We start from the raw sequence: 115,343 nt of genomic DNA, 5'->3' as shown, positions 1-115,343 counted from the left end.
ACAGCAAGAAGGCCGTTGGCTCGCTAGCAGGTTACGCTGGGACTGCTGCCAAATTGGCAGCGGCGGGTCTTGTCTGGCTCGTACCGCGACTGACCGAAGCCGAGAAGTTTAATGAAATGCGGGAAAGCCTTGGACTGACGTTCCTGTCACCGATGGTCGAGAATAGCTACATGCCAGCATTTGCGATTGGCGCTGCTTTGGCGGTGCTGGCGGTCGCAAGCGTTTGGCTTCTCATCCCGAAAATCGAACCATTGAAACCCAAATCGGCCGCTGGCCGCGCTTACACCTAAGGGGAAGAACAAATGAAATTTGCAGGTAAGGTGGCGGTTGTTACCGGTGGAAGCCGAGACATCGGCCGCGCTGTGTGCGTCAAACTCGCAAGCGAAGGCGCGAGCGTTGTTGTTAATTACAACAGCAACGAAGCCGACGCCGATGCGACTGTTGCGGCGGTCCAATCCTCCGGCGGTAAGGCCATCAAGGTGAAGGCAGACGTAACTAAGCCCGCCGAAGTTGACGCCTTGATCGCAGCCACCACCGAAGCATTCGGCGATGAAATCCATGTCTTGGTGAACAATGCCGGCGGTCTGGTTGCGCGCAAAACGCTTGAAGAAATGGACGAAGAATTCTTCAATTTTGTCATGCAACTGAACGCGACGTCCACCTTCCTTGCCTGCAAGGCGGCGGTCCCGCACATGAAAGAGGGCGCGGCAATTGTGAACCTCGCCAGCCTCGCAGGCCGTGATGGCGGCGGCGGCGGAGCGATTGCTTATGCCACCTCTAAAGGTGCCGTTATGACAATGACGCGCGGACTCGCCAAAGAGCTTGGTCCCAAGGGCATTCGTGTGAACGCGCTGTGCCCGGGCATGATCGCTACCGCGTTCCACGACAAGTTCACTCCCGATGCAGCCCGTGAAAATGTTGCCAATGCGACTGCGCTGAAGCGTCAAGGGCGACCTGAAGAAACTGCTGACCTTGTAGCCTATCTTGCCTCGGAAGATTCTTCCTACATCACCGGCGCTAATCTCGACATCAATGGCGGCCTTGCCTTCTCTTGAGGCGGCACAATACGAATACGAAAGCTCCTCCCCATGGCTGAATTTCTTTCTTTTGGTGAAATCATGCTGCGTTTGAATACGCCCGGGCATGAACGCTTTTTTCAGTCGCCTGCATTTGAGGCGACCTTTGGCGGCGGTGAGGCGAACGTTGCGGTTGCGCTCAGCAATTACGGGCTGGATTCAGGCTTCGTCAGCGCGCTGCCGGATAACGATATTGGTGAAAACGCGGTCATGGAGCTGCGCAAGTTCGGCGTCGACACCGCGCATATCAGCCGTTCTGGTGATCGAGTGGGGATCTACTTCCTCGAAACGGGCTCGAACCAGCGACCGTCAAAGGTTGTCTATGACCGCGCAAACTCCTCGATCTGCAACGCGGGAATGGACGAGTTTGACTGGCCGGCGATCTTTGCTGGCGCGAAGTGGCTGCACATCACTGGCATCACCCCTGCGCTCAGCCAGTCGGCAGCTGACCTATCGATGGCCTGTGTCAAAGCGGCGAAGGAAGCGGGCCTGACGGTTTCTTGCGACTTCAACTTCCGCGGCAAGCTTTGGAAATACGGTAAGTCGGCACCAGAGGTAATGCGAGAGCTGGTGAAGTATGTCGATGTCGGCATCGCGAACGAGGAAGACTGCCAGAAATCGCTCGACATCACTGTCGATGTGGACGTCGAAAGCGGGGAGCTCGACACAGCGAAATACGAGGCTCTGGGGCAAAAGGTGCTGGATATCTATCCCGACATGCACACGATCGCGATCACTCTGCGCGAAAGTCTCTCAGCGGATCGCAACAATTGGTCGGCCTGTCTGCGCACGCGTGATGATGGTTTCATGCTTTCCCGCAAATACGAGCTGACTGATATTGTTGACCGAGTAGGCGGCGGAGACAGCTTTGCCTCGGCTCTGATCTATGGCCTCAACGCCTATGAAGACCGCCAGCAGAGTCTGGAGTTCGCCGTTGCGGCCAGCGCGTTGAAACACACGATCATGGGTGACTTCAACCGCGTCACCGTGCCGGAAGTTGAAAAACTGATGAGCGGAGACGGATCGGGCCGCGTGCAGCGGTAGGTCCTGCCCGACAGAGACGAGTTCGCGCAGGACTGCCTCCACCGCCACTTGAGGCTGCTCTCCGCATTACGGGATGAGCTGCAATCTCCAGAAACTAGCGACAATGCGCCTCCAGCCCGTACTGGAAAGAGCTAGATAGGCTGATGGGATTGACGGAGATCGTCCCAAATTCTCTGCCCCTCTAGATCGCAGTACGGAGTGCACGACTTCAAAGCTGTCGTTTGTTGAGATCAGATCCCATTAAGACCAATTCGGTTGACCAAAAATTCGCACCGACATCTTTTGGCTGTTTTCTAGGCCGTTATTCCCTTCACATATTGGAGGTTATCGGCGTCGAGAGACTTACAATGCCCTATTTGCCTTGGTGCTCTTGTAGGCGACATAGAATGGTACGAGCAGCAGGAGTGTCAGCATGAATGCGATGACGGTTTCCCTGCTCTGCAGCAGCGCGTTGAGGACAATTTGTCGCATCTGGCTGTAGCCCTCGGGCACGGGCACCACCTTGTTGTCACGGCGGTATTGTTCATAGTTGGCCAGCATTCGCTGGAACCGCTGCGGCTCCGATGCAGCCAGATCCACGGTTTCGCCGGGGTCACTCACGATATTGAACAAGCGCCATTGGCCATCCCCGACCGGCGGCTGGTTCACGACCATTTTGTAATCGCCCTGAAAGAGCACACCGTGGTTAGTCAATTCATAGCCAACCCATTCATCAGGGCCGTAAGCGCGCTCAGCTGCTCCGGTGATCACCGGTGTAAGGTCGTGCCCAGTGATGGGCAGAACCGGACGTCCGGCATAGCGTTCGGCTGGCTGTGGCACCCCTGTCAGCGACAGAATGGTTGGGGTGATATCAGTCGCCCACGCGAAGGCCTTCGTCAGTCTCTGCTGTGGATCAACTGGTTCACCTGCAATGATGAGAGGAACGCGCATTCCTCCTTCGCCAGCGTAGAATTTGTAATAGGCTAAGGGGCTTGCAGACGCGCTGGCAAAACTCGGACCAATTGTGCTGAAACTGCCTTTCAGTCCCAGAGTGTCATAATCCAAATTGTAGCCGAGATTTGCTGGGCCAAGCCTTTGTGGGAAGCCCCGAGGGTCAGCGGGCCCGCTGGCCTCACTGCCATTGTCGGAAGTTACAATGAAGATTGTGTTCTCGTATTGCCCGGCTTGTTTGAGATGGTCGATCAGGCGACCGATGTGAAAGTCCATCGCCTCGATCATGCCGGCATACACCGCCATGCGTTTGGCTTGGTAACGCCTGTCCTCTTCGCTCAGGGTGTCCCAGTCGTCGGTTGATTCCATACGCACCATTGGCGTGTCGGCTGGCACAATTCCCAAGGCTGCCGCTCGTTCTAACCGTTGCTCGCGTAGATCGTCCCAGCCCGTGTCGTAGACGCCCATGTAACGGTCGATGAATTCCTGCGGAGCCTGCACGGGCGTGTGCACGGCCATGAAGGGGATGTAGGCGAAAAAGGGCTCCCCTTCGCTCGACCCGTTATCGATAAAGTCGATCATGCTATCGACCAGAAAACGCGAGGAATAGAAGTTGTCGGGAAGTGTGGTGCGCTCTCCATCTGCGAACCAGTTGGCTTGGTCGTAGATTGGCAGATAAGGGCGCTGTTCCCAATTGTCCGCGCCTGAATCCATCATGGCGACGGTCCGTTGAAAACCGCGGCGGCTAGGGAGCTTGTGCGGTTCCATACCCAGATGCCACTTGCCAGCCATGTAAGTGTTGTAACCTGCGTCCTCGAGCAAGGTCGCCACGGTCACTACATCATCGCCAAGCACACCTTGGTAATTGGGATGAGCGCGCTGCTCAGGCGCAATCATCTCTGGGATGTTGGGGACACCTGCCAGATGACTGTCGACGCCGGTAAGGAGCATTGCCCTCGAAGGTGCGCAATTGGGACCGGTGTGGTAGTTGGTGAATACCAAACCCTGATCGGCAAGTGCGCTGAGATTGGGAGTGCTTATCTCGCTTCCGTATGGAGCCAGATCGGAGTAGCCGAGGTCGTCAGCGAGAATGAAGACGATATTAGGACGGGACGCGTTTCCTGAAAGCTGCCCAGAACGCGCTTCCTCAGCAACCGCTCGAAATGATCCCCCAAGCGTCCCGGCAATCGCAATGCCAAAGCATAGCGTGGCGATGCCAACAACCCGACTAAAAGCAGAGCGCATCATTGGCTCACTACTCCTGAGGCAGGCGCCGCGAGGCAGCCAGCAAGATGCCCGCCACGACCAGCTCAACCATGATCTGGGGACCGGCCAAGCTGGCATCGTGAATGAGCCAAGCGATGATGCGACCCAACGCAGCTATGCCAAGCAGCATCATGGCCGGATAATACCAGGCACGCCTTTGCGTGATCAGCGCGATAAGCATGCAGCTCCCAAGGGTAAGGAAGAAGCCTGCCATGTCTCCGATCAGCGAAGAGCGGCCTAGCCCTTCGCTCAAATCAAGACCCAGAGTTGCGGCCACATCGCTGGGTCCGACCAGCCAACGAGCCCCTGTGAAGATGAACAGCACTGCTGGCAGCGCCACCAAGACTTTGAGTACTGTATTGACCAATGCCATTCTCCCACTGCGCCACTTCCTGCATCATCAGAATTTGCTCAGTTGCTCCGGCACAAATATGATGGCATAATTAGTGTCATAATGTCGATCAGGTCAATCCGGGACATGATTGTGATCCCGGAGGAGAAGAAGGAATGGCGAAGCCATTGAGGGCATTTTGGCGTGACGCGAAGTTTGGTGTGCGCCTGTTGCGCGTGCTTCGCCTGTTCAGCGATCTCAAGCCAGACGAGGCAAGAACCATTGCCGATGACTTTGAGGATGTGATTGACGCCTATCCCGATAAGGTCGCAATCGTCTTTGAAGGCGAGACAGTCACATATCGGCAGTTTGAAGAGCGGGCCAATCGTGTCGCTAACTGGGCTATCTCTCAGGAACTAAGCGCCGGCGATGTGGTCGCGCTGGATCTGGAAAACTGCCCTGACTTTGCGGCGATCTGGTTTGGTCTCTCCAAAATCGGCGTCGCCACCGCCCTGATTAACACAAATCTTGAGGGTGAGGGCCTCGCGCATTGCATCGGTATTGTGGAGGCAAGGGCGGTGATTGCTGGCGGCACACAGACGGCGCGAGTTAAGGCATGCCTGCCCTCTCTGGAAAGCAAGCCCGTCCTATGGGATCTTGATGGGGGGCATGGTCAGGACCTGTCGCTGGCGCTCAATGGCCAGAAGGCAATCCGCCCCGACCGATCCACCAGGCAGCATCTCAAGGGCAAAGAAACCGCTCTTTTCATCTACACATCTGGCACTACCGGCCTGCCCAAAGCGGCCAAGATCACGCATATGAAGATCAGGGGTACAGGTAGGACCGCCAAGGCGCTCGTTCGGATCAAGCCTGAGGACAGGGTCTACAACACGCTGCCGCTTTATCACATCACAGGCGGTGGCCTGGGGCTGGTCGGGGCGCTTAGCATTGGTGCGACAATCATTCTAAAGCGCAAGTTTTCCGCTTCTGAATTCTGGGATGACATTGTCGACAATGATGCTTCCCTGTTTGTCTATATCGGAGAGCTATGCCGCTACCTTGTAAGTGCGCCTGATCACCCCAAGCAGACCGCTCATTCGCTTCGTGCTGGATTTGGCAATGGGCTTCGCGGTGAGGTTTGGCGACCTTTTGTCGAGCGGTTTCAGGTCCCGACAATGCGCGAGCTTTATGGGTCAACAGAAGGGAATGTGACCTTCCTCAATCTCGACGGCAAAATTGGCGCAATCGGTCAAATGCCCGCTTGGATGGGAGCAAAGATCGGGATGGAACTGGTCAAATTCGACGTGGTTGAGGAACTCCCCATTCGCGGAGCCGACGGGTATTGCATCAGGGCAGATGTAGACGAGCCGGGGGAAGTTCTGGGCAAGATCACTGATGTGGGTCGACAGGACTTTAGCGGTTATCATGACCAGAAGGCGACACAGGCCAAAATCCTCACCGACGTTTTTGAGAAGGGCGATAAGTGGTTCCGCACCGGCGATCTAATCCGCCGCGATGCCGACAATTATCTCTATTTCGTTGACCGGATTGGCGACACGTTCCGCTGGAAGGGGGAGAACGTCGCCACCAATGAAGTGGCAGATGTCATGTCTAAATACCCCGGTGTTGAATTGGCGAATGTTTACGGCGTCGAGGTGCCCGGCTTTGAAGGCAGGGCCGGGATGGCGGCGCTGACGGTGGGGCGTGATTTTTCCATGCGGAGGTTTGCTGACCATCTTCGCGCAGGGCTCCCTGCCTATGCGGTTCCCTTGTTCCTTCGCATCCAGCCCGAAGCAGAGACCACGGGGACCTTCAAATTCCGTAAGGTCGAACTCGTAAAACAAGGCTTTGATCCGGAACAGACCGACGAGCCGCTCTGGTTCCTTGATCCAGCGAGCAGTGAATTTACCGCGATTGATGGAGCGATCTACGCGCAAATTGTGAACGGCGACCGTCGCCTTTGAGGCAGGTGCTTGCTGATTGACTCTCAAATCGACACTATATATGCCAATATATTATGGCACGATAGATGCTGATATATGGGAGAGGTATTGTGGCACGCATTCAGCTGAGCACGCTTTGTCGTAGTGGATCTAAAACGGCAGTGATAGCCGCACTGGGATGGGGCCTCGCCGCCTCTCCGGTAATGGCTCAGGACGAGCAGGGTGACGGTGCTCAAGCGCTCGAAGCTGATGACAGCGTCATTATCGTGACAGCAACCCGCCGCGCGCAGGATGTGCAGGACATTCCCATAGCGGTGACAGCTGTTGGTACCGCTCAGCTCGAAGCGCAGGCGGTTGACGATGTAACCGACCTTGGCAGTGTTGCGCCCAGCTTCAACGTTTCGCGCGCGCAGGCTGCCTCAAACGGCGTGGTGCTGCGTATTCGCGGCGTCGGTACAACATCGAACAATATCGGTTTTGAAAGCGCGGTGGGCGTTTTCATCGACGGGGCCTATCAGTCCCGTCCCGGCGTGGCCTTGTCTGAATTTGTCGACGTGGAGCGTGTCGAGGTCCTGCGCGGCCCACAAGGAACGCTGTTTGGCCGCAACACCTCGGCAGGCGCGCTCAACGTCATCTATCGTCGCCCCGATCTTGGTGAGTTCGGCGGATTTGTGAACGCAAGCTACGGCAATTTTGACCAGATCAGCCTGCAAGGCGCGATCAATGTCCCTGTGGTCGAGGATTCTGTCGCTCTGCGGCTGACGGGTGCGTACCGTGAGCGTGACGGTTTCATCACTGCGGTTGATGCAAACGGTGCGGAGAATGGCAAGACTAATGATGTCGACCGCTATTTGGTGCGCGGCCAAATCGGCTTCGCTACAGATAGTGGTATCGAAGGCCGCTTGATCGCCGATTATTCGAAAGACACCAGTTCGTGCTGCGGCGCGATCGAGCTGTTGCAGTCTCCCATTGAGACAGCAGGACTGTTCAACTTCGTTGGCTTGGGACCACGTGGCGGCATGGCATCGCCAACGGTCGCAACCATTGCCACTGACAACACGACTGCGCGGCAAGCTCTCGACAACCGGGTTGTTTCATTGAGCCGCACCCCCAGTGCGGATGTCGAGAACTGGGGTGTCACCGGCGAGATCGAAGTGCCGATCAGCAGCAATGTCGATCTGATCTACATCGGTTCTTATCGCGAGTATGAAGCGAACGAGGCGTTCGATTCCGACTTCTCCGCGCTCGATGTTTTCAATGTCGTCAGGAATACAACGACCATCGATACGATGACGCATGAACTGCGTCTTCAGGGCGATGCCTTTGGCGGTCGTCTCGACTGGCTTGTGGGCGCGTTCTACTCTGACGAAGACATTTTGGGCGACAGCATTTTGGCGTTGGGCCAGGATTATGATGCGCTTGTGGGCGCTACATTGTTTGGCCCAACCGGCGGCATGTTTGGCGCCAATCCTTTGCGCGCTTTGTCCGGCGGCTTCGATCCGGGCGCCGCGATCTCAAACAATCAGTTTGGGCAATCGGCTGAGAGTTTCTCTGTCTTCACGCACAATGTTTTTTCCGTCACGGATCGGCTCGATCTCACCCTAGGCCTTCGCTATTCCGATGAAAGCAAAGACGGTTTCTTCGCGCAGCCATCCAACACCAATCCGGTCTGCACCTCGCTCGCAGCGCGGGCAGCAGTAGGGGCGATTCCACCTGCATTGGTCGGCCCGGTCATCGGTCTGGGGTGCTTTCCGCTTACAGCGCCTGCGAACCTGCCGCAGTCGGTGGCCTTGCCACTGCCGCGGACATTCACGGCCAACTTTGACGATGATGAACTGATCTACACCGCCAAGCTTGGGTACGAGTTCGACACCGTCAACGTCTATGCCAGCTTCACGCACGGATATAAATCGGGCGGTATCAACCTTGACGCAACGGCTGGCGTGAATGCCTCTGATCCGACATTCGAGTCAGAAGAAGTCGATGCATATGAAGTGGGTTTGAAGGGGCGCTTCCTTGATGGTGGCATCACCGCCAACCTTGCTATTTTCTATGAAGAATTCAGCAATTTTCAGGTGCTCGAGTTCACAGGAACCCAGTTTCAGAGCTTCAATGTGCCGAAAGCCAAGAGCACTGGTTTTGAATTGGAATCGGTATTGCGCCCAACCGACGGGCTTACGATCAATACGTCGCTGGCCTACACAGATGCGCGTTATCCTGCCGATTGTGCGACGGCGGCCGATGCGCTTTCAGTTCAGAACCTTTGCGGATTCTCGCTTACCAACGCGCCTGATATCGTCGCGATTGTGGGGGCGAATTATGAAGTGCCGCTCTCAGACACGCTCGATTTCTTCGTGAACGGTCAGGTCCGCACAGTCAGCGACAGTCGGACGTCAACGCAAGGACGCGCGACGCCTCCCAACGCGGCGGCCCTTGGTCAAACACCGCTTCTGCCTTTTGATGTTCAGGACGGTTACACCACTGTGAACCTCCGTGCGGGCCTTAAGCATGCCGAAACCGGATGGGCGATTGAAGCTTGGGCGACCAATCTGACTGATGAAACCGCACGCGGCGTAACTTTTAACACCGCGCTTCGCAGCGGCTCGCGGTCAGCTTTCATTGCGCAAGAACCGCGCATGTACGGCGTTACCCTGAGGGGTGAATTTTGACCTTATCTCCACTCCGGTCAAAATGGGAGGGGCGGCAGCATGTGGCCGCCCCTTCTTCGTTTTCACTAAGCTAAGGTCAACTGATGAAGAGATGGCAAAAATGGGTCGCGGGAATTGCGGTTGTCGCAGCCGTATTGGGAACTCTGGCTTATCTCAATCGGACCTCGCTCATCCTTGCCTACGTTCGCTATCAGGCAAACCAAGTCCCAGTCGCCGAGAACCGGCCAGTCGAGTGGGCGCAGGGGCCTGCTGAGGCAGCGCAGCCGTCTGCTGACCGCCCGCCCAACATCGTTTTTATCCTCCTCGATGATTTGGGCATCAATGACCTTTCAACCTTCGGCGGAGGCGTCGCCGGAGGCTCAGTCCCGACGCCCAATATCGATCGACTGGCGGCAGAAGGCGCGATCTTCAACCAGGCTTATTCCGGGCACGCAACCTGCGCGCCCTCACGCGCAATGCTGATGACGGGGCGATACCCCACAAGGACTGGGTTTGAGTTCACTCCGACCCCCTCGGGATCTCGCCCCTGTCGTGCAAATGGTTAGCGAAACGATCCGCAGTGATTTGCCGCCATCGTTCTACGACGCAGAGCTAGACGATGCGAAGCCGCCATATGAGGATCAGGGCTTGCCTTCGAGCGAAGTGACCATTGCCGAAACGCTGAAAGAACGAGGCTATCACACTGTCCATATCGGCAAGTGGCATCTGGGCACTTCGGCAGGTTCCCTACCGAATGATCAAGGCTTTGATGAGAGCTTGTTGATGCGAAGCGGCAAGTTTTTACCCGACGATGATCCTGACGTGGTCAATGCCAAGCTTGAATTTGATCCGATCGATCATTTTCTCTGGGCCTCGATGACATATTCCACCTCATTCAACGGCGGCGAGCATTTCGAGCCCGGTGGCTATCTGACGGACTATTGGACTGACGAGACACTCAAAGTGATCGAAGCGAACCGGAACCGGCCGTTCTTTCTGTATCTGGCGCATTGGGCGCCGCACACGCCGCTGCAGGCCACCAAGGCCGACTACGACGCCTTGTCTCACATCTCCGACCATCGCCTACGGGTCTATGCGGCTATGATCCGTGCGCTTGATCGCAGCGTCGGCAGGATCATGGATAAGCTTGAGCGGGAAGGGCTCGCAGACAGCACGATGATCGTGCTGTCGAGCGACAATGGCGGGGCGGGCTATGTCGGCCTGCCTGAAATCAACGCTCCCTATCGCGGTTGGAAGATTACCATGTTCGAAGGGGGCATCCGGGTTCCGATGCTGCTTAGATGGCCAGGGCAGATTGCTGCTGGCACTCGCATTGATACGCCGGTCGCGCATATTGATGTCATGCCAACCCTTGCCTCGGTTGCCGGGGCGCGACTACCCGAAGGGGTCGCCATCGACGGGATCAATATCCTGCCCCTTGCGCGCGGCAATGGCTCGGTTGATCGACCAGACAACGCTCTTTTCTGGCAAAGCGGACATGCAAAGGTCGTGCGTGCAGGTGACTGGAAATTGCAGGTGAGCGGTCGTCTTAATAAGAAATGGCTGTTCGATCTCGCCAATGATCCGACCGAGCGACGCAATCTCGCGCAGGAGCGACCGGAGAAGCTTGCCGAGCTTCAGACATTACTTGATGCGCACCACAAGGATCGCACACCCGCGCTCTATCCGTCGGTGACAGACTCGCCAATAATGATCGACAAGACGCTGGCCGAGCAGTTCGAGCCGGGCGACGAGTATGTGTATTCGCCGAACTAAGAGGTGAGACAAATGAACCGCGAAAAATGGATTTGGCTTGGGGTTATTGGCGTTCTCTATGCCAGCTTCTGGATCTGGTACGGCGGCAATGGCGACCCGATTTCTGAGGAAGAGGGCTTGGAAATGCTGGCTGAGATCGAGCAGCTTCACGGCGTGAAGCTGGAGGATACTCCGGAAGGAAGCATGAGCCGCAACCTGCGCGCTATGCTGCCTAATGATGACGGCAAAGAGTTCTACGCCGTCAATCTGGAAACGCGCGCCGAGGGCGCAGAGGCGCTTGAAGCAGAGGCGGAATATGCCGCGATCGTTGTGCCATTGCTGCTTGAACGCGGGGGGCACCCGGTTTTTGTGAGTGAGCGCGCTGGGCTGATGCTCGGCAAATATGGTGATGAGATCGACCGGGTGGCGGTGGTGCGCTACCGCTCTTTGCGTGATCTTCTTGATATGATTGCCGATGAGAAAATGCTCGAAGGCAATGCCTTTAAGACCGCTTCGCTCGCGCATACGGAAGTGTTCATTACCCGACCGACAATCACCTTTGTACAGGTGCGGCTGATGGTGGGTATGCTCTTGGCATTGATTGCCATTGCGGGTGTAGGCGTGATTGGCTTGGTCCAAAAGCGGAGGGCCAATGCCTCTAAAGCCTGAGCCCGACAATAACCCAAACGGGCGGATGATGACCGATCCGCCTGCTGTGCTGCGTCACCTAATGCGGCGGATGTTCGACCGGGTGATTGTGCCCGAAAATCGCGCAAAGGCTCGTGCAAAAGCGGAAAAGCTGCGGGCAAAGGATGGCGCGCCACACCGCGTTGAATACTTCCACCAATATGATGATCCCTATTCGCATCTGGCTGAGCAGGTGTTGGACCGTTTTGCTGAGCGTTATGACGTTGAACTTATCCGCCACGAGGTGCGCGCAAGCGGCGGAAAGAACCAACCGGAGCTGGAAAAACTGAGCACATGGGCGCGCCGCGATGCGGAGCTGATCGCGCCGCATTATGGGCTCACCAAGCCATCAGAATTGCCGGTAAGCGAGGGTGGTGTGCCCGCCAAAGACGCGCTCGATGCTGGCAGTGCGCGTTTGGTCGAGCTGGGCCACTATTCAGGGGCCATGTTCTACTATGGCGGTGAATGGTATTGGGGAGTTGACCGGCTTTTCTACCTCGAAGAACGCCTGCGAGACCTCGGCCTTTGCCGCGATCCATCACTGCCCCTTATTTGCCCGCGTCCGGACATTGATGTGGCCGGCGTGGAGGCCTCTGGTCTGACGCTCGATTTCTATCCTTCGCTCAATTCGCCCTACACATCCATCATCTATGACAAGACGATCGCGATGGCGCGCGAATGCGGCATTGCGCTCAACCACAAGCCCGTTTTGCCGATGATCATGCGCGGTGTGCCAGCGACGCGCGCCAAGGGCCTCTACATCATGTTCGATACCAAGCGAGAGGCGGAGCATCTCGGTGTGGGTTTCGGTCCGGTGATGACCCCAATTGGGGAACCTACGCGGCAAATTTACTCGCTCCTTCCATGGGCGCGCGGGCAAGGGCGCGATACGCATCTGCTATCGGCGGCGCTCGATTTGGCCTTTCGCCAAGGGGTTGCTTTGCATCGCAAGGCGGGCCTCAAAAAGGCGGTTGAACAGGCTGGCCTCGACTGGAACGAAGCGCGCAAACATCTGGGCAGTGACAGATGGAAAGAAGAGACCGCGCGCAATCAGTTGGAGATGACCGAAGAGCTCGGCCTGTGGGGCGTGCCAAGCTATCGACTTAGCGGTGGCGAGGGATACGAAGACTTATGCGTCTGGGGTCAGGATCGCTTGTGGCTTATTGCCGCTGAAATTCGCAGGCGTTGCAAAGAGGCTGGAGTTGTGGCGCAATGAGTGCCACTGAATGCCCCAAACAGACAGGCCGAACACACAGGGAAGCCCATGGCTCGATCCAATATTGCAATTGTTGACGCGCTGAAATCCGAAACGCCCGAAAGCGATGGTCGCCGGGCTCGCAGTCAGGCGAGCCGCGCAAAGATTGTGCAGGCGGCCATGGATCTCATTGAGGCCGGTGAGGTGAGCCCCAGCACTGCCAATATCGCGAAAAAAGCAGGGGTCGGTCTGAGGTCGCTCTTCCGTCATTTCGACGACAAGGACGCCATTTACCGTGAAATTGATGCGATCCTCGTCAAAGCCTATCGGCCGATCATTGAGGCACCTTATACGTCAGATGATTGGCAGGAACGCCTGATGGAATTGGTTGAGCGCCGCTGCGAAGTGGGCGAGGCGGTTTCCCCTTTCCGCATCTCGACCACTGCTGCCCGCGGGCAATCCAAGTTTCTGAAAGAGAACTTTCAAAGGCTGCACGACAATGAAAAAGCGCGCCTAAATTCGATTCTGCCGAGCAATCTGCACACGGACACGGCTGCTGGGCGCGCAATTCTCGTGGCATTGAGCTTCGATACTTTTCGTATGTTGCGAGAAGATGAGCACCTGTCATTCAGCGAGGCGGTTGAGGCGATAAAGCAGCTGGTGCGAGACGTAATCAGCAGAACCCCCCGATAGCTATGCGTTGGACATGGGTCCTCGCGGCGATGCTTCTCGCCGCTTGCTCTGTGGGGCAAGACGAGCAGGCGACAATTGTTCACAAAGAGCAGTGCGAAGGAATTGCCGACGCTCAAATGATCTGGGTTGAAGGTGGCACCTTCACCATGGGCGAAAACCCCAAGTACCGCGAAGAAGGGCCGCCACGAGAGGTTACTGTCGCCGGGTTTTGGATGTCCCAAACCGAAGTCACTAATGCGCAATTTGCTGAGTTTGTGACTGAGACGGGATATATCACACAGGCCGAGCAACAGCCGCCTCAACTTCCTGGCGCTCCGCCCGAAATGCTTGAGCCTGGTTCGGCAGTTTTCCGTGTGCCCACACCTGACAATCCCAATTGGTGGGCATGGGGCGCGGGGGCGCAGTGGCGCTCTCCTTCCGCCGGCAAAAGCACCATAGAAGGACGTGACAATGACCCGGTGGTGCAAGTCACCTATGCCGATGCGCTCGCCTATGCTGAATGGGCTGGCATGACCCTGCCGAGTGAAGAGCAATGGGAATATGCGGCAAGGGCAGGGGCTGAGACATTGCCTGAACCCGTTGATGCAGCGGGCCAGCCTCAGGCCAATTATTACCAAGGGGTCTTTCCCGCCAAAGACTTGGGCGATGACGGCTACACCTCGCGCGCACCGGTGGGGTGCTTTGAAGCCAACGCCTATGGCCTCCACGATATGATCGGCAATGTCTGGGAATGGACGACCAGCAGCGCAGGCTCTGGCGAAGCGATCAATGTGATCAAGGGCGGGTCATTCCTGTGTGCCGCAAATTACTGTGCGCGATACAGACCGGCCGCGCGCCAATTCCAGGAGCGTGATCTTGGCACCGACCATATCGGGTTCCGGCTGGTTGATACGCAGCGACCTCCTCCGTCAGATTAGGTCACCCTCAATCTAGACATCGCCGCCCGCATTATATATTGACACTAATAGTGCAATAATATGGAGTAAGCGCATGCAGGTCGTGAACCAGACGATACCATCGCAAGAGCAGATGAAGGAGTTTTTCGGTTCGGGAGAAGACGGCCCCTTCGTGATGGTCAACCTGCTTAAATTCAAAAGGCGGGCCGAATACCCCGATGGCCGCGAGACTGATCTATCGGGCGCTGAGGCTTATGCAATCTACGGCGCAGCAGTTGGGAAATGTATTGCTGATGTGGGCGGAACACCGGGCTTTGCAGGCGAAGTTACGGGTCTTTTGCTTGGCGAGGTCGAGGAGAACTGGGACATGGTTGCCTTGGTCGAATATCCCTCCCTCGAAGCTTTCCGCACCATGATGACATCGTCCGAATATCAGAAGATTGCAGTGCACCGTTCGGCCGGCCTTGAGGGGCAGCTCAACATTCGAGCCAAAGCGCGTCCCCTCGGGTAGCTGGAGCAACATGAAATGAAGAAGCTTGCTCTGTTTGCTGGCATTCCGCTTTTCTTGATCGCGGGCCTCGCATTGGCTTTGCCATCGATCCTCAACGCGGCCGGCTTGCATCCAGAATACGAAGGCGTCGAGGTTGAGTTGACCGGCAAGCGTGCGCTTATCATCACGACGAGTCATGACACGCTCAACAAGCCCGGAGAAACGGGGGGCGATCCGACAGGCGTGTTTGGGTCGGAGATGACGGAACCCTATTATGAGTTTGTTGCAGGAGGGATGCAGGTCGATATCGCAAGCATTAGCGGCGGCGAAGTCCCGATCGACCCGCAGAGCTTTCTCTACATGATAAAAACCGATGCCGATGAGCGTTTCCTCGAGGATGCTCAGTTCCAGGCAAAGGCTCAAAACTCGATCCCGATCAGCGCAGTCAATGTATCAGAATACGACGTGATCTTCCTAGCCGGAGGCTGGGGCCCTGCTTATGACTTTCCCGAGTCAGAGGCTTTGGCAAACTTGGTGAGCGAAGCCTATTACGCTGACCATAGACCAATCCTTGCAGGCGTTTGTCACGGCCCATTGGGATTTGTCCGCGCGCTCGACGATGAAGGCAACTTGTTGATCGCGGGCCGCCGGATGACCGGGGTTACGGACAAACAGGTCAAAGAGCTGGGCATCGAAATCACGCCCTATCACCCGGAAACCGAGCTCCGCAAAGCAGGCGCTCTGTTTGAATCGCAGAACGCGTTCAGGGATATGTTCGCCAACCACGTCGTCGTCGATGATGAGAAACGCTTCGTGACCGGTCAGAACCAGAATGCGGGGGCGCAGGTTGCCAACACAGCGATGGTGCTGGTTAGCCAATCAGGCTCCTAATCGGCCTTCTTCTCCGGCCAGAGCGCCAAGACCAGCATGACCAAAGCGATAATCGGGAAGATATTGGCGGCCGTCGCCCCCGGCGCGGTGCCAACGGTTTCAAGCGGCTTATGGATGCCAACGAGCTTGCGCCCGCCATATTCTAGGAAAATGAAGACCCACAATAGCGGGATCATCGACTTATAGCGGATCGCGGCAAGTAGCATCACCAGCCCCATCGCGAGCTGAGCCAAGCCCCACAAGGCAAAGATCGAGACTATGCCCTGCGCGCCGCCTTGTGTGTAGGTGTCGAGCGGAATGGTTGCGATGCTCTGCGCGCCGCCATCGGGCGCGAAGATATGGTGCTGACTGCGCCACAGAGTCATCGCTGTCAGCGGGTAAAAAACCCACAAGGCGATTCTGTTGCCGCGATAGACATTGTCGAAGTGCGCCGGGAAGAGTCGTTCGAGAATGTGTTTCATTGGAATAGAGACCTCAAACCTGCTGCGTCCAAAATGGGGTCGACCGCAAGGCGTGTCCCTTGCTCCAGCCCTTCATATCGGCCGCGCAAATCGGCCAGGCACTTGAGCTGATATTTGAACGTCCCCTGCTCGTAAGGCATGCCATCCACTTCGATCTGGAAGGTTTCTTCGCCAGCCTGCATGGCGGCTTCATTGGCGAGGAGGAAGGGCACATAAACCCGTCCCACTTCGGCGAGCAGTGTCTCCACCACTGGCTTTAATAGGGCGCCTTCTTCGTCCCATTCGCCATCGATCCCCGACGCATCGTCAACGTGGAGGAGCCAGCGAAATGCGTAGGGGAAATCTTTGCGCATCATGGCTTGCGCGGTGGGGTCGACGCCCAGCTGTGAGATTTGGCCAAAGATGCTGATCTCTGCAAGCGAAGGACGCGTACCAAACAGCCAATGTTCGTTGACGACATGATCTTCGAGCGCCTGCATCACACGGCGAGTAGAATCTTCGATCAGTGGGAAGTTTGCGGCCGTGCAACCCACGATTGCCATTCGTCCAACTTGGCGGTCACGGAACATCTTGGCCATGCCCTGACTTGCGTCAAGTCCACCGCCTTTTAGTGCATCGAAGGTAAGCCAGCAGCTCATTTGAAGTTGATCGACTTCCTCCAGCCAGCGGTATCCAAACATCGCTTTGGTCAACCATTCGTCGGCAAAGTCTTCGAGAAGGTGCGCGATAAAGGCCTTCGCAGGATCAGTTGGAACAACGCTGCGCTGAGCATGCCGTTCTTCCAGATCATATAGCACGGGCGTGGAATCGTTTCTGAAACTGCCATCGGGATATTCAATCACGGGGATGACCGGCGGGAGCGATTTTTCTGCCGCCAATTGTTGGACATAGGCGCCTGATGACCAGACATGCGTAATCCGGCGATAGCGCATCAGCGCGCGCATTTTCATCGAGTATGGTGAGCCCAAAGCTCCGTGGATCGTGTACAATTTGTGCCCGCCCTTCACATCAATTGCGATTGTTCGATTGTGACGCCATTCGCGGGAAGGGAAATCAACATCCCGTCTTCTCCCACCACAATCGGTCCGTCGAAATGGTCTTCTGCGCCGCCTAGAAATGCCGGATACAAAAAGCTGGAGGGGAGCGGTGGGACCAAATGTGACAGCACCAGCATCTTTGTACCTGCAGCTTGCGCGCTTTTGGCCGCGTCCTCGGGCGATGCGTGATAGTCTTTGATGTCAAACATGACTTTGGCTGTGTTCGCATTGCCTTGTGCTTCAAGAGCCTCTTGCATTTGCGTGACCATGGCCGGCTGCAAAGCCTCGTGGACAATCACATCGGCGCCCTTGCAAACACGCTCAAGATTCGGGGAGCGGATCGTGTCGCCGCTGATGCAGACCGAGCGGCCGTCATAGTCGAACCTGTATCCAACTGATGGGTCAATCGGCTCATGCGCAACTCGGAAAGCCGTTATGGTCAGGCCGTCCGCTTCAAGGATAACGGCGCTGTCGCCTTCCATTTCAAATGGCCTCGCCTCAGCGCCCCCACCGCTCGAAGGCGCGACCACTTCTCCGTGGTGCGCCGTGCGATAGGTGTCATCCGTGGCGTACGCGGCGTTGAAACCGTCAACAACCGCCTCAACCCCCACGGGGCCATAGACGGGAAGCGGGGCGGCGTTGCTCCCGCGGATCCAGTGGTTGAGCATCAAAGGCCCCATTCCATCGATATGGTCGGAGTGGAAATGGGTGAGCAGAAGTGCACTAACATCACTCGCATTCACGCCCATCAAAGATATGTTGCGCGCACCGCCTTCGCCAATATCGACGATGAACATTTGCTCGCCGGCGATTACAATGTTGCACGGACCAGCCCGGTCAATATTTGGCATGGGAGAACCGGTCCCGCAAAGGCCGACATGCAAGCCATCGGCAAGCTCAGAAGTACTATCGCGCCCGACATTTTGCTCGACCGCGCGCTGAAAGAGCCAAGCACCAATCGGCTTTTGAAATAGGATTACGCCTGCGACACCCAAAACGATGAGTGCAGCTATCCCAAATGCGAACTTCTTCGCCATGTCTTCTCTCCCAACCAAACAAGAGCTGACACTTCGAGTGCCGAAAAGCAATTGCCAAGCGTCCGTCCTTCATGCAATATGGCACTATAAGTGTCAATATAAGGGATGAACATGGAAGCCGTTCAAATCCGAATGCGGGAGTATCCCGGCGCTCGCCCAGCGCGCGACGTTTGGCAGCTGACCCGCGATCCATTGCGGCCGCTGGTCGATGGCGAAGTGGCGGTTGCGCTCCATACGATCTCGATTGATCCGGGTATGAGCGGATGGATCACCAACAAGCGCAGCTACATGCCTCCGGTGAAACCGGGCGGAGTGATGCGCGCCTTTGGCGTGGGCGAGGTTATTGAGAGCAAGTCTGATCATTTCTCGCTCGGCGATTGGGTGACAGGCTTTACCGGCGTTCAGACACACGGCGTTTATCGCGGTGAGAACCTACGGCGGATTGAGACCGCGCTTGCTCCCCCTGAAAAGTTCCTCAGCGGGTTTGGGATGACCGGCTACACCGGCTTTTTCGGCATGAGCGACATTGGCCAGCCAAAGGAGGGCGAAACCGTGGTCGTCTCCGCAGCTTCCGGCGCGGTCGGCTCTATCGCTGCACAGGTTGCCAAGGCGGCTGGTGCGCGGGTCATTGGCATAGCAGGTGGCCCGGAGAAGTGCGCGTACTTGCAGAGTGAGCTGGGTCTTGATCACGCGATTGACTACAAGAACTGCAATATGCGTGACGCGCTCAAAGAAGCATGTCCCGATGAAATCGACCTTTTTTTCGACAATGTCGGCGGCAAGACTTTGGAGGCGGTGCTGGGCCTCATGAAGTATCAAGGACGGATCGTCGTGTGCGGGGCAATCTCGCAATATACCGATTTTGCAGGCGCTCGGGGTCCGGCCAATTTCATGGCGGTGGTCACCCACAGCCTGACCATTCGCGGCTTTACCATGCGCGATTACATGCACCGCATTCCCGAAGCGTTCGAATGGCTCGTTCCCGCGTGGAAGGGCGGGCGGCTAAAGATGCGCGAGCATGTGGTTGAGGGGATCGAAAACTTCCCCGACGCCTATGACATGATCTTTCGCGGTGAAAACCACGGCAAGCTGCTTTTGAAAGTGGGCGGTTCACAATGAACCTTTTGCGCACGCCAGACGCCTGTTTCGAAGGGCTCGCTGATTTTCCCTTTGTCGCGAATTACGTTGATGTCTCCGACCAGGAAGGCGGAACATTGCGCATGGCCTATGTCGATGAGGGACCGCGCGACGGCCCTGTGGTGGTGATGATCCACGGCAATCCGACTTGGAGCTTTATGTGGCGCAAGCTCATCCGGGTCTTGGTGGAAAACGGCTACCGCGCGATCGCCATAGACCTCATCGGGATGGGGCGTTCAGACAAGCCTACACAGATGAGCGACTATACAATTGCCCGTCATGAAGCGTGGGTCAAAGAGGCCCTCTTTGAAATGCTCCGCCTTAAAGACGCGCATTTCATCCTGCACGACTGGGGCGGTATCATTGGCCTTCGCGCTATCGCCGATCATCAGGACCGCGTCGCCAGCGTTATCATGTCGAACACTGCGCTGCCGGTCCGTGATCCCACTGAGCCGATTGCAAGAATGGCGCGCAAGGGTGCCGGGATGCTTCGCAGCTTTCAGCTCTACGTGCGCTTCCGGAAGAACTGGCAGCATTGGAAAACGCTGAGCCGCGTGGCCCTGAACGACATGCCGCCCGAGGATGTAGCGGGCTTTGCCGCGCCTTATCCGGACAAGCGGTATCTGGCCGGCAATCGCCAGTTTACCCAGATGTTACCGACGCGCAATGACAATCCGATGCTGACCGAAAACTGGCACGCACTGCAAAAGCTCAAGCGCTTCGAGAAGCCGTTTCTGACGCTCTACTCGGACAAGGATCAGGTCGCACCCAAGGGTTATCGGAGCGTTCGTCCAGCCATCCCGGGAACCCGCGATTATGAACCCGTCATTCTCGAAGGCGGCTCGCACTTTCTGCTTGAAGACATTCCAGAAGCCTATGGGCGCGAAGTTCTCGCGTTCTTGAATTCAATCAAAGGAAATTCCCATGACGACAGTGACTGAGCTCTGGGTGGACCGCGCTGACCTGCGACGCACAAAGGTTGTTCAAGCCGAGCAAGCCCCTCTTAAAGAGGGACAAATCCGCGTCGCCATCGACAAGATGGGTCTCACGTCGAACAACGTCAGCTATGCCGTATCAGGCGATTTTATAGGTTATTGGAAGTACTTCCCCGCAACGGGCGAATGGGGCAAGGTGCCGGGCTGGGCCATGGGTGATGTGGTGGAATCGCGCAGCGATGACATTGCCTTGGGCGAACGCCTCTATGGCTTCTTCCCAATGTCCAGCGAAGTCGTGCTCGAGCCTAGGAAGGTCACTGACGATACCTTCATGGACGGATCCCCCCACCGCCGCGAGCTGCCCGCGCTCTACAACCAATATCTGCGCACTCAAGGAGAGCCAGAATTCCTCAAATCCTTGGAAGACGAACGCTGTCTGCTCTTCCCGCTCTTCATAACCTCCTTTGTGCTCTACGATTATCTGATCGACAATGCGTTCTTTGGCGCGCAGCAAGTCGTGATCGGCTCGGTGTCTTCAAAGACAGGCTTTGGCCTTGCGCACCTGCTCAAGAATGATCCCAAGGTGGGGCAGAAGGTCATCGGGCTTACCTCGCCGCGCAATGTCGAGTTTGTCGAAGGCCTTGGCTGCTGCGACCAGATCGTGACGTATGGCGAGGAAAGCGCAATTGATGCCGCTCTCACCACCGCGTGGGTCGATATGTCCGGCGACGGGCCGCTTACTAATAGGCTGCATCATATGCTGGGCGATAACATGGTCGAGAGCTGCATTGTCGGGGCAACGCATTGGGACGCAGATGGTAGCCGTGACAAAGAGCTGCCCGGTGCGGTGCCAACCTTCTTCTTTGCCCCTGGCCATATCGCCAAACGCGATGCGGAATGGGGTCAGGGTGAGATTTGGCGACGCGGTTCCGAGGCGGGCGCAGCGATTGCCGCGTCAATCGCGGATCAGATTTCAGTTGAACCCATCTCAGGTTCAGACGACGTCGCTAGGATCTGGTGCGATATGCTCGACAATAAGATATCGCCCAGTCGCGGGATCATGATTTCGCTTTAATACTCCATCTCTGCCGGAGAATGCCTGATGAAAATTTCTACAATTGTTGCTGTGTCCGCTCTGCTCATTGGCGCGCCGACGATGGCAAAGGAAAAAAATGACGATCGGGCGAAGGCGCGGGAAAATTTCCAGCAGGCTGACGCAGATAATAACGGCAAGCTGACCCCTGCAGAGTTTAGAAACTTCATCAATGCCAATGCTGATGATGGATTGGGTCGCGCAGGCATGGTGCGCCGCTTTGGCGCGTATGGAACGGCATTTGATCGGGTGGACAAGAACAAGGATGGCGTGGTGACAGCACTCGAGCTTGCAGCGGCAAAACGAAACTGAGCCACAAGCTTGAAGAAATCGCGCAGTATCTCTGACGTTAAAGCTATCAGTTTTTCCGGCCGATCGAAGGTGATTGCTGCCACGCCAAGTTCGACTGCGTAGTGAGGGTTCTAATCCCTCGTTACTGTTTAGATCCCCATACCTCCTGATTGTCGTGTCGTTCCATCCTGCGAGAGGGGCGGAGATTGAATAGGCTTTCGAGTCTTGTGCTTTCAAAGACGGAGCGGATTGAGGTCTGATCTTTCTCCGGCTGGCGATCAAATGCGTCGTGGAGGCGTTGCAGGAGATAGAAACGATAAGGGATGACAACCGTTTCGATTGTCCGCCCTCTCCATTCAAATGGTGCCAGTCCCAAGCCGCTTTTCATGGATTTGTTGTTGGTCGGTGATCCGGCCTCGACCTCAGGATGACGGTCCAACCAACTGTTGGCGCGCGCCACATGCGCAGTGATTTCAGCAAGGTAGTCATCAGCGATGAAGCGCATAAGTTCGAGCAGGCTTTCAGGCAGGTCGTCGCCCGCTACCAACTTACCTTCCCAGTCTGCCATGGCTTCATCGACAAAGGTCTCGGCCATGTTCATCCGCTCAACCCAGCGAAACACATTGGGAGCGCTGACTTGCATCAACCGTAATGGAACAGGGTCACGGGCGAGGTGAGCGTACATCGCGCCGATCAAGCCATAGTCGGCAATTGTAGCGTGGCCGCCAAGAATGAAGGGATGCTCCCCTAAATGTTGCTCCATAAGCAACAGGAACTGGCCGTAACTCTCCTCGACCAGTTTGTAGGTTTTGGGATTGACCCCGAACACTTCGGCCGCCTTTCTCATGCGGCCACTGGCGTGTAGGAAAGTTGCATCTTCTGCCTCCTTGGGAAGGCCCGATGGGAGCACATCGCGGAATGTCTCCCGCAGGAAGGGCAGGTTCACTTCGTCGAAGTTCCAGCGATAATGCATCGCAGGGCGAAGGAGACCGTGCGATCCAAATAATTCGAACAGGTGCGCAATGGCCAGCAGCTTGGGGTCTGCCGGATAGATTGGATTCTTGCTGAACCCAGCGCCATCCAAATGATCGATTATGTCTGCACCGTCCTGAATGATCGACCCTTCAGGGGTTTTGATGACGGGTATGATCCAGCGACCAATCTGCGGGACAATCTCGCCTGTGAACCCCTCGCTGCCAGCTTTCACTTCCGTGAAGGGAACAGCGTGCATGCGCATGTAGGAGCGAGCCCTTGCTGTGTAGAGCGATCCGGCCATTCCATAGAGCGTGTAGGTCATTGTCACCTTTCACCGTCAATATTGTCTATTATGGCACTATTAGTGCAAATAGATGTGCTCGGCAATGAGTGGTTTTCTCGATTGGGTCGAGCAGCCCCATGCAGATCAAGCTTACATGCCTTGCGTCCGCTTCCACCCCCGATTTCGACATATGAACTATGCGAGAAAGCATCCTTAAGCGGACGCACGTCGGAGACGAGTTGTTACATGACTGCCTCCACCATCAAGCGTAACAATGGGTAACAAAACCGCCAAAGGCTCTACTAAAAGAAGGCCGAAACTTCGGGCTCAGACCAGTCTGAATGTGACAAGACGGCAACTAACTCAATAATGTAGCCGCACCTATGCTCGAAATTTTTGACACTGGCTTTTGCCTGGATAAAATTCTGATGATACGTCACTTTGATGGCGTTCCGAGTTGATGAGGCTCCCGTTGATAGTTGTTCTCACGCTGGGCAGGTCGGGATCATCGCTCTTGATGCGAACCCTGGGTATGCTCGATTACGAGATTGTCGGTCGCAGATTTGACGATCATAGCGATCCGGATGTCCAAAGCAGGCATGTGAACCTGAATCCGTTCGGCTACTATGAAGATCCTGACATATTTTATGGCGGTCCACGATCAGAAGTTTTTCGGCAGCATTTGACATCAGGATCGAGCCGCAAGGCGTGCAAAATGGATATGCGGTATTTCACCGACGAAAGTCAGTTGCCTGATTGGCGTCTGGTTGCGCCGGAAATTTCCCGTTTGATTATTTCGGTCCGAGATCCGTCAGAGCAAGCGCACTCGGAATGGTTGGCTTCTGCTCGGCAGGAAGAACTGTCTTCGGCAAAATCGAAGTTCACCTTCGTCTCGAAGTTCCTCTCTGACTACGAAAAAACCGTGGGCGCGATACAAGGCGTGATGGAGGGACCGTTACACTTCTTGGCATCAAGAACGTGCTTCGTCGATTACTCTGAAGCGAGGAATCCTGCTCGCTATGTGCGACGCTTGTGTGAATTGGCCGGCGTTCAGCCGCAGTCGGATCGGATGGTTGCCGCTGCTTCGAACATTTCACCAAATCTGTACCGCATAAAGCGCGATGATCTTTCTTCTGAAGAGACGAGTTGGGCCAACACGCTTGGTGCCCAAGACGCCTATCGTTCTGTGCTACAGCTGGCTTCTATCGATTGATCCATCTCTTCAGGCAACATATGCTCTATATTCCAATCGCGCTTGCCAAAGCACTGGAAACGGCTCTGACACTGCTTTGGGCTTTGCTATTGGTCAAGCTCGTCCCGTTCCGCTTTTGGCGTGCAGCCATTGGACCGGTGCAATCGGATGCAAATGCGCCGATCCAGGAACCGTCCCAACGGGATCGCAAAGCCGCGCGGACAATCGCGTGGCGGGTGGAACGATGCGTGTATTATCTGCCGTTTGAGATCCTTTGCCTTCCCAAAGCGATGGCCGCGCGCTGGATACTCAATCGCCGCGGCGTTCAAACACAGCTTTATTTTGGGGCGCGGCGCAAAGAAGAGGAGGGCGGACTGGATATGCACGCATGGCTGAAATGCGGAGAAGTTGACGTCTCTGGCGTTAGCCAACTCAGCCAATATAGCGGTTTCGTTGAGCGATAGGATGAGCGTCTCTCAGACCCTTAAGGGTGCAACAGGTGAGGTGTTGGGAGCACAGGCCAATCTGCCCGAAACCCTTGCGGATCATCTCTTTCTCATCAGTCCCAACAATAGCGGCTCCACCTTTGTCGCAAGGGCACTTGAGACCTGCCAAGACATCTGGCGCTTGCCGCGTGAGGGGCAGCATATGCTGGGCTATCGTGGCCCTGATCTCGCAATTGATCAAAAGGAACTCGTATGGGCGGCTTCAGAGCCATATCTTGAAAGCATCCAGGATCCCTCGCTCTATGATTGGGAGCGGACGAAGCAAGCCTGGTATTTTCAAGCGAAGGGTCATCATGCAGGTGCGACTACATTCTTCACCAAAGCTCCGCCCTTTCTTGCAGTGTTCGATCAATTACTCGCAGCGTTTGATGGGGCCATGATCATCTTCCTTGTGCGCAATCCTTATGCAGTGGTCGAAGCGATTTGCCGCTACAATCCCACGCGCATGTCCATTCGGGACGAGGCTTTGCAGGTTGCCGCAGCTCACATTGTGAATTGTTTTGCAATGATGCGCCGCAATATTGACAGCATGTCTCGGCCTTACGCCTTTTTCACCTATGAGGAATTATGCGCTGATCCGGCTGAGGCAGCGCGTAAGGTATGTGAATTGATGCCCCGCCTTGGCGATCTCGACTTTGATCAAAAGCTTCAGGTCAAAGGGCGTTACAATGAACGTCTGCGCAATATGAACGCCGATCAGATCGACCGATTGTCACGCAAGGATATCGCCACAATCAATCAGCTCTTTGTTAGCAATGAACAATTGCTAAATAGCTTTGGCTACGAGGTTCTGAGCGAGTGATGATCAAGCAAGTTCAAAAACCAGAGGCTTACCGCGAGCTTGGGAAATTTGACGTCAGCGAGCTGGTGGCTTTGGTGGAACGTCTGCCCGATACCCTTTGGGAGATCGAAGATGCGCGCAAGGAGAACGATTTCGAAGTCTTTCACAGCACGCAGCACATAATTTTCCGCTTCACCCCTGGTAACCGCGATCCGAGGGAATTTTACACCAACCCGATTTGGCGAGTATGGGAGTCCAAATTGCTCCCATTGATGAATGCCATTACAGACCAATATGACCACAAACAGCGGGTCTATTCCAAGATCATGTTAGCCCGCCTTTTGGCAGGCCATGCAATAGACCCCCATTTCGATGGAGCGGGGGCTAACCTCCTGACCCACAAAGTTCACGTGCCTTTGATTAGCAATCAACACGCGATGTTCGAGAGCAATGGCGAATGCCGTCATCTTGAGGTGGGACAGGCTTATGAGGTGAATAACATCGTACGCCACGCAGCGCGCAATTTCGGCGATGACCACCGTGTGCATCTAATCTTTGAGCACTACGATGCGGCCAATTAGCCAGCAGCCAAAAACATGGGCGAGCCATTGCTTGCCCGTCCATAATCCTCGGCTCTTCAATGAAGCGCAATGCAGTGAGTGAGAGGCCCCTCCAAACCTTCGCTAATCCGTCAGCTTACGTCAAATGCAATGCTGATGCGGGCGCTACTTCCCCTATGGGGAATGGTGCGGTGAAAAAAATGGGATGGGAAGAGCAACATCAACCCATCCCTGGGCTTGATGACTGCAACGTCATCGCCTTGATCGCGGGTTGATTCTTCGCTTACGAGGTCTTTTGGCGGTCGCCAGAATTCGATTGCGCCTTCACTTCCGCTTTGATCCGAGGGTTCGCCAACATCTACATAGAAGACCCCGCTAACCAATCCACCCGGATGATAGTGGGTTGATTGATAACCGCCCTCCTCAAGGCTGACCGCCCAACTGATTAAGTTGAGCTCGGCCGGAAGTGCCCCCAAAACTGCGTGGTCTTGATGCTCTGCTATGTAGCACTCGGCTTTGCGCTGGATGATAGTAGAGACCTCGATCATGAGGTCAGGTGCAAGTATATCATGCAAGAAAGCTTGAGTTCCGGCCATCGTGGCGGTGCTCGCGGGTTCATGTACCAAGGTTTCACAGTCAGCGATTGCTGCTTTGAGTGCAGAGAGTAAGTCGGCATCTGCGGAATCTGGTGCGCGAAAAATGAGGTCTGGATTCTGCAATTGCGCCAGACCATCGCGGTCGCCGAGCAAGGTTTTACACACGCAGCGCAGCGCTTGCAGATTACTCGGTAGGCGGCCTTGGGTGGCGGCATGTTCGATGAGCCTGTTTGCCTCTTCCACCTCGCCCAATTTGATCAGGCATTCGCACAGATCATTGAGTCCCAAGGCTTTGAGTTCAGGGCGAGACAAGATTTGCCTGGCCTTCCCAAGGTCACCTTGCTCAGCATAGATTTTGCTCAGTTCGAGTTGTGCTTCTGGGTTGCCCGGATCAAGTTTCAGCAAATCCATGCAAGCGGCCAATGCGTTTTCTAACTGCCCTTCTTTGCGAAGGGCGAAGGTACGTAATTGGCCTACTTCGATGGATTGTGGGGCATAGGCATACAGCTCTGCAGCTATCTCCATCACTTCATCATTATCATGCGACAAAATACGCGCGAGATCTGCGGCTAACTTGCAAAGCATCTGCGGGTCTTGCCCCGATTTGATGCCTGCCCTTAGGAGGCCGAATAGCGCCTGTCTGCGCCTTCGCCCCTCGGTAAAAACGGGCTCCCATGTCACTGACATTCGCATTGCTTTCTGTTTCACCAATTGTGCGCGCGCGAGGGAATGGCGAAGAACGTCTCAAACACCGCCCGAGCCCTCAGCTTCTGGTTGATTGACAAAGGATGATCAAGCGCACAACGCTTGGTGATGATCGGCGCTTATCACGCTTGAGGAATAGCGAATAGCTCCTTGCCCATTATGCATTATTATCGAGCTTATAATCTAGTCATTGCTTCCACAATTATCCTCGAGCGTTTGCCCGAAAGTGACAGCTGTGACGCAGATGTAATGATCGAACTGCTGCCGCCAGATTTTTCGTTTGATAAGAAACTATTCTCCCGCAGGTTTGCCAATTGGCAAGCGGCCGATCGGAGTTTTCTTCTCTCTATCGATCAGGTGGCTGAATACCATGTGACTGAAGGAACTCGCATTGAGATTAAGCCTGCCTTGGGTAGCCACATTCAAGAGATAAGCGCGTATCTGATGGGGTCAGCCTTTGCCGCGATCCTGCAACAAAGACGGCTTCTCACGCTTCATGCTAGCGGTGTTTTAACACAGCAAGGTGCAGCGTTGTTTATCGGTCATTCGGGCATCGGCAAATCGACTACGCTCGCAGCGCTCAGTCAGCGCGGCTTTGGGATGATCACTGATGACATCGCGGCGGTACACACGACCTCGACTGATGCACCTCAAGTCATTCCCAGTTTTGGAAGTAGCAAACTCACAGCGACATCACTCACGAAGCTTGCCAAGGAGCCTGGCGCTTATCAAAAACTTGGTCCAGAATTGGAGAAATTTCACTTCCCCCTCGAGTTGGCGGGAGACGAGCCTGTGCCAGTCGCTCAAATTGTCATGCTCGATGGACATGACAAAGAGGGGTTTGAACTTGAAGAGCTGTCGCTTAGAGCTGCCTTTACAGCTGTGTCGTTTTTCACTTTTCGCAAGCGTTTCTACGATGGAATGGGGCTTGAAAAAGAGCATTTTGGCGCCGTTTCAAAATTGTTATCCGTCGTCCCTGTTTTCCGACTTCGTCGACCTGTGAAGGGTTTCTTGCTCAATGAGATGGTCGAGTTGATACTGTCCCAGCTTGGCGACCCTGCTGCCAAGAAATGATAGTCTGATGACATTCAACTGGCTGGTATCTTATCCAAAATCAGGCAACACTTGGGTGCGCATACTTCTCAGCAACTACCTGAGTGAAAGCGGAGCCGGGTGGGATATGGGAGAGCTGCTTCTAGGTTCTGCTCTTCATCTATCGCGCTTCGACTTCGAAGAGCATATCGGCATCAGTTCCAGCGAAATTCCAAAGCACGCACTCGATCGATATCGGCGCAATTGGCATACCGACTTTGCTCAGAGCTTCTCCAATGTCGCCTTTTCTAAGGTGCATGAACGCTATTGCAGTCGATATGATGCACTCCCACTTTTCCCTGCAAAAAATGGTTCAAAGGTGATCTATCTTGTCCGCAATCCGCTCGATTTGGTCAGCTCACTAGCCCATCATAACGGTGTCTCAATTGAGCGCGCGACTGAGCAGATGAGTGATCCAAGCCGGTTATCATACGCCAGTGAGACGCATTTTGAGGAGTTTATTGGGAGCTGGAGTGATCATGTGATCGAGTGGCGGGGCCAGACAGATATAGAGATGCTGATCATCAAATATGAGGACTTGCTTGAGAACACAGCCAGGCATTTCGAGCGTCTCGTCCGCTTTAGCGGCCTCGACTGGCAACCCGAGAAAGCCGACAAAGCGATTGCTGCATCGCGGTTTGATCGTGTGAGCAGCCAAGAGCGCGAGCGCGGATTTCGGGAAGGTTCGATCGATGTTGGGCGATTCTTTCGAAAGGGGCGCAGCGGCGGCTGGCGCGAAGAACTAACGGATGAGCAGGCAGAGGCGGTTGTTTTGCGCCATGGCAAAGTCATGCAGCAGCTCGGCTATGATCGACGAGTGTGACCTGCCTGCACCCCAAGATTGACTCAGTCTTGTGTCGTTTTCCTTTAAGAGATAGTCGTTTATGGATTGGCTATCGAAGCGAATGACGACTTGACCAAGGTTCCCGCAATTTCGAAAGATCAACTGGCAAGTGCGGATAGCGTTCGTTTGTTTGAGCAGTCGGGCGCGCTGTGCGTTGAGCGCTTTTTGAGCGAGGATAAAGTAGCAGAGCTTTTTGCGGCGGTGCAGGCTCACATTTCTTCATCGCAGGGCAACAGGCCCGCTTTGCTCGTTGGAGGAGGGCGCCACATGTCGCCTATTCCCATAACCAATGCTTTCGATGATCGTGCGATTTTTGCACCCGACGAGTTGCGCGGCTTTTTGGGGCAGCTTTATGGCGAGGATTTCGTCCTTAATTGCTTTACTTGTGTCAACGCAGCTTCAGGTGCTGATGAGCAGCATGTGCATCGCGATTACAATGGTTTGTTTGCCGATCGGATTGATAACTTCTGCCCCAGTTTTGCTGTCAATCTGATCATTCCATTGGTGCCCTTCAATCAGAGGAATGGTACCACTAGAGTATGGCTAGGTAGCCATCGAAAACCTGATCTTGCTGGCGAGGTTAATAAGGCTGACTTTATTGACCCGGTGTTGGTTCCTGGCAGCGCTATGCTGATGGACTACCGTTTGCGGCATTGCGGGACAGCCAACCAATCGAACACCAACAGACCGGCCTTGTTTCTTGGATATTCGCGCGATTGGTTTCTCGATACGATGCACTATAATGATATCAATCCGTTGCAGATTGATCTAGCCACATTAGAAGAGCGGCCAGAACTTGATCGGCGTCTGCTGTCGCGGGCCAGAATGTATGAAACCCTCCTTGCGCAGTCGCCGGGATGAGGCAACGCGCATTGACGTCATCTGGAGAGATGCTGGCCGCCCAAAAGCTTGCTGTAGTCACTGTTGCATCGGACGATTTTGTCCCCGGTACGCTGGTAATGTTCGACAGTTTCTTGGCACAGCACCCGTGGTTCGATGGCGAATTTATCATCATTCATGACGGGCTGAGCACAGCCAATGCCGACCTAGTCAAAGGCGCTTTCCCAAGAGTTGAATTGCAACATCCGTCGTCAGATCTGTTGGCACTCAGCAGGCATATTGCGGTAGAGGCTGGCTGGAAGGAGCAGAAGTACCTGCAATTCGCGTTGCTCCAGGCGTTTGTTTTGCAAGGCTATGACCGGCTTGTGCTGTGTGACAGCGACTTGCTTTTTGTCAGAAATATTGAGCCGATGCTCTGTGTTCCGGGTCCTGTCATTGCTTGCGGTGATGGAGCTTACTATCGGGGCAACTATCGCCGAACTGCAGATTTCGTTGAGGTCGAGCACCTAGAAGATACGCGTGTGCTCGGGCAGACTTTCAACAGTGGTTTGATTGTTGTGGATGGGAATTTGGCTGGGCACGAAATGTTCGGCGAGCTTTTGGACATGATGGAGATGGTCGAGTGGGCCGAGGATGCAACCGGGCACACAGATCAGATGCTCCTGAACAAGCGTTTTGGCGATGAGGTGGTAGTCGCGTCAGCAGAGAACAATTATCTGCTCTCACATCGAAAAATCATCAAAAAAACAACAGGACTGTCCGTTGATGATGCCCGGGTATTGCATTTTACAGGGTACCAAAAGCCGTGGCTCCCTCTTTCTGAATTGGCGGGCGATATGGATCCTGACTATTTTGCGGCCTTGCGCCTATGGCGTCGCCGATTTGCGGAATTGGCGAAGCGCCTTAGGCTGGATGAAACCAGTATTTAGAATGTTGCCAATCGCCTTGCGCTTTTCTAAAATAGCCCGAAGGTCTCTGGGTAACAAATGCACTGGTAACAAAGTTGTCGCGTAAATTTTCTCTTTCTTCTCTGGTACAAGCATCAGAGTCTATGCTGACTTCAGATCTGGGTGATGAGATCGTGATGATGTGTATGGAGAAAGGGCGCTATTACAGCCTCAAGGGCCCATCTTTCCGGATTTGGGAACTCTTGAAAGAGCCAACCTCTCTGGAGGACATTCAAATCGCCTTGCTGAGTGAATATGACGTGCCGGCTGAACAATGCGAGAAAGAGCTACTTGCGCTTGTCAGCGATATGCACGATAGGGAAATGGTAGTGGCTTGCGATTGACGAGGATAGCATGAGCAACAAACCAACTAGGGCCTGTGGCTCTACTAAAAAACCTTGGGTCAGCCTTGAGATCGAAGAATTAGATGTCCCATCCGCTACGCGCAATTTCAATGGCCGTTTGCAGCCTGGTGAGGCTTTCAACTTCTACCGCAATTCTTAATAGCGGCTAGTCAGTTTTCCGATCGGGTGGAGGTCTGCGTTTCGTATTGCAGCCATCCGATCATTGAAAGAACGCGGCCTTTGCGGTCACGGTTTATCAAGTCCCGCTCTGATAAATCCGAGATAAATCGCTCTAAGTCCAAATATTTGGTTTCGGGCAGGCTCTTTGGCGAGTCCTGAAGTTCACGTATCTTGGCTTTGATCGCTTCCGACAGTGCTTCGAACAATGCGTTTGAACGCGCGGGATCATTTTTGACGTGCCTCCAGCAAACTTCTTCCGGCAAGATCGGAGCCATCGCCTCGCGGTAAAACAGGCGCTTCCAACGCCTGTCCTTAAAAACATGCTCTGGCAAAGATAGAGCGAACTCAACCACACGCCGATCAAGGAGCGGATACGCCATGGTGATGCCAAACTTGGCAGCGTCCAAGTGAACCGATTCTATTCGATTGGTCAAATGGGGCCAAGTCAGCAGCGCTCCTATTGTCTGCTTAACACCCCAACACCGCACAACATCAAGCTTTGGTACCTCCGCTTGCATACTTTGCCATCGAGCATGCAGATAGGGTTCTAACTCGCTATTTTTGAGCTTTACATGCCTGCCAAACCGCGAAGAAGTCACGGCGAGCAGGCCATGGATTAGCGCGCTAAAACCGCGCCTGCCTTCCTCGAACGTTTGATGGAAAAAAGCACGAAGTAAGCCGTCAGATGCGTATTTGTGCACAGCGCCATAGAACCACTTTTGGATGATCAGTCGTGCAGGTGATCTTTGCTCCGCAGCTGCGAAACTGGCCAATTTGCGCCAACGCAAACTCTGCGCCAGGCCTTCAAGATAACCTCTGCCATCAAAGGATGCTGCTTCATCCCCGCCAAGGCCCGACAAAATCATCGTCACGCCACGCTTCTGCGCCTCTTTAAGGACGGGGCGTTCGTCAAATGAGGCATTGCACATGGGCTGTACTCGGTTGTCGCGATCGAGCACCTCCAGAATGTTATCAATCGATTGCTGGGTGTAGACCGGCTCTGTCCCCATCGCAGTGAAGACGGCGTTTAATCGCTCATATTCCTCCTGTTCGGCCTCACCCATTTCCTGACTCGGTTTGGGATACCAGGTGAACGCATGCGGTCCCGGCTCGCCTTGATCATGCAGATGCTCCGAGGCAAGGAGGGCAATCGAAGAACAATCGAGCCCGCCGCTGACATGTACTCCCATGTCGCCGTCCTTGGGCATACGATCAGCGACAGCCTTACGCAGAAGCGCGCGAAATTCCTCTAAGCACGCTTCATGGCTGTTCCATTGCTTCTGTTGGACCTGTTGCGGGCGCCAATAGGCCTCCAGACGTGTGCCTTCAGCGCTCGCCTCCAGCCAATGCGCAGGAGGAATTTTGCGAATCTGCTCAAAGGCTGTGCGTTCATGATGGTCAAATCCGCCGCTGATGCAGGCGAGGATAATGCCCTCATCTTCGCACGCATCGACATGCCCACTTGCGAGCAATTGCTCTATGGTTTCAGCGATGAAAAGTCCGATTGCATTCACGCAATAGTAAACCGGCTGGCAGCCCATAATGTCACGCGCTGCATATACTGACTGGGTTGAGGGGTCCCAGATGGCAAACGCAAAATCGCCGAGCAAGTAATCCGCGCTTTGCCGTCCAAATCGCTGATACAGCCGCCTCAGTAGTTCATCATCTGAAGTTTCGTCCTCAGCGCCTATCAGTTTCTGCAAATCCGCACGATTATCGATCCGCATCTTGGCGAAGATTGTGCTGGGCCCTGCGGACTCAGAATTATCGGACTGTTCCCAGAAATGACAAGTGGCCTGCATCACTGAGTTACCAAGTCATTGGACAATAAACCCGCGGCTGGCCCGGCTTCCCATGTGGTCAGCAATTGCGCTGCTCCGTACCCCTGAGACACTGTGCTTTCTGACGTGTGCAGGCATTGTAGAAAGAGTACGGAAAAACCAGTGCCCCCAACTCTTGTGGCCGAGACACAGAGCGGCTGACTGGTAAGCCCGGCGAGGTCGTGGTTGCCGGTCATCACCTTCATGGTTGCATCCATGCTGTCACGGCTGAAGGTTACATTGAGCGTGTCGGGCGCAAGAGTGTCTTCAGGCAAAGTTTGCGCTAAGACAGGCGCATTAGCGAGAAAAAGAAGTGAGATAACAATTCCAAACAGTCCCAGATATCCCATCAATATTCCTCGCTATTCTGGTTGAGCCCTATGCGCGAAGATTGAGTATGGTTTGCGCAAGTGCCAAGCTACAGGTTCTGCCAACTGGTCACTATCTCGTTCTGATTATGCCAGTCGGCTGTGCTTCATCGCGGGAGCGTACACTCAGGCTTGCCACATCCACCTCATCTGCAATTTTCTCTGCCACAAATGCGGAGAAGTTAGGAGAATAATGGCCGGTATCGATGATGGCCTTTCGCATGCCCCATTCAGAGAACAAACCTGTTAGATCAATGAAGCCGCTGTCATTGGGAAAGGCAGCATAATAGGCTTGCTTAAATTCGCGCGCTTCTGGCCTAATCGGCAGGCGGCCTGCGCCAAAAAGCTGCTCTGGATAATTATAGTGCGCATCCGGTTGTAGAAAAAACAGCGCTTCGAATTGATAAATGTCACCCAGCGCCAGGACGCTCTGCCGCATCTGCACAAAGCGCTCCACAATCTGTTGTGGGCTATGCCTGATCAGTTCTGCGCGCCGGGTGCTGGTTGCGGCTGGCTTGATACGATTTTGCAACGCCCGCGCAGCACGGACCATCGGCAACCACTCCCAATCTTGGGATTGCTCTCGTTGCTGTGCGGCATTGAGCGCGCGGATATAATCGGTGGTCAGGCTTGGAGTATCATCATCGCGGCCAGTGTTAAGACCATCGAGAAAAACGACCATGTCTGGCCGCTCGCCCGCGCGGAGGAGCTCCATCAGCAGATGCAATTCCTGGGTCGGATAAAAGCCCACTCGGCCAAAATTGGTGACCTTTATGCTGAAATCTTTAGCTTCCGCCTCAGCGCTTTCATTAAGGAATGTGCTCAATTGACTGGGCACCGTTTGAGCATCACCGACACCAAGCCCAAAAGTCGTGCTGCCACCGAAAACGAAAATCTCGAAAACGCTGCCTTCTGCATTGGGCGTGGAAGGATTGATCGTTCGACGAGCGGTAAACCCGTTATCTTGGAGATCAACATTCAGATAATCGCCTTCAAACGGGCGGTGTGCATACTGGCTGTAAGCCCAATAGTCATACCCCTGCTTGCCATGCTCATAATATTCATCAAGCAAGTCGCTTATTTGCTGTTCTGTTAGCGCTTCTTCATAAGCTTTATAATCAAAGATTGTCAGATTGGATGGTGTGCGTTTGCCATTGTCAACCGCGCCGCCTTGCTCATAAAAGAAGCCTTCCGGGGATTTCTCGCTGCTGCTTTGCACGTAGGTGGGCGCACTGTCCCGCGTAGCAAAGAATAGCCATAAAGCTGCGTTGACCAATACCAATGCAAGCAGCGTGTTGCAGATGATGACCGCGAAGCTGGAGTAAGTCGCGCCGGCTTTGCTGAATTTCGCCGACATGACTTAGGTTACGGTCGCAGCGCGAGCGAATTGGCGGCTGGACTGCTCGATAAACTCCTCACGAAGGGCGTCTTTTTTGGTGCGCGCGACTTCACATGTCCGGCATAAAATGTCGATGCTGTCATCACTATATCCGGCGATGACGCGCTTGAACTCAGAGGATTCAAACAGGTCCTCATATTCGCATTCGAGCAGATTGCCGATCACATGTTTGAGATCCCAATCCATACAGCACAAAGCAACCTGACCACTCGGCAAAAGGGTCTGCTGATAAATCCGCGGGCACATATCAAGCTCGCCTTCAAGCCGGGAACGTGTTGATTTGCCCTCGATCTCAATATTGCCCGCGCGCGTATTGATCCAGCGGTTCTCGGTCTCAATTCCCCGGGCGGCGAGCAGGCGATCTACCTTGCTGTGCACCTCTTCGGGGCCAGCGGCTCCTTCGTGTACATGAAAAGCGATATTGGAGATTTTTGCGTTCGTCAGACGGTCGAGTGCGGCCATATATTTGTCGTCAACGATGATACGGGTAAGGCCCTTGGTGTCGGGCAAATGCACCGCAAACTTGGTGAAAGGCACCTGGGCGAGCCGATCTACTTCTTGCGGGTTCAGTCCCATCACCGTGGTCGATAAACGCACATCCAAGCCAAGATCCGACGCATAAATGATCATATCGGTGCTCAGCGGGTTCAAAAAAGGCTCGTAAAAGCCTGTGAAGTCGACCGTCACGTCCGTCGGAAGTTTGTCGACGCACGCTTTAAACACATCCATCGTCATGCGCGATGGGCCGCCGCCAATCCGTTTGTAAGCGCGGCCGATAGTGGTTTGCGGGCAATAAGAGCATAGAACTCCGCAACCAATCCCACCTGATATGAGTAGTGCCCTATTCATCGCGTTTGGCTGAGATTTCTGTCCTTACCCGACGGCACAAAAGCCGCTGCACAGCCAGTACATTACCACTAGCTATCAGTGGCACAAGAGACGTTGTCGGCACGGCTCATGATGCAATTGCCGCAAACGAGGACGTCGATCTCCGAAGCGATGAAGCAATTATAGGCATCTTCGGGAGTGCATACGATCGGTTCATCACTGCCATTAAAACTAGTGTTGAGCAGCATTGGACAGCCCGTCAGCTCATAGAAAGCGAAGATTAAGGCGTGAAAACGGGGCGATTGCTTCCGGTTGACCGTTTGTAGGCGGGCTGAGCCATCGACATGGGTTACCGCTGGGATCTGGGAGTGCTCAACTTTAAGCATCTCAAAGCCTGTTTTGCGTTCATCTTCTTCCGAAACACCTAGCAATCTGTTCTTCGAGACAGGTGCAACCATGCTCATGTAAGGGCTGGGATGATCAAAATCGAACCAGTCGGCGCAATGCTCCTCTAGGACGGCAGGCGCAAACGGGCGAAACCCCTCGCGGCCCTTTACTTTGAGATTGATGGTTGATTGCATTGTAGGTGAGCGCGGATCGCCTAGGATCGAGCGGTTGCCAAGCGCGCGAGGACCAAACTCCATTCGGCCATCGAACCATCCCACAACCTGACCCCGAGCAATCAATTCGGCGGTGGCAGGAAGCAGTTCTTCGTTTGGGACAGATTTGTATTGAGCACCAATTGCATTCAAGCGGTGTTCGATTTCACCTTGCGAAAACGCTGGACCAAGCGCTGCGCCTTGCATCTGATCTTTTCCAGCTATGGATGTCCGGGCATTACCAAGAGTAATGTGCCAATGCGCTAAGGCTGCGCCTAATGCGCCGCCTGCATCGCCAGGAGAGGGCTGGACCCACACTTTATCAAACAGCCCACTGCTCGCGAGCATACCGTTGGCCACGCTGTTCTGTGCCACGCCGCCAGCGAGGCACAGGTTAGGTATGCGGTATTCCTCGGCAAGGCTCTTCGCGAGGCCAAGGATGATCTCTCCGGTCACGGCCTGAATCGATGAGGCTACATCCATATGGTGCTGGGTTATGGGTTCGTCTGCTTGACGTGCTGGTGCGCCTAATATCTTGCAAAAGCGGCGGTTGATGGAATGGAAGCTGTGGGCGTAACCAAAACAGGCCTGATCAAGCCAGAAACTGCCATCTGCCTTCACATCCACCATATGCCGCAAGATCGCCTCGCGGAATGTCGGCTTGCCATAAGGGGCAAGGCCCATGACTTTATATTCGTCATGATTGACCCGAAAGCCGAGATATTCGGTGAATGCTGAATAGAGTAGACCGAGGGAGTGCGGAAACACGATCTCTTTGACGATTTCCAAACTGCTCCCGCGCCCGATGGCCGCCGAGGTCGTGGTGCGTTCACCCACTCCATCTATGCTCAGCACGATAGCTTCTTCAAATGGCGAAGGGAAAAAAGCGCTGGCGCAGTGGCTCAAATGGTGTTCGCCAAAACTAAGCAGGCCTTCACCCTGCCAATTGGGGTCCTGCGACTTGAGCAGCTTTACCAAGACATCGCGCTGATACAGCTTTTCCTTGATCCAAACCGGCATGGACCGGGTGAAGCTGCGCAACCCGCGCGGAGCAAAAGCCATGTAGGTATCCAGCAACCGTTCGAACTTTGCGAACGGCTCTTCGTAAAAGACAATCTGATCAACCTTTTGAAGCGTTAGCCCAGCCTCAGCCAGGCAATAATCAATCGCGCGCGCTGGATAGTTTGCATCGTTCTTGATCCGCGAAAAACGCTCTTCTTGTGCGGCGGCAATGATCTTGCCATCAACCACCACAGCGGCAGCCGCATCGTGATAGAATGCCGATATGCCGAGGATCGCAGCCATCGACGCTTACCAGAGCGTATACACAAATGGGTGCAGCGCGGTCCCTTGTGTCGTCACCACGAGCACGCCGAAAATCGCCAGCACCAGAAACAACGGGACAAGCCAAAATTTCTTGCGCGCAAGTAAAAAGCGCAGAAAGGCAAAGGCGGTTTTCATCCTGCTTTGTTAACGCGCTTTCAAACGCTTAATCCAGTGGCTTTCACGCCGCTTGTTTGATGACCGCAATCGCAAGGGGTCGCTCCCAAACAGCTTGGCCAGCAACGACAACGGGACCAGCACGGCAAAGTACACCATCCCCAGGATGATCGGTGACACCCACCTCCCCAGCAAAATTCCAAATCGAAACCAGGCGCTATTGAGCGGAAAAAGGACTTTTGGCCGTATCAGGCCAATAAGCGCCAGTATCACCCCAACGGCCATCGCCGTGCCTCCGGCCCACAAGTGCGTGGCACTGGCAGCGGTGAATAGGAAATAGCCGCCAACCAAAGCAAAAAACACTGCAAACACCGCGGCAAATCCGCGCTCTGACCCCGGCTTCGCCTCAAGATAGGATGAGTATTCCATGTCGTTCTGCGGCTCGATTACCAACATAGTGCAATGCTAGCCAGCCGTAATATTGCTTCCTTAAAGCCAGCAGCTTCGGCTTGCATCCATATGCTAGTTGGATACGAGCTCGCGCCAGACTGATAGCACCGCTATTCACTTTGAAGCACTACCGAGGAAAGCCGGCATCGCGCTTGCGTTGTATGTGGGTTTCCACGACGCGATATGGCTTGGGCCCTCTTTTGATCCTTGCTGGGAGTCATACTGTCGCTTTAACCTTGTCGGGCAAGGTGATTTTCATGCTGTTGTAACATCGCGTTTCGGAACACGAATTGCAGGGGCATCAGAATGCGCAAGCCAACTCCAGAAGAACAACTGGTTCTCGAACTAATTAACCGTTTGCGGATGGATCCGCAGGGGGAATACGCGCGACTGACCGACCCCGCAGTGCTTGCGGAGATTCAGGGCGCATTGAACTTCTTTGGAGTGGATCTTTCTTCCTTTGAAGCCGCCATGCAGTCCATCGCCGCAGTCGCCCCTCTGGCTTGGAATGACAATCTGGCGGTGGCCGCGTCAAATCACAATGCGGCAATGATCGCAGCTGATACCCAAAGCCACCAACTTCCCGGGGAAGCTGGTCTGGGCCAACGTGCCAATGATGCTGGCTACACCGGGTGGAGCCGTTTGGGTGAGAATATCTACGCGTTTGCGGATAGTATGATCTATGGCCATGCCGGTTTCGTCATCGACTGGGGCTTTGACGACGTTGACTTTGATGCCGACGGGCAGCGTTTCGCGGACTGGCAGACACGCGGTGACGGCATTCAGGACCCGGCCGGACACCTGCTCAATATGGTCAGCGCAAACTATACCGAAGTCGGAATTGCGGTTGATTTCGAAAATGATCCCAACACCGATGTCGGGCCGTACATTATCACGCACGATTTCGGTAATCGGTTTGCTTACACTGCGCAGTTTCTTGGCGTTGTGATCGACGATACGGATAATGACGATTTCTACGATATCGGCGAAGGTATGGGTGGGGTTACAGTCACGCTGGAAGGCGTGTCAGGCACCTTCACCACTACCACCTGGGATTCTGGCGGTTGGCAGATTGCCGTGCCCACTGGAACATATCAGATCACCTTCTCGGGCGGCGCACTCAGCGGCAATATCGTGGTCAATGCGACGATCGGCACAGCCAATGTGAAGGTTGATGTGGAGGCGGAAGATGCCGTGCCAATCAGCACCACTTGGGACGGTACCCCGGGCGTTGATTTGCTCGAAGGCGGCTCAGGAATGGATATCATCAACGGCTTTGCCTCAAACGATCAGCTGTTTGGCTTTGGCGACAACGACGTTCTGGACGGCGGTGCGGGTGATGACGAAATGCACGGTGGTCTGGGCGATGACACCTACATGGTGGATAGCGCTGGAGACACCGTCAACGAACTGGCTGGTGAAGGCTTTGACCGGATCATCAGCACCTTCAATTTCCGCTTGTTGCCAACCACATTTGCGAACGTTGAGAGCGCGCAGCTGGCCGGTACGGCCATGCAACTATTTGGCAGCCAGTTCGCCAACGAACTCATCGCCAATGGCACATTGGGCAGCGTTCTGGTCGGCTTTGGCGGCGACGACACGCTGATCGGAGGCGATGGCGACGACACACTTCAGGGCTCTTCCGGCAGCGATGATATGTCGGGCGGCGCGGGCAATGATGCGTATTTCGTCAATGAGGCCGGCGACACTGTGACCGAGCTCGCCGGCGAAGGTATCGACGAGGTGCGTTCGAGCATAGATTACACTTTGGGAGCCAATGTCGAGGGCCTGCGCCTAGCTGGCGCCGCGACAACGGGCACTGGCAATGCTCTCGACAACACAATGTTCGGCGGGCGTGAAGGCTCGACCCTGAGCGGTCTTGCGGGCAACGATACAATCTACGGGAGCGGCAAGGCTGACCTGATCTTTGGCGGCGACAATGACGACACACTGTTCGGCAATGCCGGGGAAGACACCCTCAATGGTGGCGACGGCAATGACCTGCTCAATGGCGGGGTAAACAACGATACGCTGAACGGCGATGATGGTGACGACCTGCTGCGTGGTGGCACGGGAGATGACGTGCTGAACGGTGGGATCGGGCGAGATACTCTGCGTGGTGAAGACCAGAACGACACGCTCAACGGGCAGGCAGGAAACGACACGCTGGTGGGCGGTGCCGGGCTTGATTCGCTCAATGGCGGCGCAGATCGCGACACCATGACTGGCGGCACTGGGCGCGACACCTTCATCTTTGCGGATGGCGACTTTGCGGGTCTGACTGAAAATACCGCTGACCGGATCACGGATTTCAACGCGGCGCAGGGAGAGCTGATCGATCTCTCTGCGGTCGATGCCATTCTTGGCGGCGGCGACGATGCCTTCACCTTTATCGCCGATGCGGCCTTCAGCGGCACGGCGGGTGAGCTTCGCTACGAACATGTGGGTGGCAACACCATGATCTATATGGATGTCGATGGCGACGGAAATGCCGACTACGCCATCCGTCTCGACGGCAATATCGACCCATTGGAAGCGAACTTCGTACTCTGATCGGCTCAAGGGTAAGCCTTAAGATCGGACATATCGCCGTTTGCGAGGCGAGGCGCTGCGGCCGCAAGCTTTCGCCGGGACGGCTTGGCACGTCTCAGCGCCAAATACGGCTATCTGATTTGAGCATGTAATCGCACAGCCTGATTTGGCGCTTCAGGTTTTGGCAATATGCAATGCCAACGTGTCTCTGGCTGAGATCTCTTTTGAGAATGTCTTTCCATTGCAGTGAATCTCTGCAATCTAACGCCAATTGGTTGGGGGGTAATCGCACAAAGACTGCGGAGCTTTCCAAGCCCCATATTATCGCTGCACCTTCGGGACGCGGGTGCGGATTAAACCATGGTATCGGCGGTGGCCGTGCCAATTGAGGAGCGCGTCCCATGGCAACCCCGGCAATCTGGCTTCAGGAATTCATCACCAATCTCGTCACAACCAACGCACAAGCCAACCCGCGTGTGGTTGGTCTTGCCAATGGTAACTTCCTCGTCGTCTGGGAAGACGACAACGACTCTGTCGCCGACGGTTTTGAGACCGACATCGTTGGTGTGATTTTCAACGCCTTGGGTGAGCCGATAACCGACTCGCTCTATTTCAATTTCCCGTTTGGCTTCACTCGTGCAGAGAAGCTCGAAGCCATCGCCCCGACACCAAGCGGCGGCTTCGTAATCATCTACGAATTCCGCTCCGGCGATGACGGAGACATTTTGATGGGTCTGTATGACGCCAACGGCACACGGATTGCGCAACAGTTTGTGGTCTCAGATAATAGCACGAACGGGATCACCTATGACAATGCCAGCGTTGATGTGTCTGCCGACGGCAGCTTCTTCGTCACGTTCGAGCGCGATGACGGCACCAATCAGGATATTGTTGGCCAGAAATTCACCGCAACGGGGAATGTTGATGGCGTAATACAAGAGCTACGCGTTGATGGTTTCTCTAATGGAGCCGACCTAGAAGACATCTTGAACCCGGACACGGTCGCTCTCAGTGATGGCCGGTTTGCAACCGTTTACTCGGAGAACGATAATTCTGGTGGCGTGAATGAGCGGACTATTGAACTTCGCATCTCCAATGCCGACGGCAGCAATTCGACCTTGATCAACAATGTCTCGACGCCTGACGGTGATCCGGACAGCAATCCGCGCGTGATTGAATTGACCGATGGGCGCATCATGGTCGCATGGCAGGAAGACGGCGATATCAACGCCCGAATTTATAATGCCGACGGGACTACATCTGTTTCCGAATTTGCAATCTCCGATAATCCATTTTCGGAGATAGGGTTGGTAGATCTGGTCGCTCTGGACAACAATAAATACGCCACCGTTTTCAAAGATATAACTGGCGGCCGCCTGTTTGTGGTTACTGGCGTTGATGGATCCCTGGACGGCTTCAGCACATTCATTAGCGACGATGCTTCGGGTGCTGGAGGGGTTATCACCGATGCGGCGGCCAGCGTGACGACCGATGGGCGTATTTTGGTCAGTTGGAATAATGGCGAAATCTACACCGAGATACTCGACCCGCGTGAAACATTTTTGCCCATTAATGCTGATCCGGGAGATGGCCAGATTACAGGTCTGCGCCAGGCTTCGACCATAAACGGTTCCGATGATCCGGAGTCGATCTTCGGCGTCGATGGCAATGATACGATCTTCGGCAATGGCGGCTCTGACTTTATCGACGGCGGCATCGGCGATGATGACATGAGCGGCGGCGAAGGCGACGATACGTTCGTGCTGGATAGCTATTCTGACACGGTTACGGAAAACGCTGGCGAAGGATTTGACCGGATCATATCTTCACTCGATCTGCGTCTTAGCCCCGTAACGTTCGCCAATGTCGAAGCGCTAACTCTGGATGGCACTGCCACCGAAGCGCTTGGAAACCAGTTCGATAATGAGCTTGTCGCGAACAGTACGCTGGGAAGCCTTCTGGTTGGCTTCGGCGGCAATGACACGATGATCGGTGGGGACGGTAACGACACGTTGCAGGGTGGCCCTGGCATCGATGATATGCGCGGCGGCGATGGCAATGACGCCTATTTCGTTCTCCAAGCCGGAGACACGGTCACCGAGCTTGCAGGAGAGGGCATTGATGAAGTGCGGTCCTCGATTGACTATACTCTGGGTGCCAATGTCGAAAACCTTCGCCTTTCGGGCGCGGCCGATTTTGGTCGCGGCAACGAGTTGGACAACACGATCATCGGCGGCCGAGAGGGCGCGACACTGAACGGATTGGATGGCAACGACACCATACTGGGATCGAACAAGGCCGACATAATCTTTGGCGGCAACGGTGATGACAGCCTGTTCGGCAATTTCGGCAATGATACGATTTCCGGGGGCGCGAATAACGATATCATCAATGGTGGTGGTGGCTCAGACACCTTGTCCGGCGACAGCGGAAACGATCTGATCCGTGGCAATAACGGAAACGACACGCTCAACGGCGGTAATGGCGATGATGACCTGCGCGGAGAGGGTAACAATGATGACCTGTTCGGTGGTCGTGGGGCAGACCGGCTTTCTGGCGGCGAGGGCGTTGACCTGTTGGTTGGCGGCGAAGACCGCGATGTGATGACCGGCGGTATCGGCGCAGACGATTTCAAGTTCGACGATGGCGACTTTGCGGGGCTTACCGTGGCAGGCGCTGATCGCATCACCGATTTCAGCCAGGCCGAGCGTGACCGGATTGACCTGTCCGATGTCGACGCGATCCTCGGGGGCGGCGACGATGCCTTCACCTTTATCGCCGATGCTGCGTTTAGCGGCACGGCGGGTGAGCTTCGGTATGAGCATGTCGGCAGTAACACCATGATCTACATGGATGTCGATGGCGACGGAAATGCCGACTACGCCATCCGCCTGGACGGCAATATCGACCTGCTTGAGGCGAACTTTATCCTTTAGATCGCTTTATTCGCGAAGCGCCCGCGCGCCGAAGCGGGTGAGCGGTGACAGGATGTATTGCAGAATTGTCCGACTGTCGCCGAGCAGGCTGACATCGGCCGTCATGCCCGTGCCAATGGCAAGATCGCCTTTGTTGCTGGGAATAGCGTTTGCATCGGTGCGCACGCGGACGAGGTAATAGGTCTCGCCCGTGCTTTCATCGAGGATCGAGTCTGGGGAGATCGTCACCACCTTGCCTTCAAGGTCACCGTACATTGTCGAGTCATAGGCGGTGATCGCGACCTTCGCAGGCTGATCGATCCGCACCGTTCCAATGTCTTGCGGGCGAATGCGTACTTCGATCAGGAGCGCATCATCGTCCGGCGTGATTTCGATCAAGGGCTGCCCCGAAGAGACGGCGCTGCCGCGTGTGCTGACAAGAACGCGGTTGATGGTTCCGGCTACTGGCGAACGCAATGTGGTGCGCGCCAACCGCTCTTGCAGTGCTGGAACAGTGGCCGACTGCGCGCCCAGCTCGGCCTGAGCCAGCGCCAGTTCGTTCGCTGCCTGAGCGCGCCATTCGCTTTGAGCGCGGCTCACATTGGATTGCGCTTCGGCAACTTCGGCCCGCGCACGCGATGCACCCGCGCGTGCTGCTGCGAGCTCGGCCTCTGCACTGGATGCTTGGCCTTCAGCCCGGACCAGCGAAACCCGCGGTTCGATGCCTTGTTCGACCAAAGGGCGCAGCAGATTGGCTTCTGATCGCGCCGATGTTGCACGGCTGGATGCCGCATCCACCTGTCGGTCCGCTTCAACAACCGACTGTCGTGCTCTTGCCAGTTGCGCGCGGGCGCTGCTCATCGTGTTTCGCAGGCTGGTCTGACGCGATGTGTAGAGCGATTGTTCGATCCGCAATTGTGTCCTCGCGGCATCGTCTGATGGCGCTGGGAAGCGGGGTGTGCGGCCCATCGCTTCTGCTTCGAGCCGCGCAACTTTCATCGCTAGCGCTCCCGCCGTTGCCGAAGTGCTCCCCAAGGAAGCGCCGCTTTCAGTCGGGTCGAGCCGCAGCAATTCTGCATCCGCCGCTACTTCCTCGCCATTGGCAACAAGGATCTCCTCAATAACGCCGCCTTCGAGGCTGGAGACGACCTGAAGATCCTGGCTGGAAATGACTTTGCCTGAACCGCGCACAGTTTGGTCGATCTCGGCGAAGGATGCCCACAGGAAAAGCGCCGTGAATACCCCGATAATCGACCAGAAAAGCCATCGGGAAACGCGTTTTGGCTCGAGCCCTTCGACCATGCTTTCGAGGCGGCGTTCTTCGGGTGTTTCTGCGTCTGGTGCGGTTTGGGTCACGAGGGGTCCCTTTCTTTCGCACCCAAGGCGGAAAGCTGCGCCAGCACCTTATCTCTCGGGCCATCCATCGCGATCTTGCCGTCCTTCACATAGATAATCCGGTCCACCAGCGCCAATAGTGGTTGGCGGTGGGTAACCAGCAGGAATGTCCGCCCAGCAAGCTCGTCCCTTAGCCGCTGGATCAGCGCCTGCTCGGTCAGATTGTCCATCGCGCTTGAGGGTTCATCCATAATGAGCACCGGCGGTTTGCCCGCAAGGGCACGCGCAATTGCGATGGATTGGCGCTGTCCGCCTGAAAGGCCTTCGCCCCTGTCGACCAGCCTCAGGTCATAGCCGCGGGCAATTGTGCTGGCGAAGCTGTCTGTGCCGGAGACTTGTGCGGCGCGGAGCATCTCTTCGTCATCCACACTGGGCCTCCCCAACGAGATGTTTTCCCGAATTGTGCCGGAGAAGAGCGCGGGCTCCTGCATCACCGATCCGATGGAGCCACGCAATGCTGCTGGATCCATCTGCGCAATGTCGAGGCCATCGATCAGCACCAGGCCTTCCTGCGCCGGATAAAGTCCCAAAATCAGGCGGGCGAGGGTGCTCTTGCCCGAGCCAACACGGCCCACGATTGCGACTTTCTCTCCTGCCTTGATCGCGATGTTCACGTCTTCGAGCGTTTTGGAAGCGGCGTCAGGATAGGTGAATGAGACCCCGCGAAGTTCGATATCGCCTTTGATGTCGCCGATATTGATGGCGTCGGATTGTGGGCCTTCGGGTGGCTGATCCATCAGTGCCGCGACTTGCCGATAGGCCGTGCGGGTGGAGGTCAACCGCGCGACCAATTGTGAAATCTGAGCGAGCGGGGCAATGGCGCGTCCGGCAAGGATCGAGCAGGCGATCAATCCGCCCAAAGTGAGGCGGTTGTCTGCGACCAAAAATACGCCGACTATCACCACGCCCGCATAGGACAAAGTACCCGCCGAGGTCGCGAATGTGGTCCCGATATTGGCGATCATACGCTGGCGCAGCGAGAGGGCGGAATGCTCTTCCACCGCCCGTTGCCAACGTGATGTGAACAAGTCGGCGGCGCCAGAAGTTTTCACGGATTCGATGCTGCCCACGGTCTCGACCAGAACCGATTGTCTGAGCAGTCCTTCTTTCATCGATTTGGCCGCAAGGCGTTCCATCGATGGTTGCAGTGAAAGGCCGATCATTATTGTGATCGGCACTAAGAGAGCAGGCACCAGAACGACCCAGCCACCAATCGCGGCCACCACCACCAAGGTGATGATGATGAAAGGCACATCCACCAACGCGGCCAGCGTTGCCGAGGCGAAGAATTCGCGCAGTGTTTCAAGCTCACGCATCATCCCGGTAAGGTGCCCCGTGGATCCCTTGCGCAGTTCCATGCGCATATCGAGCAAGCGCTGGAATACGCTGGTGCCGACTTCCCAATCGATGTTTACGCCGGCGTGATCGACGAAATATGCGCGCAGTAGCTTCAAGATAAAATCGAACACGACGATGATGCCGAGCCCGATGGAAAGCGCAGCAAGCGATGTGAACGCGCTGTTCGGGACAACGCGGTCATAGACGGTCATCGTGAACAATGCGGTGGCAAGACCGAACAGGTTGATGAGAAACGCTGCCAAGACAACCTTGGAATAGGTGCGCCAGTTTGCGCGGATCGGCTCCGACAACCACGCCGCAATGCGCGGAGCGGGAATACCGGTGTTATCGTTGTCCGCCATCACTCACCAACCTCGTCAAACTGTTCGAGCAATCGCCCGGTTCGTGCCAGCAGGATGTAGCGCGTCGCATCCAGCTCGGTGAGCCCTTCGATATATGCGGTTGATGCGTCGAGATAGGCCGATTGCGCTTCGGCCACGTCGAACAGCGTGCCGCGCAAGGCTGCAAAGCGCTTTACGACCGCGCCTCTGGTCTGGCGCGCGGACTTATAGGCCAGCTCTAGTGCGGCGAGCTGGCGTTCGAGCGCTTGCACATCGGCCCATGCAATCACCGCTTCACGTTCATTCTCCTGCCGAATTCGGCTCGCCTGTGCTTCGGCAGCATTGGCACGGGCTTCGGCCTGACTGATGCGTGCTTTTCCGCCCCCGCCGAAAAGGCGATAGGTCAGGTTCAAGCTCGCTCGCACATCGAAGTCATCCTGATCTTCAAAGACCCCGTAACGCCCCGCATCAATCTGCGCAGTCACTCTTGGGGCCTCATTGGCGCGCGCATTGCGGACGTCCATTTGCGCGGCGCGAGCCAGGGCTTCTGCGCCTTGAACCTCTGCGACCTTGCTCGCGGCATTGACCACGTAGTCGCGCGACATGCTCGCTGGGTTGAGCAACGGCGGCCGTGCGATGAGTGGAGAAGGCTCATTTCCGGTCAGTTCCGTAAATCTGGCGACGGCGGAGGCCAGCTGCCTTTCAAACCGGGCAAGCCGAATTTCGCCTTTTGCCCTTAGTGAGGCGGCGCGGGCTCGCTCCGCAGGGGCTGAAACCCCTTGCTCAATGCGGTTTTCGAGCGCTGTCTCGATATCGCTCTGGGCGTCTACAAAGCCCTGAGCGATTTGGACCAGCGACTGGTAGGCGAACACGGAGTACCAAGTGGTTACGACTTCGCTGACCACCCCCGTCAACGCCGCGTCCCGTTCGAAGCCTGCCGCCTCCAATCGCGCTTGCGCCGACATGACAGCGGTTTCAACCGCGCCCCAGTCGAACAGGTTGTATCCCAGCGTCGCGATCGCATCGGTCCGGCGGCGGGGTCGCGATCGCTCGATCAGGTTGAACGGGTCATCGCCAAACTCGCGCGCCAATGTTCGGAATGAAGAGATCGTCACATCCGCTGTCGGCAAGCGACCGCTTTCCGCTTCGTCAAGCTCGGCCTGCGCAAGACTAACGCCCGCCTCCGCCTCCGCGCGCAGAGCGTTCTCTTGCAGTGCCGCAATCACGATACTTTGAAAATAGTCCGGATCCGCAGCCTGCTTACCAAGATTGAGGATCGGATCGTCGGCGAAGTCTATGCCCAGCGGGTCATTCACCGGCTGGGGTAACTGCGTGGGACCATCCGCAGCGGGAATCGCAACAGGCGCCTCTTGCGCAGACACGGCATAGACAGACCCGAATGTAAAACCGAGAGCGATAAGCCCGTTTCTAAGCATCAATGGTGCACTCACCCTTCGACCCCGATTACTAGCTGCGAGAGGCAAGCCATGCAATCACATGGTGTCCGTCTTTCGCACCCTTCAGCAGCAATCTGCGATGATGTCTGCACCAGCGATTGCTTTGACTGGGTGGTCCTGCTTTTAGTGTGCGCTCTGCGGTCGCAGTTCTAAAGATGGGCAAGAGAGTGGGGACTGATCCTCTTGAATAACAAATCATGAGCCTTGTTCTTGAAGGACTCTCAAAGTCGGTCGGCGGTGAGGTGCATATTCACCCCGTCGATCTGGCGTTCGAGAAAGGCACAATGAACGTGCTGCTCGGGCCGACATCTGCGGGCAAGACAACGCTTATGCGGCTGATGGCGGGGCTCGAAAAGCCCGATGCGGGCCGGGTTTTGTGGAATGGCGAAAATGTGACAGGACGCCGCGTGCAGGACCGCGAAGTGGCGATGATCTACCAGCAATTCGTCAACTACCCTTCGATGAGTGTGTACGAGAACATCGCCTCGCCGCTTAGAATACAGAAGCGCTCGGCCAGCGAAATCGATGTGAAGGTCCGCGAGATGGCCGACTTGCTCAAGCTGACACCGCTGCTGGACCGTAAACCGACAGAAATATCGGGCGGCCAGCAGCAAAGATGCGCCATGGCGCGGGCCTTGGTGAAGGATGTTGGCCTTGTGCTGATGGACGAACCCCTCGCCAATCTGGATTACAAGCTGCGTGAGGAATTGCGGGTCGAGATTCCGCGCCTGTTTGCATCATCGGGCAGCATCTTTGTGTATGCAACGACAGAGCCGGAGGAAGCCTTGCTGCTGGGCGGTAACACGGCGTGTCTGTGGGAAGGGCGCGTCACGCAGTTTGGTCCATCGATCGAGGTCTATCGCAAGCCAGCCGACGAGATTACTGCGCAGGTTTATTCGGACCCACCGATGAACCGCTTGCCCGTAACAAAGTCAGGCTCGCAGATGCTCTTTCCTGACGGGCAGGCTGCTGAGATCGACGCGCACGTAGCTGACGGAGAGTACCGTGCTGGCTTCCGTGCATACCAGTTGAAGGTCGACGCAATAGATCAGGGCGATATCGTGTTCGACGCAAAAGTGGTCGTCACCGAGATCACCGGTTCGGAAACCTTCGTCCATTTTGAGGTGAAGGGCGAGCGCTGGATTGCTCTGGTGACAGGCGTTCGAGACTTTGCGGTTGGCGATGTGCACCGCGTCGGCGTGCGGCCAGAAGACCTCTTCTATTTCGACAGCGAGGGCAAAACGATCAACGTCTCCCAACCGCAATCCGTAGTGGCGAGGGCGCAATAATGGCGACGATCACACTCGAAAATCTCGCCCATTCCTACGCGCCCAATCCGCATTCCGAACACGACTTTGCGCTCAAGCAGGTCGACCATACCTGGGAAGACGGCCACGCTTATGCTCTGCTGGGCCCAAGTGGCTGTGGCAAGACAACTTTGCTCAACATTATCTCTGGCCTGCTGGAGCCAACACGTGGACGCATTCTGTTCGATGATCGCGACGTCACGAGTGCGTCCACCGCCGAACGCAACATCGCCCAGGTGTTTCAGTTTCCGGTCGTCTACGACACGATGAGCGTGGGCGATAACCTCGCCTTCCCCCTGCGCAATCGTGGCAAGGATGCAGGCTACATCGCCGATCGCGTCGATGCCGTGGCGCGGATGATCGGGCTTGAGGCGCATCTGAAGCAGAAAGCCCAAGGCTTAAGCGCGCAACTCAAACAGAAGATCTCACTCGGCCGCGGCGTTGTGCGCGATGATGTGAATGCGATCCTGTTCGATGAGCCGCTTACGGTGATCGATCCCAACCTGAAATGGGAACTGAGGACCCAGCTTAAGTCGCTTCATCGCGAGTTCGGGCACACAATGATCTACGTCACGCACGACCAGACCGAGGCGCTGACTTTCGCGGAGAAGGTGGTTGTGATGCATGAGGGTCGGATCTTGCAGATCGGCACGCCGCAAGACCTGTTTGACAGGCCTGCACACACCTTTGTCGGTCACTTCGTCGGCTCACCGGGCATGAACTTTCTTCCGGTTTCTGTCGAAGGCCGCCGGGCTATGGCGGGCGGCGAGACTGTCGAGCTATCGCACGACTACGGCACACCTTCAGGCGACACCGTACTGGGAATCAGGCCCGAGTTTGTGCGCCTGTCGAAGAACAGGGGACTGCCGGTCCAGATCAACCGTGTGCAGGATGCGGGGAGGCGCAAATTTGTAAATGCGACTTGCGGCGAGACCGAGATTAACATCGTGCTCGAACCCGGCACCGAAATCGAAGCGGACATGACACGCATCGCCTTTGATCCGGCGCTGGTCAGCATTTTCAGCGACGACCATCGCATCGAAGGGAGCGCGCCATGATGCAGAAGACCACAAATCAGCGCGCATGGTTTCTGGTTCTGCCGGTTCTGGTGCTTGTCGCGTTCTCTTCGATCATCCCGATGATGACGGTGGTGAACTACTCGTTTCAGGACAGCTTCGGCGGCAACGAGTTCTTCTGGGTCGGACTTGAGTGGTATCGCGAATTGCTCGGTTCAGAGCGGTTGTGGGATGCGCTCGGGCGGCAATTGCTGTTTTCGACCATTATTCTTTTGATCGAGATTCCGCTGGGCATCGCGGTTGCCCTTTGCATGCCGAAGAAGGGCTGGCTCGCCTCGCTTTGCCTCGTGCTTATGGCGCTGCCGCTGCTGATCCCGTACAATGTGGTGGGCACGATCTGGCAGGTGTTTGGACGGGCCGATATCGGCCTTATGGGTCACACGCTTGCTGGTCTCGGGATCGAATTCAACTACGCGCAGAACGCTGTGGATGCTTGGATCATCGTTATCCTGATGGATGTATGGCACTGGACTTCGCTCGTCGCGCTGCTTGCCTATGCGGGGCTTCGCTCCATTCCCGATGCCTACTATCAGGCGGCTCGCATCGATCAGGCGAGCCGGTTCAGCATCTTCCGCTATATTGAGCTGCCCAAGATGCGCGGCGTTCTGATCATTGCGGTGCTGCTGCGGTTCATGGACAGCTTTATGATCTACACCGAGCCGTTTGTGCTCACCGGCGGCGGGCCAGGCAACGCGACCACCTTCCTTTCCATTGACCTTGTGAAGATGGCCTTGGGCCAGTTTGACCTCGGCCCGGCAGCGGCGTTCTCGTTGATGTACTTCCTCGTGATCTTGCTCGTCTCGTGGGTGTTCTACACTGTGATGATGAAGTCGGACAAAGCGGAGGGCGCGGGATGAGTAAGGTGCGCTACACCGGCGTCTTTATGGCGGCTTACCTGCTGTTTTTGCTGGTTCCGATCTATTGGCTGTTAATTATGAGCCTAAAGTCGAACGGTGAAATCCTCGGTGCGTTCACGCTGTTCCCGCAAGACCTGACATTCGCCAACTACACCGCGATCCTGACCGATCCGACTTGGTATATGGGCTATGTGAACAGCTTCATTTACGTGACACTCAACACGGTGATTGCGCTGCTGGTCGCACTGCCCGCGGCCTATGCGTTCAGCCGCTACCGTTTCATTGGTGACAACCACCTGTTCTTCTGGCTGCTGACCAACCGCATGGCGCCGCCAGCGGTTTTCGCGCTGCCATTTTTCCAGCTCTATTCCAGTGTCAATCTGTTCGACACCCACATCGCGGTGGCTCTCGCACATTGCCTGTTCAACGTGCCACTGGCGGTGTGGATTCTCGAAGGATTCATGCGCGGCGTTCCGCGAGAAATCGATGAAACCGCCTTTATCGACGGCTATGGCTTCACCCGCTTCTTCACTCGTATCTTCGTGCCGATGATCGCGCCCGGGATCGGAGTAGCGGCGTTTTTCTGCTTCATGTTCAGCTGGGTCGAGCTGTTACTAAGCCGCACGCTTACCAGCGTGGATGCAAAGCCGATCACCGCGATCATGACGCGGACGGTTTCAGCCTCGGGCCTCGATTGGGGGGTGCTCGCGGCGGCGGGCGTACTGACCATTATTCCGGGCGCGATCGTGATCTATTTTGTGCGCGGCTATATCGCCAAGGGCTTTGCCTTGGGGAGGGTTTAAGATGGAATGGATGGCATGGACTTGGCCGACCGCGCTCTTTTTCGTTGGGATCGCAAGCATGCTGGCGATGATGACGGTGCTGGCGATTGTCCGGCCCAGCACTTCGCGTATCGGCGTACTGGGGATTGAGACAGCGCGCGGTGACCGGATGTTTATCACGCTGCTCGGCTCGGCCTTTATAAACCTTGCATGGATAGGCCTGACCAATGCGCCGCAATATTTTGCCCTGATCATTTGCGCGCTGTTTGCATTTGTCGTTTTCCGCTGGGTATGAGGGGCCAAACGAACAAAGGGACATTGGGATGAGGGTGATCAGATCGGCATGGGTTTCGGGCGCGTGTTTGGCGCTGCTGGCGTGTTCGGGCGATGCGGAAAGCGACTTTGTTGCTCCGACCGACGCCGAGCGGGAGGCTTCGGCAACCGCGTTTCTCGATGATGAGATTGGAGATCAATCCACGCTTTCCCGCGAAGAGCAGGAAGCTGAAGTACAGTGGTTCATGGATGCGGCTGAACCGTATCGCGGAATGGAAATCACTGTCGTCTCCGAGACGATCGCAACGCATGAATACGAAGCAAGCGTGCTCGCGCCTGCCTTCACCGCGATCACCGGTATCAAGGTCAATCACGATCTGATCGGTGAAGGCGATGTCGTTGAGAAACTGCAAACCCAGATGCAGTCGGACGAGAATATCTACGACGCCTACGTCAACGATTCCGACCTGATCGGCACGCACTGGCGCTATCAGCAGGTTCGCAATCTCACTGATTGGATGGCGGGCGAGGGCAAGGACGTCACCAGTCCGACGCTCGATCTTGAAGACTTCATCGGCACCGACTTCACCACCGGCCCTGACAAGAAGTTGTACCAATTGCCCGACCAGCAATTCGCCAACCTCTACTGGTTCCGCTACGACTGGTTCACCGATCCGGCGATCAAGGCCGACTTCCGTGAGAAGTACGGATACGATCTCGGCGTGCCCGTCAATTGGTCAGCTTACGAAGACATCGCAGAGTTCTTCACGGGGCGCGAGATTGATGGTCAGACCGTCTATGGCAGCATGGATTACGGGAAGAAGGACCCCTCGCTCGGCTGGCGCTTCACCGATGCGTGGATGTCGATGGCGGGCATGGGATCGGTTGGCGAACCCAATGGACTGCCGGTCGACGAATGGGGCATCCGCGTAAACGACCAATCGCAACCAGTAGGTTCTTGCGTTGCGCGGGGCGGGGCGACCAACTCGCCAGCAGCTGTCTACGCTCTCGACAAGTATTCCAAGTGGCTCAACGAATATTCCCCGCCTTCAGCTGCCGGTATGACCTTCTCCGAAGCTGGCCCAGTGCCTGCGCAAGGGCGGATCGCGCAGCAGATTTTCTGGTACACAACTTTCACCGCCAATATGGTCGGTGAAGAGGCGTCAGCGGTGCTCAATGATGACGGCACGCCGCGCTGGCGCATGGCTCCCAGTCCGCATGGCGCATATTGGGAAGAGGGCATGAAGGTCGGTTATCAGGACGCGGGCTCGTGGACGCTGATGAAATCGACCCCGATCGACCGGGCGCAAGCCGCATGGCTCTATGCGCAGTTTGTAACATCCAAGACGGTGGACGTGAAGAAGTCGCATGTTGGCCTGACCTTCATCCGCGAGTCTTCGATCCAGCATGACAGCTTTACCGAGCGCGCGCCCAAGCTTGGCGGGTTGATCGAATTCTACCGCAGCCCCGCGCGAACCCGTTGGTCACCCACCGGCACCAACGTGCCGGATTATCCGCGCCTTGCGCAGCTGTGGTGGCAGAACATTGGCGACGCATCATCGGGTACCAAGTCGTCGCAAGAAGCGCTTGATGCGCTTTGCGAGCAACAGGAGCGCGTGCTTGAGCGCCTTGAGCGCGCTGGTTTGCAAGGTGAGCTCGGGCCTAAGCTCAATGAAGATCGCGGCGCGGATTATTGGCTCAACCAGTCGGGCGCGCCGAAGGCTAAGCTCTCCAATGAGAAGCCTGCTCCGATCACAATCGAGTACGATCGCTTACTCGAAACGTGGCGATAGCACTCCGTGGCAACGTGAGGGGGTGAGCAAGCGGTTAAGCCGCTTGCTCCCTCATGTCAGGGGGCGGCCAACTGCAGTTCCGTCTGTTTGACATCGCGGCTGTTTCCGCCCGCCATCAGGATAAATTTGCCGGGCTCCACCACCCGCTTCATCCTTTCATTCCAAACGCTGAAATCGGCAGGTGTCAGCTCGAATTTCAGAGTTTGGGATGCTCCTGGCTTCAAGGTAACCCGCTCAAAGCGGACCAATTGCTTCACCGGCGTTGTGACCGAGGCATGGACGTCGCGCAGATATAGCTGCACAACTTCATCACCGGGGCGATCACCTGTGTTGGTCACATCAACCTCGACCGTCACATTGCCATTTGTGGTGTGACTTTGGCCCGGCACGCGCGGCGCGGAAATCTCGAAGCTGGTGTAGCTCAGCCCAAATCCGAACGGATAGAGAGGCTCAATCGTGTCGAACAAATAGCCGCGGCGACCCTGCGGTTTATGATTATAGAACACGGGGATCTGGCCAACATTCCTTGCAACCGTGACCGGCATTTTTCCGCCGGGGTTGATCGCTCCAAACACAGCATCAGCGACGGCGTTTCCGGTTTCCTGACCCAGATACCAACCTTCGATGATCGCGGATGCCGTTTCATTCAGTTCGTTGATGGAGAGTGGGCGGCCGTTGAGCAGGATTGTCACAACCGGCTTCCCCGTCGCCAGCATCGCCCGCGCCAATTCCATTTGTTGTCCCACCAACCCGATATCGGTCCGGTCGCCCAAGTGGGTTGTGGCCCATGCTTCACGGCTTGTCTGCTCGTTGCCGCCGATGACCACAACGATGACATCGGCATCTTTGGCGGCTCGCTTCGCTTCGGCAATCAGTCGGAGGTTTTCCTCTTCCGGAACCAGATCGACTGGGTCGGCGCCCCAGTCGCGGCTTTCGGTTATCCGAACGCCTTCGGAAAAGGACACTTCAAAACGACCCGCCGCTGCTTTCTGCATTCCCTCGAGCACGCTGACCACATGTTTGGGGACGTCGCTGTAACCGCCCAGTGGCGTGTCTTTCGCGTGGGTTCCGACCACAAGCATGCGATCAATCTTCTGTGCATCAAGCGGCAACAGGCCATCATTCTTGAGCAAGACCATGGATTTCTGTGCGGCTTCTCTGGCGAGGCTGACGGCTTGCGGATTGGCCTCGATGCGCTCCGCATAGTCGGCATCGGCGTATGGATCTTCAAACATACCAGCGATGAACTTCAGTCTCAGGATGCGCCTGACCGCCTCATCAACCAATGCGATATCGACGCGCCCTTCCTCAACCAGCGCCTCCAACTCGAGGAAGGTGTCCGCATCGGCCATCTCGCTATCGACACCCGCCTTGATCGCCCGCTCAGCTGCCTGCTTTGCATCTTCCAGCATTCTGTGCCGAGTCACCATTTCGCGGATGGCGAAATAGTCACTTACGACTGCGCCGCGGAAACCCCATTCGTTCTTGAGCACATCATTGAGCAACCAGCCATTGGCATGGCTCGGCAGGCCGCCAATCTCGTTATAGGAAGGCATGACCGACATGGCGTTGCCTTCCTTTATCGCCCTTTCAAAAGGCGGAAAGAAGTACGTTCTAAGCGTATGTTCTGTCAGCTCGGCAGGGGCGACGTTGGTTCCGCTCTCCGGCTGGCCATGCCCCGTCATATGCTTCAGCGTCACCAGCACCTTGTCTTGGGCCAACGGCAACTCGCGCCCCTGGAATCCTCGAATAGCGGCTAGACCGATCTCGGACGTCAAATACGGGTCTTCGCCGTAGGTTTCTTCTATCCGGCCCCAACGCGGGTCTCGCGCGATATCAACCACGGGCGAAAGCGCCAATTGCGCACCGCGAGACCGCATTTCGCGCGATGCGATGGTGTAGACTTTCTCGACCAGTTCAGGGTCCCAAGTGCTCGCCAATCCGATGGCTTGCGGGAAGCTTGTCGCTCCGCGAGCAACATAGCCGTGCAACCCCTCTTCATGCATCAGGATAGGGATGCCCAACCGCGTTTCTTCAAGAGCCCAACGCTGGGCGGCATTCACATATGCGACCGTTTCGCGAGCGGTCCGGTTTCGCGCTCCGGCTGCGACACCGGCCTCACCAGTGTTCGACTGATCAACTCCACGCGAGTCCGAAGGGCGGGCAATCATACCGATCCCATCAGGAAAGGCTTGGCTTGCTTTGGCTGGATCAAAGTCGCCTGACGGTGTCTGCACGCGCTCCTTCTGCTCCCAGATAGTGAGCATCTGAGCGACTTTCTCTTTCAGCGTCATCCGCGCCAAAAGATCAGCGATACGCGCCTCTGTGTCGGCCGATGCATCCTTGTACAGCGGCGTCTGCACTTCTTCGGCAGAAGCAAATGAAGGCATCGCAACCGTGATGGAGAGCGTGGCACATGAAATCAGAGCAGCCGCACTCGCCGCACTTTTTAGAAACCCCTGCATCACTCTCTCCAATTCCTGTGTGTTAGCGCTACCATAAAGTGAGTCGGTTTCATTGCAATGCCAATTGTCGGCCGCTAGGGTTGCCGGGACTATGGCACAGGGAACACGTTCAAGCCGGCGCACCACCAATGCTGTGAAGCTGTCCGATGTTGCACGCCATGCTGGCGTATCCGCGATGACGGTGTCCCGCGTTATGAACCAGGAAAGTGGTGTTCATAAGGACACGCGCGAGAAGGTACTGCGCGCGGTCGACACGCTGAATTATCGTCCCAACAAGTCCGCCCGTAAGCTCGCAAAGGGGACCGATGTTCACATCGGTCTTATCTATTCCAACCCGTCGGACAGTTATCTGGGCCGTTTCCTTCACGGTGCTCTTGAGGCGGCGCAGCGTTCGGACAATCGCCTGATTGTCGATATCTGCGATGAAAACAGTCCTGCGTCCTATGTGGCGTCAGCGATGCGGCTTGCGCGAGCCGACGTCGCCGGGGTTGTCCTCCCGCCGCCCATATCTGGCTCGGACGAAGTCCTCTCTGTTTTTCGGGAGCTCGGAATTCCGGCTGCTACGGTGGCCAGAGGCGATAAGTCCGCGGGATCACATGATGTTAGCATCGATGACGAGGATGCGGCGCGGGAGATGACGCGGCATCTGATTGATCTGGGACATCAGCGAATTGGCTTTGTTCGCGGTCAGCCTGACCAGGCTTCGAGTGGGCTGCGCGAACAGGGCTTTCGCAACGAAATCAAGGCGGCTGGGCTCGACTTGCCGGCCTCCTATTTCGTCGAGGGTCAATTCACATACCGATCCGGAGTGGAAGCGGCACAGAGGCTGCTCGATCTGCCAAACCCGCCGACCGCGATCTTTGCCAGCAATGACGATATGGCGGCGGCCGCAATTGGCGTTGCCCATAGGCGGGGGCTGAATGTGCCAGAAGATCTTACAGTTGTCGGTTTTGACAACAGCGCATCCTCGCTCTCGGTCTGGCCCGAACTGACCACAATTGACCAACCCGTGAGCGCGATGGCCGCGGTGGCATTCGATCAGTTGTTGGGCGTCATTGCTGGCCAAGAAAACGACAAGATTCCGGCGTTGGCTGCCCCGGAAATTGGCTGCCAGTTGATCGTTCGTGGATCGTCGGGACCCGCCAAATCGTCAACCTAGACTAGATTTCCTTTTCGTTAGCGCTAACATACCTCATGTCACGAGGGAGAGGGATATTCGATGGCGCATACTGATTCGGCCAATACGCGCTTTGTGATGCTGATTGTATCAGTCGCAACGCTGGGCGGTTTTCTGTTCGGCTTTGACAGCGGGGTGATCAACGGCACCGTTGACGGGCTGCAAAAGGCCTTCAATTCAACGACAATCGGGACCGGCTTTAACGTTGCCTCGATGCTGCTGGGTTGCGCAGTTGGTGCGTTTGTTGCGGGCCGTTTGTCGGACCGGATTGGCAGGCGCGCTGTCCTGCTAATCGCAGCGGTCTTGTTCATTGTTTCTGCCTGGGGGTCAGGCATTGCGGGCGATGCCACGACCTTCATTATCGCTCGTATTCTTGGTGGTTTGGCCGTTGGTGCAGCCAGCGTTATTGCGCCAGCATACATCTCGGAAGTTGCTCCTGCTGACAAGCGGGGACGGCTTTCATCCATTCAGCAAGTGATGATTATTATCGGTCTGACTGCAGCGTTCCTCTCGAACTATGTGCTGGCCGAAGTTGCTGGCGGAAGCCAGGCGCAAGTCTGGGGCGGATATGAGGCTTGGCGTTGGATGTTTTGGGCAGAATTGCTGCCCGCCGTATTGTTCCTGCTTTTGCTGTTCCTGATCCCCGAAAGCCCGCGTTATCTCGTTGTGAAGGGGCGAGAAGCAGAGGCGCAGTCGATTCTGACGAAGCTATCTGACCCGACTAACGCAGAGCGCAAATTGGCTGAGATCAAGGAAAGTCTATCTGGCGAGCATCAGCCGCGTCTTTCGGACCTTGTGTCAACCGAAACGGGCAAAATTCGGATGATCGTCTGGGTCGGAATAGGTCTCGCAACCTTCCAGCAATTGGTCGGGATTAACATCGTATTCTACTATGGAGCGGTTCTTTGGCAGGCGGTTGGTTTTACCGAGAATGACGCTCTCAAGATCAACGTTCTGTCAGGCGCTCTTTCGATCGGCGCAGTCTTTGCGGCGATCATGTTGATCGACCGGATTGGTCGCAAACCCTTGCTGCTGACGGGTTCATTGTTGATGGCCGCAGGCCTGCTCGCGATGGCAGTGTCTTTTGCATCCGGTTCGCTGGTTGATGGCGAGCTGCAGTTGTCTGACGGCGCAGGTCTGACGGCGTTGATTGCGGCCAACCTATACGTAGTGGCCTTCAACTTCAGCTGGGGTCCCGTGATGTGGGTGATGCTGGGCGAGATGTTCCCCAATCAGATGCGGGGATCTGGTCTGGCGGTATCCGGATTTGCGCAATGGACAGCAAACTTCCTGATCATCATGAGTTTCCCATGGTTGCTCAGCAATGTCGGTCTGCCCATTACCTATGGCTTCTACGCGGCTGCTGCAGTGGTTTCGGCGATCTTCGTCGCCAAGCTTGTTGTCGAAACCGCTGGTCGCGAGCTTGAGGACATGGCGGGCTAAATCGTGCTGCGGATTCAGTCTGACAATGTGGCAATTGCGGTGGACCCGTGGATGGGCGGGGGCGTCCTCTCGTTCACATGGCAAGGCATTGACATCTTCAGACCGTTTCAAGGCGGAACGGACATGCGCGATCTTGGCAGCTTTCCGCTCGTTCCTTTCTGCAATCGGATCGCCGGAGGATGCCTCACCTATCAGAGAAAGCCCTGGATGCTACCTCCGGCGCCGCTCGGCATTGAGCCGTTGCATGCTCTTCACGGGTTGGGTTGGCGAAGCCCCTGGTCAACCATCGAAAGTGGTGAGGCTTCGATAAGGCTCGGCCTAAATCATGATGGTGTGTTGTGGCCTTGGCCTTTCTCGGCTGAGCAACGATTTGAGGTCACATCGACGGGCTTTGTCTACTCCATGTCGGCGACCAATCATGGCAGCAGCCCGATGCCAACCGGCTTGGGGCTTCACCCCTATTTCCCACGCGAGGGCGCAAGCTTTAGTTTCGCGCCGCGTGCTCAATGGGAAACGGGCAAGGATCGTCTACCTGTTGCTCGCAAGGAACTTTCGGGCGCGCCTGAATGGTTCAATGAAAAAGGGTTTGACCATTGCTTTGAGGGTGCAGATGCGCCTTTGATGATCACCTGGCCAACGCACCGGCTGCGCGTCCTCCCGTCGGAAAACCTCTCGTTCGTCCATGTTTACACGCCAGCCGGAGAGGACTTCTTCTGCGTCGAACCTGTCAGTCACATTCCCGATGCGGTGAACAGTCCTCACGATAGCGCGGTCACCGGTCTCATGACGCTGGAGCCGGGTGAAACGATGGAAATCGAATGCCGGTTCGAAGTGGAGGCAATCGGCTGATGTGGCTCGGAATTGATCTGGGGACCTCTGCGGTCAAATCGGTAATCGTGGATGATACGGGCACGGTGCGCGGCGAAAGCTCGGCGGCTCTCAATGTTCAACGGCCGCAGCCACTTTGGTCAGAGCAGGACCCAGCCGCATGGTGGGATGCCACCCGAAACTCCATACTGGGTTTGCCCGCGCAACTGCGCTCGGTAATGCGCGGCATTGGTCTTTCCGGACAAATGCACGGCGCGGTGCTGCTCGACGCCAGAGATGATGTGCTGCGCCCGGCAATCCTTTGGAATGACGGGAGAAGCGCGGCGCAGTGTGAAGAGCTGGATGCGCTGGCCCGCAATCACACCGGCAATCTGGCCATGGCAGGCTTCACGGCACCAAAACTCGCATGGGTGCGTGAAGAAGAGCCCGAGATTTTTGGGCGAACGCGCACCATTCTTCTTCCGAAGGATTATCTGCGCCTTCTGCTCACGGGCGAGAAAGCCAGCGACATGTCCGATGCGTCGGGCACGCTATGGCTAGACGTTGAGAAACGTGGCTGGTCGCCCGCCATGCTGGAAGCGACTGGGCTCGACGAAACGCACATGCCGCGGTTGGTTGAGGGATCGGAGCAAACTGGCACGCTTCGGTCTGCTGTCGCCGCAGAATTGGGCCTGCCGGTCGTTCCGGTCGCTGGCGGCGGTGGAGATCAGGCTGCGGGAGCCGTGGGCGCAGGCGTAGTTGATGCTGGTCAAGCGTTCTTGAGTCTGGGAACATCAGGCGTCACTTTCGCGGCAGGCGCTGGTTTTCAGCCTGCTCCCGAGAATGGATTGCACGCCTTCTGCCATGCCCTCCCGGGGCGCTGGCACACGATGGCTGTGATGCTGTCGGCTGCGTCTTGTTTGCAATGGGCGGCAAAACTAACCGGCTACAGCGGTGTCGCGGCCGCGCTGGAGGCGGCAGAGCAGAGCAATCTGCCTTTTGCTCAACTACCTCTTTTCTTGCCCTACCTGACAGGGGAGAGGACACCGCATAACGATCCAACGGCCAAAGGCGTGTTCTTCGGACTGACAAGCGAAGTGGGTCCCGCGGAACTCATCCGTTCAACTCTGGAAGGTGTGGCTTTCGGCCTGCGTGATGGGTTGGATGCGATGCCCGAAAAGCCCGGCGAGCTCTCGGTCATTGGAGGCGGTTCGCGCTCTGCATTTTGGGCGCAAATCCTGGCTGACGCTCTGGCTGTCCCGCTTGTCTATCGCGACGGCGCGCATGTCGGACCGGCCAATGGCGCAGCGCGGTTGGCGCGGCTGTCCGTCACCAATGAAACCATTGAGGCCGTGTGCAGCCAGCCGCCTGAAATGGCGCGATATCTGCCGCAATCCAACGACACGGCGCGTCTGGAGCGCTTCCGGACCCTCTATTCCAGTTTGAAGTCCAGTTTTGGAGACACGTAAATGAGCTACTTCGCCGATATCCCGTCGATTGCGTTCGAGGGGACGGACAGCACCAATCCACTGGCTTACCGATATTACGATGCAGATCGCGAAGTGCTGGGCAAATCGATGCGCGATCATCTGCGTTGGGCCGTTTGCTACTGGCACAGCTTCGCGTGGCCTGGGCACGACATTTTCGGCGCTGGCACATTTGATCGTCCATGGAAGCCGGGGGGGCCGGTTTCGACTGAACTGGCTCAGACCAAACTGGATGCAGCTTTCGATCTGTTCTCCAAGCTGGGTGCGCCGTTCTATTGCTTTCACGATGTCGACGCGATGGCGGATCACGATGACACGGCGAGCTACACGCGAGAGTTGGATGCCATCGTCGATAGAATGGAAGGAAAGATTTCCGAAACTGGCGTGAACCTGTTGTGGGGCACGGCGAACCTATTCAGCCACCCGCGCTATGCAGCCGGTGCTGCAACCAATCCCGATCCGGAAGTTTTTGCGTGGGCTGCGCATCAGGTGCGTTCCATGATGAACGCGACCTACCGGCTCGGTGGCGCAAACTATGTGCTTTGGGGCGGACGCGAAGGCTACGACACACTGTTGAACACCGATATCGGGCAAGAGCTGGACCAGCTGGGCCGTTTCATGTCGATGGTTGTGGAGCACAAGCACAAAATCGGTTTCAGCGGATCGATCCTGATCGAGCCCAAGCCACATGAACCGACCAAGCATCAGTATGATCGCGACACCGCCACAGTGTATGGCTTCCTGCAACGCTATGGCCTTGAAAACGAGGTTCAGGTGAACATCGAAGCCAACCACGCCACCTTGGCTGGCAACAGCTTTGAGCATGAGATCGCGACCGCCAACGCCTTGGGCATCATGGGTTCAATCGACATCAACAGAGGCGACCCGCAGAACGGCTGGGATACCGACCAATTCCCGAATAACGTGCCCGATTTGGTCCCGGTCCTCTATCACATCCTCCAAGGCGGCGGCTTTAAGACTGGCGGGTTCAACTTCGACGCCAAAATCCGCCGACAATCGGTGGATGCAGAGGACCTGTTCCACGCTCATATTGGCGGCGTCGACGTGCTGGCACGTGCATTGTTGGCAGCCGCATCGATGATCGAAGACGGCAGTTTCGCAGCGTTCACCGAGCAACGTTACGCAGGTTGGCGGAACGGCTTTGCCGCCAAAGCTCTGGCTGGCGATATGACACTAGAGCAGGTTGCTGACCATGCGGTCGAGAACAGCCTGCAGCCAAAGCCTAAGTCGGGGAGGCAAGAGTATCTCGAGAACCTGATCAATCGCTCGTTTTGATTGAGAATTGATGCCTTGCCACCGCAACGCATTACGTGGTTGTTGCCTATCCGCCCCAGCGGTCAAGCTTGCGGTAGATTGTTGATGGGCTGACCCCCAGGCCTCTGGCGGCTTGCACGATGTTGCCTGCATGGCGCGCGATGGCTTGCTCGATCGCTATGCGTTCGACTTCATCGAGAGTCATGCCAGAGAAGTCTGCGATTGATGCGGGCTGCACGGGTTTCGGTTCGAACGAAGGCTGAGCCTGCGCGGGCGTGATGTTGCTCGGCGGGTTAGGGGCGGCCTGCCGTGGAAGCGAGCGCGAACCACCCGTAAACTCGATCTTGCCACCTGTGCCCGTGATAATCGCGCGGCGCAGAGCGTTTTGCAGCTCGCGCACATTGCCGGGCCAGTCGTGCTGTTGAAGATAGGCATCGCTCGCCTTCGAGAAGCCGGAGATCGAGCGTCCTTCTTCACCCGCAATGCGCTGCGCCAGATTGGTGGCGATCAAGGCAATGTCGTCCCCGCGATCGCGCAATGCGGGCAACTCAATCGGGATGACGTTGAGACGGTAGTAGAGGTCTTCGCGAAAGCGGCCCTCGGCCACCTCACGCTCGGGATCGCGGTTGGTGGCGCATACGATCCGTACATTGACAGGTTCAGCGGCGGAGCTGCCGACCCGCTGGATCATGCCGGTCTGAAGGAAGCGGAGCAGTTTGACCTGAAGCTTCAGGTCCATCTCGCAGACTTCATCAAGGAACAGTGTCCCGCCATCCGCGGCCTTGGCCGCGCCGATCCGGTTCTCGACCGCGCCCGTGAACGCGCCTTTGACGTGGCCGAACAGTTCGGATTCAAGCAGGTTTTCCGGGATCGCACCGCAGTTGATGGCAACGAAAGGTCCGCTGCGCCGCTTGCTTTGAGAATGGAGCGCTTCGGCGGTTACCTCTTTACCCGTTCCACTTTCGCCGGTGACGAACACCGTCGCCTTTGAATCGGCCACGCTTTCGATGGTCCGGAAGACAGCGCGCATCGCTGGCGATTTGCCGATGAAGCCGTGGAAGTTATCCGGATCGTCTTGGCTCGCGACTGCTTCCGTTGCGTCCGAAGACGCGCTGGCGCTTTGTTCGGCAGCGTTGCTGACAGTGCTGAGCAGGCGCGTTCCCGAAACGGGTTTGACCATAAAGTCATAAGCGCCCAGCCGCATCGCCGCGATCGCACGGTTGAGCGAGCCATCGGCGGTTACAACGATAACTGAGGGAGCTGCCTTAATATCACTGAGTGCATCGAACAGCGTGAGGCCATCGCCATCGGGCAATTGCAGATCGAGAAGGACCACGTCGAAAGTGTCGCTCAAAAGCGAGCGGCGTGCTTCTCCCAAAGTCTCACACAAGCTGACTTCATACCCCGCATCCTCAAGTTGGGCGGCATAGCCCAGCGCAAGGGAGGCACTGTCTTCAACAATGAGAACTTTGGCTTCGGTCATCAGTGGATCCTGAAAAAGGCGGTCTGGCCGCTGGGGTCGCGATCAACCCATTCGATGGTCCGCGGATCGCCAAAATGCTTCATGCATCCCTGCACAAGACCAAAGGCGATGTGAGCGAACGGGCGGTGCGATTTGTATTCGACCACGAAGCCGTCATTGTCCTCCCACGATGTTACCGTTGGCGGCACCGCATCGGGGTAAAGCACCTTCACTTCTTCGTGGATGTGGTCTTCGACATGGGCAAGCATCCCCTCTGCGGTAGGATAGCGCTCGACAATCTCGGTGTAGAGAACGGTGAACCGGTTAAACAGAAACTTGCCGAAGCCTTCGCAAAGGTCGGCGGCATCGGCTCCGGTGATCTTTGACGCGGCAGTGACGACCTGCACAGCCTGTTCCCACGGGTACCGCGAGACGCGCGAGAACGCGCCGCCATGCGGCAGGTCTGCGCTCGCGAGCACCTGTTCGGTAAATGCCGGTCCGCCGGATTCATCGAGGAACCCGAGCAGCTCGGCGTAGATAATACCCTTCATTCAAAGCAACTCCGTCAGTTGAACTGCTTTTGCATGATGCAATTGCCGTGCCGAAAATGACGCCCGTTTTCGCTGCATTTTGCGACCTTTGATGACGCATAATGCGAAAATCTTCGCAAAACGCAAATGCTGCACACGCAAAATGCGAAAACGACCCGTCCCGCGTTTTGCAAACCGCAGAACTCCGCGGTTTTCGCGGTTTGGCACGATCCTTGGAAAGTTGGGGGCAGACCAATTCAATGGAGAATGCAAATGCCCCGTCTGACCCGTAAATTCGCACTCGCTTGTGCCAGCGCCAGTGTTGCGTTGTCCGGCTGTGTGTCCGGCCCGGCGCCCGCAAATGTTGCATCCTCAGTGTATGGCCCCGGTCAGGTGGCGTGGGACGGCAGCCAACAGCCGCAGGGCGACTGGATCGAGCGGGCACCGGTGGCGCGTGGCGTCCCGACTTGCGACTGGAAAGTGCCGCGCGAGCTGGACACTCTTCAACGCGTCCATCCAGCGACCTTCCTTGATCGCACTGCGCCGCTGGGCGCGGGTGATCGTCTTGAGGTTAAGGTCATGGGCGATGATGGCCTGATCTCCGGCACCTATGTGATCGCCAGCGACGGTACCCTCGCGCTGCGTGGTCAGTCCCCGATTGACGCGGCAGGCAAGTCGGTTGCCGACCTTACTCTTGCCCTTCGCAGTCAACTTGTTTCCAGCAACATCGTCCGCCCGCTCAAGAATGCGGTGCGTGTTGCTTTGATCGAAAATGCCGGTGTGTCGGTTTCGGTTGGTGGCGCTGTGTTTCAACCCGGTGCCGTGCGCGCCGGTGAGCGCACTCCGGAAAGCCGCATTGGCTTGAAAGAGGGCGCGGTCAGCGGCGATGACAACATCACGCGTTCGGTTGCCGGAGCCATCCGCGCAGCTGGCGGAGTTCGCCCTGACGCTGACGTTCAGCGCATCTATCTTATCCGCGACACCACCTATGCCGAGTTCGATCTTTCCGGCTTCATCCATGGCTGGTCGAGTCGCGATGTCGCGATCTCATCGGGTGATCGCGTGATCGTGCCGAGCCGCCGTTGCTTCAATCCCGACCTTGTCCGCCCGACCCCGCTGACCGCACCAGGTATCCGCGTCTATATGTCGAACCTGACGCGCAGCGCGAACAACAATGCGGGCGCAGCCATTGGTGCTCAGACCACATCGCTGCCATATGGCACGCGCTTGTTGCAGGGGCTCGTCGCAGCCAACTGCGTGGGTGGCAGCTACATGCAATCTGATCGCCGCGCGGTCCTGATCTCGCGCAACCCGATCAACGGCGAAAGCATCGTGGTCGAGCGAGACATCGAGAAACTGGTGCGCGAAGCCAATCGCGATGCGCTCAACCCCTATCTGATGCCGGGCGATTCCATCGCGTGTTACGACAGCCGTTGGACGAATTTCCGCGAAGCTGTCGGCCTGATCAGCGAGGCGGTGAACACCGCAACGCCCGCTATCCTGCTGGACAACGCGCTGTGAGCAAAACCACTCCTCCCCAGGACTGTGATGCGGCGCAGGAGCCGCGTCGGCTCGTCCGCTTGTGGCACGTTGTGCGCGATGGTCTGCCTTCGGTTGGCCGTTATCGCCGCTACATCGTCGCGCTAGCGTTACCGCTCGCGCTCGTGTGGGGTCTGGCGATCGCATACATCGCTCTTGCGCCCGACCGCTTTGATAGCCGCATGACTCTGGTTCTGCCGGGCACTGGCGTTGGCGCAAGCATGAACCTTGAATCCATCGGTCAGGCTTCGACCAACAGCGCGTCTGCCTTCGCCTCACCGTCCTTGAGCCCGACGGAAAGCTATAAGCGTTTGCTGATGTCCGATTTGGTTCTGGGCAATGCGGCGCAGCTTGCAGGCGAAGACCCATCGGGCTTTCCCACGCCTTCGATCAAACTCATCGATCAAACGAACCTTATCGAAGTAACTATCGCAGGCTCCGATCCGCAACAGGCGCGCGCTCGTATGCGTGCGCTCAAGAAGGCTTTTGATGCCGCGCTTGAGACGCTGCGCAAGGATGAAGCTTCCACCCGCGAAGAAGCCGACGCATCGCGCATTGGCGATTTGCAGAGCAAGGTTGACGAGGCGCAGCAGGCATTGCTCGATTTCCAAGCGGAAACCGGCCTCATCTCGCTTGACCAATTTGCTGGCCGCATCACCGAGCTTGATCGTTTGAAAGCTAGCGAGCGTGATCGCCGCGTGAAAGTTGCCGAGAGCGGTGCATCGACCGGACGCCTCACCTCCACGCTGGCAACTTCACTGCCGCAGGCGCGCAACGCCATGCGTCTGAAAGCAGACCCCGAATTTTCCAATCTGCTCGACCTCTACGCCAAAACCAGCGGCACGCTTACCGAGAAGAGCGGAACACTGGGAAGCGCCCATGAAACCATTGAAGAGCTGACTGCCGAGAAGCAGCTGCTCGAAAAGGAAATGGCCAAGCGCGGCCGCGAATTGACCGGCATGAGCGAGGGCCGTGTGCTGCAATTTGCAGACCTTGCGGTTTCGGACACACGTGAAAACCTGTTCGCCAGTCTGTCCGAGCGCGACAGCAACCATGCTGGAAACGGTGCGGCGCTGGCCGAGCTTCAGCGACAGATCGCCTCGCAGTCGGAAGTGACAGGTGAACAGGTTGAGCAAGCATCCAAGCTGGCTGACCTGACACGCGACCTGCGCGTGGCCGAGGCTGTATTCAGTTCTGCCTTGGCGCAGCTTGATACCAACAAGGCCGATCCTTTCGCGTCCTATCCTCTGGTTCAAACGCTCGAAGTGCCTTCGCTCCCGCGTGCCAAGTCTTCGCCGCAGCCGCTGATCGCGATTGCCGGAGCGATGGGCGCGACCCTCTTCATTCTAATCGGATTTCTCCTGCTATGGCTGCGTCAGCCCATCATTCGCAAACTGCTGCCGAACGCCTGATTTCGGGCACAATCCAGTGGACCTGGGTCCTCTGGCTGGTGGGCGGGCTCTACATTGTGGGGCCCGTCCTCGGCTGGGTTCTAGGCGCGATGGCTCTGGGCGCGATGTATCTGGATCAGCAGAATTCGATGCGCATTCCGGGCACGATCTGGTTCTGGATTGCCGGAATGGCGGCGATGCTGGTCATCTTATGGATTGGCCATGCAAATTTCTCCCTTGGAACGGGTGCGACGATCAAGTCCTCTGTCGGATGGGCCAAGGGTTGGGCGCTGATCGCGCTTTTTCCGCTTGCGGGTGCGCTGCTGAATGTCCGGCCAGAGATTGTCTACCGCGCGGTGTGCAAATTGGGCCTCTACACACTGCTGATCCTGCCGGTGTTTTTAGTTGCACCGATGATCGGACTTCCCGAACGTCTCTGGGTTTCGCCGCTCGCTATTCTGGGCGGTGCAGGGCCGGACTATTTCGCGGCGCAGCTTTACACGATTGAGCCAGGTGCTGGCACGCCGCGCTGGCAGTTCTTTGCGCCTTGGTCGCCGGCTGCTGGCATGATGGGAGTGATCTATGTCCTCCTCGCTGCGCGGGAGAAGCATTTGGGCTGGAAAACCGTGGGGGTCGCGGGTGGCATCGCGCTTGCGGTGTTTTCGCAGTCGCGCCTTGCTTTGGTGGCACTGATCGTCATCGCTCCTTTTGTGTGGGGCGTGGCTCGTCTGGATCGCGGTTCGCTCTGGCTGGTGGCTGCTCCTGCGGTTCTAGCGCTCGGCTTCTTTGGCCCGATGCTCTTGGAACTGATCGACAGCTTGGTCGCAGAATTCTCCGCTGCCCGCGCCGATTCAAGCCGCGTGCGTGCCACATTGGGCCGTATCGCCATCGAACGCTGGCACTCGGAAGCCTATTGGTTCGGTCATGGCGTGGTCGAGAATGGCCCGCATCTGGTGGAGTACATGCCCATCGGAAGCCATCACAGCTGGTACGGCCTGCTCTTTGTTAAGGGGCTTGGCGGAGCCATCGCTTTGGCGGTGCCGCTGCTGGTAACGATGGCTGTGCTTGCCGCGCGATCCCTGACTAACGAGACCGCCCGCTGCGCCTTTGCGATGGTGCTGGTGCTCGGGCTCTACTCGTTCGGCGAGAACCTGGAGATTCTCGCTTACCTTTATTGGCCAGCACTCATTGTGATTGGCGCAGGTCTGCGCACAGCTCCGCAAACGAACTGATCTGCTTTGATGCCTGTCGCCCCCGCTAGTAGGGAAGGGATGCTGGTCAGCGGGCCATTATCACCGGTGCCATAGATAGGCACTGGCCCTTCACCAGACACACGAAAAGGCCGCCGATCCACCGGGTCGCATAAAGTGGATCGACGGCCTGAACAGCGGCAAGCTCTATGGATGCAAGAGCTAGGCTGCTGCTCGTCCCTTGTTTTTGATGACAGGATTTCTTGGCGCCTTGGAGAGGGCAGCGCGCAGGATGATCCCCTTCCACGCATTGAGGATCGCCTTATTCTGGTCCAGCACACCCTTACGCGCCTCGAGGCCCAGCTTCGGAAGATCGCTTTTCAACGCGCTGTAAATGGCTGCCGCAATCTGTGGCGCAGTTTCGAGGTCTGCGATCATTCCTCCCTGAGTTGCCTGTTCGGGCAGACCATCGACATCAGCGACGATGATCGGGCGGCTAGCCATGCGAGCCTCCGTCGCGACCAGGCCAAATGCTTCATATTTCGATGGCATGATCACCGCGTCGCATCCCCGAAGGAAAGCGGCCGGGTTGTTCGTTGGCCCATGCACCTGAACGTGCGGAAGATCGCTCGCCATATCGGCAAGAGCGCCATGATCGGGTCCTCCACCAAACAGCGTCAGGCGGACCTGATACGGTTCGAAAGAGCGCATCGCTGTGATTAGAGCTTCGAAGTTTTTGACGGGTGCATACCGTCCATAGGCAAGCAAATGCAGCGGTCGTCCGGCCAATGGCTCTGCGGGCTCAATCTCAAAGAGCTCGGGGCGCTCAGTCCAAGGGTAAATGGTCCTTACCTTGTGCTGACCCAATCCGACGCTTTCGACGAACCAATCGCGCTGAGCGTTCGAGACGCAAATGACCTCGTCCACCAGCTTTGCGGACATCCTGATCATTCGCCGAAATCGACCCTTAGCGCCAACCATGTGCGCCTCGAAGTTCCGTGTGTAGCTGTGCTCCACGTGCAGAATGCGTGCGCTTGGATTGCGCAACCGCAGGCTGGCCAGAAATGTCAGCCGCCCCCAAGAAAATGGCATGTGATCGACAATAAGATCAGCGTCCAGTGCTGGCGCGATCCATGCCTTGGGGGCGACAGGCACTACTTCAGACACCGCGATCTGTGCGATGGCCGGGTCGTCGAACAGTGTCAGCGCACGTGTGACCCCGCCCATCGCAAAGTCATCCAGCAGGTGGACGATGCGGATCATGCCGCTTTCCTCAGAAACGGGCGCATCATGGAAGTGAACCTGTCGCGGCCCATGACTGATCCGGCGATGACCGCCAATGCCGTCACTATGGTCTTGCGCGGCTCCTCGATCACGATTTTCGGTTTTAGGCCGACAGCCTTACGCAGGAAATCACGCGCCAGCTCAAAATTACCCAATTGCAGCGAGCGGCGCGCGAGATAGCGGAGCTGATATGCGCGGGCGGTGTTGCCGTGTTTCTCGACAAAGTCAGGAGCGTATCCGCGCAGCTTGCGCAGCATTTTGGTCCAGCTGAGATATTGCTTCACAACGTTGGCCGACAACGCTCCTGGGATGATGCGATAGTTGGTCAGCAGACCGTCAATGCCAGCAAAGACGACGCCGTGCTTGACGGCGAGACGGATCCACATCTCGATGTCTTCCGATTGGCGGAACTCCTCATCGAACCAGCAATCTCGGCCGAAGGTTGTGGGGTGCGCGAAAGTGGCTTTCTCCAGCGCGCTGCGACGCAAGACGGGAGCGCTGCCATTGCCGACAGGATTGCGGCAGATGATGTCGCGCGGGGTCACACGGCCAAGTTTCGGGCGCATCGCCACGCTCAGCACTTCGCCATCGCGATCAATCATGCGCGAGCCAGCATAGCTGACGCCGATATCCGGATTGGCGGTCAGGTGGATGTAATGCAGCGTGAGTTTCTCGCGGTGCCACAGGTCATCGCTGTCCAGCAGAGCGACAAATTCGCCCCGCGCATTCGCAATGCCCGTGTTGCGCGCGCCAGCAAGGCCGCGATTGGGCTGGCTGATGATGCGGATGCGCGGATCGTCAAAGTCGCGCACGATATCCATCGACGCGTCCTGACCACCATCATCGACGCAGATCAGCTCAAAATCTTCGAAAGTCTGATCGAGCACGGATTGCACCGCCTCACCAACGAAGGCTTCGACGTTGTAGATTGGCATTACGACTGACATTTTCGGGTTGGTCACGGGAGTTCTCCTTCGGGGGAAGCAGGTTCAGGCAAAGACAGCGCGGCGCAGTGGTGCAGGCATTGCAGCACCGGCGATCACGCCGCCGAGAGTGAGGAGACTACGCAGGCCACCGGTGAGGAAGGTTGCGCGGTGAGCGGCCATCCCGCGTTTGGCGAATGCGCGGATAACGGACATATGCGCGCCAGAGCGCAAAGCCCGGCGGGTGAGGTAGCGACAGTAAATCGCCTCAGCCTCGCGCATCTGTTCTGCCATGAGCCAGTCGGAAACAAAGGCATGCCAGTTTTCGAACATTGCATCGAAATTGCAGGACAGGCCGTCCTCGCTCATCCGGTACTTCACCAATGGTGCATCGATCCCGAGCATCAAAACGCCATTGGCCAGCAGCCGTGCGACCAACTCCTGATCCTCGGCATAACGCATGCTTTCATCAAAACCGCCCGCGGCTTCGAACGCTTCGCGACTGACAACCAGATTGGATGTAGTGCAGAACGCGTTTTCGATCAGAACGTCGGCGGCATTCAGGCTTCCACCGGGGACGTTCGAAACGGAGCGACTTTCGACCATTGAGCCGTTCTTCTCAGGGCAGAACACAACCTGCGCAAAGCTCGCGCCCAGGCGTGGATAGGTGGCGTGCAAAGCTCGGTGCTGGGCGAGTTTGTCATGTGCCCACTCATCGTCTGCATCCAGAAATGCGAGGTAATCGCCCTTGGCCAAAGACGCGCCGTAATTTCGCGCTGAAGACACGCCGCCATTTGGCTGCGATACGGTGCGCACCCGCGCCACTTTGCAGGCGATCTGGAGCATTACCGAGGCCGTTTCGTCGGTCGATCCATCATCGACAATGATGATCTCCATATCGCGATCCGACTGGCACGCGACGCTCTCAACGGTCGACCACAGCGTGGCCGCAGCGTTGTATGCGGGAATGATGACGGAAAAAGTTGGGTTCGGCATCAGAGGTCTCCTTGGGCGACGGATGTCTGGGAAGATGTGTTCGACGTGATCACCAAGATCGCGGCGGGCAGCTGGATCAGCGCGAGACCGGCTCCAAAGCCGATACAGGCTCCGATAAGGCCGCTTTGCGCGCCGAACGCGAGGCCGGTTAGGGCTGTCGCTGTGGTCGCGGCCATCAGCTTGGTCTCGACCACAGGTGTGCCCAGCGCGCGGTAACGGGCACCGATCACGGCGGCGCAGAAGAGCGGCAGTGCGGCGCAGGCGAGCAAGGCGAGGAATGGAACGGCCGGGACCCAAGTCGCGCCGAAGATAATCGGGACATAGAAGGGAGCGAGCAGAGCCTGTGCTGCGACGATCGGGAACAGGACGGCAAGCCCCATAAGGAACGCCTGGGTGAATTCGCGGTCGAGATCGTCCGCGCTCGACTTGGCGAGTTGCGGGAAGAGCACCAGGTTGCAGGCGGCAACAACCGATTGCGTGATGCCCAGCCCAGCGTTGAAGGCGAAGTAATAGAGACCCAGTGCTTCGGTGCCGAGCAGTGCGCCGACCAGGAGCTTATCAGCGTGAAGACGGGCAGCCGCCAGCATTTCCGAGCCCAGAATGGCGGGGCCAAAGCTCTTGAATTCGGCAAATGGGGCAGGCGTGACCGAGCGGTCTTCGGTCCAATTGAACGTACGACGGGCCAATATCATCCAGATTGGCGCGGTCAGGAGTTTGGGCAGGATGATTGCCCATGCGCTTGGCCAGAGAAGAACCAGTGCAACTGTGAGCGCGCTGTCGGCCATGTTCTGGACTGCGCCAACCTTCGCCGTGCGGGCCATGCGTTGTTCGCGCATCGCCAGAAAGATCTGCACAAGGCCAGCCGGCATAAATGCATAGACCAGCGAAAGAACAGCAATCATCGCGGCGGCCTCGGCCAGACCAAAGAAGAGCCATGCGGCCGCCGCGACCAGGAGTTGAATGCCCATCACCGCGCCGCAGACAAGCCAGAACAGGCGCAGAGCGGTGCGGCAGATGGATTGAAGTTCGTTATCGCGTGCAACGATAATGCGCTGGCCCACACCAGCCTGTGTCAGCACGCGGACCATTTCGAACAGGCTCAAGGCGAGCGCAGCGGTGCCGAGCATCATCGGCGAAATCTGACGCGCGACGACCAGGATCGCACCCAAACGCACGACACGGGTCGCCGCCTCGGCAGAGCCGTACGCCAGCATGCCCCGCGCAAAGGCGGGCCAGCTGTCCGGCGTCGTTATGGTGCGAATAAGTGCGTGCATGGTTTCCTCGAAACGTGTTCGGGAAAACCAATTTCAACATCCGTGCCAATGTCCGAAAATGGCGGAATTCTGGGGTTTTCGACGGTCTGCCGCGATCAGGTCATTTCCTGTTTCGCAGAATGTCACCGCATTCTCGCATTTTGCGAAAAATTTGTGATGCATTTTGCGAAAGTCAGTCGTTCTAGAGATTCCTCATTCAATCCAGAGTGAGGAAATAATAATAAAAACAATAATTTGTGAGTTTGGCACGGGCATTGCGACATGACGGGCAAGATCAATTCAAGGAACTTGTCCGATGAAACTAAACCCGACCCAAGACTTCCGCCTCATCCCAGGCGCGCAACTGGCAGACCGTATCGAGGCAGCTCGTGCGTGGCCGACAACGCGCTTGTTTGATTTGCCTCTGGTGCGCGCGCGCCGTCGCCAAATGGCAAAGCACATTCTTGCACGGGTCGGCGCGGGAGAGCGCAGCACGATTAATTTCGTCAACGCTCATTGCATCAATGAACAGCGCAGTGATTCTGAGTATTGCGAGGCGCTGAAGAGCAGCGACCTGCTGCTGCCCGATGGTGTCGGCATGGAGATTGCTGCCAAACTTGGTGGCAAGCAGCTGGGTGAAAATCTCAACGGGACCGATCTTTTCCCCGACCTGTGCCGTGAAGCGCAGGAAGAAGGTACAGGCATCTTCTTGCTCGGAGGAAAGCCCGGTATTGCCGATGGCGCGGCTGATTGGGCGATCAGCAACTATCCCGCTCTGCGCATCGCGGGAACATGCTCGGGCTACTTTAAGCCGGATGAGGAAGAGGCTCTGATCGAACGGATCAACCGTTCGCATGCTGGTATTGTTCTTGTCGGCTTTGGCGTTCCGCTTCAGGAGAAGTGGATTGCGCGCAATCGCCATCGCCTCAATGCACCTGTCGTGATGGGCGTTGGCGGCCTGTTCGATTACTATTCGGGCCGTATCCCCCGCGCGCCAGAGATGGTGCGCACCCTCAAAAGCGAGTGGATTTGGCGTCTGGCTATGGAGCCGCGTCGCATGGCCAAACGCTATGTCCTCGGCAATGCAGTATTCCTTGCTCACGCAGCGATGGCGGGTGCAGCCGAGCGCGGTGCCTTCGATCGATTGAATGCTGCTGCCAAGCGCGCAGTCGACATGGCCGGTGCGGGTCTCGCAATCCTTGCCCTGCTGCCGATCTTCATCGCAACCGCGCTTTCGATCCGTCTCGAGGACAAGGGCCCTGTGCTGTTCCGCCAAACGCGCATCGGCGCGGACGGCACGCCGTTCAGTATGATCAAGTTCCGCTCAATGTACACCGACGCCGAAGAGCGCCGCAAAGCGCTGCTTTCACAGTCGGAGCGCGACGGCACATGCTTCAAGATGCGCAATGATCCGCGCATCACCCGGACCGGTGCGTTCATTCGCCGCTTCTCGATCGACGAACTGCCGCAGCTGTTTAATGTCCTAGGCGGCAGCATGTCGCTGGTCGGCCCGCGTCCTGCCTTGCCTAGCGAAGTCTCCACTTATCGCGGCACGCATTGGGAGCGTTTGGGCGGAAAGCCTGGGATCACATGCTCATGGCAGGTCAAAGGCCGCGCTGAGATCCCGTTCGAGCGTCAGGCGATCATGGACCGCGCATATCTGAAGCGCACCAATCTCTGGGTCGATCTGAAACTGTTGCTGTGCACACCGGGCGCAGTGCTCGGCGGACGCGGCGCGTACTAAGCCTCGCTTACCAACGCATTGTAGAGATCGTCGAAAGCCAGAAGGCTTGCGGCGATCTCTTTGCGTAAGGCGCCGCTGGAGAAGTTTGGATCATCGGCCAAAGTCTCGCGATAACGGCTGAGCTCTTCGACGATCCCGATGGCCCCGACATTCAGCGAAACGCCTTTCAGGCTGTGCGCCGCGCGCGACAAGCCATCTGCATCTTTAGCCTTGGCCGCCTTGAGCATTTCCTCGCCAAAATCGGTGATATCTTTCTTCGCTGCCTCCCGCATGCGGTCGCGGTAGGCTGCGGGTAGGTCAAAGAAGGTGCGCTGAAAGAGTTCGTGGTCGAAACGGGCATTGAGCGGCTGCACTGCCTCGCGCCCAATCATTGCGGTTCGGATGGCCGTTTCCAGCTCTTCGCGGCGCACCGGTTTTGACAGACAAGCAGTCATCCCGGCGGACAATAGCCGTTCACGTTCCGCTTGAAGGCTGTGTGCGGTGACACCGATGATCGGCGTGCGCGAAGCGGGCCCAGTCATGGCCCGGATTGCCTGCGTCGCCTGTTCGCCGTCCATGATCGGCATCATCACATCCATAAGGATGAGATCGAAAGTTGATTGCCGGACTGCTTCGACTGCTTCGACCCCGTTGGTCACAATCGTCGTTTCGCATCCAATCGCCTGCAACATCCGTTCGATAACATAGCGATTGCTCTCAGTATCCTCGGCCAAAAGCACTTTCGGTGGAGTTTCTGGTGTTTCGATCCCATCGGCTGCTGAAAGGTCCGGCGCAATGCGATCCTGTGGCTCCATAGGAGCGGGCAGGTCGGATTCTTCAATCAGCTTCTGCGATATCTCAACCAACTGATCGGCCGCGTCCTTCACGACCTCGAAGTCCTTGGATGGGCCGGAAAATTGATCGCCCAGTAATTCCAATCCACCCATCAAGGAATTGAGCGGGGTGCGAATGGTTTGCGCCATGTCGGTCAGGAAACGCGTCCGCGTGTCGAGCGCTTGAGCGGTCTTTGTCTGTTGGCTCGCCAGTTCTTGGCTGAGTTCGTCGAGCTGCCTCACGCGCCGGACCGCCCGCAGTTGCAGCGCCCGAACCGCTCGTTCGTTTGCCCGGCTGATGGTGATGTCACGCACGGTTCCATAGACAGCAGACGCACGCCGTTCCGTGCCGACATCGCGCCTGATGACCCAGCTCAGCCAGTGCGTTGCGCCTGTATCCTGGCGGATAACCCGGTGTTCAAATCTGTGTTCAATTCCAGCTTCCATTTGGGTGAAGAACTGGATCGCGTCTCGCATGATCCGGTCGCGGTCCAGCGGGTGCAATGCAGCGATCAGCGTTTCAGGCGTGGCCTCTTGGTCCTCAGGCAGACCAAGGAGAGATCCAGCCCCATCCGATGCGGTAAATGGCTTGTCTTTCTCACCATAGATCGTGGCCATTTGTGCAGTGGAAAGCGCAGCGAGCAGTTGGCGGCTTTCAATGTCCAGCCGCTCGGCCAGTTCGCTTTCACGCCGACTGAGGTCTTTGTTGGCGCTGTCCAACTCGCGCATGCGTCCTTCGAGGGCGGTTTCTGCATCCAACAGTGCCTTATCCGCACGCTCAAGGCGTGCTTTCAGGATGGTCACCTGTTCATCGAGCGGGAGGTCCTCAAGCTGCGCCATTGCTCACCCCGTCCAGCATTTCAGGCAATACGCGTACAATACTTCCGGGTTGAAGGAAGACCGTCTTGGCGGCGAGCTCTTCAGATAATGTGCCGTGCGCGGTGTCATCTCCCAGCAATAGTATGCGCTGGGCCGCATGCTTTAAAGCGGCGGCGAGCGTCTCGAAGCCCGATTGGTCGGCGACGATGAATACACCCGCATTGTCCGTGTCGGAAACGGCATCCCATTGATCAGCAGCTAGCACGTTCCATCCCAGCTCACTTGCGATGGCCTCAATCTGGATTTGTTCGGTGGCTCTTTCGACCGCAAGAACCAGTGTGCCTTGCTGTTTACTCCCGTCGGGCCCATCCTGTTCTTGCTCGATGGGTTTGAGGGGCAAGTAGATTGTGAACGATGAGCCGCTTCCGACTTCGCTCTCAACCACTATTCGGCCATTAAGCGCTTCGACAATGTCGCGTGTGATCGAAAGCCCAAGTCCAGCGCCGACTGATCTTCCCAATGAATCGCTGCCAGCGGTGTCATAAGGATCAAAGATCGTATCGACGCGCTGTTGATCCATGCCAGCGCCGGTGTCAGAAACTACAAAGGTCCATTCTTCACTGCCATCAGATGGTGCCTGAACATAGATGCTGACGGCACCAGACTGCGTGAACTTCACGGCGTTAGAGACGAAGTTGGCCAATACCTGCTGGATCCGTCCGGGATCGCCCATTACCTCTGCTTGCGATCCTGCATTGACTTCTATCCGAATGGCCTTGCGCCGCGCTAACGGACGAAACATCTCTGCGACGCGTTGTGCGACGGCGCTGGGCCGAAAACGTCTGGGCTCTCGTTCGCTCACGTCCTGAGCAAGCCGCGCTTGTTGAAGAATGGCATCGAGCGTCTGGAGGAGGACTTGGGCAGAATCCTCAATCAGGCTGAGTGCACGCTCGCGCTCTGCGGCCGACTGCTCCCGCTTCAATTGGTCTATGATACCGAGGATTCCGCCCAGAGGTGTTCGAATTTCGTGCGATACAGCTGCCAGAATATTGGTGCGTGCTTCCAGCTCGGTTTGCGCTTTGTCACGCGCCTCGATCAAATCCTTATGGACCTGCTTCTCAGTCGTGATTTCCTGTAGAATGCCGTAAAATCCGATCAGGCCGGTTTTGGTAACGCGGTTTTCAAAAGCAGGAATCCCGCTGACGCGCTGGGTCCGTATGGCGCCTTTTGCCGTTAGGACGTTGGTTTCGAAAGCAAAGTCACCCTCTTTCGTGATGATCTCTTCCACTCTGCGAGCGAAGTCATCCCGCTCACCTTCTGGAACAATCTCGGGCAAGCGTTCCAGCGGTATCGGCATGTCATTCAAACCGATATTGTCGCGCACCCAGGAAGAGAATTCGATCGTGCGGCGCTTTGGATCAAGGACAAAATGCCCCATCCGAGCCGAGGCATGTGCCTGCTCGAGAAAGAGCATCTGCTGCTTAAGTTCAAAGATAGCGTCCAAGTCGTGTCACGCAGGATAGTTGGTTGTGGTGAATGGGTTATCACAAACCCATAAATGATGCGTCAAAGACTTCTACGTGCATTTTGGAGCGGGCTTTCAGCGAGTTGTCGTCAGCAATCAAACGCTCGGGCCCAGAAAGCAGAAAAGCCAGCCCTGGAGGCTGGCCTTCTGTTGTTTGGCGCTGGTCTTGTTCTTAGGCGAAAACAGACGGGCTGGCCGGGATGATCGCGTAGGAAAAGAGGCTTGCCGAAATCGCGATTGAGAAAGCTGCGGCGAAAAGGTGGTTGGTGAGGTTGCTCATGTGAATTCTCCGGTGTGTGTGTTTCTTTGATTGGGTTGAAGGTTGGAAATCTCAGGCAAAGCCCGTCGGGCTTGCTGGGACGATTGCGTAGGCGAAGAGGCTGGCCGACACTGCGATTGAGGTGACTGCGGCGAAAAGGTTGTTGGTCAGGTTGGTCATGGTGTTACTCCGAATTGGGTGTGTTTGATTGAGTGGTTTGGTTGGGTGAGGTCTCAGGCGAAAACCGTGGGGCTTGCCGGAACGATGGCGTAAGCGAAGAGGCTGGCCGAAACTGCGATTGAAGTGACTGCAGCGAAGATGTTGTTGGTGATGTTGGTCATTGGTCGTCTCCTAATTGGGTTCTTTGTTTCGTTCGTTTTCGGGGCCGTTTGGCTTGCTGCGCCCCGTTGACGATTAAGAACTAGGCCGACGACGAAATTTCTGCCTTGGCGATTCCGTGAAGGTTTCATGAAGAAAATCAGAAACCTGTTGTTTTCCTGAAGGTGATTTCAAGAAGTCTCACAAAGTCAAATGGTTAGAATTTTATCGGGCAGCTTCAAAAACTCGAAAAAACTCCGAGAAAATGTGTTTGAGGGCATTTTTGTGTGGTTTGCCGAGGGTGAGCAGCGCTGCTCGCTGTCTGAATGCACCCTCATTCCAACGAAAAATGCGCCCCGCCGGTTTGGCGAAGCGCATTTTCGTTCTTCAATCTGCCTTAGTCTCGAGAGGCGTATGCTCAGGTCTCTGCGGCTGCATCCTGTGCCAGTTGTTTCGGCGATGCGCCTTTCACTGGCTTTCTGCCCATTGGTGGATAGCCGGTGATATCAGACAAAGCTGGCAAGCCCGTGAGTGCATGCGAAGCAAGCCGTCCGCTCATCACCGTGCATTCCACGCTTCCAACATTCAGGCCCGTATAGGTCCAGTCTCCGGCAAGCGTGAGATTGTCATAGCCACTCTCCCAAGGGGCTAGGCGATGCTTGGTGCTGCCAGTGTGTGATGGAACATAGCGCTCGGTCGGATCTATATTCGCGCGGCAGAACTGACTGGCGAAGCGTTCTTGGCCGAAACCCGGCTCGCTGCGGGTGTCTACGAGTAGATTGTAATCCAGTGCTTCCGGATCTCCGTCGCCGCCGGTCGCCTTATTGATGGCCCCGGGCATCAGCCCCCGATCCTGGCGTTGAGATAGTCTGTGGCTTGCCCGGTTGCGTAGGAGAGCATTCGCGCCGGATAATCATGGTCGGTGAAGGGAGGCGGTGTCTCAATCTCTTTCATTTCATCGCAGAAGTACCACAGCGATTGGGGCGTGTTGTCGGTCGGCCATGATTCCCACTTGATGAGGTGGTGCATTTCGCAATGGCCCGAGAACGGTTTGAAGTACGTATCACTCAACGACGTGTTGTTGCCCTTTAGAGGGATATCCCAGCCAAGGTCTTCCATCGATTTCGATAGCCAGAACTGCATCGCCATGGTCTGCACCGCCGGAAGCGCATCCACCATGTTCTGCCAAGTAGGCGAATTTTCGCACAGTTCGGGGCAGACATAAGGTACCGCACCGATCGAAAGGGCAAAGACGAGCTCGTCATAATCCTCACCTGCGACAAGGGTGCGTTTCCCCACCGGTTGCCACGGCGTCCACCACGATTCCAGATCGACATTGGCCGCTTGCATCGCTTCGCCTTCAACGAGCTGCTCGAAATTCGGATCGTGAGGCCAAGACGGTAGGCCCTTTGGTGGATCGGCCATCAGCGGCTCGTATTCCTCGATCCCCGGCTTCAACGTTGCCTGCACATCAATATCAACCGATGCGACTTGGGACTTGTCTTCACTAAGATTGAGGTTGGTGACTTTCTGGAAGAACTCGAACTTCACGCCCCGCCGTTTAAGCACTTCATAGAAAGGAGCGATGATTGTCTCGCCTGTTCCGGCTTCGAAGGCGTAGAACGGGTATCCGGCATAGGCCATGAACCGCAGCGACCAATGGACATAAGCACCCGCTGCCATATCCGAAGGCTGCGAGGTATCGCCGTTCGGATACTGGTAAGACAGATTGATAGTGTTGAGCGCCATCGGCGACTCAATGGTTAGCGGATCAGCGCCATGACGCGCCAACCAGTCGGTCCAATTCTCATCATCCAGATAGTCAAAGCCTTTGGTTGCACATTCATCGGCAAGCGTGCCACGCAGGATCGTGACCAGCCAGTCGACGATAGTGAAGATCTCCTTCGCTTCGTAGTCGTTCTCAACCAAAGGGCGCACCAATTTGCGCAAGGTCAGATAGACTTTGTCGATGATCGGTAAGAGAGCAGACGTGAGCGCTTCTGCACCCAAAGCCGCGAGGTGCTCGGCTTTCTCGGCGAGCTCGTCAAACGCCTCTGCCAGAAAGCCGCCATGTTTATGCGGTGGTGCGGCCTCGTGGATGTTTGAGAGGAATTGCAACGCCCGGCGGATCAAATCCTCGACGGCGATCACTCCCATAGGCTGGCCGGGATCCGGAAACAGCTTGTCTATGGGGAAGGTGATCGGAAAGACCTGCGGTTCGCCGTCCTTATACATGTACATCTGGGCTTGGTTCAGGCCGACCATCGCTTCTTGATAGGTGGCGATTTGCATCCCCGGTTCGCGGCCTAGCTCTTTGTAGATCGCCGCGACCATCGGGTTCGCGTTGTAATACGCGCCAAGAAACCCGTGAATTCCGTGTTCTTCGATGCGGTTGTCGGGTCCGCGCGATGACGCACATTTCCCGCCCAGACGCCAACCGAGCGTGTAAATCGTAATGTCGTAACCGGGCTGCGATGACAGCTCAAACGCGGTTGACAGTGCGGCAATTCCGCCGCCCAATATGGCTATCTTCTTGGTTTCAGTTGCATTTTCCATAATCTGCTTCCCCCCGTGAAAGCAATTCCTCTTCTATCCATTCCACCCGTTTGCACGCAGGTGATCGATGAATTTTGTCAGATCGGCCGGGTCCGCGAAAGGGTGGCCGATCCTTAGTGCCATTTCGGCATAGTCCGGATTTAGTTCTACAGCCTTGGCGCATTCCGCCTTGGCCTCCGCCGCTTCACCCAGCCGGTGATGGCACACGGCCAACAGAAGGTGCAGAAAGAAGAAGTCTGGACGGCGGGTGAGAGCGTCTTGCGCGTATTGCTTGGCCTCCTCCAGACGGTCCATCTGCAGATATGCAATCGCGCTGGAGCGGAGCCATAGCCAGTCATGCGGATCGGTTGGGCTCATGGCGAGCGCCTCGGAAATCTTCACCAGCGCTTCTTCGGGGTCCCCGCGGAAGGCAAGAAGCCTGCCTAGCTCTGCAAGCGACTGGGCGTATCCGGGATTGAGTTCAAGCGCGCGGCGCTGCTCGGCCAACGCGGCATCAAACTGGCCTGTCAGCGTGCGAACGATGCCCAGCTCGGAATGGGTGGCGGCGCTATAAGGATCGGCGGCGACGGCGCGTGTTGCGAAGTCTTTGGCCCGCGCAATTTCCTGCATGTAGTCTTTGACCTGGCCGGCCCAGATGTTCCCCAGCGTATTCGCGGCCAGCAAGACCAGCGTCTGAGCGTCCTCTGGTTCCAGCTCCAGCGCGTCTAGCAAGAGATACTCGGCTTTCTTGAAATCGCGCGGAGTGGCTTTCCAGTAATGGTAGCGCCCACGGATGAAGAGGTCCCAATGCTGGATGGTCTTGGGCCGTTTCAATGCTATCGACTGTTCGCGGTTAAGCAGGGCGGGTTCGATCGTGGCGACAATGCTGTTGGTTATGCTGTCCTGTAGTGTGAAGATCTCTTCCAGCGGCGTATCCTGTCCGCTTGACCAGACGACCTGGTCAGACTCTCCATCAATCAGGTCCACACGCACGCGGACATTGGGTCCCATTTTCCGGATCTGGCCGCGCAGCAGATAGCGTACCCCCAAATCGCCGCAGACCTTTGCTGTCGGGGCTCCATCGGCTTGATAGGACAGCGATGATTGCCGCGACGTCACGCGCAACAGACTGGACCGTGAAAGGCCGGCGATGATGTCCTCTGCCATGCCTTCTGCGAAGTAAGCCTGCTCATCATCGCCCGGCGGATGGCGGAAAGCGAGGACTGCAATACTGGGGCGGTCAAAAAAGGCGCGCTGTCTTCGGTGGTGGCGACGACTGGAGCAGCCTCTGGCGCTGGCGCACTGCTATCAAGATGATCGGGAACATCAGAAGGCTCGGGTTCCGGTGCTGTTCGCTCCTCGCTCAGTTGATACCCGACGCCGCGCACCGTCTCGATCAAGTCGGAATCTGCGCCCAGCGCCTTGCGCACGCCCCCGATATGGACCTGCAGCGCATTCTCCTCGACCGCCACTTCGCCCCAGACAGCATCGAACAGTTCGTCTTTGGAAACGACCTTGCCTCTATGGCGGCTAAGTTCTGATAGGATTGCAAGGGCACGCGGGCCAATTGCGACCCGTTTTCCTTCACGAATCAACTGCCGGTCTTCATGCAGAAGGCACGATCCGATCCGGATTTCGCGCATACATCAGGCCCCCATACCTATGATGAGCGACCCACATGACACCCTACACCCTCGGTGTCACTAGCCAAGTACTTTGCAAAGGACTGGTTTGATTTGGTGAATATGCTCCCGCCTTAGCGAGCGATATGGTTAGTAGCGGCCGAGAATATTCAGGAATGGCCCATGGCTGGAGTAGCTCTGATCGGTAAGATCGTCTGAGAAATCGGACCAAGAATAGCCAACGCCCACTTTCACATGATCGCCGATATGTCGGTAGACCCCTGCCAGTGCGCCAAGGCGCAGATCGTCGGCCTGATTGACCCAAAGCGCGCGGCCTTCGGCGAGCAGATCCCATTCGCGGACGACGTTGTAGTCAAGACGAACGACACCCAAGTGCGCGTCAGAATTGACGAACACATCGGAATCACGGCCCAGTGAGACCTTGCCCCCACGATAAGCGTAGCGGGTACCCAGAGTGAGCTTTTCCGACAGATCGAAGTTGAAATCGGCGCTGAAGATCGTGCTGACCTGCTTCGGATTCTCGATCTGACCCGAGCCACTTGCCTGACCAACAGGGCCGAGGTCTTCGAAGTATTGCAGGCGGACAAGGCCGTTCACACGGTCATTGTCGATAGGGCGATAAGCGAAACCGGCAATGGCTTCGGTAAACTCAGCCGCGCGGATGCTGATACCGTCTGTATCGGCACGCGCGAGGTTGATCTCGCTGACGAAGCGCCAGTCTGGATTAACGGCATAGCTGAGGTTTGAGCGGAGCAGCCAAACGGTTTGATCCTGTGCCTGACCTTCCTCGCGGCGAACCTCAACCGAGGTGCCAACGCGGATATCATCTGCAGTGTAGCCAAGCGTGACTGATCCTGCAGTGCGTTTGAATTCGCCCGTTGAAGGATCATCGATCCGACCATTTTCGAACGTTCCGGAAACGCTGATCTTGTCGGTCGGGCTGAACTGCAGGCCGAAGCTGCGCGACAGGGAGTCGCCCACACCGCCAATACCGATGCGGTTTTCGCCATACACACTGAAGCTGTCGCTGAAGCGTTGGCGCGAGCCAACAACGAGTGCGCCGCCGCGTGGACCGGTGAAGAAGTTCTGGGAGTCCAGACCCGTATCGGTGCGTTCGGCGAGCAGGGTGTATCCGACATAGCTCTCTGAACCGTTGCCAGTACGGTGATTGAGCAACACATCGGCACCCAGCCCGCCGTCGCCGCCGGACACTTCGCCTCGCAGCGAGAGTGCGTCGGAAATCTCTGCGGTCACGCCGCCGCCTACGCGGTCGTTGGTCTGTCGGCCAATCTCGTTGTCTAGCGTCGCCTGACCAAAGGCGTGCACTTTCCAGCCTTTATTCGCCGGCTGGAATTCGAGCTGCAGGGCAGCATCGGTGCGTGCGCCATCCTGTGTCGAATTGAACAGGGTTCCGGCACTTAGGTCCTCATACCGCACACCAAGCGCCGCACTGAGCGTTCCCGATTGCAGGGTGAACTGGTTGGTCAAGTCAACTTCGCCAGTGCGATTGCCACCACGGCCTTCAGCCGAAAATTCGGCATAGCTGGCTGTGATATTGCCCGTTTTGCCAAGAGGTGCATCAGCGTTGACGCCCCAACGCTCCGTTTCAGCCGGCGTGAGAAAGCCTGCGGAAGAAAAGCCTTCGCCCAGGTTCTCGTAGAAGCCGGAGATCTTACCGAGATTGCCCTGAACTTTGGCCAGTTCGGCAAAGTTGACAGCGAATTCGGTGCGCCACGCTTGCGCGGTTTGCGAGGAACCGGGGTTGGCGATGTCCGAGAAGGTCAGACCGCCATCGACCGAGTTGGACTGGGAGAAGCCAGGTCCTTCAGTCTGAGCGATTTCGGCTTTGAAATAGGTGCCGGCAGTCACGCGAATGACGGCATCAGCGCCCAGCAGCGTCTGGTTTGCTTCTTCCAGCGTGTCACGCTGCGCGGTCGCGCCAAAGCGGACATTGTTGCCCAGCCAGAATGTGCCGCGACCACCCACTGTGTAGCCGTCAAGATCGCCGAAGGTTGGCGAATATTCGTAACGGACCACGAGCACGGGGATGTTGCCCGATGCGCTGCCGTCGCGCACGGTGCGTCCGCTGTTGGCTACTGATGAAAGCGGCTTGAGCAGCGTCAGGCGTCCGTTGAACGGATCAAAGTCGTAGTCTTCGCGCGGGTTGAGCTCTTCACTTTCCAGTACGATGCCCGTTTCACGGTCGCGCACCTCGATGCGCACACGTTCGGAGCCAATCGACACATCCTGACGCTTCAGGAAGTAGAGCGAGCCGCCAGTGCCACGGAACTCTTCGCGCGCCGGGACGGTGCCCGGGTCGGATGCGAAGCCGAGAAGTTGCGCTTTGCGCTCACCGAAGTCAGTCAGGGCTTCGGAATTCACATCGATCAGTGCGCCGAACAGACCGCGATCCAGTTGGGCAAGTTCTGCACCTGTCGACTGCGCGATGAAGTTGCCGATTACCGCTTGGCTGATGCCGTTATCGATGCGCGCGTAGAAGCGGCCTTGTGTCGGGGCATCTTCAACCAGCGTGGAATCGTCACCAAAAGTCGGATAATATTGCTCCGAGTTCAGACGACGCAGAAGCTGGCGTGGATCCTTACGGTCAAGGTTGGAGAACAGGTCTTCAACCGGTGCTTCACCCGTATCGAGCGAGGTGGTCAGACGCCATTCGTCCGACAGCATGCCCTTGGCGTAGAACGCAGCGCGGCCAATCGCGAAAGAACCTTCGGTCAGGCTGTCTCCGCTGACCTGACGGGCAGGGCCGCTTGAGAAAGAGCGACCGATGGTGACTTCACCCTGACCCACGACAAACCAGCGGTTTTGATCGGTGTCGAGCTCTCGTACAGCCGCAAAGCTCACATTGCCATTCTTGCCTATGGTGATTTCGATCGTCTCGGTCGAATTGCGAATGATCTGCTCGCTTACGAAGCGACCATTCTCGTCCACTGGCACCATTTGACCAGCGACGCGGACGACTTCGTCCTGCGGGTCTGCGCGGCCTGTGACAGTGACTTTCGAAACGCCCCGCATCCTGATGTTGCGGATCGAAGCTTCGTCTTTGGTTCCAAAGTTCGGACGCGTCGGGACAGCCTCGGGAGAGGGATCCTCGTCCACAACGGTCAGTTCCTTCGGACGTGTTTCGTCGAAGCGGCCCTTCTCGTCATAGACGCGCAGGACATAGAACATCTCTTGCGGGGCATCGGCATCAACCAACCAACTCGCGATGCCATCACCGTTGGTAGACAGAACCGCATAGGGTGTCGAAGATGCATTGGTTCCACCCGGGAACAGCCGCAATTCGGACTTCGCGATCAGTGACGGATAGTTGGTGTAGCCAAGGAAAGTGACCGTCGAACCGCGCACAACAATGCGCTCTTTCTCAATCAGACCAACGGACAGGATAGGGTCGATATGCGCGCTCTCGGTGCGCACCTCGATATTGTAACGGTCATCATCCTGCGTCTCGTCATGAGGGACCTTTTCGGTACCTGGCCCTGCCTTTGCGATCGACAGACCATCGCCGGCGCTCGCGGGTGGAGCGGAGTCGATAGCCACGCTCATCTGAGACTGACCGCAAGCGGCCTCTGCGATGACGGAGATTGCAGAGCATTCTTTCGGCAAGATCTGGGTCGAGGCAAATTTGCCGGTTGCCGGATCGTGCGAGATAAGCTGGCCCTCGGCGTATAGCTTCAAGGTGCCATTGCCGAGCGAGCCTTTGACCTCGGTGGTCTTGGCGTCGGTCAGGTCGATATTGCGCGCAGCGGCGGCATCCACAACACCGAAATCGGCGCGCGCGACTGGTTCAGGCTTGAACATCTCTGCGGCATTCAAAACCTTCAGGCTTTGCGCGGCAGACTGATCGAATGAGCCGTCTTTGGCGTAGACGCGGTACACCGCGACCATGTCGTTGTCGGCATAGCTGGACGGTGTCCAAAGCATGACTCCGTCGCCGTTCGCCTGAATGATGGCGTGCGGGGGACCGTTCAGATCGGCGCCCTTGGCAAAAAGGCGCAGTTCCGACCGTTCGATGAAAGCCGAATAGTTGGTGTAGCCGATGAAGCGGGCAGGGGTGCCGCGCTGAACGGTATCATTCGAACCGACCAGCCCCCAAGATAGGACCGGCGCGGCTGGTTTGGCTGAAACCTTGGCCTCTACACGTGCGGCAACAGCGGCTTTCTTCGCCGGAGCAACTGTTTGAGGGGATTGCGCCTTATCTACCTTCGCCGAAATCTGCGAAAGCTGATCGAACGACGCCGGCGCAGCAGCGTCCTTTGCGGCCAAAGGCGCGGCAACGCCCATCATGGCAACGCTTGATGCACCAAGTAGGAAGCGTGAGGCGAAGCGGGCTGATTTGGTCATTGTCATCACTCCTCTCCCTCTTTGCTTTCTGGTTTTGGCTTTGCTGCGTTCACTTGAATGACTGGGGCTGGCCCGTCCCAATCGCTTGCAAATGTTTGTTTGAGAGCGCTGCGGATCGTTTCGAGGCGCGCGCGAACCATGTCTGAACTCGCATCGCCGCCCATTTCGTAGGTGGCACGCACGATCATGGCTTTCGCTTCAGTATCCTTAAGCGAATGCAGACGCTGGATGATCTCTGCACGCAGAGTGCCGTCTGCATTGAAGGCACGATCATCGATGGTCAGTGTCGAAGTCTCCGCCTGAGCGACGCCAAAGTTGAGCTCGCTCATTTTGCCTCGGGTAAGACGCACTGTGCGGGGGTTATCGGTCGTCATCGCCCAGCCTTGCGGCAGGGTGCTTTCGTCCAGTTTCAAGACGAAGTTGGACCCGATCCGTGCATCCGGCACCGCCGCACAGGCAATGTGGTAGCGGCCATATTCGTCCGTGGTGATCAGCTCACCATTGACGGTGGCGAGGCGGACCGATGGAATGCCGACTTCGCCGTCATCCTGATAACCATTGCCGTTCGCATCGATGAACACCTGGCCGATCAATTCCGAACAATCGAACAAGGTGCTAGGCACGATGGACACTGTCGCGGTGCCGCGGTTGGAGATTTCACTGCCATCCGCACCATTTTCGGCGAGGCCGGTGTTCACCGACTGACCTTCAGTGACGCCTGCGCCAACAATCAGGCTCAGGTTGTAGGTAAAGGTCGTGTTCGCCGGAATAGCCTGATCGCGCCAGATCAGTTCACGGTTGCCATTGGCCAGTTCAGGCTCAAGGGCCACGCCGTTCACGCGGGCGCTGCCGAGGATATAGGTCATACCCGAAGGCAGAACATCAACCACGTCCACATCAGCGCGCTGGACGCTTTCTTCATTGCGAACGGTAATCTCGTACGGGACGATGTCGCCAACACTGGCCGAGCGTTTCGGTGAAGTCTTGGTGACGATCAAATCGTCGCGGTTGAGGAATGGATCGAGCGCAATGTGGTTGTTCGTCACATTGGGATCGCCGCTCTCAAGCAGGAACGAAAGAAAGTAGAACGCATCGCTTCCAGTCGGCGCGGTCGGGCTTGCGACCACTTGTGCCGGGTCCGGACGGCCCGTTGGATCAAGCGATCCGGGCTGCGGTGGCAGGACGGTTGAAGTGAAACTGTAGCCTGTTGGCGGGGTGATCTGGACCACATATTCCGCTTCAGACACAGGACATGCTCCGGCGGCGCCGGGCACAATATCAAAGCGATAGCCGCCATCGGCGCCGGTTACCTGATTGCGCTGTGACGGATCGATGTAGCAATCCACCGGGAGCGGATTCCCGTTGAGATCGACCAGCGTTGCGATTGCGCCCGCAACCGGCAATCTCGTGACGGAATCGTAGACCACGCCCGATGGGTCGATTGGAAGGTTCTGGTCCGGCAGTGACGACGCGACTTCCAGCTGGATGTCAGTGATCTTCTCGAACACCACACCTGTTTCCGGATTGCGGAACGTGATGGTGTAATTGAAGCCCGCCGGAAGACCGGTGAATGAGTAATTGCCGTCGGCATCAGTTGTGGTGGTCAAGACCGTGCCGGTGCCATCAGACAGTTCGACGATCCAACCATCCAGTCGTGTCTCGTCCGTGCCGATATCTCGATCGCCGTTAAAGTCCCTGAAGACAGTGCCCGACAATTCGCTTGCCGGCGCAATGACGCCCACCGTTACCGTTGCGATTTCGCAGTTCGTTGGAACGGCGATGTCGCAAACCTGGTATTCAAAGATGTAGTCGCCTTCGGGCGTGCCTGCGACCACATCGACCAGACCGGTCGATGTATCGAAGGTGATGCCCGGAGGCAGAGTGCTGCCTGGAGCGAGCGCTAGCAGTGCATTCGTCGGCGAAGCGGGGGTATCCCCGATCGTATCACCGTCGAACACATTGATAACGCCAGCCTGGCCCAAGGTGCCGTTGATCCCTGCGACCATATCCGGCGATGCGGTAATGGTCAGCAGAAGATCATCGGAATCCTCGACCGTGTTGTTGGCTGTGTTCGCCTCAACCACACCTGTGGGGGCGGAGACCGAAGCCGTGTTGGACACAACGGCTGCGGCAACCACACCCGGCGTGGCGATCACAAGGATCGGCACGAGGCCGGAGAATATCCGTGAAAACTGGATACTCTCCAAGCCAAGGCTTTGTGGGTTGAGGCGAGACATAGTCAAACCGATCTTTCGCTAAATCCGGATCAGTTCACGGTGCAGGTGTAGGTGATCGTGGCCGACTGGCCAGCGGTCAGCGTACCCAGCGTGATGCCGGTCGTGGTCAGATCACCGACGGTGAACGTGCCACCCGGTACGCCGTCGCCCGTGATGGTGACGGTACCGGTAACCGGGCAGGACAGACCTGCGCCTGGGTTATCGGTGACAACCGCACCGGTTGCCGCGTCCGGACCTGCGTTGCTAACTACGAGCGTGTAGGTGATCGACTGACCGGAGGTCACTTCGTTCACACCGTTGCTCTTCGTGATCGACAGATCGACAACTGCGCCGACATTGATTTGGACGGTCGCATCGTCACAGTTATCCGTGTCTGCAGCTTCACAGATTTGGTACGTGACCGAGTAGGTGCCCGGCGTGGTGCCATTGGGGATGGTAAGAGTACCGTCCGCGTTGATCGACACACCGGTCAGGCCGCCATCATTGGTGATAGTCGGGTTGACGTCACCATTAGCGAACGACGCACCGTTGAGCGTGTCATTGCTGAACACGGTTGCGGTGTTGCCACCCGTTGAGGGGATCGAGGTCCCCGAGAAGTCGTTGTTGTTGGCAACAATCGTGTTGATGACATCAACGGACTCATCCAGATCATCGCCCGTGGTGGTCGGGTCATTCTGGTCGCTGGTTGCAGCGGTCGTGGTGTTGGTGATCGTGTTGCCTTCCTGGCCTGGGTCAACCGTACCCTCGATGGTGAGGGTCGCGCTTGCGCCATTGGCGAGGGTCGGGATCGTCCAGACACCGGTGCCGGCAACGTAAGTACCTGCGGTGACGTCACCATTGTTCGCCGTGGCGGTAAGACCAGCAGGCAGAGCATCAGTAAGCGTGACGTTGGTCGCATCATCGCCGCCATTGTTGGTGACGGTGATTTCGAAAGTGACCGTATCGGTAACGCCTGGTTCGGTGTTGCCCGAGGTAAGGACCTTGACCGTTTGCAGGTCAGCGACGCCGCCAACGAGCACAACTGCCGTTGCCGTGTCACAGTTATCCGTGTCTGCTGCTTCACAGATCTGGTACGTAACTGTGTAGGTTCCCGGCGTGGTGCCAGCAGGCACGCTCAGCGTACCGTCCGCGTTGATCGAAACGCCCGTCAGGCCACCATCATTGGTGACGGTTGCAACGACATCGCCATTGGCGAACGAGGCACCGTTGAGGGTGTCATCGCCGAAGACGCTGGCGGTTGAACCGCCGGTCGAAAGGATCGGAGTGCCCGAGAAGTCATCATTGTTCGCAACGATGGTGTTGATGACCATGACGGACTCATCCAGATCGTCACCCGTTGTGGTTGGGTCATTCTGGTCGCTGGTTGCAGCGGTCGTGGTGTTGGTGATCGTGTTGCCTTCCTGGCCTGGGTCAACCGTACCCTCGATGGTGAGGGTCGCACTTGCGCCATTGGCGAGGGTCGGGATCGTCCAGACACCGGTGCCGGCAACGTAAGTACCTGCGGTGACATCGCCATTGTTCGCCGTGGCGGTAAGACCAGCAGGCAGAGCATCAGTAAGCGTGACGTTGGTCGCATCATCGCCGCCATTGTTGGTGACGGTGATTTCGAAAGTGACCGTGTCGGTAACACCTGGCTCGGTGTTGCCCGAGGTAAGCACTTTGACCGTCTGCAGGTCAGCGACGCCGCCAACGAGCACAACTGCCGTTGCCGTGTCACAGTTATCCGTGTCTGCAGCTTCACAGATTTGGTACGTGACGGTGTAGGTGCCCGGCGTGGTGCCAGCAGGCACGCTAAGCGTGCCGTCTGCGTTGATCGAAACGCCTGTCAGGCCGCCATCATTGGTGACGGTTGCAATGACATCGCCATTGGCAAACGAAGCACCGTTAAGGGTGTCGTCGCCGAAGACGCTGGCGGTTGAACCACCGGTCGAAAGGATCGGAGTGCCCGAGAAGTCATCCTCGTTCGCAACGATGGTGCTGATAACGGTGACAGCTTCGTCCAGATCATCGCCCGTAGTGGTCGGGTCATTCTGGTCGCTGGTTGCAGCGGTCGTGGTGTTGGTGATTGTGTTGCCCGCCTGGCCTGGGTCAACCGTACCCTCGATGGTGAGGGTCGCGCTTGCGCCATTGGCGAGGGTCGGGATCGTCCAGACACCGGTGCCGGCAACGTAAGTACCTGCGGTGACATCGCCATTGTTCGCCGTGGCGGTAAGACCAGCAGGCAGAAGGTCGGTCAGCGTAACGTTGGTCGCATCATCGCCGCCATTGTTGGTGACGGTGATTTCGAAAGTGACCGTATCGGTAACCCTTGGTTCGGCGGTGCCCGAAGTAAGCACTTTGACCGTCTGCAGGTCAGCAACGCCGCCAACAAGGATGGTCACATCGGCTTGACGGCAATTGGTTGGGTTGGCTGTCTCACAGATCTCGTAACGGACCACGTAAGTTCCCGGGGTGGTTCCCGCAGGTACTGTGATTACGCCATTTGCATCGATGGAGACGCCGGTCAGACCACCATCATTGATGATAGTCGGATCGTTGACATCCGGGTTGGTGACCGTCGCGCCATTGATCAGGTCGTTTACGAAAACGGTCGTGGTTGTACCGCCTGTCGACAGGATCGGCGTGCCACTAAAGTCGTCATTGGTCGCGACCAGATCGGCAAGGATCGTATCGGTATCCGTGGCGCTGTTGTTCGCGGTGTTCGTGTCGGTTGCGCCGGCGGGAACAGAAACAGTCGCGGTGTTCGTCGCGTTCTGAGCCTGCGCATGTGCCGGAATAGCAAGTACGATCAACGGCAGCGCCGTGCCTCCCAAAAGCCGGGCGGCTGGCATAAGCTTATCGCGCTTCGTGGCGATCTTCGAAATATCGTTATGGAACATCATCTTAATTCACCTGGCAAGAGTAAGACAAAGTGGTCGTTTGACCGGAAGTGAGCGTGCCGAGAGTAATTCCCCCGCCCGACAGCTCAGCGAATGTGAAGGATCCCGCAGGAACACCGGATCCGGTGATCGTGACGGGGGCGGAAGCGGCGCAGGTGATGCCTGCACCGGGAGAATCTGTGACGACGGCGCCGGTAACTGGGTCGCCTGAAACATGGGTCACGGTCGTCGTGTAAGTCGTGCTGGCTCCAGACGTGACCTCAGTCGTGCCATTCGTCTTTGCGATAGAAAGGTCGACATTGCCGGTGACAGTCACCGTGGCAGTCGCCGTCTCGCAATTGGTTGGAAAACCGATCTCGCAGATTTCGTAATCGAAGGAATACACCCCGACAGGAGTGCCGGCCGCTACGGAAACATTTCCTGTCGCCGTATCAAACGTGAACCCACTCGGAAGCGTGGAGCCCGATGCCAATGCAAGCGTTGTGTTCCCGACCCCGGCTGCAATCCCGTTCAATGTGTCGCCTGTATAGACGTTGAGCACGTTGGTCCCGCCTGTGCTGGAGGCAACAGTCGCCATGTCGGCGACTGCAAGCACGGCACCTTGCGCGGTGACGATTTGAATATTGTTGAGATCAAACCAGACGAGAGCGTCTCGACTGCCCTCTGAGTCATCGTGGAACATACGAAAGGTCGTGGTTGGAACGGACATTGTAAATGTTGCCGTTTCGTTGGTCGGGTTCGATCCGGACGAGTTGGCAATAAATGTTCCGACAGCACCGGAGGCGGTCAAACGTGCAGCTTGGTCCGCGAAAGCCGGAGGCGAAGCGAAAGAGTGGACTTCAATCGTTGGCGATGTCCAAATCCCTGCGCGGTCCATTGCAAGCGAGTCACGTGGTGCCGTACCATCAAGGTCATCCATGTCGGCAAAAGTGATCGATTGGATCAGGAAGCCGTTTGTTTCGAATGTGAATTCGATCGAGCGGTCGCATGCTGGCACGCTGGAACGTGCGTAGGCACCCACATAGCCGGTGGGTTGAATAACCGCACAGGCGCCGTTTTGAGGCTCAATGTTTACGGTGATAGTACGGCCATCTGCATCCGCAAAAACGCCAGTGAAACTGTCGGGTACGGATTGTGTGGTGAATGGCGTCTGGGCGGAGGCGCGCTCCGCCGTCAGGAAGACGAACGCAAAAAGGGCTACGGCCATCGCCGCAACTGCCTTTCTCATCCACACTGTGCTGTCGCCTTCAAAAGCGTTAGCGCCCGTCATTTCCGTTCACCTGAGTAACAATTCAAGTTTGCTTCGAGCCAACGCTCAAACCGGACATTGAAGGTGCCGATCTGGTCGCTCGCTGCGAATGCGAAGTCGGCAATGACGGGAAATGGTTAACAAACCTTTCCAAGGCCCCATTAGTTTTACAGAATTTTACAATTGAAGCATCGCGAAACACCTCGGTGATGCACCTGGTTGCCTCCGAAAAATGCCTAAGGCCGGGTTAACTATAAGGGGTTAAAATCGGGGGGCGAGTGTTAAGCACCGTCATTCTCTAGCTCCGGATCAAGCATCAGCCCTAACCGGGAATTAACCATTCAAATGTAACACGTTGAATCGGAACGCAGGGCCATCCGCTCTGCGCGAAAGGGGCAAACCATGGTGGCAGAGGGTCGCAATCCTTCGTTTACAGTAAAACGAGTAACGGCGACCGCCGCGGTTATCCCCTTGTTGGAGAACCGCTTATGAGCATTCGACACGTCGTCCTATCCGACCTTCATCTTGGTGCGCGTGACAGCATCCTTACCCATGTGCATGGCGGCGGAGAGATTGCTGACGGCCCGTCAGAAGTGTTGGCGGCCTTCGCCAATGGCATGCGCGAGACGCTCGGTGACGCGCCAAAGCCGCAGTTGGTCTTGCTCGGCGATGCGCTGGATCTGGGTCTGTCTCCGTTTGGCGATGTCTCGAAGAGCTTTCTTCAATTGCTCGATGCCTGCTTCCCGAAAGACGGCGAAGATCTGTTTGATCGTGAGATCATCTACATTGCAGGCAACCACGATCACCATCTTTGGCGCATCGCGCAGGACAATGGCTTTCTCGCCGCCCTTGAGCGGGGCGAGATGCCAAGTGATCTGGACTCTGTTTCCAACATCTTCGGCACACCGACGCATCGCTGCCGCTTGATGGAATCCCTGTTTACGCATCGCCCGCATTTGAGCGATGCCTCGGTGAAGATTGCCTATCCCAACTGGGGCATTACCAACGCCGACAACAGCCGCGCCGTGGTGATGCACCACGGACATTACCTTGATGGCATGTACCGCGCGCTTTCCAATGTGCGCGCGTTCCTGGAGAACAATGAAGCCCGCCCCACGACAATGCGTCAGCTGGAGCAGGAGAACGGCCCATGGATCGACTTCCTGTGGTCTGACCTTGGCAGCGCGGGCGATATCGGCGGTGAAGCCGGATCGCTCTACGAAACAATGCTGAGCGCTGGCGCCAGCCATGATTTTGCCGAAACGATTGCACGCCGGATCACCGGTGGTTTGCATTCGAAACTCGGCATCAGCCCGAAAATGCCACTGAAGTATGGTGTCACTCTCGACAATCTGATCCGTGCCGGTGTCGATCTGACAGCAGGTCGCGCCGCCGAGCGTCAGCGTGATGGCTACGGCCACGTGCTAGGCGAGGATGAGGTCGCGGATATGGGCTGGTATCTCGGCACCCCGCTGGTGAACGAGATGCGCGCCGAGTTGGGCGGTGTCCCGCGCGAGCTGTCCTTCATTTTCGGCCACACGCATAAGCCGTTCCAGGATGAGCTGCTGGTCGAGGGCTACGATGTGCCCGTCGCGGTGTTCAACACCGGCGGCTGGGTGCTTGATGAGCCGACATTGATGCCGGTTCAGGGCTGCGCCGCAATGCTTGTGTCTGACGAGCTTGAAGTCGCATCCTTGCGCCTGTTCAACGATCCGACCGACGGCACAATCGCGCCGGTTCGGGTCGAAGGCAGTGGCCGTCAAAACCGCTTGGTCGATGAAGCCGGCGCCGCTGTTGAGCGCGCTGCGTCGCATTGGGGCAGCTTCTCCGAAATCGTTCACGCCCGCATCGTAGAAGAGGCGGACAAACGCACCCGCGCGATCCTTGAAAAATCCAATGCCCAGCTTCGGGAGGCCGCAGAATGAGCCAGCTCAACCCATACGCGCAAAAGCGCATCGCCAAGAGCCTCAACGAGGCGAAATCGCATTACACTGTGCTGGTCGTCGGATCGGGCTATGGCGCCGGTGTCGCTGCCTCGCGTCTGGCGCGCGCTGGACAGGATGTTTGTATTCTGGAGCGCGGCAAAGAGTTATTGCCGGGTGAATACCCGAACAAGCTTGCGGATGCGCAGGACGCAATGCAGTTTAACGTCAAAGGTGGCCGCATTGGTTCGCCCGATGCTCTGTTCGAAGTGCACGTGAATGACGATCAGTATGCGCTCGTCGGCTGCGGCCTCGGCGGCACATCGCTGATCAACGCCAACGTCTCGCTGGAGCTGGACAAACGCCTTCTCGATCAGGCGCATTGGCCCGCTGCCTTCCGCGAAGATCGTCATGTCATTGATACGTATTACGAGCGCGCCCGCGAAATGCTCGCGCCTAACCCGTATCCCGATCACTTCCCGAAACTGGGCAAGCTGGAGGCTTTGGAGCACTCGGCAAAGGCGATGGGCCAACGGTTCTACAAGACGCCGATCAACGTCAATTTCGAAGACAAGACCAACAAGTTTGGTGTGCCTCAACCGGCCTGCACCAATTGCGGCGATTGCACTTCGGGCTGCAATGTCGGCGCGAAGAACACGACGCTGATGAATTACCTGCCCGACGCGGCGAACCACGGCGCAGAGATATTCACGCAGGCCAAGGTCAAATACGTCGAGCGGGACGGTGATGTTTGGCGCGTCCACGTCGAACACAACGGTGAGGACGGTGCCGAAGTCATCATCACTGCCGATCACGTCGTCCTGGGCGCAGGGGCCATTGGTTCGACCGAAATCTTGCTGCGTTCGCGCGAAAAGGGCTTGTCGCTGTCCGACCGTCTGGGCTCGGGATTCTCGGGCAATGGCGATGCGCTCGGCTTTGCGTATGACAGCTATTACAAATCGCAAAAGGATGGCGGCACCGTCACGGCCGACCCCATCTATGCTCTAGGCGTCGGTACCAACGATGTCGCGCCCGAAGCCTATCCTGGCCCGTGCATCACCGGTGTGATCGACATGCGCGATGCCGAAGATGTGACCAAAGGGCTGGTGATCGAAGAGGGCGTAGCTCCGGGCATCTTGGCGACAGGCCTCGCGCCCGCATTCTTCTTTGGCGAAGCGCTGGCCGATGGATTCACCCGTTTCGGCTTTGACCAAGTCAAACCGCGTCTACTCGATGCGAAGGCCATGGGCGAAGCGGTGCAGGACGATCCCGGTTCCATTGCTGAATGGGCGTACAAAGGCCCGATGTCGCGCACGCTTACCTATCTGGTGATGAGTGTGGACGATTCCTCGGGCGATCTTTCGCTCGATGATGACCGCATTACGATCAGCTGGTCGCAGGCGGGCAAGCAGGACACGTTCCGCCATGACGATGACAAGATGCGCGAAGCGGCGGAAGCCATTCAGGCGCAGTACTTCTCCGATCCGCTGTGGTCCGACCAACTGGGCCAGAAGCTGATCACCGTGCACCCGATTGGCGGGTGCGGGATGGGCGATGACGCCGAAACTGGCGTGGTCGATGACACCTGCCGTGTGTTCTCCGGTGAGACTGGCACGGATGTCCATCACGGCCTCTATGTATGCGATGGTGCGGCTCTGCCGGGCGCAGTGGGTGTGAACCCTCTGCTGACCATCACAGCCGTTGCCGAACGCGCGGTCGAGAAACTCGCGCAGCGCGAAGGATGGGCTGTCGATTATGCGCTGGATGAGGAAACGCCTCTTCCAGAGCCAGTCGAAGAGGATCAGGCCGAGGCTGAGCCGCAAGAGGTGCCGCATCACGAGCATCTCAAGCTTTCGGTGGCGAAATGGGTCGGCGGCCATGCCATCGGCTCTGTCGCTGAGGCGATCACCGGTGTGGCAAAGCACTTCGAAAGCGGCGCCATCGAAGAAGGCAAGGCCGCGATCCGCAATCTGGTGAAGCAACATCCTGAAGCGATGAGCCCAGGCATGGCGTTCACTGAGACTATGGCGGGCCATATCAGCGCCACCGGTTGTCACCATCGCCCTTGCGGTCATGTCGAGCGCATCCGTGATGACTACCAGAATGGCGAAGCATGGGGCCGCTCGGAAGGCAGCGAATGCAGCTTCAAACTGACCGTCACGACAGACAACATCCACCGCATGGTGGAGGAGCCCGAGCACCGCTCTCACATCACAGGTGAAGTGCTGGTCAGCGCGATTTCACCCGATCCGATGCCGGTGCGCACGGGTGAATTCCGTCTGCTCGTCGCCAACGCTGAAAAGGCCGAGAGCTGGAAGATGCTCTATGACATGGTTCTCGACGGCCCCGATGGCCCGATCCATTTCCATGGATTCAAGACGCTGGAGCAGCGCGGGCAGGGCAATGCAAAGTCAGACCCGTGGACCGATCTCACGACCTTGTTTGTCACTCTGCGCCACGGCGAGGACGAAAGCGGCGAGCTGATCGGTCGCGGTATGTTGAAGCTGGGCATCAATGAATTCATGCGTCAGCTCACCACGATCACCGTTCACGACAGTGACACGCTGGTTGGTCACATCATCAACCTTATCCCGCGCGCCAAGAAAGCGATCGAAACGGTCTTTATGGCCAAGTATGCGGGCTTCTTCGCGATGACCGTGTTCCGCGCCTATGGCGGGATGCTGTCGACGCTGAACGATTTTGCGAAGACGGATGCTGAAAAGCTGAAGCTGCGCGATCTGCATCTGCCACCGCCAGAGCGGCACGTTGTGCCGACCGGTGACGGGGTGAATATCGGCCTCACTCGCTATCGTGGTGGTGGCCGTGGTCCGCTGGTTCTCGCACCGGGCTTTTCAGTTCGCGCGTCCAGCTTCGCGACGCCAACAGTCGATGAGAACCTCACCGAAAGCCTTGTCGCGCAGGGATACGACGTGTGGCTGTTCGATTACCGCGCCAGTGCGGATTCAGGCAACGACACCGTCAAGCCGCCCGAATTCTGCATCGACGATATTGCACGGTACGATTGGCCCGCAGCGGTTGAGAAAGTGTGCAGCGTTACTGGCGCAGACAGTGTTCAGGCCATGGCGCACTGCGTTGGCTCGATGAGCTTGCTCATGGGTATCGGCGCAGGCTGGGTCACGGGCGTTCGCTCGCTGATCAGCTCGCAAACGACCCTCCATCCGGTCACCGATTGGCTTAACTATATGAAAGCCGATCTGGGTGTGGCTGATCTGCTGGGTGAAGTGTCCATGCTGGATGGCCACTTTGATTTCGTCAGTCAGGGAACCGAGACGGATTACGAGATCGATGCCATCGCGTATCAGATCCCTGTACCCGACGGTCAGGCGTGTAAGAACCCGACCTGCCGCCGCGTGTTCGGCGTGTTCGGCCCGAGCTGGGACCACCGTCAGTTGGGTCACGATACCCACCTTGCGCTGGGCAGCATGTTCAGCCGTGTGCCGCTGTCACCGTTCAAGCAATTGGGCGAAATTATGCACAAGGGGCTGGCCATCGATTCCGATGGCAAAGCGCGTTACACCACCGAGGAAGCGGCGAGGCGACTTGCCCTGCCAATCACCTTCCTATCAGGCGCAACGAACCAGATTTTCTACCCCGAGAGCGGTCAACGCACGCGCGTCTGGTTGTCCGAGCACAACGGCAAAGATCTGTATCGCCAGCGTATTGTTCCCGATTACGGCCATATGGACCTGTTCATCGGCCGCAATGCAAGCCGCGAAGTGACGCCGCTGATCATGGAAGAACTGGAGCGGCTGGACGCGCAGGAGAGCACGGGGACAGCGCGGAAAATCGCCTGACCTCACCAGCTTTCGCCAAGTGGCGACCGGACTGGACATACGGATTGACAACGTTATCATATCTCTCAATTCGAGGGAGGGTTTTCATGACGTTGCGCAAGTTTGGAGCTGCTTTGGCGGCGCTGGTTTTGGTGGGGTGCAATCAGGCGGAGAGGGCCGAGAAGCCGACTGAAGCAACGGTCTCAACAGCTGTTCTGACCAACGAGACAGCCAAGACCACTTCCGAAGAATGGGGGGAATTCGTCGAGTACTTTGGCGGTGAAACCGAGGGATTGAGCGATCTCCTTTCCGGCACCGCCACGATCAAAGCGGGCCTCGAAATCCACCCTCCCCACAAGCACGCGGAGGAAGAGTTCCTCATGGTTCTCGAAGGCGAGGGCGAATGGAGCGTCGGAGGAAAGACCTTCAGGGCCAGCGCCGGGGACATGCTCTACGCCGCAGCGTGGGACGTCCATGGAATAAAGAACACGGGCGAGGAACCGCTGAAGTTCGTGTTCTGGAAAGCTCATCCGAAAGGCATGCCAGTCCCGACCGATCCTGCGGAGTGATCGGAGCGGCACAATGTCAGACTTTGCTGAATTCCTCACACAGTGGCGACCTCTGCTAGCGACCCTTGTCGGGGTCGGCGGTCTGCTGGCCATGATCCTTGTCCACCGAGTGAATGCGTTTGCTGCTCTTGTGGTCGCCGCTTTGGCAACCGGATTGCTGGCCGGGATGCAGCCGGATGCAGTGCTGGAGTCTGTCCAGAACGGATTTGCCGGCGTTCTCGGCTTTATTGCGGTGATCGTGGGTCTTGGCGCGCTTCTGGGCGTCTATCTGGAGGCGAGCGGCGGCGCTGCCGCATTGGCGCGGTCCCTGATTGGTAATCGTCCCGCGGGCCCGGCTGGTATTCTCATGGGATTCGTCGGCCTGATCATCGCGATCCCTGTCTTCTTTGACGTCGGGCTGATCCTTCTGTTTCCGCTGGTGAAGGCGCTCGCCAAACGGGCCGCAATGCCGGCGCTCTACTTCGGTCTGCCCCTGCTTGCTGGTCTCGCGACAGCCCATGCATTCATTCCGCCTACTCCCGGGCCGGTTGCAGTGTCAGAGATCCTCGGAGCGGACATTGGGCTTGTTATAGTCTGCGGACTGATCGCCGGTATCCCGGCCATGCTGATCGCTGGACCATACTACGCACGCTTCGCCGACGCTGCGGGGATATTGCCCATGCGTGAAGAAGAAACAGCGCCAACGGAGCAGCTTGAACATACGCAAGGGCTCGCTGTTCGCGCCGCGATGGCCATCGCCGTCCCGGTAGCTCTGATTGTCATTGCCGCTGTGGCCAAGCAATTGGGGGCGGAAAGCGCGTTTATCGGCTTCTTGGGGCATCCATTTGTCGCTCTGCTGATCGGCTGTGGCCTTGCCGCCGTGTTGCTCAAGCCCAACTCGGATGCGGATCAGGCGAAGCTGAAAGACGGTTTGACCAGGGCGTTCGAACCGACCGCTGTGATCCTGCTGGTCACGGGGGCAGGCGGTGCTTTCAAACAGGTGCTTGTCGATACAGGCGCTGGCACCATGATGGCAGAGGGGTTCCTTGCTTATGGCATGGGACCGGTCTTTGCAGGCTTCATCCTCGCGGCATTGGTCAGGGTCGCTCAAGGTTCAGCTACGGTCGCCATGTTGACAGCGGCGGGTCTATGCGCCCCGATTGCCGCAGCTGCGGGACTTGAAGGCTGGGATCTGGCGCGCGTGGTCATTGCGATTGCCGCCGGGGCAAGCGTGGTCAGCCACGTCAACGATTCAGGGTTCTGGCTGGTCTCGCGCTATTTCAACCTGACCGCAGGCGAAACGCTCAAGACCTGGACCGTAACGTCAACACTGGTCGGCTTGATCGGCTTTGTTGCTGTGCTGGCACTAGGCTTCATCGTTTAGGGCCGCGACCATCTGGGCGACAATTGTCGTCACTTCCTGATCCGCTTCAAGCCGCACTGCATCGCGTGGAGCCTTCAATGCCGCGAGCTGGCTGTCGAGTAAGCTTGGCGGCATGAAATGGTCGGTGCGAGAGCCCATGCGCTGTTCAAGGATATCGCGTGGGGCATCTAGCAGGAAAAAGTGAGGGACCCAGTCGGCGACGAGTCTAAGACGCTCCTGCACATAAGGCGTCAGTGCCGAGCAGGCCAAAACCACCCTCGAATTGGGGAGGGCGGACACCTCCACTTCGATCCGGTCGAGCCATGCCTCGCGATCCTGGTCCGATAGCGGCTGCCCTGCCGCCATCTTCTCGACGTTGCTGCGCGTGTGAAAGTCGTCGCCTTCGAGCATAGGAATGCCGAGCACGTCTGCCAGCGCGCGTGCGGTGGATGATTTTCCGCACCCGCTTGGCCCCATGATAACGATCAGGCGTTTTGCCATGCTGCTTTAGAAGTCGCAGGTCCGCTTCGCGTCAATATCCGGAGCGAGGCGGACTTCTGACAGGCCAATGGATGCGCGGCCTTCGGATGCCAGCAACAGACCCGTGCTGACTGCAGAGAGATTGGCGCCTAGGTCTTCAAAGCAGGCGAGCGAAAGGCGTACTTCCTGCCATTCTCTACTGCGGACACTTACGTTCAAGCCACCACCGCAATCACCGAAGCTTTCGCAGCCCAGCGCCACTTTGAGTGAAGCAGGTGCATCACCCAAATTGCGGACGAAGAAAGCAAGTTCCATTGATCCATTGCTCTGGCGGGTGAAGTCGACCGGCGCGTGGTTTCCGATCCGTACGAGCGGGCCGGATTGCATCCAGTCGATGCGCAGAGAATCCTCTTGTGCCAAACGATCGAGGCCCGAAAAGCTTAGAGCGCCCCCATCCCAGACGCTGGAGTTGAGACGCGTCTGAGTGCCTGCGACATTGCCGTAGAGCGACCAGGGATTGGGCGCCTTCCCTGCTGTGAACAGGACATCGCCCGACGCGTTGGCATTGGCATCCACGCCAGAGACTTCGGACAGAGCAGCCAACGGTGTTTTGTCGGCGTAAGTAAGGCCAAAGCCATATGGGAAAAGCGGATCATATCCATCTGTGCCGATGTTTAGCGTCGCTTGATCCGCGCGTTTCGGCCACGAGAAGGCAAGCTTCCCACTGAAATCGAACGAAGGGTCGCGCTTGAAAAGCAGGTCGCTGACGCCGCCGCCTTCACTGCCCGGCAGCCACGCGGCGACAAACGCATCTGAAGCGTTGATTTCAGGATTCACCCACATCGGCCTGCCTGAAAGGAAAACGGAGACGACCGGCATGCCGCGCTCGCGATATTTCGACAGAAGCCCTGTGTCGAAAGCATCATTCTCGAAATCAAGGTGCGGACGATCGCCTTGAAACTCGGCATAGGCATCCTCGCCATAGACCGCGATCACGACATCAGCGGAGTGATTGCCGGTGCCGGCCTCATCGAACACGACCGTTCCGCCAGCCGCTTCGACGGTTTCCTTGATCCCTGCCAGAATGGTCTGCCCACCCGGGAATTCATCATTGGTGTGCGTGCCGCCTTGCCATGACAGCGTCCATCCGCCCGATGCCTTGGCAATGCTGTTTGCGCCGTCGCCAACCACGAGCACTTTCTTACCCGCTTCAAGGGGCAGGATGCCTTCATTGTTCTTGAGCAGCACCATCGATTTGCGCACCGCTTCGCGCGCGATTGCCTTGTGCTGCTCGCTCGCCAGAAGGGCGGTGTTACCCGCATCCGCACGTGTGCTGGGCGCGCCGCGATCGAACAGACCATAGTTCAGCTTGACGCGCAGAATACGGCGCACGGCATCATCCAGACGCGCCATGGAAATCTCACCCGATTTCACCTGGGCCAAAGTGTTTTCGTAAAGTCCGCGCCAGCTGTCAGGCGCCATGAACATATCGATCCCGGCGTTGAATGCCTGTGCGCAGCTGGTGTTCGAGCAGCCCGGAATTTGCCCGTGAGCGTTCCAGTCACTGACGACAAATCCGTTGAACCCCATCCGGCCCTTAAGCACGTCGGTGATCAGGCCTTTGTTGCCAGTCTTTTTGATTCCTTGCCAACTTGAGAAGGACACCATCACCGTCTGAGCATTCGCCTTAAGCGCGGGCAGGTATCCAGCGGTGTGAATGTCGCGAAGCTCTTCTTCGCTGATGCTAGCGTCACCCTGATCGCGGCCACCATCGGTCGCGCCATCGCCGGTGAAGTGTTTGGCAGCGGAGATGATCTTGCCCGGCGCCATGAAGTCACTTTCGCCATAGGTGCCCTGCAATCCCTGAACGATGCGATCGGAATAGGAAGCGACGAGGGCAGGGTCTTCGGAAAAGCCCTCATACCCGCGTCCCCAACGATCATCGCGAGGCACGGCGAGTGTCGGGGCGAAGGTCCAGTCATGTCCTGAGACAACCAATTCGCGCGCTGTCACAGCCATAATCCGTTCGATCAAATCAGGATCGCGTGCAGCGCCAAGGCCAACGTTGTGCGGGAAAACAGTCGCGCCGAGCAGATTGGCGTGCCCGTGCACAGCATCAATGCCCCAGATGATCGGAATGGCGATATCGACGCCTTCGGGATCGTTGGAGGCTTCCCAATATTCGTCGGCAGTCTTCAGCCATGTTTCGGCATCGGCATAGGGCAATGGACCGGGAGCCGAATTGCCTCCGCTCAGCACCGAGCCAAGCCGGTATTTCTTGACCTCTTCCGGCGTGACCGATGCCGAGTCCGCCTGCATCGTCTGACCGACTTTCTGTTCCAGCGTCATCTTCGCCATGATCGCGGTGATGCGCGCTTCGATCGCTGGATCGAGAGGAATGGGCTCAAGCTTTGGCCAGATTTCGGGCCGGATTGTTCCGGGTGCTGGCTCTGTCGCAGTGTTCGATGCAGCCGCGGGAGCAGTCGATTGAAGAGTTTGATCGGTGACACCACCGCTGCTTGCGCAGCCAGCGAGCAAGGCAGCCATCATGGGCGCCAAGACAGGTGCGAAACCGTATTGCGACATCTTTAAACCACTCCCTTGCGATGCACCTGACAGGCCGCACCGACTCTCAATCCGCCCTCAATGGTGACGTTTTTGACAAGGTTGTCAATATTGGAATATCAAGGGTCTGGGAGGAGTTGAATCATCATGCAGTTTTCGCGCAGAGCTATGCTCGCCGGGTCATCGGCTGTGCTCGCAGCAGGGTGCGCCGGAGTGCGGGCCGAAGCTCCGCAGGCCGATGTGGGCGTTTCGTTCGACGCGTTCGAAGATGGCATTGAACAGTTGGTTGACCGGCGGGCATCACCCCGTCTGCTTTCAACCGGGCATCTTTGGGCTGAAGGTCCCGCATGGGATGCGAGGCGAGGCAGATTGTACTTCACCGATGTGCCACGCAATCGCGCTTATTCCTGGTCTAAGGCGAAGGGTGATGCCGTATTCCTCGATCCATCGGGGGCATCCGCCTCCGAAACAAAGGGCATGCGCGAATCGGGAGCAAATGGGCTTCTGCTGGGCAGGTCTGGCGAGTTGCTCATCTGCAACCACGGGAAACGGGCCGTCGAAGCGCGCGATTTCGCCACCGGCAATCGCCGCGTTCTTATCGATAGATTTGAAGGCAAGAAATTCAACAGCCCCAATGATTTGATCGAGGCATCCGATGGCACGATCTACTTCACTGACCCACCCTATGGGTTAGAAGGGCTGAACCAGTCTCCGCTTAAAGAGCAAGACGCCAACGGGGTCTATCGTCTGAGCGCTGACGGCAAAGTTGCACGTTTTGTGGACGATATGACCTTCCCGAACGGGGCGGTGTTGTCGCCCGACGAACGCTGGCTTTATGTAAGCCAATCCGATCCCGACGCACCGTTGATCCGCCGGATTGATTTGCGGGCAAGCGGCGGGGTTGGACAAGGGGATCTATGGTTCGACGCGAAGCCTTTCATGCACAAAGTCGGCGGTTTGCCGGATGGCATGGCCGTGGCGACGACGGGCCATGTATTTTTGGCTGGTCCGGGCGGTGTTCTGGTCATCGATCCGGACGGCAATTGTCTTGGACGAATTTTCACCGGACGACCCAGCGCCAATTGTGCGTTTGGGGAAGATGGAAAGACGCTGTTTATCACCGCGCAGGACCGGCTTGTCGCGGTCCGTACCAAGGTAGCAGGGTTAGGGCGTTTCTGACTTGTCGGTTACGGCTAAACCCATTGCGCACAACACTGCGCGGACGCCCTTGATGCAGGGCGAAAAGATAAAGCGGCTGGCCGGGTATGGCATCGGCGATTTCGGCCTCAACATATATTGGCACAGCCTCTCTTTGATCCTGACATTCTGGTATGTCGAGGTGGTCGGTCTGGACCCAAAAGTCGCGGGCTGGATCTATGCGATCGGCCTGCTGTGGGACGCTATCTCTGACCCAGTTATTGCCTCCATCGCGGCGGCCAATCGGAGCCGCTACGGAATTTACAGACCATTCCTGTTGTTTGGCAGCTTCGCGCTGGGATCCAGCTTCACCCTTCTGTTCTGGAACCCGCCACTGGAAGGTTGGCTGCTGCTCGCCGCGTTAATCGGCGCAGGGATATTGTTCCGCACTTGCTACACGCTGGTTGCCGTTCCCTATTCGGCCCTTTCGGCACGGCTTACATTCAGCTCCGACGAGCGCGCGGAATTGTCAGGCGTTCGCATGTTCTTCGCTTTCTGCGGGATGCTGTGCGTGATGACGTTCGCATTCCCGCTCAGCCGTGCATTGGGTGACGGGAATGCGGTGTTCTCGAGCGATGGTTTCTTCTTTGCAGCAATGCTCGGCGCGGGCCTTGCGACTTGTGCCTTGGTGGCGTGTTTCTTCTCCATCAGGGAGCGTCCACCACCCGGAGGACAGGAACCTGACCGTGGCTGGAACCTGAGCACTTTTATCGATGCCTATCGCAGCAATGGAGCGCTGCGCTCGCTCATGCTGCTGCTGTTGGTCAACTCCGCCGCCGGGTCAATCTTGAACATCACTATGCTGTTCTACATCACAGCAAACGCGGCGGACTTTGCGGCTAAAGAAGTGATCCTGACGACATATGGGCTGGCGACCTTGGCGGGTACGCCGATCTGGACGATCGCAGTGCGTCGCATTGGCAAACGGAAAAGCTGGTTGATTGCAACATTGGTCGCCGCCTTTGCCGGTTTGACCTTGTTTGCAGCGGGCCCGTTCCTGATTTCCGGTGTGCCGATCCAGATCATCGCGTTTGGCTTTGCCAATTGCGCCTTTGCGATCATTATCTGGGCGCTGATTCCGGACACTGTGGAATATGGCCAGCATGCTTATGGCCGCCGGGATGAAGGCGCTGTGTTCGGGTCCAGCCTGTTCGTGCAAAAGGCGTCTGGCGGGCTGACCGGGTTGGGCGTTGGTTATCTGCTTTCGGCGATCGGTTACCAAGCGGATCAGGAGGTCCAAACTGCAGAAACGGCGGTGGCCCTTGGCCAGTTTATCGGTCTTGTGCCCCCCGCATTGCTATTCATCGCTTCAATTGCGCTGTTCCTTATGCCACTGACGCGTGATCTGCATGCTCGCATTGTTGACGAGTTATCGCGATAGAGGGGGCTATGGCGAAAACGAACTCTGGAAACTCGGCCAAAATGAAAGACGTGGCGGACCTCGCCGGCGTCTCGATCAAGACCGTGTCCCGCGTGCTCAACAACGAGCCGCACGTTCAGGAGAAGCTGCGGCGCAAGGTGCGCGAAGCGGCTGAAAAGCTTGATTACGTCCCCAGCCAGTCAGCCCGTTCGCTGCGTGGCAGCCGGTCGTATGACATCAGTCTGGTCTGCCACCTGGCTGGCAGTACCTACGTCAATTCGATCCAGTTCGGTGCGGTTATCGCCTGTCAGGATTTGGGCTATCAGCTTTCAATCAGCTTGCTGGAAAACCTTGGCAGCAAATCGATTCCAGAAATCAAGGCCGCGTTTGAAGGCGTCATGCGGCGGCGCAAGCCCGACGGAGTGGTGCTGCTTGCGCCTTATGCCAATGACGAGAAGATCGGCTTTGTCCTGAAGGATATGGGCATCCCCGTGGTGCGCGTAGGCCCAGTGGATTCGCAGAACAAGGGCCTGCTGGTCGAGATCGACGACTATCAGGCATCTATCGAAGTGGTGCAGCATCTGGTCGAGCTGGGCCACAAAAGCATCGGCTTCGTGCGGGGTAGCGAGGAACAGCGTTCAACACATGTGCGCTATTCTGGGTTCTCGGTCGCCATGGAGGCGGCGGGTCTCAAAGTGGATGAGAGCCTCGTTCGTCCCGGCACGTTCCAGTTTGAATCGGGATACGATGCGGGGCGATACTTCCTCGGGCTCGATGAACTGCCAACCGCGATATTCTCTTCAAACGATGACATGGCGGCGGGGATTGTCGCTGCGTTGCAAGAAGGCGGGCTTAACGTGCCCGATGACGTTTCCGTCGTCGGGTTCGACGATGCTGACATCGCAACACGGATGCGGCCGTTCTTGACCACGATACGTCAGCCGTTGAGCGATCTGGGTGCGAATGCAGTGCGTGAGTTGGTGGCTGCGTTAAGCGAGCCGAATAAGAGCGCGGCGCACCGCATTGTGCTTGACCACGAATTTGTTCTGCGCGGAACCACTGCACCACCGCGCAAAAGCTGAGAAATGGGATAATGGGAGAACATCGATGAGACATCTTCTGACTTTGACAACGTTGCCATTAGCGTCGTTGCTCGCAGCATCGGCGCCCGCTCTGGCGGAAGAAGCGCCCATCGCCGCAGATTTCCAGATGAAGCGCTGTGTGAATATGGGCAACGCGCTGGAGGCGACCAAAGGCGAAAGCTGGGGCCGTCTGTATGAAGAGGCGGATTACAAGCGCATAAAAATGGCCGGCTTCGACACGGTTCGCATCCCCATGCGGTGGAGCGACTACACAGGGCCAGCCCCCGAATACATGGTCGACCCAGCCTTTGCCGAGCTCGCTGACAACAACATCAAGTGGGCGCTGGCGCATGGCCTGAACGTGATCATCAACATTCACCACTTTAACGAGCTGATGGATGATCCGGCAACCAACACCGCGCAGTACCTTGCCCTGTGGGAGCAGATTGCCGCGCGCTATGCCGATCAGCCGGGCACGGTTTGGTTCGAGGTGCTAAATGAACCGCACAAGAACCTGAAAGGCGCAGAGATGCGCACGCTTCAACGCAAAGGTATTGAGATAATCCGCAAACAAAACCCCACACGCATCGTCATGTTGGGTGGTGAGGAATGGTCAGGAATCCGGACGCTGGGAAGCAATTACTACAGCGAAGATCCGAACGTGATCTACACGTTTCATTACTACGACCCGTTCAATTTCACCCACCAGCAAGCAAAATGGCTTGGCGATGCCATGCCGAAGGGAAAGCGTGGCTGGGGGTCAAGGCAAGACAAGGCCGAATTGGCACAAGCTGTCGAAACGGCTGCCGCGTTTCGAGAGGCCACAGGCAAGCCCATCTTCCTCGGTGAGTTTGGAGCCAACGCGCCAATCGATAACAAGCAACGCGTCAAATGGGCAGCGGCGGTGAAGACCGCGATGGAAGAAGCCAATATCCCGTGGTGCCTCTGGTCATACGACAACACCTTTGCCCTCTATTCCAAGGGAAAGGGCTGGGACAAAGCGATGTTGAAGGCGCTTACGTCCGACTAGGTCATGAGGTGCGTGTAGCCCCGCCCGACCGAAACCAAGGGGTCGGCGGGGTTGTCATGCTCGATGTAGAAGCGCTCGATTCCTTCCATCTGAGCGAGGGGTAGGAGTTGCTTGAAATCGATCGTCCCATCGCCGACGGAGACCATCTCGCCAGCGGCATCGCGATCCTTGATATGGCATGAAGTGAAGCGGCCCGGTGCTTGCTTGAAGATTGCGAGCGGGTCTTTGCCGGCTTCGGCAACCCAGAAGAAATCCAGCTCCATTGTTACCAAGCCGGGATCGGTGCGTTCGAGCAGGATATCGTAACCGGTCGTCCCGTCTTGTTCGATGAACTCGAATTCGTGGTTGTGATACCCGATCATCTTGCCGGCAGTTTTGGCTTCCTCACCCCGCTTGTTGAGCATGTCAGCCAATGCGCGATATTTGTCAGGAGTGCGTTCCTCTTCGGGAATCCAGCCGAGGTATAGCCGGTCCTGTCCAAGAGCCTCTGCCGCCTCTAAATCGGCACCAATGCCCTCTTGGACGGCGGGTAACCGGATATGCGCTGATCGACTGACCAGCCCATTATCATCCAGCATTTTGCGGACGTCGCTTGCCTTGTAGTCGAACAGGCCGGCGGTCTCGCAATCCTTCACACCGATTTCGGCGAGTGCCTTCAGCGTGGCGCTGGCGTCCTTCTCGAACATGTCGCGCACCGTGTAGAGCTGCACGCCGAGGAGATCGGTGTAGTCACTAGCGGTTTCCTGTTCCTCGGCGCTCTCTTGCGGCGCGGAGCAACCAGCAATCATCCCAAGTGAAAGAAGCGAAGAGCCTGCGACGAAGCCGCGGCGGTTGATTTGGATGGTCATGCGAGGACGCCTTCTTTCATTTGGGTGGCCGCGTAGTCCACGGCGCGTGCGGTGAGAGCCATGAAGGTGAGCGATGGGTTTTGGCAGGCGACCGATGCGAATGCCGATCCGTCCGTGGCGAAGACATTGGGAACATCGTGGCACTGATTGAACTTGTTGAGCACTGACTCGCTTGGGTCATTGCCCATGCGCGCACCGCCCATTTCGTGAATGCAATGTCCGGGAATGGCCTCGCCCTCGAAGGGCTCGATATCCACCGCTCCTGCCGCTTTCAGCATGTCCACAGCATCGCGCTTCATCGCCACGCGCATCTTCTTCTCGTTCTCGCCCCAGCGCACATCCATATGGACTTGCGGAATACCCAAGGGATCGGTCTTGGTCGGATGAAGGGTCACGCGGTTGTCAGCACTCGGCAGTTGTTCGCCGAAAGCTTGCAGGCGCAGGTACCAGTCTCCTGGCTGGCGCAGCTCCTCTTTCAGACCGGCGCCAAAGCTGTTTTCGCCGAGCGAACGGGTCCACGAAGACCGGCTGCTTGATCCCTGATAGCCAAAGCCGCGCAGGAATTCGCCATCAGTACTGTTGTCGAGGTTGGTATAGCGCGCGACATAAATGCCATTGGGTCGACGGCCGGCAAAGTAGTCTTCTTCAAAACCAGGCATCCGCCCCATCGCCCCGATGCGGGTGTGATGGTCCATGATGTAGCGTCCCAACACGCCGCTGGAGTTTGCAAAGCCGTCTGGAAACCGGTCCGATGTCGAATTGAGCATCACCTGAATTGTGCCGACCGTAGAGGCACACAGGAATATCACTCGAGCAGTGATGTCCTGCCTTTCCTTGGTCTTGCGGTTGACAACCCTGACACCTGTCGCTCGGTTTGAATCCGCGTCATAAAGGATGCGCTCCACCATGCTGTCGGGCATCAGCGTCATGTTGCCCGTTCGCTCAGCGGCGGGCAGGGCACCCGAGACACTCGAATAATAGCCGCCATAGGAGCAGCCACGCTCACACTGATTGCGGAACTGGCATGTGCCTCGTCCGAGCTCCTGTTGCTCTTTTGTGGGGGCGGTCAAATGCGCCGCCCGGCCAATCATGAAACGGCGATCGGGGAATTCGCCCTCAATGCCAGCCTTGGCCGCTTTCTCGACACAGGTCATGTCCATCGGCGGCTGAAACACGCTGTCGGGAAGCTGCGGGAGCCCTTCTTCCGAACCGCTGATACCGACGAAGCGCTCAACCTGTTCGTACCACGGGACAAGATCGGCGTAGCGGATCGGCCAATCATTGCCATGGCCATCGGCTTTGTTTGCGCTGAAATCCATTTCGCTCCAGCGGTAGCTCTGGCGCGCCCACATCAGTGATTTGCCGCCCACTTGATCGCCGCGCAGCCATGCGAATGGTGCGCCATCAGCCTCTGAATAGGGGTTTTCGCGATCGTTGATGAAGAAGTTGCGTGTACTTTCGCGGAAGGCGTAGCAGGTCTGCTGCTTGTGGTAGTCGCTGTCGGCCAGCTTGGGATCGACCCGGTCGCGGAACTCCATGTCCCACGGTTCCATATTTTCGCCGACATAATCGACACCGCGCTCGGTTTTCTTGCCCCGCTCGAGAACGAGCGTTTTCATTCCGCGCTCGCAGAACTCCTTCGCGGCGATCCCGCCGGACATGCCGGAACCGACAACGATGACATCGAAATTTTCACTGCCTGACATGGTGTGTGAGTATCCTGCGTTGGGGAGGGATTAGACGCCGCGATCGAGCCAGGCGCGGCCGATTTCGGTGAGAGGAACACAGCCGTCATAGCGACCGGGCAACTCTTCGTAGGCCAGTTCTTCGGTGGCAACTTCGGACGTGTAGAAGCCGAAGATCGCCATATCGCGCAGCTGCTGAAAGGTGGCCTTACCGGCGTCGCTTTCGCTGGCTTCATTGAGGTTTGCGAGGATGGCGTCTTGTCCATCAGCGTCTGCCGTCAGGAAGCCAGCATCGGCGATGGTACTCAATCCGGTCGCAAAGTCGCGCTGCTGATCTTCGGTGAAATGCTGTTCGTACACGGCAGCGATGTATTCGGGCACTTTGGCGGCCAAGGCTCCGGGCGTATCGGTTGCCGGAATGACCCGGTCAGCGACTGCCGAAATCAGGTCCATATGATCGACCAACGTGGGCGGAGCAGAAGAGCATCCGCCAAGGCTGACCAGCGCGGGAAGAGCGATGACTGCGCCGGCCACCGTGACGCTTCCCCGCAAGAGCGTGCGTCTATCCATCGAAGGTGTGTCTTGCTTCGTCATTGTGGCTTGTCCGCCGAATTTTCGATCTGTTTTCGAGCAAGATAGAACGCTGCGAAAATGGCGATCAGGATCATGGGAAAGTAAACGAGCTGCGACAGGGCACCTTGCCCGGCAGCCACTTCAACGGCTGTGCCTTCAAGCCCACTCGCCTCAGCATTGGCTCTTGCGCTGTCGATCCACCCGCCGATGATCGGGTTCCAGATTGTGAGGGCGAACATTCCAGCGGCCCCGACAAGGCTCATGCCCAAAGCGCCAGAGCGGGGCACATATTGCGCCGTCACGCCAATCATGGTTGGCCAGAAATAGCAGACGCCCACTGCAAAGATTATTGCAGAGACATACACCATCACCCCGCTGGCTGATGCCATCAGGAACAGGCCTAGCGTCGTCAGAATGGCGCTCATCAGCAGCACGCCAATGGGGTTAAGTGCATGGATAAGCGGGCCCGCGAAATAGCGACCGAGCGCCATGATCCCCGTTACCATACCCAGCACAATCATCGCCTGTCCGGGAAGGTTGCCCAATTGCGCTCCAAGGATGCGATCGACCCATTGCTGCGTCCCCAGCTCCGATGTGGCGGTCACGCTCATGATCGCCATCAAGGCAATCAGAAGCAGAGCATCACGCGCGCGACCCGAGCGGAACAGCATGAGCAGGAATGTCAGACCCAGCACCAAGAGCAACGGCAGAACAAAGGTTCCCGGTAGCCCCGCGACCAGATCATTTGGTGTGCCGATCAGGACCAGCAGGCCCAGAATGGCGCTCATCAAGACTACGCCCTTCGCGTCGAGATCAACGCTTCGCTCTTCCTCCGTCAAATCGGGGAACTGCGTGGTGAAAACCATAAAGCCGTAAATCGCAGTCGGGATCAGCATCACAGCGATCTGTGGCTGCCAACCAATTCCGGCATTGGTCATGATGTACGAAACCACCGCTCCGATCACGATCCCTCCGGGGAACCAGACATGGAAGCGGTTGAGCCATTTCGTCTTCTCTTCCTGATAAAGATCAGCGACCAGAGGATTGCAGGCCGCCTCCACCGATCCGTTCGCAAAACCGATAAAGAACGTGGAGATCAATAGCCCCAAAAACCCATCGGCCAAGATCGTCAGGACAAGCCCGAGCAGGTGGCCCAGAAACGCCATGATCATAATCAGCCGGGGACCGAGCTTGTTGTAGAGAAAGCCGAACACCACCATCGCCAAGGGGAAACCCAGAAACGCCATGCTGTTGACCCAGCCAAGCTGAGTGTCGCTGAGCGCAAATTCGTCGGACAGTTGTGTCAGGATGCCTGCGCGAATAGCGAAGGTCATCGCGGTTACGATCAACGAAATGCAGCTGAGCCAGAACAGCCGGTTCCGATCGGTCCCAACTGAGGCGCCGGAGCTCAATGATGCGGTTGCCATAAATTCCTTCCCTATCGCTGTGATCAGCGATCAATGCCGAGCGCGCGGCGCAATGTTGGTTGATCGACATCGCCGCCTGCAAAATCGTCAAAGGCGTATTCGGTCGGTCTGATGATGTGGTCTGCGATGAAGGGCGCGCCCTCGGCAGCGCCTTGCTCCGGATGCTTGAAACAGCATTCCCATTCGAGCACCGCCCAACCGTCAAACCCGTATTTGGTCAGCTTGCTGAAAATCTGGCGGAAATCGACCTGTCCGTCGCCAAGCGAACGGAAGCGGCCAGCGCGGTCCTGCCATCCTTGATACCCGCCATACACACCAGTGCGTGCATCAGGGCGGAACTCGGCGTCTTTGACGTGAAAAGCTCTGATCCGCTCATGATAGCGATCTATGAAGGCCAGATAATCCAGCTGCTGCAGGACGAAGTGGCTGGGATCGAACAGGATGTTGGCGCGGGGGTGGTTGTCGACCGCACCGAGGAACATCTCGAACGTTGCGCCATCGTGCAGATCTTCTCCAGGATGGATTTCGTAGGCGCAATCGACCCCGTTTTCTTCGAACACGTCGAGGATCGGACGCCAGCGTCGTGCAAGCTCGGCAAAGCCTTCTTCGACCAGTCCGGCGGGACGCTGTGGCCACGGATACACAAGGTGCCACATCAACGCGCCCGAGAAACTGGCATGCGATTGAAGACCCAGCCGCCGCGAGGCAATTGCCGCCTTTTTGACCTGATCGACAGCCCATTCCTGACGCTCTGCGGGCTTGCCGTGTAATGCGGGCGGAGCAAATGCATCGAACAATTCGTCATAGGCAGGATGGACAGCCACCAATTGGCCCTGAAGATGGGTCGAAAGCTCGGTGATGGCGAGGCCGTGTTCGGCGCAGCGGCCCGTAAGCTCGTCGCAATAATCCTGGCTTTCCGCCGCCAGATCGAGGTCCATACAGCGCGGATCGTTGGACGGAATTTGGACGCCCTTATAGCCTAGAGAGGCGACCCATTCGCAGATGTTATCGAGCGTATCGAATGGAGCTTTGTCGCCCATGAACTGGGCGAGAAAAATGGCCGGGCCGCGAAGTTCCTTCATGCCAGCAATCCTTTGGTATCGGGTCCTGAGGTGGGCGCCTTCACATCCGTCCAGGCGCCGCCATTCTCGCTGCTGGCTACGGCCGCTTCGAGAAAGGCCATACCGCGCAGCGCTTCTGCAATCCCGGGCACA

At 57.1% G+C, this 115,343-nt stretch carries 96 protein-coding genes (2 of these 96 running past the window's edge); 51 read left to right on the top strand and 45 right to left on the bottom strand.

Translation table 11 applies throughout. From position 1 onward, the window contains the following. The 3 genes in view from AC0V6K_RS03860 to AC0V6K_RS03850 are tightly spaced (at most 33 nt apart) and all read left to right on the top strand, a layout consistent with a single transcriptional unit that may run on beyond the window. Window positions 1-290: the end of an MFS transporter gene (locus AC0V6K_RS03860; RefSeq protein ID WP_472624971.1), read on the top strand. Its footprint begins 1,066 nt before the window's first position; only the last 290 of its 1,356 coding nucleotides appear in the window; its start codon lies off the left edge, out of view; it ends in the stop codon at window positions 288-290. A gap of 12 nt (window positions 291-302) precedes the next feature. Beyond that, window positions 303-1,055, top strand: a complete 753-nt coding sequence (locus AC0V6K_RS03855) for an SDR family NAD(P)-dependent oxidoreductase (RefSeq protein WP_472624969.1) — start codon at window positions 303-305, stop codon at window positions 1,053-1,055. A 33-nt stretch (window positions 1,056-1,088) separates the two neighbouring features. Further along, complete coding sequence (locus tag AC0V6K_RS03850) at window positions 1,089-2,120, top strand: PfkB family carbohydrate kinase (protein ID WP_472624967.1); 1,032 nt, start codon at window positions 1,089-1,091, stop codon at window positions 2,118-2,120. Window positions 2,121-2,462: 342 nt separating this feature from the next. Here AC0V6K_RS03850 and AC0V6K_RS03845 read toward each other — a convergent pair whose 3' ends face one another. After that, the gene (locus AC0V6K_RS03845) at window positions 2,463-4,298 is read right to left on the bottom strand and encodes an arylsulfatase (protein ID WP_472624965.1); all 1,836 of its coding nucleotides are present in this window, start codon (window positions 4,296-4,298) and stop codon (window positions 2,463-2,465) included. Window positions 4,299-4,305: 7 nt separating this feature from the next. Beyond that, a complete protein-coding gene (locus AC0V6K_RS03840) occupies window positions 4,306-4,683 on the bottom strand; it encodes a hypothetical protein (protein WP_472624963.1) in 378 nt (125 codons plus the stop codon). A 140-nt stretch (window positions 4,684-4,823) separates the two neighbouring features. Between AC0V6K_RS03840 and AC0V6K_RS03835 the strand changes: the two genes are divergently transcribed. The 10 genes from AC0V6K_RS03835 to AC0V6K_RS03790 all read left to right on the top strand — a co-directional run bounded on the left by AC0V6K_RS03835 (window position 4,824) and on the right by AC0V6K_RS03790 (window position 15,845). Beyond that, window positions 4,824-6,611 carry a long-chain-acyl-CoA synthetase gene (locus tag AC0V6K_RS03835; protein WP_472624961.1) on the top strand — a complete coding sequence of 596 codons (1,788 nt, stop codon included), beginning with the start codon at window positions 4,824-4,826 and terminating at the stop codon, window positions 6,609-6,611. A gap of 89 nt (window positions 6,612-6,700) precedes the next feature. Further along, complete coding sequence (locus AC0V6K_RS03830; protein WP_472624959.1) at window positions 6,701-9,259, top strand: TonB-dependent receptor; 2,559 nt, start codon at window positions 6,701-6,703, stop codon at window positions 9,257-9,259. Between the two features lie 83 nt (window positions 9,260-9,342). Continuing rightward, window positions 9,343-9,804, top strand: a complete 462-nt coding sequence (locus AC0V6K_RS03825; RefSeq protein ID WP_472624957.1) for a sulfatase family protein — start codon at window positions 9,343-9,345, stop codon at window positions 9,802-9,804. Next, window positions 9,797-11,014, top strand: a complete 1,218-nt coding sequence (locus AC0V6K_RS03820; protein ID WP_472626010.1) for a sulfatase-like hydrolase/transferase — start codon at window positions 9,797-9,799, stop codon at window positions 11,012-11,014. Before AC0V6K_RS03825 ends, AC0V6K_RS03820 begins: the two co-directional genes overlap by 8 nt. A gap of 12 nt (window positions 11,015-11,026) precedes the next feature. Further along, the gene (locus tag AC0V6K_RS03815; RefSeq protein ID WP_472624955.1) at window positions 11,027-11,662 is read left to right on the top strand and encodes a hypothetical protein; all 636 of its coding nucleotides are present in this window, start codon (window positions 11,027-11,029) and stop codon (window positions 11,660-11,662) included. Next, the gene (locus tag AC0V6K_RS03810; protein WP_472624953.1) at window positions 11,646-12,896 is read left to right on the top strand and encodes a DsbA family protein; all 1,251 of its coding nucleotides are present in this window, start codon (window positions 11,646-11,648) and stop codon (window positions 12,894-12,896) included. The genes AC0V6K_RS03815 and AC0V6K_RS03810 overlap by 17 nt, the downstream gene beginning before the upstream one ends. A 48-nt stretch (window positions 12,897-12,944) precedes the next feature. Next, complete coding sequence (locus AC0V6K_RS03805) at window positions 12,945-13,568, top strand: TetR/AcrR family transcriptional regulator (RefSeq protein ID WP_472624951.1); 624 nt, start codon at window positions 12,945-12,947, stop codon at window positions 13,566-13,568. 2 nt (window positions 13,569-13,570) lie between these two features. Next, entirely contained in the window at window positions 13,571-14,485 is a 915-nt protein-coding gene (locus tag AC0V6K_RS03800) for a formylglycine-generating enzyme family protein (protein WP_472624949.1), read from the top strand. 73 nt (window positions 14,486-14,558) lie between these two features. After that, entirely contained in the window at window positions 14,559-14,975 is a 417-nt protein-coding gene (locus AC0V6K_RS03795) for a DUF1330 domain-containing protein (RefSeq protein ID WP_472624947.1), read from the top strand. A 15-nt stretch (window positions 14,976-14,990) separates the two neighbouring features. Further along, entirely contained in the window at window positions 14,991-15,845 is an 855-nt protein-coding gene (locus AC0V6K_RS03790; RefSeq protein WP_472624945.1) for a type 1 glutamine amidotransferase domain-containing protein, read from the top strand. Here the strand turns inward: AC0V6K_RS03790 and AC0V6K_RS03785 are convergent. From AC0V6K_RS03785 to AC0V6K_RS03775, 3 genes are read right to left on the bottom strand one after another with little or no spacing between them, the layout of a single operon-like run. Beyond that, on the bottom strand, window positions 15,842-16,306 hold the full coding sequence (locus AC0V6K_RS03785) for a hypothetical protein (protein ID WP_472624943.1): 465 nt from the start codon (window positions 16,304-16,306) through the stop codon (window positions 15,842-15,844). The two genes, AC0V6K_RS03790 and AC0V6K_RS03785, sit on opposite strands and share 4 nt — an antisense overlap. Further along, window positions 16,303-17,295 carry a glutathione S-transferase N-terminal domain-containing protein gene (locus AC0V6K_RS03780; protein ID WP_486172556.1) on the bottom strand — a complete coding sequence of 331 codons (993 nt, stop codon included), beginning with the start codon at window positions 17,293-17,295 and terminating at the stop codon, window positions 16,303-16,305. The genes AC0V6K_RS03785 and AC0V6K_RS03780 overlap by 4 nt, the downstream gene beginning before the upstream one ends. 14 nt (window positions 17,296-17,309) lie before the next feature. Continuing rightward, complete coding sequence (locus AC0V6K_RS03775; protein WP_472624939.1) at window positions 17,310-18,380, bottom strand: MBL fold metallo-hydrolase; 1,071 nt, start codon at window positions 18,378-18,380, stop codon at window positions 17,310-17,312. 111 nt (window positions 18,381-18,491) lie between these two features. On the opposite strand from AC0V6K_RS03775, the gene AC0V6K_RS03770 reads away from it, so the two are divergent. The 4 genes from AC0V6K_RS03770 to AC0V6K_RS03755 are packed head-to-tail and all read left to right on the top strand — an operon-like array spanning window position 18,492 to window position 21,857. After that, a complete protein-coding gene (locus AC0V6K_RS03770) occupies window positions 18,492-19,499 on the top strand; it encodes an NADP-dependent oxidoreductase (RefSeq protein WP_472624937.1) in 1,008 nt (335 codons plus the stop codon). Then, complete coding sequence (locus tag AC0V6K_RS03765; RefSeq protein WP_472624935.1) at window positions 19,496-20,458, top strand: haloalkane dehalogenase; 963 nt, start codon at window positions 19,496-19,498, stop codon at window positions 20,456-20,458. Before AC0V6K_RS03770 ends, AC0V6K_RS03765 begins: the two co-directional genes overlap by 4 nt. After that, a complete protein-coding gene (locus AC0V6K_RS03760) occupies window positions 20,442-21,527 on the top strand; it encodes a DUF2855 family protein (RefSeq protein WP_472624933.1) in 1,086 nt (361 codons plus the stop codon). Before AC0V6K_RS03765 ends, AC0V6K_RS03760 begins: the two co-directional genes overlap by 17 nt. Window positions 21,528-21,554: 27 nt before the next feature. After that, the gene (locus AC0V6K_RS03755) at window positions 21,555-21,857 is read left to right on the top strand and encodes an EF-hand domain-containing protein (RefSeq protein WP_472624931.1); all 303 of its coding nucleotides are present in this window, start codon (window positions 21,555-21,557) and stop codon (window positions 21,855-21,857) included. A gap of 121 nt (window positions 21,858-21,978) precedes the next feature. On the opposite strand, the gene AC0V6K_RS03750 is transcribed toward AC0V6K_RS03755, so the two are convergent. Then, entirely contained in the window at window positions 21,979-23,133 is a 1,155-nt protein-coding gene (locus AC0V6K_RS03750; protein ID WP_472624929.1) for a glutathione S-transferase family protein, read from the bottom strand. A gap of 421 nt (window positions 23,134-23,554) precedes the next feature. On the opposite strand from AC0V6K_RS03750, the gene AC0V6K_RS03745 reads away from it, so the two are divergent. From AC0V6K_RS03745 to AC0V6K_RS03730, 4 genes are read left to right on the top strand one after another with little or no spacing between them, the layout of a single operon-like run. Further along, window positions 23,555-24,307 carry a sulfotransferase domain-containing protein gene (locus AC0V6K_RS03745; protein ID WP_486172555.1) on the top strand — a complete coding sequence of 251 codons (753 nt, stop codon included), beginning with the start codon at window positions 23,555-23,557 and terminating at the stop codon, window positions 24,305-24,307. Window positions 24,308-24,327: 20 nt separating this feature from the next. Then, window positions 24,328-24,750, top strand: coding sequence for a lasso peptide biosynthesis B2 protein (locus AC0V6K_RS03740; protein ID WP_472624925.1), 423 nt, complete (start codon window positions 24,328-24,330; stop codon window positions 24,748-24,750). Beyond that, complete coding sequence (locus AC0V6K_RS03735; RefSeq protein ID WP_486172554.1) at window positions 24,740-25,594, top strand: sulfotransferase; 855 nt, start codon at window positions 24,740-24,742, stop codon at window positions 25,592-25,594. Before AC0V6K_RS03740 ends, AC0V6K_RS03735 begins: the two co-directional genes overlap by 11 nt. After that, on the top strand, window positions 25,594-26,154 hold the full coding sequence (locus AC0V6K_RS03730) for an aspartyl/asparaginyl beta-hydroxylase domain-containing protein (protein WP_472624921.1): 561 nt from the start codon (window positions 25,594-25,596) through the stop codon (window positions 26,152-26,154). The genes AC0V6K_RS03735 and AC0V6K_RS03730 overlap by 1 nt, the downstream gene beginning before the upstream one ends. Before the next feature lie 110 nt (window positions 26,155-26,264). On the opposite strand, the gene AC0V6K_RS03725 is transcribed toward AC0V6K_RS03730, so the two are convergent. Beyond that, window positions 26,265-27,437 carry a putative 2OG-Fe(II) oxygenase gene (locus AC0V6K_RS03725; RefSeq protein ID WP_472624919.1) on the bottom strand — a complete coding sequence of 391 codons (1,173 nt, stop codon included), beginning with the start codon at window positions 27,435-27,437 and terminating at the stop codon, window positions 26,265-26,267. A gap of 246 nt (window positions 27,438-27,683) precedes the next feature. On the opposite strand from AC0V6K_RS03725, the gene AC0V6K_RS03720 reads away from it, so the two are divergent. The 5 genes from AC0V6K_RS03720 to AC0V6K_RS03700 all read left to right on the top strand — a co-directional run bounded on the left by AC0V6K_RS03720 (window position 27,684) and on the right by AC0V6K_RS03700 (window position 31,501). Next, complete coding sequence (locus AC0V6K_RS03720) at window positions 27,684-28,508, top strand: hypothetical protein (protein ID WP_472624917.1); 825 nt, start codon at window positions 27,684-27,686, stop codon at window positions 28,506-28,508. 7 nt (window positions 28,509-28,515) lie between these two features. Further along, window positions 28,516-29,349: a sulfotransferase domain-containing protein gene (locus AC0V6K_RS03715; protein WP_472624915.1), complete on the top strand. Its 834-nt coding sequence runs from the start codon at window positions 28,516-28,518 to the stop codon at window positions 29,347-29,349. A 66-nt stretch (window positions 29,350-29,415) separates the two neighbouring features. Beyond that, the gene (locus AC0V6K_RS03710; protein ID WP_472624913.1) at window positions 29,416-30,231 is read left to right on the top strand and encodes a phytanoyl-CoA dioxygenase family protein; all 816 of its coding nucleotides are present in this window, start codon (window positions 29,416-29,418) and stop codon (window positions 30,229-30,231) included. Further along, entirely contained in the window at window positions 30,228-31,139 is a 912-nt protein-coding gene (locus AC0V6K_RS03705) for a glycosyltransferase (protein ID WP_486172553.1), read from the top strand. The genes AC0V6K_RS03710 and AC0V6K_RS03705 overlap by 4 nt, the downstream gene beginning before the upstream one ends. A gap of 122 nt (window positions 31,140-31,261) precedes the next feature. Continuing rightward, window positions 31,262-31,501, top strand: a complete 240-nt coding sequence (locus tag AC0V6K_RS03700; protein WP_472624909.1) for a PqqD family peptide modification chaperone — start codon at window positions 31,262-31,264, stop codon at window positions 31,499-31,501. Between the two features lie 170 nt (window positions 31,502-31,671). Here the strand turns inward: AC0V6K_RS03700 and AC0V6K_RS03695 are convergent, their stop codons facing one another. The 7 genes from AC0V6K_RS03695 to AC0V6K_RS03665 all read right to left on the bottom strand — a co-directional run bounded on the left by AC0V6K_RS03695 (window position 31,672) and on the right by AC0V6K_RS03665 (window position 38,591). Further along, window positions 31,672-33,408 (bottom strand): asparagine synthase-related protein, encoded by a 1,737-nt coding sequence (locus AC0V6K_RS03695; RefSeq protein WP_486172552.1) that lies wholly within the window; start codon window positions 33,406-33,408, stop codon window positions 31,672-31,674. A gap of 74 nt (window positions 33,409-33,482) precedes the next feature. Then, window positions 33,483-33,776 carry a hypothetical protein gene (locus AC0V6K_RS03690; protein ID WP_472624907.1) on the bottom strand — a complete coding sequence of 98 codons (294 nt, stop codon included), beginning with the start codon at window positions 33,774-33,776 and terminating at the stop codon, window positions 33,483-33,485. A gap of 166 nt (window positions 33,777-33,942) precedes the next feature. Further along, window positions 33,943-35,226 (bottom strand): SGNH/GDSL hydrolase family protein, encoded by a 1,284-nt coding sequence (locus tag AC0V6K_RS03685; RefSeq protein WP_472624905.1) that lies wholly within the window; start codon window positions 35,224-35,226, stop codon window positions 33,943-33,945. Window positions 35,227-35,229: 3 nt separating this feature from the next. Next, window positions 35,230-35,997 carry a radical SAM/SPASM domain-containing protein gene (locus AC0V6K_RS03680; protein ID WP_486172551.1) on the bottom strand — a complete coding sequence of 256 codons (768 nt, stop codon included), beginning with the start codon at window positions 35,995-35,997 and terminating at the stop codon, window positions 35,230-35,232. A 188-nt stretch (window positions 35,998-36,185) separates the two neighbouring features. Next, window positions 36,186-38,000 carry a carbamoyltransferase family protein gene (locus AC0V6K_RS03675; protein ID WP_472624901.1) on the bottom strand — a complete coding sequence of 605 codons (1,815 nt, stop codon included), beginning with the start codon at window positions 37,998-38,000 and terminating at the stop codon, window positions 36,186-36,188. Window positions 38,001-38,006: 6 nt separating this feature from the next. After that, complete coding sequence (locus tag AC0V6K_RS03670; protein WP_472624899.1) at window positions 38,007-38,156, bottom strand: DUF5989 family protein; 150 nt, start codon at window positions 38,154-38,156, stop codon at window positions 38,007-38,009. Window positions 38,157-38,165: 9 nt separating this feature from the next. Next, on the bottom strand, window positions 38,166-38,591 hold the full coding sequence (locus AC0V6K_RS03665) for an SxtJ family membrane protein (protein WP_472624897.1): 426 nt from the start codon (window positions 38,589-38,591) through the stop codon (window positions 38,166-38,168). A 300-nt stretch (window positions 38,592-38,891) separates the two neighbouring features. On the opposite strand from AC0V6K_RS03665, the gene AC0V6K_RS03660 reads away from it, so the two are divergent. Then, window positions 38,892-41,138 (top strand): CAP domain-containing protein, encoded by a 2,247-nt coding sequence (locus AC0V6K_RS03660; RefSeq protein WP_472624895.1) that lies wholly within the window; start codon window positions 38,892-38,894, stop codon window positions 41,136-41,138. Window positions 41,139-41,518: 380 nt separating this feature from the next. Beyond that, entirely contained in the window at window positions 41,519-44,053 is a 2,535-nt protein-coding gene (locus AC0V6K_RS03655; protein WP_472624893.1) for a calcium-binding protein, read from the top strand. Between the two features lie 6 nt (window positions 44,054-44,059). Here AC0V6K_RS03655 and AC0V6K_RS03650 read toward each other — a convergent pair whose 3' ends face one another. The 3 genes from AC0V6K_RS03650 to AC0V6K_RS03640 are packed head-to-tail and all read right to left on the bottom strand — an operon-like array spanning window position 44,060 to window position 48,557. After that, window positions 44,060-45,388 carry an HlyD family type I secretion periplasmic adaptor subunit gene (locus AC0V6K_RS03650; RefSeq protein WP_472624891.1) on the bottom strand — a complete coding sequence of 443 codons (1,329 nt, stop codon included), beginning with the start codon at window positions 45,386-45,388 and terminating at the stop codon, window positions 44,060-44,062. Beyond that, entirely contained in the window at window positions 45,385-47,127 is a 1,743-nt protein-coding gene (locus AC0V6K_RS03645) for a type I secretion system permease/ATPase (protein WP_472624889.1), read from the bottom strand. The genes AC0V6K_RS03650 and AC0V6K_RS03645 overlap by 4 nt, the downstream gene beginning before the upstream one ends. Continuing rightward, the gene (locus AC0V6K_RS03640; RefSeq protein ID WP_472624887.1) at window positions 47,127-48,557 is read right to left on the bottom strand and encodes a TolC family protein; all 1,431 of its coding nucleotides are present in this window, start codon (window positions 48,555-48,557) and stop codon (window positions 47,127-47,129) included. The genes AC0V6K_RS03645 and AC0V6K_RS03640 overlap by 1 nt, the downstream gene beginning before the upstream one ends. A 203-nt stretch (window positions 48,558-48,760) precedes the next feature. On the opposite strand from AC0V6K_RS03640, the gene AC0V6K_RS03635 reads away from it, so the two are divergent. Genes AC0V6K_RS03635 through AC0V6K_RS03610 form a run of 6 tightly spaced genes read left to right on the top strand, consistent with a single transcriptional unit; the run spans window position 48,761 to window position 54,651 of the window. Beyond that, entirely contained in the window at window positions 48,761-49,852 is a 1,092-nt protein-coding gene (locus tag AC0V6K_RS03635; RefSeq protein ID WP_472624885.1) for an ABC transporter ATP-binding protein, read from the top strand. After that, window positions 49,852-50,928: an ABC transporter ATP-binding protein gene (locus tag AC0V6K_RS03630; protein ID WP_472624883.1), complete on the top strand. Its 1,077-nt coding sequence runs from the start codon at window positions 49,852-49,854 to the stop codon at window positions 50,926-50,928. Before AC0V6K_RS03635 ends, AC0V6K_RS03630 begins: the two co-directional genes overlap by 1 nt. Next, window positions 50,925-51,803, top strand: a complete 879-nt coding sequence (locus AC0V6K_RS03625) for a carbohydrate ABC transporter permease (RefSeq protein ID WP_472624881.1) — start codon at window positions 50,925-50,927, stop codon at window positions 51,801-51,803. The genes AC0V6K_RS03630 and AC0V6K_RS03625 overlap by 4 nt, the downstream gene beginning before the upstream one ends. Beyond that, on the top strand, window positions 51,800-52,606 hold the full coding sequence (locus AC0V6K_RS03620; protein WP_472624879.1) for a carbohydrate ABC transporter permease: 807 nt from the start codon (window positions 51,800-51,802) through the stop codon (window positions 52,604-52,606). Before AC0V6K_RS03625 ends, AC0V6K_RS03620 begins: the two co-directional genes overlap by 4 nt. Before the next feature lies 1 nt (window position 52,607). Continuing rightward, window positions 52,608-52,880: a DUF2160 domain-containing protein gene (locus AC0V6K_RS03615; protein WP_472624877.1), complete on the top strand. Its 273-nt coding sequence runs from the start codon at window positions 52,608-52,610 to the stop codon at window positions 52,878-52,880. Between the two features lie 28 nt (window positions 52,881-52,908). Beyond that, on the top strand, window positions 52,909-54,651 hold the full coding sequence (locus AC0V6K_RS03610; RefSeq protein ID WP_472624875.1) for an ABC transporter substrate-binding protein: 1,743 nt from the start codon (window positions 52,909-52,911) through the stop codon (window positions 54,649-54,651). A 56-nt stretch (window positions 54,652-54,707) separates the two neighbouring features. Here the strand turns inward: AC0V6K_RS03610 and AC0V6K_RS03605 are convergent, their stop codons facing one another. Then, complete coding sequence (locus tag AC0V6K_RS03605; RefSeq protein WP_472624873.1) at window positions 54,708-57,116, bottom strand: glycoside hydrolase family 3 N-terminal domain-containing protein; 2,409 nt, start codon at window positions 57,114-57,116, stop codon at window positions 54,708-54,710. A 91-nt stretch (window positions 57,117-57,207) separates the two neighbouring features. Between AC0V6K_RS03605 and AC0V6K_RS03600 the strand changes: the two genes are divergently transcribed. The 5 genes from AC0V6K_RS03600 to xylA are packed head-to-tail and all read left to right on the top strand — an operon-like array spanning window position 57,208 to window position 63,326. After that, window positions 57,208-58,275 carry a LacI family DNA-binding transcriptional regulator gene (locus AC0V6K_RS03600; RefSeq protein ID WP_472624871.1) on the top strand — a complete coding sequence of 356 codons (1,068 nt, stop codon included), beginning with the start codon at window positions 57,208-57,210 and terminating at the stop codon, window positions 58,273-58,275. Window positions 58,276-58,335: 60 nt separating this feature from the next. Next, the gene (locus AC0V6K_RS03595) at window positions 58,336-59,736 is read left to right on the top strand and encodes a sugar porter family MFS transporter (RefSeq protein ID WP_472624869.1); all 1,401 of its coding nucleotides are present in this window, start codon (window positions 58,336-58,338) and stop codon (window positions 59,734-59,736) included. A gap of 3 nt (window positions 59,737-59,739) precedes the next feature. Beyond that, window positions 59,740-60,585 carry an aldose 1-epimerase gene (locus AC0V6K_RS03590; RefSeq protein ID WP_472624867.1) on the top strand — a complete coding sequence of 282 codons (846 nt, stop codon included), beginning with the start codon at window positions 59,740-59,742 and terminating at the stop codon, window positions 60,583-60,585. Then, window positions 60,585-62,012, top strand: a complete 1,428-nt coding sequence (xylB, locus tag AC0V6K_RS03585) for a xylulokinase (protein WP_472624865.1) — start codon at window positions 60,585-60,587, stop codon at window positions 62,010-62,012. Before AC0V6K_RS03590 ends, xylB begins: the two co-directional genes overlap by 1 nt. Beyond that, window positions 62,013-63,326 carry a xylose isomerase gene (xylA, locus tag AC0V6K_RS03580; RefSeq protein WP_472624863.1) on the top strand — a complete coding sequence of 438 codons (1,314 nt, stop codon included), beginning with the start codon at window positions 62,013-62,015 and terminating at the stop codon, window positions 63,324-63,326. Window positions 63,327-63,372: 46 nt separating this feature from the next. On the opposite strand, the gene AC0V6K_RS03575 is transcribed toward xylA, so the two are convergent. After that, window positions 63,373-64,788 carry a sigma-54-dependent transcriptional regulator gene (locus AC0V6K_RS03575; protein WP_472624861.1) on the bottom strand — a complete coding sequence of 472 codons (1,416 nt, stop codon included), beginning with the start codon at window positions 64,786-64,788 and terminating at the stop codon, window positions 63,373-63,375. Further along, a complete protein-coding gene (locus AC0V6K_RS03570; protein ID WP_472624859.1) occupies window positions 64,788-65,318 on the bottom strand; it encodes a heme NO-binding domain-containing protein in 531 nt (176 codons plus the stop codon). The genes AC0V6K_RS03575 and AC0V6K_RS03570 overlap by 1 nt, the downstream gene beginning before the upstream one ends. A 252-nt stretch (window positions 65,319-65,570) precedes the next feature. Between AC0V6K_RS03570 and AC0V6K_RS03565 the strand changes: the two genes are divergently transcribed. The 3 genes from AC0V6K_RS03565 to AC0V6K_RS03555 are packed head-to-tail and all read left to right on the top strand — an operon-like array spanning window position 65,571 to window position 69,459. Beyond that, on the top strand, window positions 65,571-66,818 hold the full coding sequence (locus AC0V6K_RS03565) for a polysaccharide biosynthesis/export family protein (RefSeq protein ID WP_472624857.1): 1,248 nt from the start codon (window positions 65,571-65,573) through the stop codon (window positions 66,816-66,818). After that, window positions 66,815-68,248, top strand: a complete 1,434-nt coding sequence (locus tag AC0V6K_RS03560; protein ID WP_472624855.1) for a GumC family protein — start codon at window positions 66,815-66,817, stop codon at window positions 68,246-68,248. The genes AC0V6K_RS03565 and AC0V6K_RS03560 overlap by 4 nt, the downstream gene beginning before the upstream one ends. Continuing rightward, window positions 68,203-69,459: an O-antigen ligase domain-containing protein gene (locus AC0V6K_RS03555; RefSeq protein WP_472624853.1), complete on the top strand. Its 1,257-nt coding sequence runs from the start codon at window positions 68,203-68,205 to the stop codon at window positions 69,457-69,459. Before AC0V6K_RS03560 ends, AC0V6K_RS03555 begins: the two co-directional genes overlap by 46 nt. Window positions 69,460-69,639: 180 nt before the next feature. Here the strand turns inward: AC0V6K_RS03555 and AC0V6K_RS03550 are convergent, their stop codons facing one another. Genes AC0V6K_RS03550 through AC0V6K_RS03535 form a run of 4 tightly spaced genes read right to left on the bottom strand, consistent with a single transcriptional unit; the run spans window position 69,640 to window position 73,894 of the window. Further along, entirely contained in the window at window positions 69,640-70,680 is a 1,041-nt protein-coding gene (locus AC0V6K_RS03550) for a glycosyltransferase family 4 protein (RefSeq protein ID WP_472624851.1), read from the bottom strand. Further along, on the bottom strand, window positions 70,677-71,663 hold the full coding sequence (locus AC0V6K_RS03545; protein ID WP_472624849.1) for a glycosyltransferase family 2 protein: 987 nt from the start codon (window positions 71,661-71,663) through the stop codon (window positions 70,677-70,679). Before AC0V6K_RS03545 ends, AC0V6K_RS03550 begins: the two co-directional genes overlap by 4 nt. Before the next feature lie 27 nt (window positions 71,664-71,690). Beyond that, the gene (locus tag AC0V6K_RS03540) at window positions 71,691-72,620 is read right to left on the bottom strand and encodes a glycosyltransferase family 2 protein (RefSeq protein WP_472624847.1); all 930 of its coding nucleotides are present in this window, start codon (window positions 72,618-72,620) and stop codon (window positions 71,691-71,693) included. Beyond that, window positions 72,620-73,894, bottom strand: a complete 1,275-nt coding sequence (locus tag AC0V6K_RS03535; protein ID WP_472624845.1) for an oligosaccharide flippase family protein — start codon at window positions 73,892-73,894, stop codon at window positions 72,620-72,622. Before AC0V6K_RS03535 ends, AC0V6K_RS03540 begins: the two co-directional genes overlap by 1 nt. Before the next feature lie 295 nt (window positions 73,895-74,189). On the opposite strand from AC0V6K_RS03535, the gene AC0V6K_RS03530 reads away from it, so the two are divergent. Beyond that, window positions 74,190-75,617, top strand: coding sequence for a WecB/TagA/CpsF family glycosyltransferase (locus AC0V6K_RS03530; RefSeq protein WP_472624843.1), 1,428 nt, complete (start codon window positions 74,190-74,192; stop codon window positions 75,615-75,617). Here AC0V6K_RS03530 and AC0V6K_RS03525 read toward each other — a convergent pair. From AC0V6K_RS03525 to AC0V6K_RS03465, 13 genes are all read right to left on the bottom strand, one after another. Further along, a complete protein-coding gene (locus AC0V6K_RS03525; RefSeq protein ID WP_472624841.1) occupies window positions 75,614-77,269 on the bottom strand; it encodes an ATP-binding response regulator in 1,656 nt (551 codons plus the stop codon). The two genes, AC0V6K_RS03530 and AC0V6K_RS03525, sit on opposite strands and share 4 nt — an antisense overlap. Then, the gene (locus AC0V6K_RS03520; RefSeq protein ID WP_486172550.1) at window positions 77,256-78,686 is read right to left on the bottom strand and encodes a sensor histidine kinase; all 1,431 of its coding nucleotides are present in this window, start codon (window positions 78,684-78,686) and stop codon (window positions 77,256-77,258) included. The genes AC0V6K_RS03525 and AC0V6K_RS03520 overlap by 14 nt, the downstream gene beginning before the upstream one ends. A 259-nt stretch (window positions 78,687-78,945) precedes the next feature. Beyond that, a complete protein-coding gene (locus AC0V6K_RS03515) occupies window positions 78,946-79,053 on the bottom strand; it encodes an enoyl-CoA hydratase (protein ID WP_472624837.1) in 108 nt (35 codons plus the stop codon). 51 nt (window positions 79,054-79,104) lie between these two features. Beyond that, window positions 79,105-79,212 carry an enoyl-CoA hydratase gene (locus AC0V6K_RS03510; protein ID WP_472624835.1) on the bottom strand — a complete coding sequence of 36 codons (108 nt, stop codon included), beginning with the start codon at window positions 79,210-79,212 and terminating at the stop codon, window positions 79,105-79,107. A 53-nt stretch (window positions 79,213-79,265) separates the two neighbouring features. Then, complete coding sequence (locus AC0V6K_RS03505) at window positions 79,266-79,373, bottom strand: enoyl-CoA hydratase (RefSeq protein ID WP_472624833.1); 108 nt, start codon at window positions 79,371-79,373, stop codon at window positions 79,266-79,268. A gap of 395 nt (window positions 79,374-79,768) precedes the next feature. Further along, a complete protein-coding gene (locus tag AC0V6K_RS03500; RefSeq protein WP_472624831.1) occupies window positions 79,769-80,191 on the bottom strand; it encodes a hypothetical protein in 423 nt (140 codons plus the stop codon). After that, window positions 80,191-81,906, bottom strand: a complete 1,716-nt coding sequence (locus AC0V6K_RS03495) for an NAD(P)-binding protein (RefSeq protein ID WP_472624829.1) — start codon at window positions 81,904-81,906, stop codon at window positions 80,191-80,193. Before AC0V6K_RS03495 ends, AC0V6K_RS03500 begins: the two co-directional genes overlap by 1 nt. A gap of 33 nt (window positions 81,907-81,939) precedes the next feature. Continuing rightward, entirely contained in the window at window positions 81,940-83,052 is a 1,113-nt protein-coding gene (locus AC0V6K_RS03490) for a tetratricopeptide repeat protein (RefSeq protein WP_472624827.1), read from the bottom strand. Then, on the bottom strand, window positions 83,001-83,528 hold the full coding sequence (locus tag AC0V6K_RS03485) for a winged helix-turn-helix domain-containing protein (RefSeq protein ID WP_472624825.1): 528 nt from the start codon (window positions 83,526-83,528) through the stop codon (window positions 83,001-83,003). Before AC0V6K_RS03485 ends, AC0V6K_RS03490 begins: the two co-directional genes overlap by 52 nt. A 129-nt stretch (window positions 83,529-83,657) precedes the next feature. Beyond that, window positions 83,658-87,890, bottom strand: a complete 4,233-nt coding sequence (locus AC0V6K_RS03480) for a TonB-dependent receptor (RefSeq protein WP_472624823.1) — start codon at window positions 87,888-87,890, stop codon at window positions 83,658-83,660. Between the two features lie 5 nt (window positions 87,891-87,895). Beyond that, window positions 87,896-90,127 (bottom strand): SdrD B-like domain-containing protein, encoded by a 2,232-nt coding sequence (locus tag AC0V6K_RS03475; protein WP_472624821.1) that lies wholly within the window; start codon window positions 90,125-90,127, stop codon window positions 87,896-87,898. 29 nt (window positions 90,128-90,156) lie between these two features. Next, window positions 90,157-93,009: a beta strand repeat-containing protein gene (locus AC0V6K_RS03470; protein WP_472624820.1), complete on the bottom strand. Its 2,853-nt coding sequence runs from the start codon at window positions 93,007-93,009 to the stop codon at window positions 90,157-90,159. Between the two features lies 1 nt (window position 93,010). Continuing rightward, the gene (locus AC0V6K_RS03465; RefSeq protein WP_472624818.1) at window positions 93,011-94,276 is read right to left on the bottom strand and encodes a hypothetical protein; all 1,266 of its coding nucleotides are present in this window, start codon (window positions 94,274-94,276) and stop codon (window positions 93,011-93,013) included. A 467-nt stretch (window positions 94,277-94,743) separates the two neighbouring features. Between AC0V6K_RS03465 and AC0V6K_RS03460 the strand changes: the two genes are divergently transcribed. From AC0V6K_RS03460 to AC0V6K_RS03445, 4 genes are all read left to right on the top strand, one after another. Further along, window positions 94,744-96,180, top strand: coding sequence for a metallophosphoesterase (locus AC0V6K_RS03460; protein ID WP_472624816.1), 1,437 nt, complete (start codon window positions 94,744-94,746; stop codon window positions 96,178-96,180). After that, window positions 96,177-99,992 carry a GMC family oxidoreductase N-terminal domain-containing protein gene (locus AC0V6K_RS03455; RefSeq protein WP_472624814.1) on the top strand — a complete coding sequence of 1,272 codons (3,816 nt, stop codon included), beginning with the start codon at window positions 96,177-96,179 and terminating at the stop codon, window positions 99,990-99,992. Before AC0V6K_RS03460 ends, AC0V6K_RS03455 begins: the two co-directional genes overlap by 4 nt. Window positions 99,993-100,078: 86 nt before the next feature. Further along, the gene (locus tag AC0V6K_RS03450; protein ID WP_472624812.1) at window positions 100,079-100,540 is read left to right on the top strand and encodes a cupin domain-containing protein; all 462 of its coding nucleotides are present in this window, start codon (window positions 100,079-100,081) and stop codon (window positions 100,538-100,540) included. Between the two features lie 13 nt (window positions 100,541-100,553). Beyond that, window positions 100,554-101,903: a GntP family permease gene (locus tag AC0V6K_RS03445; RefSeq protein ID WP_472624810.1), complete on the top strand. Its 1,350-nt coding sequence runs from the start codon at window positions 100,554-100,556 to the stop codon at window positions 101,901-101,903. Here the strand turns inward: AC0V6K_RS03445 and AC0V6K_RS03440 are convergent. Both AC0V6K_RS03440 and AC0V6K_RS03435 read right to left on the bottom strand, forming a co-directional pair. Further along, on the bottom strand, window positions 101,886-102,383 hold the full coding sequence (locus AC0V6K_RS03440; RefSeq protein WP_472624808.1) for a gluconokinase: 498 nt from the start codon (window positions 102,381-102,383) through the stop codon (window positions 101,886-101,888). The genes AC0V6K_RS03445 and AC0V6K_RS03440 overlap by 18 nt on opposite strands. 6 nt (window positions 102,384-102,389) lie before the next feature. Continuing rightward, window positions 102,390-104,948, bottom strand: coding sequence for a glycoside hydrolase family 3 protein (locus AC0V6K_RS03435; RefSeq protein ID WP_472624806.1), 2,559 nt, complete (start codon window positions 104,946-104,948; stop codon window positions 102,390-102,392). A 126-nt stretch (window positions 104,949-105,074) separates the two neighbouring features. On the opposite strand from AC0V6K_RS03435, the gene AC0V6K_RS03430 reads away from it, so the two are divergent. Genes AC0V6K_RS03430 through AC0V6K_RS03415 form a run of 4 tightly spaced genes read left to right on the top strand, consistent with a single transcriptional unit; the run spans window position 105,075 to window position 109,596 of the window. Then, window positions 105,075-106,106, top strand: a complete 1,032-nt coding sequence (locus AC0V6K_RS03430; RefSeq protein WP_472624804.1) for an SMP-30/gluconolactonase/LRE family protein — start codon at window positions 105,075-105,077, stop codon at window positions 106,104-106,106. A gap of 52 nt (window positions 106,107-106,158) precedes the next feature. Then, a complete protein-coding gene (locus AC0V6K_RS03425; RefSeq protein WP_472624802.1) occupies window positions 106,159-107,505 on the top strand; it encodes an MFS transporter in 1,347 nt (448 codons plus the stop codon). 8 nt (window positions 107,506-107,513) lie between these two features. Continuing rightward, window positions 107,514-108,566: a LacI family DNA-binding transcriptional regulator gene (locus tag AC0V6K_RS03420; RefSeq protein ID WP_472624800.1), complete on the top strand. Its 1,053-nt coding sequence runs from the start codon at window positions 107,514-107,516 to the stop codon at window positions 108,564-108,566. A 25-nt stretch (window positions 108,567-108,591) separates the two neighbouring features. Continuing rightward, complete coding sequence (locus AC0V6K_RS03415; RefSeq protein WP_472624798.1) at window positions 108,592-109,596, top strand: glycoside hydrolase family 5 protein; 1,005 nt, start codon at window positions 108,592-108,594, stop codon at window positions 109,594-109,596. Here the strand turns inward: AC0V6K_RS03415 and AC0V6K_RS03410 are convergent. The 6 genes in view from AC0V6K_RS03410 to AC0V6K_RS03385 are tightly spaced (at most 30 nt apart) and all read right to left on the bottom strand, a layout consistent with a single transcriptional unit that may run on beyond the window. Further along, window positions 109,593-110,444, bottom strand: a complete 852-nt coding sequence (locus AC0V6K_RS03410) for a sugar phosphate isomerase/epimerase family protein (protein WP_472624796.1) — start codon at window positions 110,442-110,444, stop codon at window positions 109,593-109,595. The two genes, AC0V6K_RS03415 and AC0V6K_RS03410, sit on opposite strands and share 4 nt — an antisense overlap. Continuing rightward, window positions 110,441-112,150, bottom strand: a complete 1,710-nt coding sequence (locus AC0V6K_RS03405; RefSeq protein ID WP_472624794.1) for a GMC oxidoreductase — start codon at window positions 112,148-112,150, stop codon at window positions 110,441-110,443. The genes AC0V6K_RS03410 and AC0V6K_RS03405 overlap by 4 nt, the downstream gene beginning before the upstream one ends. Before the next feature lie 30 nt (window positions 112,151-112,180). Further along, on the bottom strand, window positions 112,181-112,723 hold the full coding sequence (locus AC0V6K_RS03400) for a gluconate 2-dehydrogenase subunit 3 family protein (RefSeq protein ID WP_472624792.1): 543 nt from the start codon (window positions 112,721-112,723) through the stop codon (window positions 112,181-112,183). Further along, window positions 112,720-114,129, bottom strand: coding sequence for an MFS transporter (locus AC0V6K_RS03395; RefSeq protein ID WP_472624790.1), 1,410 nt, complete (start codon window positions 114,127-114,129; stop codon window positions 112,720-112,722). The genes AC0V6K_RS03400 and AC0V6K_RS03395 overlap by 4 nt, the downstream gene beginning before the upstream one ends. Window positions 114,130-114,152: 23 nt before the next feature. Then, complete coding sequence (locus AC0V6K_RS03390; RefSeq protein WP_472624788.1) at window positions 114,153-115,211, bottom strand: sugar phosphate isomerase/epimerase family protein; 1,059 nt, start codon at window positions 115,209-115,211, stop codon at window positions 114,153-114,155. After that, a protein-coding gene (locus AC0V6K_RS03385; RefSeq protein ID WP_472624786.1) for a Gfo/Idh/MocA family protein crosses the window boundary here: on the bottom strand, window positions 115,208-115,343 show its final stretch. 1,040 nt of this gene lie beyond the right edge of the window; the window shows 136 of its 1,176 coding nt (coding positions 1,041-1,176); its start codon lies off the right edge, out of view; its stop codon occupies window positions 115,208-115,210. The genes AC0V6K_RS03390 and AC0V6K_RS03385 overlap by 4 nt, the downstream gene beginning before the upstream one ends.

It is taken from the genome of Erythrobacter sp. S43 (assembly GCF_057364955.1).
Note: the sequence above shows the minus strand (reverse complement) of the source record. Positions and strands in the feature narration are given on the sequence as shown.

Coding starts and splice junctions, on each gene's coding strand:
- AC0V6K_RS03680 (WP_486172551.1), bottom strand. CDS start 35,997: ATGGATGTGTTTAAAGCGTGCGTCGACAAACTTCCGACGGACGTGACG.
- AC0V6K_RS03665 (WP_472624897.1), bottom strand. CDS start 38,591: ATGTTGGTAATCGAGCCGCAGAACGACATGGAATACTCATCCTATCTT.
- AC0V6K_RS03605 (WP_472624873.1), bottom strand. CDS start 57,116: ATGCAGGGGTTTCTAAAAAGTGCGGCGAGTGCGGCTGCTCTGATTTCA.
- AC0V6K_RS03755 (WP_472624931.1), top strand. CDS start 21,555: ATGAAAATTTCTACAATTGTTGCTGTGTCCGCTCTGCTCATTGGCGCG.
- AC0V6K_RS03635 (WP_472624885.1), top strand. CDS start 48,761: ATGAGCCTTGTTCTTGAAGGACTCTCAAAGTCGGTCGGCGGTGAGGTG.
- AC0V6K_RS03720 (WP_472624917.1), top strand. CDS start 27,684: ATGATCGAACTGCTGCCGCCAGATTTTTCGTTTGATAAGAAACTATTC.
- xylA (WP_472624863.1), top strand. CDS start 62,013: ATGAGCTACTTCGCCGATATCCCGTCGATTGCGTTCGAGGGGACGGAC.
- AC0V6K_RS03845 (WP_472624965.1), bottom strand. CDS start 4,298: ATGATGCGCTCTGCTTTTAGTCGGGTTGTTGGCATCGCCACGCTATGC.
- AC0V6K_RS03740 (WP_472624925.1), top strand. CDS start 24,328: ATGCTCTATATTCCAATCGCGCTTGCCAAAGCACTGGAAACGGCTCTG.
- AC0V6K_RS03765 (WP_472624935.1), top strand. CDS start 19,496: ATGAACCTTTTGCGCACGCCAGACGCCTGTTTCGAAGGGCTCGCTGAT.
- AC0V6K_RS03770 (WP_472624937.1), top strand. CDS start 18,492: ATGGAAGCCGTTCAAATCCGAATGCGGGAGTATCCCGGCGCTCGCCCA.
- xylB (WP_472624865.1), top strand. CDS start 60,585: ATGTGGCTCGGAATTGATCTGGGGACCTCTGCGGTCAAATCGGTAATC.
- AC0V6K_RS03525 (WP_472624841.1), bottom strand. CDS start 77,269: ATGGCGCAGCTTGAGGACCTCCCGCTCGATGAACAGGTGACCATCCTG.
- AC0V6K_RS03430 (WP_472624804.1), top strand. CDS start 105,075: ATGCAGTTTTCGCGCAGAGCTATGCTCGCCGGGTCATCGGCTGTGCTC.
- AC0V6K_RS03520 (WP_486172550.1), bottom strand. CDS start 78,686: ATGGGGCATTTTGTCCTTGATCCAAAGCGCCGCACGATCGAATTCTCT.
- AC0V6K_RS03535 (WP_472624845.1), bottom strand. CDS start 73,894: ATGCACGCACTTATTCGCACCATAACGACGCCGGACAGCTGGCCCGCC.
- AC0V6K_RS03565 (WP_472624857.1), top strand. CDS start 65,571: ATGCCCCGTCTGACCCGTAAATTCGCACTCGCTTGTGCCAGCGCCAGT.
- AC0V6K_RS03485 (WP_472624825.1), bottom strand. CDS start 83,528: ATGCGCGAAATCCGGATCGGATCGTGCCTTCTGCATGAAGACCGGCAG.
- AC0V6K_RS03775 (WP_472624939.1), bottom strand. CDS start 18,380: ATGGCGAAGAAGTTCGCATTTGGGATAGCTGCACTCATCGTTTTGGGT.
- AC0V6K_RS03675 (WP_472624901.1), bottom strand. CDS start 38,000: ATGGCTGCGATCCTCGGCATATCGGCATTCTATCACGATGCGGCTGCC.
- AC0V6K_RS03595 (WP_472624869.1), top strand. CDS start 58,336: ATGGCGCATACTGATTCGGCCAATACGCGCTTTGTGATGCTGATTGTA.
- AC0V6K_RS03615 (WP_472624877.1), top strand. CDS start 52,608: ATGGAATGGATGGCATGGACTTGGCCGACCGCGCTCTTTTTCGTTGGG.
- AC0V6K_RS03800 (WP_472624949.1), top strand. CDS start 13,571: ATGCGTTGGACATGGGTCCTCGCGGCGATGCTTCTCGCCGCTTGCTCT.
- AC0V6K_RS03810 (WP_472624953.1), top strand. CDS start 11,646: ATGCCTCTAAAGCCTGAGCCCGACAATAACCCAAACGGGCGGATGATG.
- AC0V6K_RS03450 (WP_472624812.1), top strand. CDS start 100,079: ATGACGTTGCGCAAGTTTGGAGCTGCTTTGGCGGCGCTGGTTTTGGTG.
- AC0V6K_RS03440 (WP_472624808.1), bottom strand. CDS start 102,383: ATGGCAAAACGCCTGATCGTTATCATGGGGCCAAGCGGGTGCGGAAAA.
- AC0V6K_RS03785 (WP_472624943.1), bottom strand. CDS start 16,306: ATGAAACACATTCTCGAACGACTCTTCCCGGCGCACTTCGACAATGTC.
- AC0V6K_RS03620 (WP_472624879.1), top strand. CDS start 51,800: ATGAGTAAGGTGCGCTACACCGGCGTCTTTATGGCGGCTTACCTGCTG.
- AC0V6K_RS03460 (WP_472624816.1), top strand. CDS start 94,744: ATGAGCATTCGACACGTCGTCCTATCCGACCTTCATCTTGGTGCGCGT.
- AC0V6K_RS03490 (WP_472624827.1), bottom strand. CDS start 83,052: ATGGCAGAGGACATCATCGCCGGCCTTTCACGGTCCAGTCTGTTGCGC.
- AC0V6K_RS03790 (WP_472624945.1), top strand. CDS start 14,991: ATGAAGAAGCTTGCTCTGTTTGCTGGCATTCCGCTTTTCTTGATCGCG.
- AC0V6K_RS03825 (WP_472624957.1), top strand. CDS start 9,343: ATGAAGAGATGGCAAAAATGGGTCGCGGGAATTGCGGTTGTCGCAGCC.
- AC0V6K_RS03505 (WP_472624833.1), bottom strand. CDS start 79,373: ATGACCAACATCACCAACAACATCTTCGCTGCAGTCACTTCAATCGCA.
- AC0V6K_RS03745 (WP_486172555.1), top strand. CDS start 23,555: ATGAGGCTCCCGTTGATAGTTGTTCTCACGCTGGGCAGGTCGGGATCA.
- AC0V6K_RS03855 (WP_472624969.1), top strand. CDS start 303: ATGAAATTTGCAGGTAAGGTGGCGGTTGTTACCGGTGGAAGCCGAGAC.
- AC0V6K_RS03550 (WP_472624851.1), bottom strand. CDS start 70,680: ATGATCCGCATCGTCCACCTGCTGGATGACTTTGCGATGGGCGGGGTC.
- AC0V6K_RS03515 (WP_472624837.1), bottom strand. CDS start 79,053: ATGAGCAACCTCACCAACCACCTTTTCGCCGCAGCTTTCTCAATCGCG.
- AC0V6K_RS03850 (WP_472624967.1), top strand. CDS start 1,089: ATGGCTGAATTTCTTTCTTTTGGTGAAATCATGCTGCGTTTGAATACG.
- AC0V6K_RS03600 (WP_472624871.1), top strand. CDS start 57,208: ATGGCACAGGGAACACGTTCAAGCCGGCGCACCACCAATGCTGTGAAG.
- AC0V6K_RS03795 (WP_472624947.1), top strand. CDS start 14,559: ATGCAGGTCGTGAACCAGACGATACCATCGCAAGAGCAGATGAAGGAG.
- AC0V6K_RS03715 (WP_472624915.1), top strand. CDS start 28,516: ATGACATTCAACTGGCTGGTATCTTATCCAAAATCAGGCAACACTTGG.
- AC0V6K_RS03455 (WP_472624814.1), top strand. CDS start 96,177: ATGAGCCAGCTCAACCCATACGCGCAAAAGCGCATCGCCAAGAGCCTC.
- AC0V6K_RS03425 (WP_472624802.1), top strand. CDS start 106,159: ATGCAGGGCGAAAAGATAAAGCGGCTGGCCGGGTATGGCATCGGCGAT.
- AC0V6K_RS03645 (WP_472624889.1), bottom strand. CDS start 47,127: ATGGCGGACAACGATAACACCGGTATTCCCGCTCCGCGCATTGCGGCG.
- AC0V6K_RS03570 (WP_472624859.1), bottom strand. CDS start 65,318: ATGAAGGGTATTATCTACGCCGAGCTGCTCGGGTTCCTCGATGAATCC.
- AC0V6K_RS03705 (WP_486172553.1), top strand. CDS start 30,228: ATGAGGCAACGCGCATTGACGTCATCTGGAGAGATGCTGGCCGCCCAA.
- AC0V6K_RS03530 (WP_472624843.1), top strand. CDS start 74,190: ATGAAACTAAACCCGACCCAAGACTTCCGCCTCATCCCAGGCGCGCAA.
- AC0V6K_RS03670 (WP_472624899.1), bottom strand. CDS start 38,156: ATGAAAACCGCCTTTGCCTTTCTGCGCTTTTTACTTGCGCGCAAGAAA.
- AC0V6K_RS03475 (WP_472624821.1), bottom strand. CDS start 90,127: ATGTCTCGCCTCAACCCACAAAGCCTTGGCTTGGAGAGTATCCAGTTT.
- AC0V6K_RS03555 (WP_472624853.1), top strand. CDS start 68,203: ATGGCTGCGTCAGCCCATCATTCGCAAACTGCTGCCGAACGCCTGATT.
- AC0V6K_RS03390 (WP_472624788.1), bottom strand. CDS start 115,211: ATGAAGGAACTTCGCGGCCCGGCCATTTTTCTCGCCCAGTTCATGGGC.
- AC0V6K_RS03695 (WP_486172552.1), bottom strand. CDS start 33,408: ATGCGGATCGATAATCGTGCGGATTTGCAGAAACTGATAGGCGCTGAG.
- AC0V6K_RS03835 (WP_472624961.1), top strand. CDS start 4,824: ATGGCGAAGCCATTGAGGGCATTTTGGCGTGACGCGAAGTTTGGTGTG.
- AC0V6K_RS03500 (WP_472624831.1), bottom strand. CDS start 80,191: ATGCCCGGGGCCATCAATAAGGCGACCGGCGGCGACGGAGATCCGGAA.
- AC0V6K_RS03610 (WP_472624875.1), top strand. CDS start 52,909: ATGAGGGTGATCAGATCGGCATGGGTTTCGGGCGCGTGTTTGGCGCTG.
- AC0V6K_RS03655 (WP_472624893.1), top strand. CDS start 41,519: ATGGCAACCCCGGCAATCTGGCTTCAGGAATTCATCACCAATCTCGTC.
- AC0V6K_RS03510 (WP_472624835.1), bottom strand. CDS start 79,212: ATGACCAACCTGACCAACAACCTTTTCGCCGCAGTCACCTCAATCGCA.
- AC0V6K_RS03395 (WP_472624790.1), bottom strand. CDS start 114,129: ATGGCAACCGCATCATTGAGCTCCGGCGCCTCAGTTGGGACCGATCGG.
- AC0V6K_RS03495 (WP_472624829.1), bottom strand. CDS start 81,906: ATGGAAAATGCAACTGAAACCAAGAAGATAGCCATATTGGGCGGCGGA.
- AC0V6K_RS03410 (WP_472624796.1), bottom strand. CDS start 110,444: ATGACCATCCAAATCAACCGCCGCGGCTTCGTCGCAGGCTCTTCGCTT.
- AC0V6K_RS03400 (WP_472624792.1), bottom strand. CDS start 112,723: ATGACGAAGCAAGACACACCTTCGATGGATAGACGCACGCTCTTGCGG.
- AC0V6K_RS03685 (WP_472624905.1), bottom strand. CDS start 35,226: ATGTCGGCGAAATTCAGCAAAGCCGGCGCGACTTACTCCAGCTTCGCG.
- AC0V6K_RS03805 (WP_472624951.1), top strand. CDS start 12,945: ATGGCTCGATCCAATATTGCAATTGTTGACGCGCTGAAATCCGAAACG.
- AC0V6K_RS03445 (WP_472624810.1), top strand. CDS start 100,554: ATGTCAGACTTTGCTGAATTCCTCACACAGTGGCGACCTCTGCTAGCG.
- AC0V6K_RS03625 (WP_472624881.1), top strand. CDS start 50,925: ATGATGCAGAAGACCACAAATCAGCGCGCATGGTTTCTGGTTCTGCCG.
- AC0V6K_RS03405 (WP_472624794.1), bottom strand. CDS start 112,150: ATGTCAGGCAGTGAAAATTTCGATGTCATCGTTGTCGGTTCCGGCATG.
- AC0V6K_RS03465 (WP_472624818.1), bottom strand. CDS start 94,276: ATGACGGGCGCTAACGCTTTTGAAGGCGACAGCACAGTGTGGATGAGA.
- AC0V6K_RS03700 (WP_472624909.1), top strand. CDS start 31,262: ATGCTGACTTCAGATCTGGGTGATGAGATCGTGATGATGTGTATGGAG.
- AC0V6K_RS03815 (WP_472624955.1), top strand. CDS start 11,027: ATGAACCGCGAAAAATGGATTTGGCTTGGGGTTATTGGCGTTCTCTAT.
- AC0V6K_RS03750 (WP_472624929.1), bottom strand. CDS start 23,133: ATGACCTACACGCTCTATGGAATGGCCGGATCGCTCTACACAGCAAGG.
- AC0V6K_RS03435 (WP_472624806.1), bottom strand. CDS start 104,948: ATGTCGCAATACGGTTTCGCACCTGTCTTGGCGCCCATGATGGCTGCC.
- AC0V6K_RS03820 (WP_472626010.1), top strand. CDS start 9,797: ATGGTTAGCGAAACGATCCGCAGTGATTTGCCGCCATCGTTCTACGAC.
- AC0V6K_RS03760 (WP_472624933.1), top strand. CDS start 20,442: ATGACGACAGTGACTGAGCTCTGGGTGGACCGCGCTGACCTGCGACGC.
- AC0V6K_RS03415 (WP_472624798.1), top strand. CDS start 108,592: ATGAGACATCTTCTGACTTTGACAACGTTGCCATTAGCGTCGTTGCTC.
- AC0V6K_RS03480 (WP_472624823.1), bottom strand. CDS start 87,890: ATGACCAAATCAGCCCGCTTCGCCTCACGCTTCCTACTTGGTGCATCA.
- AC0V6K_RS03420 (WP_472624800.1), top strand. CDS start 107,514: ATGGCGAAAACGAACTCTGGAAACTCGGCCAAAATGAAAGACGTGGCG.
- AC0V6K_RS03470 (WP_472624820.1), bottom strand. CDS start 93,009: ATGATGTTCCATAACGATATTTCGAAGATCGCCACGAAGCGCGATAAG.
- AC0V6K_RS03630 (WP_472624883.1), top strand. CDS start 49,852: ATGGCGACGATCACACTCGAAAATCTCGCCCATTCCTACGCGCCCAAT.
- AC0V6K_RS03730 (WP_472624921.1), top strand. CDS start 25,594: ATGATCAAGCAAGTTCAAAAACCAGAGGCTTACCGCGAGCTTGGGAAA.
- AC0V6K_RS03540 (WP_472624847.1), bottom strand. CDS start 72,620: ATGCCGAACCCAACTTTTTCCGTCATCATTCCCGCATACAACGCTGCG.
- AC0V6K_RS03660 (WP_472624895.1), top strand. CDS start 38,892: ATGCGCAAGCCAACTCCAGAAGAACAACTGGTTCTCGAACTAATTAAC.
- AC0V6K_RS03575 (WP_472624861.1), bottom strand. CDS start 64,788: ATGACCGAAGCCAAAGTTCTCATTGTTGAAGACAGTGCCTCCCTTGCG.